The organism is Streptococcus acidominimus (genome assembly GCF_001921825.1).
GTDB classification, from domain to species: Bacteria; Bacillota; Bacilli; order Lactobacillales; family Streptococcaceae; genus Streptococcus; species Streptococcus acidominimus.
The window spans coordinates 1-83,498 of record NZ_MSJL01000003.1 but is presented as its reverse complement, the minus strand read 5'-3'; the positions used below and the strand labels follow the sequence as shown (position 1 = coordinate 83,498).

The following is an 83,498-nucleotide window of genomic DNA, read 5'->3' as shown; positions in this document are numbered from 1 at the left end:
ACGAAAACTTCCTTTTCTTTATTTCCAACCTCAAACAGTCTCTCCCCAGACTGTTTTGACGAAAACTTCCTTTTCTTTATTTCCAACCTCAAACAGTCTCTCCCCAGACTGTTTTGACGAAAACTTCGTTTTCTTTATTTCCAACCTCAAACAGTCTCTCCCCAGACTGTTTGAGCTAGTACTAAAAATAAACTAAACGGCTATAATCGATATCCCATTGAAAACCAGTCACTTCCAGACAAGCTCAAGAAATAATAAGGAAGCACATCAGACGCAATAAAAATTAAGAATCGAGCGTTTCCTCTAGAGCTGCCACAATCACTCGATACAGCTCTCTGCGTTTCTCAATCCACAAAGGGCGGTCGTCCTCATCATAGGTGCGATTGGTGAGAAAAATGGCGGCTAGCTGCTTTTGAGGATTGATCAAAAGAAAGGGACCCGTATAGCCTGTATGGTCTAGCCAACCACCGTCTTCAAGGTTCCAGACAACAGAGCGAGGTTTTGAAGGACTGATGTTTTGTGCCAAACTTCTCGCAAAATCCTCTTTCAGATAATGCTCGAGAAAGAGTTTCAAATCCCCCATAGTTGAAAATAAGCCTGCCGACCCACAGTGTACTCCCAAGACCTTGGCCTTGGGATCATGGACCACTCCTGCCAGCTCTCCTTTTACAGTTGGAACCGCCGTCTCAACTGGCCCAAACTGGGTCTCTGCCATGCCCCATGGTTCAAAGATACGCTCCTGCAAAAGGACATCTAATGGCTGTCCCAGCAGCTCTTCCAGCATAAAACCAAGTAAAATCAGATTGATATCCGTATAGCGAAAGATCTTATCAGCGGTCACCCGAATCCTCTCAATAGCCTCCTTGAACCCTTCAAAATCCAAGCTGTCACGGTTGGGAATATAGGGGTCAATACCCGTTGTATGAGTGACTAATTGGCGAATGGTGACAGTCTCATCATGAAATCGGGGATAGTAGGTCTTTAAGGACTGATCCAGTCCAATCCTCCCCTCCCGCAGTAAAAAAAGGAGGATTGTACCTACTCCGACAACTTTTGAAACAGATGCCAGATCATAGATCAATCCCGTTTGTGTGGCTCGTTTTTCTTCACTATCGCCTAAATAATAGTCTTCCCACTTGCCGTGGTAGTAGAGGGCTAGACTTGCTCCTCGATACAATTTGTCAGCTATTTGCTGGTCAATTTTTTCTAAGATCGTCTTCATTTTTCAAACCACAATTCAATATTACTCCTATCAGCCGTCTGCAAAAAACGTTCTTTCTTATCCTTGAAGAAAGGAGCCGTCAATTTCGCTTCCAACTCTGACCAGTCCATATCTGCAGGGACAGGAATACGCAAGCTATCCAAGTCCCACGTCGTTTCTGCTGCAACCAATAGGTCCTCTCCTGCTGCTTCACGGAAGTCCAGTATTTCTTGACCCGGCAGTAAGGCATCATAAAAGGCACGACTTTCTGCAGGCTGCGGTGTATTGATGATTACTTTTTCAACCGAGAAAGCTGTCAATTTCTCAAAACCATCTAAGGAACGAAAGGCTACTGGTGGCAAGATCTCAACGAGGTCTGCCAGATCCTCTTCTGCGTGGAGTAAGAAGCAATCATTTTCCGGCGAAATACTTTCAAAAGCATAGCCCTTGAGCCCTTTATAGAGCTTGGTAAAGGTTGCACCACCTGCTAACAAGGCCTCAACCTCTGCGGGATTCTTCACCCGAATCACGATTTGGTGGAGCTTTTTCACACCTTTCACAGCGCGTGTCCGCATGCTTGGAGACTCAATCAAGACCAGTTTTATCTCTGAACTTTCCCTATCTCCAAATTCTGCGAAAGCAGAATCTTCTAAATAGGTCTTAAACCCAAGATTATCTTCTAAAAATCGCTGATTGGCTCCACGATTGTTAATCCGAATAGCTGGAATCATCTTCTTCATTTTTATCGTATCCATTTCCCTTACTTCGTACTTCTCTATTGTAATGGAAAACGGTAAAATTTACAACTAATTGGCTATACATCTAGGGCAAAATCTCCTACTCCTCAACTGCCACTTGACCAGCCCCAACTCCCTACTAATGGTCATCAAAGGAAGAGGAAAGTAAAGCCACACTTACCCAGACCCTTGATGAGTGAGGGAGTTTTTAGCCAGTTCCAGATTTCGATTTTTATAGAGCCCAATTAGTCCGAAAAATAAACGAAAAGAGGCTGAGAGCCCAAAGCCCAGCCCGAACCTAAAATTATAGTCATTTAGTTTATCTTTTATTACTTCGTTAACTCGTCTTGCTGTACTTCAGTACTACCTGCGACTCGTTGCCTAGTACTAAAAGTAAACTAAACAACTATAAAAGAATGGGGAAAATCCAACTCTTGCGAGTTTCCGATTTTAGCCCACTCTCTTACTTTTATCCGTAGATTAGTTTGTAAAGTGCCACGGCACTGATACCTGCTGCGATTGGTGCAACAACTGGTACCCATGCGTACCACCATTTTGAGTCTGCTTTCGCTTGACCAAGAACCGCTTGTGGCAACAATTGGTGCAAGATACGCGGACCTAGGTCACGGGCTGGGTTAAGCGCTGGACCAGTTGGACCTCCGACAGCCGCTACAAGCGCCATTACCAAGAAACCAAGTGCCAAGTGAGACACGTTCAAACCTGGACTTAAAAATTGGCTCATTTGGACTTTCAAGGCTGGTTCGGATAAATCTACTCCTTGTTTTGCTGCAAAGCCAAGCACTTCTGCACCAAAGTAGTGTTTAGTAATCGCCATTGCGCCGAAAAACAAGACAAAGGAACCGAAGAACTCATTCAAGAATCCGTTGATCCATGAAGCTTTACGACTAGCCACTGTACCGTCATCAAGGGCTGAAATCGTTGAGAATGAACCCAAGACATGGTTTGGATTTTCTGTTTTCAAGAAGTAGGGACGGTAGATACCGACAACGACCGCTTGACCAGCAATCGCACCGAGTATTTGTGCTGCGATATACCCTGGAACCAAAGCCCAATCAAAGTAACCAGATACGGCTAAACCAAGAGTGAAGGCTGGGTTGATGTGGTTTCCTGAAACGTTTCCGAACATCAAGGCCGGCATCATCACCGCCAAACCATAACCGATTGCAATCAAGATCCAACCTGAGTTGTTTCCTTTTGTGCCTTTCAAATCAACATTTGCCACTGTTCCGTTTCCTAAGATTATGAGCAGAGCTGTTGCAAGAAATTCTGTAAGGTACTTAATATGTACTGCTACATCCATTTTGTCATATCCTCCAATAATTTTTAGACAAACACTATTGTATCAGCTATAATAGGTAATGTAAAGAATTATTTTATCATTTAGGAGAATGTATGCGTTTTAATCAATTTTCTTATATCCCAACACCTCAGGAAACCATGCTGAAAGAGTTGGTGGATCTGGGATTTTCTCTTCATCCTGAAAGAAGTGACAAGGAAAACTTGGCACACTTTGTCCGGAGGGTCTTATTTTTACCAGCAAATACGGACATCGCTCTGTCTAACCTCCTTGCAGACTGGGAGACTGACCTCCTGACCTTCCTTCAATCAGATGAGGAATTGACCGAGCCCATTTTCTATCAAGTAGCCTTTCAGCTACTCGGATTTGTCCCTGGTCTCGATTATACTAATGTGATGGAATTTGTCTCTAACAGCCAATTTCCGATACGCTCGCACAGTCTGATCGAAAATCTCTACCAGTTGCTCGCAACACGAACAAAGTCCGGCAATACCTTGATTGACCAGCTGGTCAGCGACGGATTTATCCCCGAAGACCAAAACTATCATTTCTTCAATGGGAAAGCACTTGCGACCTTTTCAACCAGCAAGCTAGTCCGCGAGGTCGTCTATGTCGAAACGCCTGTTGACACCAGTAAGGCTGGCCAGACCGACCTAGTCAAGGTTTCCATTTTACGTCCTCATTTCGCAGGGAAGATTCCTGCCATCATCACCAATAGCCCCTATCACCAAGGAGTAAACGACCAAGCGAGCGACAAGGCCTTACATAAGATGGACGGCGAACTAGCCATCAAAGAAGCTAGACGGATTGAACTAGAGCAAACCAGCATTACAACCGTAGCGACAGATGAGCGCACACTTCCTGTCAGCAAGGCGACAGAAAAGCTCGGTCATATCGGCTCTTACTCGCTCAATGATTATTTCTTGGCACGCGGTTTTGCCAGCATCCACGTTTCAGGTGTGGGAACCCTCGGCTCAACAGGTATGATGACCTCTGGGGATTATCAGCAGGTATATAGCTTTAAGGCCGTGATTGATTGGCTCAACGGTCGCGCAAGAGCCTATACAGACCACACTCGCTCACATATAGTCCTTGCTGATTGGGCAAGCGGAAAAGTAGCGACAACAGGACTTTCCTATCTGGGGACTATGTCCAATGCCCTTGCAACTACCGGAGTAGAGGGACTAGAGGTCGTTATCGCCGAGGCGGGGATCTCTTCTTGGTACGACTACTATCGGGAAAACGGACTTGTGACAAGTCCGGGAGGCTATCCCGGCGAGGATCTGGATAGCTTAACTGCCTTGACCTACTCAAGAAGTTTACAGGCAGGCGATTTCCTACGAACCAAGTCCCAATACCAAGCCGCATTGGAGACAGAAAGACAAGCACTCGACCGTACATCAGGCGACTACAATGCCTACTGGCATGACCGTAACTACCTCCCTCATGCAGACAAGGTTCGGTGTGAAGTTGTCTTTACCCACGGCTCACAAGACTGGAATGTCAAGCCGATTCACGTCTGGAATATGTTTCATGCCTTGCCAGCAGGAGTATCCAAGCACCTCTTCTTCCACAATGGCGCTCACGTCTACATGAACAACTGGCAGTCCATTGATTTCAGGGAGTCAATGAATGCCTTACTGACCCAAAAATTACTCGGACTGGATAACCATTACCTACTTCCTCAAATCATCTGGCAAGATAATAGTATGGAACAAGGCTGGACGGAACTGTCCCTGTTCGGAGGACAAAACGAGCAGACCTTCTCTCTCGGAAATGAGATTCGCACGATTCAAAACCAGTATCCCGAAGATAGATTTGTCAGCTACGGCAAGGCCTATCCATCCTTCCTCAAAGACCTCTTTGAGGACAAGGCTCAACAGATTACAATTGATCTCCCCCTTTCAGAAGCACTGCACCTAAACGGGCGTGCCTGCCTCAAGCTCCGGGTCAAATCAAGCGTGGCTAAAGGCCTCTTGTCTGCACAGGTCTTAGACCTAGGTTCTGCCAAACGTCTGGCTCCACTTCCTAGTATGAAAGCCCGCTCCAGTCTGGACAACGGTCGTTTCTACGCTATCGAACACCTGATGGAGCTCCCATTTGTAGAAAGCCCCTACCGCGTCATCACGAAAGGGTATCTCAACCTCCAAAACCGCAGCAATCTCTTAACGATTGAAGAAGTTCCTGCCAATGAATGGATTGATCTGGAATGGGAATTGCAGCCGACTATTTACAAGCTAGGTAAGGATAGCACCCTCCGTATCGTCCTTTATACGACAGACTTTGAATGCACCATTCGCGACAATAGCGACTGGCAGCTCGACATTGATTTAAGCCATTCGACAGTCAGCCTACCACATGAATAATACCCAACGAAAATCAAAAATAAAGGTTGGAGATAAGATTAGCGAATCTACTCTCCTATAAGTCTAAGTAGTTGACATAGTTCAAGTGATTGATAAGACCTCAACTGTTCTTTCTTGTTAAGGGAACGGGCTCTATAAAAAGCCTAAAAAGGAGCAGGCCTTGAGCCAGCTCCTTTTTCTATTCAATTCAGTAGCCCTATATTCAAAGAAAATCAGAGAATACGATTGTCAACCTAAAGTCATAGTCCAAGAAGAAAGTAATTAAAATAGGGTAAAGCGAGCCCATTCCTCTGGAAAACAACCTTTTTGAATCCTACAAGGGATGAATGGTAACTCCCTGTACGACACGGTTAACAGTACCAGTTGGAGATGGTGTGTCTGGGAGATTTTTACATTTTATAGCGGTCATAATGGCAAATGTTTGACCAAATAAAATGTACGGGAAGGTCAAGAATACATCTGGTAATTCCGCCCCACCTTCGGCAAGAACAAAGTTCGGAGCCTCCGTTGCAAGTTTATCCGTCGATAAGACCACCATGCGAGCTGCAATCTGATCGCCATAGACCTCATTGACCAAATCCACATCATATTGTCTTGTGTAGGCGTCGTTTGAAGCAAAGAGCAGGACAATCGTCTTCTCATTGATGAGTGATTTTGGTCCATGACGGAAGCCGAGTGGCGATTCATACATGGTCGCAATTTTTCCAGCGGTCAATTCCAAAATCTTCAATTGAGCTTCATGGGCAAGACCATAAAAGCCACCTGCCCCTAGGTAAATCACACGCTCAAAGTCTAGGTTCACCAAGTCCTGTACATCATCTTCGCGATCTAGCACATCCTGACCAAGGCGGGCAATGGTATCTACCCAACCTGCTTTCACTTCTACTGCTTCTGGCGAGAAGACGAGCAGGGCTGTCAATGCCATACAGGTATAGCTACCTGTCATTGCAAATCCTTTATCATTTGACAAGGCAGGCTGAAGCAAGAGAAGACTTGCCGCATCGTCCGCTGCTGCCTGTGCTAGTTTTCCTTCTGGCGCACAGGTAATCGTCACTTGATACAAGGTATCGACTAATTGTTTTGCAATCTCAACAGCGGCTAAACTTTCTGGAGAATTTCCGCTCCGTGCAAAGGAAACAAGGACAGTCGGAATATCTGCCTGTAAATAATCATAGGGGCGACTGACAATCTCAACCGTACCAACTGTTACAAAACGGATATGTTTCGTATCGTTGACCCGATTCAGATGATTGGCAATGCTTTGACCCACAAAATCAGATGTCCCTGCACCTGTAAAGATGACCTGAACAAAGTCATGCTTAGCCTTAATAGCATCCAAAAATGCCGTAATCGCTTCTAACTTATCATGGTAAAGCTGATAAGTTTCTTTCCACAAGCCTGGTTGCTGATAAATCTCCGGTGCTGTAATCACCGCACCTAGTCTTTCCAGGTCTTCTTTTGGTAAATGAAACATAGAACCTCCTTTTTTAGTGGTTATAACCAGTTTCTTTTATTATACTCTATAAAAGCGCTTTCGTCAATATAAAACATGTTAATATATTAAAAGTCCCCCTTCTGTTACTGGCACTACTTCCCTGCATCAAAATATGGTATAATAATACCGTATCAGCTCGATATATAATGTTTATAATAAAGGAGAACTACACACTATGATGAACATGCAACAAATGAAACTCCAGCTTTTCATTAATTTTAAATAGTTTTGAAAAACTTGTAAAATCAATGTTTCTAACGGGTTGGTTTCTACTAATTTTTAATGAATTTGAATACTTTTGAATTTTTTTGCCCCAAAATTGCCCCATGAAGACCTTTCTAAAGGGTCTTTTTTAGCTCCCATTCTAAAATCTCTCTCATAGTAATCCAGATTGCCGTCCAGCCAATGGTGGATTATTTTCAGCGAACCAATGACTATATCTAAATCAGATATCAAATATTCGTATTCATCTAAAATGTCGTTTCTCATTTTACGCCCTCCTCATCTAACCAATTCGCCAAAAATGCCAAAAATTCGATTTTGGAAATAAAAAAAATTTAAATATTTTTTCAAAAATTGGTAAAATCATCAATTTGATAAAAATAAGTCCAGTATAAAAAACACCAGCACAAGGCTGGCGTAGGAGTTATGAAAAATTTTTAGGATTGGATAGGTCTAATCTTGATTAAAATTCATATTAGGAATTTGAACTGCTCCATACGCTCCCTCAGAAAACAAACCGACATATAACCTGAGCTTTTCTATCATTGGTTCGACAAGCGCTTGTTGAAATTCACCATCTTGCGAAATATCCTCGGGCAAATCCGAAATTAAGACAGAATATACAGCATCAATTTCTGCATCAACTTGGTACTGGTTATCTGGATAAGAGATTATCATCTTCATTAAAAGAAGCTGATTCTCTTGCCCTTCCTCTCTATCAGGAAGACCCACATTAACAGATGCCCTCCCCTCATTTTCTTCTCCTCTTGTATTGCCAATATTAAATTCGAATTTACTAAATGCAATTCTTCTTATTTCTATATTTGTTGACTTCATTCTTAATCTCCAATAAAACCTGAAATTACTTTATTATTAAGTAGCCTACTATCAGGCATATTCTGCTCCTTATACGGTTGTATTCTTTTAGATTGATTTTTCAAGGTGAAATAAATATGTTGCTCTGGAACAGAAACTTTTTCCTCAATAGTTTTACTAAATCGCTTAGTCGTATTTTCAATTTGATTAGCTAGCTGTTCAATAACATTATGAGTTTGCTTGAGTAATCCATCGTTAATTAATTGTACTATAGTTTGATTTAAGCTAACACCTTCAACTTCAGAACGTTCTTTAATATTCCTATGTAGCGTTTTGGGCATCCTTAAAGTTACTTTTCCGCTATAGTCTTCTAAGGAATCCTCAATAGGTTCTTTAATCTCTCTACCCCACTCAAGATTCGCCTCAATCCAGTCCGCCTTCGCTAATTCAATTTCTTCATAAACCTCTTCTAAAGACTCACCATAAACAATCAAGCCTGGCAATTCTTTAATAGAAGCAGTGAATAATAATTCACCCTCATCATAAATTTTTTTAATTAAAATCGGATAGCTCAATCCAAGATAATATTCTTTATCTTTCATCATTTAAACCTTCCTCCAATTCTATCACTTTCTCAATCATTTTTATAACTTCCCTTACATAGACCGGCTTTATCGGCTTATGTCGCGGTATTGGATAGCTCTCTTCTAATAAAGCATGAGAGGTTATTGAATGATTGGTTCCTTGCTTCCACATAAAACCGTATTTTTTACACAGAGCTTCTAAGCGTTCAGGGGGTAACAGATTTGGGGTTATTTTTTATTTTTTGCAAATCCTTTTCTTTTCCCATGACATACCTCGTTTATTTTGACACCACATATAGTATCACACTAATTATATACCAAAAAAATAATGATTGCAACTTCTTTTAATTTAAACAGCAAAAAATCCCGCCCAGTTTCCTGAGCGGGGTGTTGCTGTATTATTCCAAAGTTCCCCAAAGACTAATACGATTGCCGTTCTCGTCTGTTTGACCAATCGCCATATAATTCCGCTTCCCTGAATCTCCGATATAGGAAATCCAACGGAATCCGTTAGCTGACCCTTTACTATCGTAGTTGATTGAAGCGCCCGGTTGGTAAACATGAACAATCTCTCCATCTAAACTAGGCGCCCGGCGGACATTGATTGCTGTATCTACAAGAGTGAATGTTCCAGTCTCTGGAATCAATTCAATCTCACTAGAGCCTACACTTGTTGAAGCAGTAGAACCTCCTTGGTTATAAGGTGGATAGAACCAGCCTGTAACCCCCGTAAAATCACGAGTGTTGAAACGAGCTGGACCTCCAACCGTCAAAGCGTCCCAGTTTCCGTCAATGTTCTGCTCAACGGTTCGCATAGTGTAGCCGTCGCTATCTTCGATAACCACACCCGTATGGCCAAACCCATGGTCGGAAACTGCCATGACAAATACTGCCCCTGCCTGTGGATTGGCATCGGTTGGCATGCGGTGAACCTCCCAACCTGTCCCTGTTGCGCTATCTAACAGATCGATCGCATTGCCCCATAAATCCACACCAAACCAATTCTTGGCAATGAAGCAAGGCAGATCAGCGCACTGGGTGCCCCACATACCGTCTTTATCTACACCCATGCCTGAGTTTGCCAAATTAACAGAATACTGTACGATTTCATTTACTGTTGTCATTTACTTTTCCTCCATAACCATTCAAAAGCCTGTATCCAAAAATACAGGCTAATAAACATAGTCAATAGTATTGTTTTTGCGAACTTCATCGTTTTGGATGTGGATAGCTCAATGCTCGCTCGCTATCTGATAATCCTGCAGTTGTTGGATCGTTGATAATTCCCAGTAGCACTAAGATAATCAAGAAGGTGTTCACCCCTGCTTGGAAATTTTCTGGAACTGGGAATCCGAACTGTTGCAACATCAAGAAGATTGCTGCAAGAAGCGACGTCAAAGTCGCTTTATTCTGTAATCGTAATTTTAAGTTAATCATCTAATTATCCTTTCTGGTTAAACTTTTGACATCGTGACGGACTTCTTCCAACGTGGTAGACAAATGCTTGACTTGTTCCACTATTGCATACATAGCGCGATACTGTTCGTCGTGACCATCAAGTCGTATGGCGTTATGCACAGCCTTTGATTCAGCCTGCTCCACCTTCATTTCAAGAACTGTCATACGATGTTCTGCCTCTTTAATTTTTCCCTTATTGGTAACATACATGCCTAAAACGGGAATAGCTGTGCTAATTAGCCACAGCAAAAACTCTGCTTTGATATTCTCTGGCATACATTCTCTTACCCCCTCTCCGACCACTTGAAGCGGTTAAACTCAAGTGGAATCTCTTTCTCGCTTGATTGAGTCACACCAACGTGGCTTTGCCCTGCGTCTTCCCACGAGAGATTAGAGACGGTTACCTTGCGGATTTGAACTGATTCCAACTCTACGCTACCATCAGTACGGAAATGGTAGTACATAGCACTCCTGTCTTCTGGTACTGTAGCTACGAAGCTATATTCGGTCATTTCGCTAGAAATGTCAGAGAACTCCTGCATCTGATCAAAATTCTCAAAGCCAAATCGAATATCGGTTACTTTGTCACTAGTCTTGCGAGCTTTGATTAAAATCTCATAACTTCCTGCTTGAACATCATTAAGTGTTGAATAGGTGACTGCGCCATGTAATGAAGATGAGGTTATAAGTTGTTTTCCGTCCGCAAGCTCTTTCGACATACCGTCACCTAAAGTGTTCTCGAAGAAATTAGATTCCGCTAAATTATCCCCTTTTGCGATATTAGCGTAAGCTATATGTTTATGTAGTTTTGTGCCCTTACGAACAATTCGCTTGACAGGTTCTTTCAAAAGCTCTTCAGAAATCAACACATCACCTTTTAGAATTTGGCGAGCTAAGCCCTCCTCTCCCTCTTGTTCGACGACCTCTTCGCCGATATAGAGACTGCTATCTTCTATGACTTCTTCATCAAACGAAAATGCCACTTCTTCGATTCGCTCCACTTCTGATTCGTCAACTTCTGGATCTGGTTCCACTTTTGGCTCCGACTTACCAAAAGCTGATTTAGTCACTTCGATAGTGACAGAGTTTTCGCTTGGGAAGATATAGCCTCCGCAGGCAATCTCAACGTAGTAGAGCGCAGGCTCTAAAGTTTCTGTGATCGTAAACTCAACTTTTCCGTCCACAACTGTCGCAACTGTTTCGTAGACTGCTTTGATTTCCCCAGCCTCTAGCTCTTTAACCAAAACAATCTTTGCTTCTTTTCCGTCAAGTGCAGGGATTTTTTCTTTATGTTCATCTCGCAATTCGTAGGCAAAGTTAGACGAATAATCGTTCTGCTTAATTATCTTCCCGCCTTCAATCTGAACAAGACTTGTGCTATTTTTGCTTATTTTTGACATCTGTTTCCTCCTCTAATCTAAAAGAGTAGCCTTGCGACTACTCCTTGTCTAACCCTGTTTCTGACAATTTCACCAGCTCTTGTACTCGCTTACGGAATCGCTTCGGCACCTGCTCAATCGTAATCCAGTCTTCTAAAATTTGCATAGCATAAAAATTAATCATCATGATTTTTCCTCTTTCTGTAATATTTTTAATTGTTTTGAATAGCTTCTTCATGTTCATTTTCTGAAGTCTCCGTCTCAATATCTGTTTCCTCACTCTTAAAAAGCATAGCGAGAGCTTCGTTTAAGGTGAGAGAAACGGTCTTGACCATTCCCTTGACCTGTTCTACCGCTGCCTTGGCTTCCTCTGCTGAATCTTGCGAACTTTTAGCAGCTCGATTTGCCTCATTGACCTTATCGTTTAAGAGCTGGTCTGAGAAGTCTTTGACATACTTCAACGTGAACCAGTCAAGCGCTAGCTTAATCAACTCCGCATCTGAAGCCTGCGTGTGATCCCCGTCCAATGTCGCAATAAACAATACAGTTTCCCTCTCGTCTGCTTCCTTAACACCGACCAATGTCTTACCTGTTGTTGGATTAAAAGAAGCTGACGAATATAATCTTAATGCCATATTACTCCCCCACCTTTTCTACTTTTCCTGCTTCGTACTGATCCAGTAGTTGATCGACCAGCTCAACTTCACCTAGGGTTAATTCACCATCATATTCTGATAAGAACTCCAGAAAGTCCAGATAACGCTTCGAGTATTCGCCACCCTTGATAACGACTTCCTCATCTCGCAATTCGTTCAGAAGCTCATTGACCTCTTGCATTTTGCCTGGATCTATCATGATGAGATTTCCTGTTTCATCACGTTTAAACGTGCCGTTCTCTGTCACTGCAACATATTCTTTCAAGATTTCTGTTTCGTCCTGTAAGTACTCGTTCAGCTTACTAGCTGCATGAGCGGACAACTTAGCCCGGCCACGGTTAGCTTTCATGTTCCGAACTTCTACTTTTTCAAGAATTGTCATGAGAGTAGTTAAATCTTTGTTTTTAAGTGTTAATTGCATGTGTTCTCCTTCTACAACGTTCTATAATGCATTCTTGTATTATTTTTAAAATTATCATTAAAAGTTCGCAAAATTTCGAAAAGATTCCAAGACTGATCTTTGTAATCTGTGTGTTTCCAGTACAGATTCCCTGTGCCTGTAAAACCATGGCAGAACATGACAGTATCACCGTAAATTTCGATTTTATCTATTGTATTATTCGGACGGAAGACACGAATGCCAGCGAAGCGACCAGAACTCTGGGAATTGATTCCTTCAGAATGAGAGGTTACTCCCAGCCCTGCATAAACACCACCATAAATATCGTCGTTAAAATGTAAAAATGACGTGACTCCATTTTTTACGCGTTTCAAGGCGTTATTGCTGCTATTAAAATCTATCGTTGCGCTTCGATTGAAGCTGATCCCTGCGTTGTTCAAATTGATAGCCATTGCTCCGTTTAAAGCTGACAGCACGCCACTCTTAATCCGTGTTGCACTCAAATCAACCGCTTGAACTGCTGTGATAAATGCACGCTTAGAAACTAGATTACTGATAAGCGCATCATTTGCAACCAGCTTGTTAATCAGCGCAGTATCAACTCTCAGCTTGTCTGCTGTGATTGCGTTTGACTGAATCATATTAGATGTGATTGAATTGGCAGTCAAAATACCTGCACGGACACTATTCACATTCAGCTTATCTGCTGTGATAGAGCCATCTACTATCAGCTCTGCACCCATTTTGGGCATAATGGACAGATTGCACACCTCCCACACATCGGAAGACGATACATTCATGTAGAATCTGATACCAGCTACAGTCTTTCCGCTGGTTGTGGTAAATTTAGAAGTCAGACGAAAAGGTGCCTTGGTCGTGTTCGTAAGAATAGATGTATAGCCCGTTCCGACCTTGCTGCCGTCACTGTAGAACACCACGCAATAGAAGTACAGACTGCCGCTTCCAGATACACGCATAGCTTCTCCTGTTATCAGGAACTCCCTCTCATCAATAGACAAGGGAACGTCCATAACATACTCACTTCTAGAAACACGAGTACAGACATTGCGGTATTTCTCATTTACAAGGTTAGTCTGTCTAGAGGTAATGACCAACTTGTCTGTCATAGCCCGAATCGCTTCTGGTTGAACGGTAAGCATACTTGCAATGTTGTTCCCGTTCAGTTCCTTACCTGACCAAAACTGAATACGTCCATCCTCAATCAGAAATTCCGATTTTTTCAGCACATCACTATTCAAACTTTCAACCGTTTGAACAACCTTGTCCGCTTGGGTTTCAATCCTACTTATCCGCGCCGTATCCTGCGCTAATGCTTCTAATTGAGTACGAACTCCACGGACACTCTCCTCTTGTGTCCGCTTGTAGGTCTCAAGAGCCGTTAGATTACCTGCGTCATCAAATTTGCCACGAACTTGAGCAAGCTCATTTCGATACCGTCCTAACTCCTCTGATATTGTAGATTCAAAAGAGTTGCGCCAGCCTTCGCTATCTTCCTGTTGGCGTAACAGTTGTTGCGATAGAGTGTTCTGCTGTCCAGCTAGTGTATTCGCCAAAGTATTCGCTTGAAGAGCATTTTGAGAAGCTTTGCCAACTAACGTCTCATACGCTGTTAATGCTTGACTTAAAGATTGATAGCTTTCTGAAATCCCAGATTGCATATTACGCTCTACGGCACCAATCAAGGCTTCCAACTCCTCCTTTGAGGCTGTTAAACGCTGATCTAAAGCCGTCTTATCTCTCTGCGCTTCTGCACGCTGTTCTGCTAGCTTACTTTCGATTTGTGTTGCTAGCGTAGCTCGAGATTGTTCAGCTTCTGCCTTAGCTTGTTCGATACCTTCTTTCACGCCTTTTTGAAGAGCACTAAACTTTTCATCGAACTCCCTATCCTTGTATTCAATTTGTTGCTGAACCTCTGCTTCCAGATCTGTGGATAGTTGCTGGATTTGTTTGATCAGAAATCCCTTATAGCTATACTGTGTATCATTGCTAGCTTTACTATCCGCACTGATTTTCGATTTTAGACCACCCTTGAATACGAAAGACTGGCTCAATACAGGTACTTTGTAGGTCTCGTTCTTGTTTGTTTTTAACGTTACCCACTGCCCCACTTCTAGCTTGAGATGCCCCTGCCAATCAAGACTGTAGGGATAGTATTTAAGATTTTTCAGTTCGTCGTACAAATCGTCTAAGATGTTCTGGATCATGAAACTATTTTCTAACTCCAAAGAACGACCTGTTCGTAATCCAACCGTCAAAGTTTCCTTGTCCTTCTTACAAGTAATACCCGCGATCTGATACTCAATCTCGCTTTTTCTTAAACCGTGCAAAAAATAATTATCTGCAGTGATCGTGATATTCGACTCGATCAATCCCCGGATCTCCAACTTCCCTTGGCGATTAAAAAAAGCAGAAGAGCCAAGTAATTGGATTGCTTGGCTTAATACTTCCCTGAAAGTAATATCTTTTTTAGCAGGCTTAGATTCAATATGGTGTTGAATCGCTCTAAAACCTAAATTGTCCGTCTCTAAAACAACGCCCGTCTTAGCGCAAATCTCTCGAACGACATCTCGAATCTGAGCGGGATAAGCTAAATCTGACACATAAGGTTGATTAAGTTTGAACATCCCGTCCATAAGATCCAGCTCAGTTGTGTTCCTATTTCTGTCAATATTAATATCGTTGATAAAATATTCGCCCATTTGAACCCATTCATAGTTGTTGTCAACCAGTAGCCCAATTTCTGGATAAATCTTATCCAGTTTTCTGAATGTAGTAATGATAGAAGTAAAAGTTATTTTTGCAGAACCTGCAACTGTTCCGCCAGGCTTAAACGTATCACCACTGATATAGCCATAGCTGAAACTAGCCTCTTTGATGTCATTCGAGGTATACTTCCCGGCTCGAATAGCAAGTTTCCTATCTCTCGCCAACATAGCTTGATTAAATGTTACCGTAGAAATCACCTTACCTTTCTATCAAATTAAATTTTAGACCACTCCAAGGTTTCAATCTCTCTGTGAATGAGTAAGCCGGAGCGGTCCTATCGCCAACATAGAAAGTCTTGATTGTCTGTCCTAGCATAGGATCTGGATAGGACACTGGAAAAAATACAGGTTGAACAGCTGTCTGAATTTTAACCATTTCAGCCTGTGTTAACATTCCCCATTCGCACTCTAGCTTACGCTTCGTTGTAATTCTATCCCTAACCATATCGCCATTAGCATTGCGACCAGTCTCTCCGTCCACATCATTGACTGAAACTTGAAAACTTTTAGGAGGTACTACTGTAACTCCGTTAATAACTAAATTACTCATATGTTCCTCCTAAATGTTAAGCAGGAGTTGTCCTGCTTGTTCTTGAGCTTTATTGATTTCATCAATGGTAAAGCGCCCAAACTCTCTGCTACCAATCTGGATAATAATATCTCCACTCGGCCAGTTTGGTGATTGCGACAATCCACCACCAAGGGCATTGACAACTGCTCCACCAACAACGCGTCCCATTGTTTGTAAGAAACCAGTATTTTCAAGTGGCATAACAACCTCTTTACCTGCTTCACCAATCATGGCCACTGTTGGACTGTCTACTATACCACCGCGAGCCAATCTCGGGAGACTGACACCACCGATATAGCCCAGCGAAACTCCAGGAAGAGCGTTGATAATACCAATAACACCATTGATCATATCGATAAAGCCGTTCACAACATTTTCAATCGTTCCTAAAACAGCATTTACTGCTCCTCTGAAAGCACCGCCAACCGCATCGCCTACAGCTTGACCAGCATTGACAAAGATACCTTTCACAGTATCCCATACGCCAGAGAAGAACGACCCTATGTCTTTGAAAGCTCTCTTGACCGCTTCAAAAGCTTCAGAGAATTTTTCACCGATCCAGGTATCAGCAGCGCTTAAAGCGTTTTTGATATCATTCCAACGTTCGCCAAACCATTTGCCTAGATCTTTAAAGATACGGACAATATCGTCCCACCAACGTTGAAACTCACCAATCAGTTCATCGACATCAATCCCTAGAGCACGCAGAATCGCTTTAATAATACCAGCGAATAGATTCTTGATACCTTCCCAAGCTTGCTCCCAATCGCCAGTAAAAACTCCTGTTAGAAAATCTAGTAAACCAGATAACGCTAAAGCGACATCGCCAATAATTTCGGCAATAGTTCCAATCGTTTCAATAAGGTTCGTAAAAAACACTTCACCGATAATGGCTAATAGAGGCATTAGAATGTTAGCTAAGGATTCGAAATGGGGTTTTAGAGACTGTTCCCAAAATACTGTTAGAATATCAATCAGACTACCTATAGCTTTTCCGATATTATCAAGGGCTGGAGCTATCTTTTCGTCATAGACTTCCGAGAACAGCTTCCCGAAATTCTCTAGTACAGGATTTATATAGGTATCGTACCCGTCAACCAACGTTCTTACGATATCCGAGATACCACTCGAAAAAGAATCTATAAACGGCGAAACGTGCTCATCATATATCTTCGTGAGTGTAACACCTAACCTATCCACAAACTGCTCTAGCGTTTCAAAGACTGGGGCAATATTCTCTAACGAGGCGCGAATCGCGTCCCCTAAAGCAGGCATATTCTCAGTGACAATACGCTCGAAGCCTTTAAACACATCCCTTGCAAGACTGCTTCCAACTTCCATCATACTGCTACCAGCGCTTAAGAGCGCCGACACAAAGGCACTACCTATCCGGACAGCTCCTGACGAGGTAATAACATCGTAGAATGTCCCCGAAATGCTCTCTGCTATGTTTCCGATAGCTTGAGCAATGTCACCACTGTTATCGAAAAGGGTAGCTAACGCACGAACGATGCGCTCTTTTTGCCTCTCAAGACCGTTTGCGATACTTTCTGCGATAAATACACCTATACCGATCACCACAGTCCCAATAGAACCTGTTACCTGTCCTAAAGCATACGCTATCTTCTCAGTCATTTTGCCAAACGAAGTCACCACACGTTCATCTGTCACAATTTCACTCAATGTCTTCTTGATTCTATCAAGAGCTTTTTTTATACGCTCTAATCCATCAGAACGAAAAGCACTGTTGAAACCTTTTGAAAACAAGTCAAAGAGCGGCTTTAGTTTCGCTCCCCAACCATCAAAGATACTCTTGAACTGATTGTCCATATCTTCAAGTGCGATTTCAGGTAAGATATCCGCAGGAGAGCCCCCGCCCTTACCTTTTCCTTTTCCGCCATTACCACCAGTCCCATCTGAATCATCATCCTTGTTTAAATTCAACGTAGTGATTTCATCAAAACCTGCTAAACCTAGTAACTCCTTAGCAGCCTTTTTAGCAGCTTTCGCGGTATCATCGAGATTTCCAGCTGTGCCGTCAGATGCGTCATCAACATCACTCATTGCATCACCAAGTCCACCCACTGCATCTTGGGCATTCTTGGCACTGTCTGCGACAGCTCCCATAGCTCCGCCATTTTTCACAGTCGCTTTCTTGTTAAACATTAGGGCGATAAACTCCGCAAGTTTAGCAGTAACGTTCTTAAGTGCCATAGCTAATGAATTAAGCACAGGCATTATCGCATTTAGAATTGGCAATAGCGCATTACCGATATTCAATGCTGCATCACTCAACAGAGATTTAAACAGACTAATTCGACCGTTTACAGACTGCTGCAAGGTATTACCGTACTTAGCTGTTGCCTGCTCCAGAATAGCCATTAAGCGTATCTGTTGCTGGGTGTTGTAGTCTAAATCTTTCCAAGACTGACCATTCGCAAAGCGCTTGAACGCCTCGGTTGATTCAATCATCGCAATATTGACGTTGATTCCTAGGTCTTCTATCGCTTCTGTATTCCCTAGCAACCCTGAACGGATACGCTCCATGACATCCGTCATAGTTCGACCAGTCCCTTGAGCAATGACCGCAGACGTCTGCAACATCTTACCTGTGTAGGCGCTCAACTTATTAGAATCTTTTATGAAATTTGAAAACAGATTGGAATAGACCGCTCCGTAATTCGTCGCCTCTGCGACACTCATGTTCATAGCATTTGCATTATTATCAATCCATTTTAAAAAGGCTTGTGAGCTTTCACCCATTTGGCGCCTGATTTGGTTAATAGAAGCTGTGACCTCAAGAGCCATCTGCGTTGAATACTTGCCTAGGTCAAGCATCTTCTTGCCAACATATGCAAGAGCCGCAAATTTAGCTAATTTTCCAAATGCTGCACCAATGCCGCTTGTATGCTTACTAACAGTATCTTTCATCTTGCTCGTACTTGCTTGAACCTTTGATTGAGTTTGTTTCAGCTTCCCTTCCATTTCTTTTATTTTTTTCTGAAATGGGGCAATCTCACCTTCAATAATAACTCGAAGCTCCTCTAATGTAGTCGCCATATAGCCTCCTTTCATTCATGTTCATTTATTCGGAAGATTTGAATCTTCCTCTCGTGCGTTCTGCAAATGCACGCATACGCGCTTTGTGTTCCTCTAGCTCGCGTTCAGCCCTAAGTTGTTCAGTCCGCTCTCGAACGTCGCTGAAAATATCCGGGTAAAAATCCCATACTTCCGGCTCTTTCCCATCGCTTTGGAGCATTAAAGATACATAGCTCGCAATCATCTGCGCCTGTTTATATCCATGCATCGCTCTTAGCTTCTGACTTGAAATAAAGTTGCGATTATAACTTTCTACTAAGTCCTTCAACTCTTGTAGCGTATAATCCCAAAAAGAAAACGGGGCAATTCCAGCATCTAAAGCAGTAGGATAGAACCCGTCAATCAATTCTGTCACTGAACAAGGTTCAGAACCTAGTCGACTACTGTCAATGTCGGTTCTTTCGTTTCCTTGTCCTTCGGAATAAAACCCGATACTTCAAACAGAGGCATAATGACATCTGTCATCAACTCTGTTTGACCATATCCATCGTCAATGTAATCATCGAACAAATCGTAGACATCATCTAGTTTTGTTCCATGGTGGAACTTTTGCAATGCTCCGTGGATAATCACAAGCATGACCTTTAGAGGAGGTAAATTGAACTGTTCGCCCGGTTTCGGCATGAAGATTTTAAGCAAGTTTACACCTAATTTCTCCTCTACCTCGCAAACTTGTCGTGTGCTAAGACGCAGCTTATATTCTTCATTCTTAACTGTCCATGTGGTATAAGGTTTACGTACTGACATTTAGTTCCCTCCTTACAGCGCTACTGGATCGGTAAATTCCAAATCCGATTGCAAAGCCAATTTCAAAGTAAACTCAATAGCCGAGTTCACACCACCGCCACCTAATTTCACAGCGATTTGAGCAGAAAAATGCACTTTCGTGCCGTCCGGATATTCCTGCTCAAAGTGGCGAGTAGCCTTGGAATCTGCGAGTTTACGCAGCGTTCGGTAACTAGCTTCCGCTTTCGAGTTCTCATACTTGAACTTGTATTCCAATTCCCCAGCATCACCGATACCAAATTCATATTGTTTAATGGTATCTGCTAGAGTAGTATTCTCTACTTTTTCTGGATCGATACCAAGCTCCGGTACTTCTTTCAAACCTTCAAGAATTGCATAATTTGAGCCTTTGGTTTCGCTCATTTTTAGTTTAATTCCATTTGCTAACATGTATTAACCTTCCATTCTGTATTGATATACTATGTGCGATTTAAGGTCCAAGATACCCTCAAATCGCATAATTTTATGTCGTAGATGCGTTGGGTCTGGTGTATCTACACTAGAGGTACGCTTCAGACCAAGCGAGAAGAAAATTTCATCAATCGCTACCGCTAAATCTGATGTGCTATCATTGTGAAAAATATCCACCTTATACCGTAAATACGACATCTGTTCTTTATCATCTGTAATTTCATGAGGTTTATTCTCCTCTTCCAGATAAATAATAACTGGGAAATTTTCCCAATCCTGTGGATATGTGTCCGTCACATTATCCGTGATTTCTTTTAGCTTATTATAAATAATGGGCTTGATATTTATCATTTGCTGACCTCTTCGATTAGTTTTCGCTTGATATAGCGGCCTATGACCTTCGACACTTGATCGGTATTATCCTTTAAAGCTGGATAGAGATAGGGCTGAGCAACTTGACCATACATTTTATAAAATTCACCATGCTTAGGGAATTTATAAGGACCTACATCAATTTGCGATTCGTGAACATACCAGGGTGTACTGCGATAAGAAACATTGACATCCGGAGAAATACCTGCATGGTTTGCAGCCCCTTTCGGGCCTGTACCAAACTCAACATAAGCACCGTGTTCTGATGTACTAACCACTTCTGCCGTCGGTAAGTTGTCAGAATTTACCCTACGAACCTTTATACCTCGACGTAGGTCACCATAGTTAACAGGCGCTCGCAACTTAGCCTCTGCCTGTACCACGTTCTTAGCTGCATTATGGACGGCTCTACCTGTAATCTCAACCTGCCTCTGGCTAGACAGGCGCTGCAGTTTTGCGATTAGTCTATCCGCCCCAACTAATTCCGACATTGTTCCAACTCCAATAACTGATGATTAGTGTAGCGCTTAATCGAAACAACCTTGTGAGTTACTTTCTCACTATCAATACAAAAACCGTCGCCCTCTTTGACGACTGTCTCACTATCTATCAAGCAATTAAGGATATACGCTAATCGCTGACCATATAGCTCTGATTGTACCTTGCCACTTGCTGGCCATATCTCAGCGTATATTTCCGTTGCAGTATCGCTATACGCGGCTTTCTTTATGCCTTCGTCACTAGTAGTTACGACCACCTTGCGAATCATATATGGCTTCAACCTATTCCGCTTCAAACGCACGACCAGACACCCTTGCGAGCCTATGACTTCTGATACCGCTTAAGACAGTTTCAGATAGCCCGTCTTTATAAGACACAGACACGCCCCCTTCACTTCGTGATAGCTCCCCTTCGCTTCCTTGACGATTGTACAATTCAATAGCAACTTCTAATTGTAAACCTTCCAGCGCTGGGGTTAATGTAGTACGATTCGTTTCGATCAAAATAATATTTTTAGCCCTTAAAAGCAAGGACGAGAGGATTTTATAATCACTCTCGCCTATTAAAACCTTTAAATCATTAAGCATAAAAGCCTCCTATTTTGTTGAAGCGCTCTTTTCTTTGATTTCTTCGATGTAATCAGATAGCTTCACATCTTGCAGCTCAGCATTCTTTCGCATTTCGTTATAACGCTCTGGGGTAATATCAATATCTGCTCCTACTGGATATTGATAGCCTAGCTCATTATCCGTGAATTCTTTTTTTACTTTATAGTGCATTTAGAGCCTCCTGCAGTTCTTCTTTTGTCATAGTGGAATAGCCTTCGATTTTCTTTTCTTTCGCTAAGGCTTTCAATTCCTTAAGAGACAAGTCAAGAGGTTTTCTAACCTCTTGAGCCTGTTTCTTATGGTGGCGACGCAATAACATACTCATTACGCACCTCCGAACTTAACCACCTTAGTTGGGTCATAGAGGTAAACGCCGTAATGCTCATCCCCTGTAATAACTATTGTCTTTTTGATGATGTCACGGTCAGACTCAATCATCACATCGCGTTTTAACATGATAACGAAAGCGCCGTATTTTGCTACATCGTCTGTATCAGTTGAAGCAGCAGAGACCTTAACAAGAAATCCTTTGCCTTCTTCAACTTTCTTAGAACGCACGATTTGCGCGCCGCCAGCTTCTCCAAAGGTTCCAGATACAACCATATTTGTGCCAAGTTCTGAACCCTTAATCCATTCCTTGGCTACAGCAGCTTTCAATTTAATGGCATCTTTCGGATTAATAATCGCTACATAGCGAGCATCTTCTTCATCTTCAAAAATTTCCAAAGCTTTATCAATCGCCTCAAGTGTTGTAGGTGCTTCTGCGATATTCTGAGTCGCTGTTTTAGCGGCAGCAACTAAATCATTATCAATTTTATTTGCGATTGCAAGACCAAGCTGATGCACAGCTTGCCCAATCGGGTCGCCGAGTCCAGACAAGACTGCTTCGTCAGTAATTTCATAACCTTTCGCAGCCTTTTTGATAGTCATTGTGCTTTTTCCAGTTTCGAGTTGGTCTAGCGGAATCGCTTCACCTTCTCCAATTTCGGTCGCATCGCCTGCATATTTCCAATGCGGAACTGTCAAAGTGTCCCCGGGTTGACCTTGCAATGTTCGCTCCAGATAAGCAAGCGGTGTAAATTTGATTAACGTACTTAACTTAGCTGATACCATATCTGCCATTACTTCTGGATTAATCATCTGTGCTAATTTAGTAGTTCCTGTTGCCATTTTCTATTTTCCTTTCAATTGTGCATAAAGTTCAGGGTTCTTTTGAATCAACTCATTGCGATCCTTGTAACCCATTTTGTCAAATTGCTCCTTAGTGATTTCGTTAGAATCAGCGGGGGCTTTCTTCATCGGTGCGCTACCTTTCATCTTGTCTGCTACACCTTTTTGTACAGCTGCCTCCCAAGATTTTTGCAGAGCATCGATTGAATTGCGTACACTGTCCGCATCTGTAAGATCGACCACATCTACCAAATCAATCGGTAAGTCACGTTCACTTAGAATTGTTTTAGCTTCTGCAGTTAGCTCTCTGCGTGCAATCTCTGCTTCACGGTCGGCAAGTTCCTGCTCACGCTTGTCAAGCTGATATTTCTGCTTGTCTTCTGCATTCATCTTGGCCAGCTTCTTTGCTTCAGATTCAGCTTTTTCCTGCTCAGCCTTAAATTTTGCAAACTTCTTATTGATGATGTCATCAACATCCGCATCAGTGTACTTTTTTTTGCCTTTTTGGTCTGTAATAACTTGTTCAGGTTCAGCTGCTACCTTATTGTCATCTTCGACCACTTCGACTGTTTGTGTTTCTTCGTTCATTGCGAACCTCCTATGTTTTAAGTCGTCCCCGACTATTGAATTCCATAGCTTTTTGTGCCTTCAATGCTTGGGCAAAATAAAAACCGCCTCAACTTTGAAACGGTTAGATTATTTACGATTGAAAAATGATTTTTTCTTGTGCTTCTTGAGCGTACTCACCTCATCATGCAAAATCTTTAGCTCGCTATTTGTAGCTAGTGCATTCCGCTCAATAAGATTCCAAAGTTGACTATTTTGATCAACCAAGAAATCAATTGTGCTTTCTGCGATTCGCATACGGCTTTCAAGTTCATGCTTTCTTTTCTTTCGTTTGTTCATGGTTGTTAACTCCTAAAAACTTATTTTTAATCTCTACAAGTAAATCATATTCACTTTTTGGGATAGTAATCATTGCTGGACTAGTTGTTATTCCAGTGAAATTACCTTCTATGCGTTTTTCCATTACTTCCTCCTGTTTTTGGATATAAGAAAAGCGCCTAGATTATTCTAAGTGCTTTAAAATATTGATTACAGCGGTGTACCAATTCTTCGAATGGTATCTAACTCCAGAAAATGTTTATCCGGATAGTCAGAAAAACTTGCTGCCGAATACTGCCGCTCAACATGCCATTGCCAAGCTTTTTTGCTCAAATTGGAACTAGGTAAAGGCGTGAGAGATAAGTAGTACTGCTTTCTTTCTTCAAGTTCTTCAGGAGTATACTCTCTGCTAACCAAGAGCCCCAAATCATAAGCTTGATACTGAACTCCAGGCGGCAATTCTAGCCACTCATCGCGAGAAGACGGTATAGAATCAAAACGTCGTAAAAAAGCTTCTTGTTTCTCAGAGATGAACTTCAAAGCTTCTTTATCATTTTTAAAACTCATATTACGCCAAAACCAGTAACTTAATACCCTTTTTTTCAATGATTGTTCATTCATTAATTACCAACTCCAATTCTAAAACTCCCCTATCCATGTCCACATTTAAAATTCTATACTTTGTATTTCGCGCTACCATGAATTCTTTTTCTGAAGGGTGAGTAGAATACTCGCCGACATACAGGCCTTTGGTCTCTTTTGGAGAATTGATAACAAGCTTATAGCCTTCGCCAAAATTATCTGTTGCATACTCTGAGATACTAGTACTCACATATGCTTTAAACTCACTCTCTTGTTGAAGAGCGATAAACTCACTGTAGTCTATGTGACGAAATAATTGTAAGTCATGCCCTAACCGATTAGTATTCAATGCGTTATCAAGCATCTTTACAGTAGCTGGGATATCATAATATGCGTCCATTTCAATGTCATCTAGAAACCGTTGATTACGTAAATATCTATTTATTTGACCTGAAAATGGACCAGTGTATTCTTGCAAGGCGTTTTGTTCTTCACCTAGCAGCTTACGCCACGAGCTATCTGATTGTTTCTGCAATGCTCGCTCAATTTCAACATCTGCAACCTTGTAGTCTCTATCTTGATTATACACCTTGTCGCTTACTTTTTCAACATACTTCTCATACCAATCATCGTAGGTCATATCTGCTGGCACTTGAATCGTCTTGCCTGTCTCTGGATCTCGTGCGCTTCTAGTTACCTTGGTTAACCACTCATCGTCATCTAACGCTATCGTATCTGACCGGCACCATGGATGAAGTGGAGGATAGTTTTTTCCTTTTACACGCTCACTAACTCTGTAAACTTTACCGTCGTGTTCTCGACAAATGCTAGACGTCCTCAGATCCAACGTAGCTAGAAAACGATAGTATTCCACATCGGCTTCTTCATAAGCCTTAGCTTCCATTTCTGCATGGAAGTGGTTTGCCTCGGTTCTAACAAGTCTACGAGCGTTATTCTTGCCTTTGGCAAATTTAGCGTCAATAGCGTCTGCTGTTTCATGGCTAGATCGCCCTGTTAACAAACCAACCGCTAGCTCCTTCTGTAATTCATCAGCTAATTGCTGAGTGTTCCCCCAAATACGCTGAGAATAGTTAGCTCCTAACCATGGCATGTGTTGAATTGCTTTGATTTCTTCTGGGTCTATCTTGTTAAAAGCAAAGGCGACTCCTGCTTGTTGGTGCAAATCGAATATTGAATGATAATAGGCATCTGAAATGAACTCGCCGTAAAACTCATTAGAAGCCCGTTTCTCGGCTTTATACAGTCGGGTGGATAATTTACCCACCTCTTGCTGTAGACGCTCGTAGCGCTCAATTCTTGAAGCGTACGGGGCTGAATCAAGTAAAATTAGCAACTGGCGTATCTCTTCGCTGTCTGTTGTGTTCCGCAGGGCTTGTTTCAACTCTCGGATATTCGTCAAATTCTTCACATTATCCAGAACTCGTTGCGCTTCAACTTTGGTCAATCCGTGGTCACGTCGGTAGCTCTCAAATATCCGCTCAATTTTGGAAGTAAGTTGCTTATTGGCCAACGAATAAACTTCATCAAACTTCTTTGCGACCTGCTCGGCTCTGTCCATTTCTTGAACCATTCGTTGAGCCTTGCGTTTCTTCCAATAGTCCAGACTCTTCATCTTCTAGCTCCTCTTCATACGGCAAGTTCTGGCTAAATGCCGGCTCTTGCTCCTCTTTCTCTTTTTCAAGAGCTTCAAGTTCCGCATCGGGGTCTTCTACAAACGGGAGCAAGGATATAAGTTGACGCAAGCTGACTTTGCCGTTAAGATTGCTGATAATTTGGGACAGTTCCAGAATATTTTTAGGTAAACCACGACTGAACTGCGGAACGATAGATTTTGCATTTTTGGCAATCCGTTCCATGTTTGAATATTCCGCAAACAATTCTATACGCTTTCGCAACCCGCGTCTGTAGTATTGCTCCTTCGTTTTCGTCACCATTTCCAGACCTAGCAACTTGAACTCCATAGCAACACCCGAACTATTTCCGGCGAAATTTTCATCAGTCAAATTAGGAATATGACTGAAGGTATAGATGTCTTCTTTAATCGCATTACGCAAGACCTCAACTGCGTTTTCGTCTAATGTGTTAGTCAAAAATTCCGCTTTTGCTTCCGGAGGCAATTCAAGCAAACCGTCCTCGCGTAATATCCGCATAGCCTCGTGTGCTTCTTCCTCGGTATCTGCCAGTTGAGCGCCATAGAGTAGCAAAATAGACTCAATCGCTTGCTCTTTGTCATTCACTCGATTTCCTGTCAATGAATTATAAGCATCAATCAAGCTGATCTGTTGTTCATAGTCTCCAATCGCGAACTTATTATTGCGGTATTCAATGACTGGAATGTTTGCAAACTTATGCTCAGTCGTTTCTTCGGCCACAGCTATTCCCTTAGAATCATCATTCAAATTCAAGTGGTAGTGTAGACGTTCCGTCAGCACCTCTGCGCGATACGAAACAGAGCTATCTGTCGCATCTTTGACTTGATAATAATAAACAGCAAATAGAGGTTTCTGTTCAATAGAATCATCGTATACCATAAATGTATTTTCAGGTTCTAGGCTAACAGCATCTACAGTGTTCTCACCTTCTCGAATATAAAGATATTCGTAAGCCCGCCCATAAATAGACATATTCAAGGCATTATCGCTGTCTACTTGGTCAATATCAGCTTCATCAAAAGCTAGCAATAACTTTTCTAAATCGGCAGCAGCTGTATTCTGATACTTAATGCTACTCCCCAAAAAGTAACCAGTAGCAGTATCAGCAATATCCTTGGCGTGATTGCACACTGTCTTGAAGTTTGGCTTACCTTCCCTTCGTGTGTGGTTCAAAATATCATGTTTACCTAGGTAGTAATCCTTTAGCGTTTTTAAACGAGAGCCTTCTGTCGCATGTTCCTGAATCAGCTTGTGAATAAGCTTCTTATCAAGTTTCTGCTCATCGTATTCCTCTCGTGGGTAAGTTAAAATCTGTTGCATGCGTCTCCTTTCTACAAACCATACAAGGATTTACGTTTTACCGTAGCCTTGGCGTTTCGCATATCGTCCTCAAAAGCGTACCTCGTCGCATCTATGGTATGGTTGTCCTTATCCTCTAGTCGATTGCGAGGATTGCCGTCTTTATCTGTAGCATAATCAATATTTTCAAATTCTCTGGCGATATTGGGTGTTCGCTTAGGATCTATGATAATTTCGTCCAAGTCATCAAGCCATTTCTCACCAAATTCAACAGAATCAGGTCCTTTTTTGACCTGAGTAACGTGAGATATGCCATACTCGTAACGTAGCTCATCGTTTGATTTAGGCTCTACTTCTGCATGTATTCTGTCACGCTGATAGCCTTTTCGCTTCAAACTTTCGGCAAGCATACGGTTGCTTATCTTCACGCCGTAGATTTCATCAACTGCATATATCCGCCTTCGCTTCTTGTCGTAGTGCCAACGTACGAAGGCCAACGGATCATTTGCATACCCATAATCCAGTCCATTCCGTAGATTATCAAACGAATTGAACTCCATGTCTGTAATTTCTCTAAAAGTCAAATTATCGAACGGTACAACTCCTGAACCTACAGCCTTACCCAAATACTCCCATTCGTATCGAATTTGCGAACGCTCTCGGGTAGATTCTGCTTCCTCGACAAACTCTTTTGCGATGTAGGGATTGTCAAAATAAGTTGAATGGTGCACATAGGTATTGTTAAGCTGAATCACACTTTCGTATTTCTTATTCACCCAAGACTGTTTCCGTTTGGGAGGATTGTATGAAAAAAAGAACTTGTAAAAAAGTCCTTCGGGTAATTCTCCACGGAGTAGTGAGTTAGTAATAATCTTGACTTCGTCCTCCGTCTTAAACTCAGCCAGCTCCTCAATCCAAGCGAACGCGAACGGGAAACGGCTATCTTTCAATGATTTAATTCGTTCCGGTTCTTGTGCACCGCGAAAAATAATATAATTCCCTCTCGGTAGATATGTAATGCGAAGCGGAGATTTATTGAAACGAAAAAAGGCCTCTACGCCTTGTTCGTAGATTGCCCATTTAATTTGCTCGTAAACAGATTGCTCAAGTGTATTGTCAACCTTACGGATACAGACCGCATTACTCGCATATCTCATCACTAACTGGACAAGTATGTGTGCGATATCTGACGACTTGCCGGAACCACGACCGCCTTTACAGATCACGTTAAGATAGCGAGGAGTGATTGCTGCACTCCAAACGGTACGAAACTTTGGAGGCAAGAGTTCTGATAACTTTCTAGTCATCTGCAAAACCTCCAATATCATCTACGAAAGTAACGTTTGCAGTAACATCAGCCTCGACCTTATCCGTCCAAAGTCTGTGCCGCTTACCGAGCAACTCTGCTGCTTTAATTCGGTCTTTTGCGCCGACCTCGATGTCATCTATGGATTGGACGCCTTCGCCTTGACCACGGAGAATCTGTTCTGTCTGCTCTCCTCGCATGACCGAAGTCAGGTAGGATAAAACTTCTTCTTGCGTTGCGACCTTCTCGGATTCTAGCTTTTTCAGTCGGTCGTCTATATAGGATTTTATTCCGACATTTTCCAACAATTCGGACGAACGAGCCTTCGCATATTTTTTGCTATATCCTGCTTCAATCGCTGATTTATAAGCATTTCCGCTGATGATGTACTCATCTGCAAAGCGTTTCTGTTTTAAAGTCAGTTTCGTCAATTTTCCACCACCTCCAATCAAATCAAAAAAGTCACACGCTTGTGTGACTAGTGCATATTTTATTTTTTTAATTTCGGTTTTACATTTTTTATCTCTTCTGCCTTTGATGTTTCTCTAAAATAAATTGTGAAGATAAAATAAGTTACCATGCTGCTCATTAATACAAAGTTGATCGCAGAAACAACAAATATATGAGCTAGAAGTAAATTTTCTAATTCATTCACGAGATACAATCTATAAAACATACATACCAATACATTCACGATTCCTAAAGCAAAAGGAATCACTAAGGAAAAAACAAACTGCATTTTAGCAATGTGACTATCAAGAATATTTATCATGACCTTTGATGTCTTTGATATGGAAACCAATATGCCTAATAGAGCACCTAAAAAACCCGTTAAAATTGATGAGAAATTGAGTACATCTCCAACAAAGTCCGAGTGATTTTTGAAAGAAATCAAATATGGTACAGCAAAATAGCTAAAGATAATAGAAAATACTAAAAACGCAGACAGAGCCATCCAAAACCTATTTTTGCTTAAAAAATTTATCATTTTTTCTCCTTACTTTGAAAAGTTACGTAGCGCCTTACTCCTTCCCTGCTCATTATAAATAATTTCCATCTCAGCAAATACTGAAGTTGGATTCAAAACTTTCGATTCATGAAACGGAAAATCATATTCATCACTAATTTTTCCAGAAACTAAATCTACTGTTTCAATTCTTGAAGTCAAGTCGCGTCCACGAACAGACAACTTACTGACACTACCGTCTATATCATAAGACAAAACATTTTCAACAACAGAATCTGGCAAATATTCTCTACTAGCTTTGCTATCTTTCTTAGCAGTGATTGTTATTTCTATATCAAAATACGGGCTGTCTATCGAGGTACTTTTTGCAGAAATAGCATCAAACAAATCTCCTACGAAACCTCCTTGTTTAAAAGTTTCGTTCGCCTTCATAGATATTGATCTATAACCTAAAAGACTGTCAACTTGTTTCCTTGGTGACAAGTCAATTATAATAGGCAATCTAATATCATACGTGCAACCAAATTCCGATAATAGAGAAGACATAAACCACTCTATCCTACTAACAGTTATTGAATTCCGATTTACCTGAACCATAAAAATATTATTTACAGGGTCGTACAAAAGCGACATTTTTTCTCCTAAAAACTCATCATCTTGAAGATCCAAATCTTTCGATTCTCCCCTCAATGAAGATCTACTAGGGTAATTGTAATCTCTCAACTTCTCAATAACTATATGATAATACGAGTTTATTGTTACAGGCGGCAACACTCTTTCTAATTTATATTTCGTCCCCTGCAATTCATAAACAAACCTATCCGCCCCCACTCTATACCTAGAGGCTACCTCATCAAATAATTCACTGAAATCAACTGCTACATCTCTACCATCCTCATGACCTATCACTTCGCAATAATAAAATTTCACTTTTTTTACTTTCACCATATGATTTTTCTCCATACATTTTATCAATTTAATAATACTACTAAAAAAGCCTTTACACAATAGTGCATCAGGCTTTTTTGATAAAAATATGGAATTTTTGCATAAAATGCAACGGAGAGTGCAGGATTCGAACCTGCGAGAGCGATTTGCACCCTATCCGTTTAGCAAACGGACGCAATCAGCCACTCTGCCAACTCTCCAAATGGCGAGCCACCTCATACTCGCCAATCTTTCGACAATACCATTTTATCACGAAAAAACGTATAGAAACTCCACTGTTATTCCGCTATTTTTCCGCTCAGAGCAACTAAACTTCCGCTTCTATAGAGTTCCGCAAAAGCTAGCAAAGCATTGTTTACAATCTCATGATAGCGCGTTTTCTCGTACCCCAGCTCTTCCTCTAGTTCCAAGTTAGATTTTGGGTGTCTAACTAAGTACAGTTCATAAAGTATCTTCCGTTGGTATAGATTAAATAAATGCCCCACTGCATACTCAATCGCTTCAAGCTCCGCCTCGGCATCTACCCGATTGATAGCTAACCTCTCAACGGGACGGCTTGGCGTTCCATGCGACTGTCTTGGTTCAAAGGAGTAGGTAGCGGTGACCTTTTGACCGTCAACATCGCCTGCAATCCGTCGCCAGCGTGGATATTCTCTTAGTTTTCTCTTAGCATTCTTGATTGTCTGTTTCTCATCAATTTCTGGAAAAAAAGTCACGTCGCTGTCTCCTTATGATATAATATTAGTGAGTTTATTATTCACAGGAGTCAGCGCATGCTGGCTTTAACGAGCTTCATTCTGCTTCTAGCATTTTTTAATTTCGTAAAAAATTCTTTTTTAGTCATCTAATCACCAACTTTCACAAATACCATCCAGTGCGTTGTACCTCTCTGCTGGCCAAACAATGGCTTGAACGGTATAGCCTTTAAAATTTCCCTAACATTTATCTGACAATCAGACCATTTAAAAATCAAAGTTCCGTTCGGTTTCAACACTCGCATACACTCTTCAAAGCCTTTTGCTAAATCCTCTCTCCATGTAACTTTAGCGAGTTGGCCGTACTGAGCTTTCATAATCGAATTAGGGCCTGCCCATTTCAGATGTGGCGGGTCAAATACAACTAGCTATCGAACCAAAACATGCGACTGCCGCAACAAGCATCTAATATTTTCATCTTTCACCCTCCCGGATAGCCTACATAGCGATTCAGTTCTTGCAGCTGCTGCGTGATGACTTCGTTGCGCTGTCGCAGACCGTCAATCTGCCACTGTAGCCGTTGGATTGCGGATACCATCAGAAACAGCGTAGTCAACAATAAGATTGCAACGAACATGACGGCTGATTTCATGTGTGTGGTCATGTTAACAACTCCTTTCCATTCTTAAATTCTTGCGACAATTTCTGCAACTCTTCTTCTGAAATATATGTCACACCTTTTTTCTTAATGTCAGACCAAATGCGATTGTATGTAGGTATATATTTAGGGACTTTCAGCCAGCCGTGATCATTTTTAAAACGGGAGTAGAGAACACCCTTTCGAACTTCGAAGATTACAATGTTTTTCCATGATGGGATTCGAAACGGTCTGTACTCGTCTAGTGGTTGCATGCGCCAACCTCCAATAGATCTGGGTTTTCGTAGATGTTGCCGACCACTTCAAACCAGTCTAAATCGTCTATAAAGTCAAACAATGTTTCTCCATCGTTCAAACCTAAACGAAAAGCTCCATTTTTCCAAGTTATCGCATATACTCCACATTGCTGTAAAGGTACTTCAGAGTAATGCCATTCAAGAATATCTCCCTCAAAGATTTCCACATCCGTCTTATCGAACAAGCCTGTAGATCGCATATGGGCGATGTCATCCGGGAGGTGTGCTGATAAAACTCCGTTTAGCCTAGTAGTAATCCTGCTTAGCTCATCCTTGTGCCAAGTCATTGAGGCAACAGATTCCATTCTTTGCTTTGATTTTATCCACGCCCTAAATTTCTGTGCTACCATTCTTCACCTCCTCATTTTTCTAAAAGTGTCATTACAAAAGATATAAATATAGCCCATATAATGCATATCCCGATAAAAACAACTGAACAAAGAAATATACCAAATAATAGACCTAACATTCTACCTCCTTAATCATATAAAACACATTATGTGCACCGTAATCGATATAGGTGACGCCGTCTTTTTTCCAAAATCTCCATGTCTCCGTATATGTGATACTTGATTTTTCTTCAATCAGTTTACTGATATGTTTATAGGCTTTTTCAAGCTCGCTAAATATGCCCTGTAATTCTGGCTCGTTATTGTTGATTTGGAAGTATAAGCTGTATTTCATCGCCCGCCTCATAAAATAAATCTTCGACCTTTTGTCGCACTTTCTCTGAAAGAAGCTCTTTCATATCTTCGACAGCCTGACGATATCCTTCTTCATATTTCGGATCATCATCAAGCAAACTACACTGCGTCAAAAAATCAGCAACCAGTCTTTACTTCTGCGCTACTTATTCCAAATTGCATCATTCAATCTCCTCCACTTCAAACATACTATTACCAAACACACCACTAAGACCTGCTTTTTCCAGTTGAGATTTCGTATGCTTGTATCGAATACCGCTATGGTTGTGTTCTCTATTATAGAAAGAGTAGACACCGTGCATTATATTGTACCCCAAGTCTGGGTGGCAAACATTTTTCATTTTTACAGTATACTTCTCCTGTCCTGGGGTACAATCTAACTGCTTCACCAGCTCCACAACGCTATCTTTTGATATGACCACTTTCTTGTCAATCAAATGTGACGGCAACTGATCAATCTTGTTTACAAGTTCTTGGTTATTCATCTTGATAAACCTTTCTAAATATTGTTTTTAGATTTCCGACAATTTCATTTCCCACTCCCTCATCGATTGAAAAATTATCTATATTCTCATCGATTTCTGAAATAGCAAACCGTATAGCATCACGATAGCCATTTTTATAATCATTACTTCTTTTTGACATCTGTTTCCTCCAAAAAATCATAGATTGTCATCTGCTCTATCTGTTTAAAACAAACTGGGCTGATAACTAGATAACATCTGTTCTTTTGCTTTCTTGTAAAAATCTTTCTTGATTTCAAAACCGTATGCGTGTCGATTCATTTCGATAGCCGCTCTCAATGTCGAACCAGAACCTGCTACGGGATCGATTACAACGTCTCCTTCGTCTGTGAAAATTTCAATCAGCCGTTTGAGGACCGGTATAGGCTTCTGGGTCGGGTGAATAACCGGGTAAGAGTTATCTTTCTCCCACGGTGCATGATTGAGTATCATAGCTCCGTTATTGTTAAATTTGGGTAACTTTTCACGATATAGCACTGTTGCCTCCTCGACAGCACCAACAATTTTCATATTAGCCTTTAACACTTGGGGACTGGATTTTTTTGTAAAATAGAGTGGGTACGCATTATTAAAACCATGCTTCTTTCCACACTTGATCACCTCGTCTCGCTGTTGCCAAGAATGGAAAACAATCATTGCAGGAGCTTGTCCTATTTCTTTCGGCTCTTTCTTTAGCAAGCGGCTACAAAAATCAAAGAAATTGTTAATCTTAAAATCATTATCTGTATCAAAGAATGATTTACCTGCCAGACTACTCTCTCCATTTTTGTTATCTCCATCTTTGTACCAACGAGGATCTGAAGCATAGGCATTTTTGTCAATGTTGTAAGGAATATCCGCAATAATTAGTTGCGCTCTCGGTATGTTATATCGTTTGGCATTCTCGAAGTGATCATTGATAAGTTCAAATTTCATTTATTTCCTCTTTATACTTTTCATCATGCCATAGACATTGATAGGGATTTTAATACTTTTAGTCATCATATTTCCTCAATTTCTATAATCTCTAATGCTTCGTCGACACTTCTAGCCACTCCTGCTAAAGCGCCAAATGAGCGCACTCGCTCAATAAATTTTGCTTGTTCAGGTCTAACTCGACCTGTCTTATTTTTAACTTCGATGAAAAATATCTGCCCATCTGATTTAAAACCAAATAAGTCCGAAAATCCTTTTGGTAGACCAGTATCGAAATACCGACCATCTGCTGTACGAACCTTTCCAACGTTTGCGCGGAAACAAATAATATTCCGCTTAGCCAGTTCTATACGAATCAAGTTCTGCACATCATGTTCCGATAGTAACGTAGCTGACTGTATTCCTTGCTGATTCAATAGTCCTTTCAAACTCCTCTCTAGTAAATACATCACGACCTTTTACAGTGCCAATAATGGTGACTAAATTCTCAATAGGATGTCCATTCTCAAAGGCCCAGCAGGCTGCTTTAAATAAATCATCGTTTCGATTCATACATGTCCCAGTTGTTACTCGTTCGTAAGCTTCGCGACCTTCGTGAGTACCTTTATTAAGTGATACTGGTAGCGATTCACTGAAATACTGCGTAATGATTTGTTGTTTTGGTTTAAATACGTGTTTTTCAAATTCTCCTTCGTAATGAGGTAAGCCATCAACTACCTGTAATACCTCCCTACCTTCTGACGGAAATATCTTCACATAATTATTATCATGCGCTTTAATGTCAATACCTTGCATAATTTTTGGTTTTTGAGAATACGGAATATCATCGCGTTTCTTAAAAAGTATGTGCATTCCACCGCTTGCGGTGACCTCAATAAAGGTTTTGCTGAAATTATCAAGCAACTCTTCTTTATATTCACTATTAAGCAATGAACTATACCCATCTAAGCCGTTATTGTATTGATCCGTCGTTGTGATGCGTAAAATATCCGCTCCACATGTCTGAATCAACCATTTGAGACCTTTTGCTGTCGTCTCGTCTAGCTCATGCGTATCAATATCAATCGCCCACACTCCCCGCATAAGAAGCGCATAATCACAATTTGACCAATTCACAGATTTGATAATCTCTTCTGTAATAGGTCTGTCTCTAAACTTTATGATTGGACTACCAGTTTTTCGACTCAACGGAACGACTTGATAGCCTTTTTTTAAGAAATTTAATGCTGTTTGATGATTGGACACGGATAAACCTCCTTTGCGTAACCTATTGCGTAACCGGCCTCAATCCCAATTGTACCAAGGCTTTAGATAACCAAATGTTAATCGGGTTACGCAATTACGCAATAGCCCCTACTCTACCCTTTACATACTATATATAAATAACTTAAACAATTATTGTCTTATTGATATTGGTAGTATTGCGTAACCTATCTTTTTTTAACTCTCCAAACCCTTGTAGCTCTAAGGCGCAAGGTGGTTACGCAATAGACCTATTATTGCGTAACCATTGCGTGTCCTATGCGTAACCTTAAAGCCTAAAGAATAAATTTAGTAAAACGTTCTTGATTTTCGATGCTATATCCTCTCACCGTTTGTCCGTTTATCTTCTTGGAGATTGCCTCTACACCAATTTCTGAAATAGCTCTACCTAACAATTTATTACTACCTCTATAAACTGCGTATGCTAGTTCGACTACTTCCTTGTTCCCAGTCCGTTGCACAAAATCAACCTCTTGCAAAGCGTTGATTAAAGCAATTTGGAAATCATCTAGGTCAATCTTGTTGAACACTTCCACATTCTTCCATAGATACATTTCACCCTGTTGCTTGAAATACTCCATAGAATTGAGTAGAAAACCTACACTTCCTATAATTTTCGGAGATTTATCTCGGTTCGTAAACGCCTGCCAGTATTTCGCAAATACCTCCTCGCGTTCAAAGTCCGTCTCATCCTCCGGTCTGTCTTGATACTGGATCAGAACCTTACGACCATTCATTTCATCAGATAGGGCAACTGTCCTATTCGTATCAATACATAATACACTTGACAAATGAACGAGCGATTGATTCTGTCCGATAGAACGTGCCACATGTGTACGTTCTGTCGCAATGATCTTCAATACCCGTTCCATTGCGATCCCTTGAATATCTCCTTGTTCTGTCGCAAGAGCCATTTCACCGCCTGAGAACATCGCCCAGGCTTGCAAGGCTTCAAAGCCGTTTGATTTTAACGTATCCAATTCGACATCAATTTTCTTGAACAAACCTGACAGCGCTATGTGTCGCAACCCTTTCCCCGTTCGCACCCCGGACTTTGAGATAAAGAAATTTGTTTTCGGTCTGATTCCACATGCCACTTGAGCCATATAATAGGCTTGGAGTTGAGCATTATGTAGCGATTGATTATCAGCGATAACATATTCCAAAAATTCCTGTGCGATTTTCTGTGAATTCTGTGCATCAGATAACTTCACAGGGTAATGCTTGAAATACGATACGTTCTGTTTAGGTGGTTCATTTAGTAATTTATTGCTTTCTAGGTCAATAATAAAATCTTGTCCAGCTATTTGATAGTGCTGAATATAATTGATTGGTTCCACATTCAGATGGTGATGAATCCCAGATAGGATTTCTAGAATATGGTTTGCATCTTTAAAGCCATATTTAGTTTGTAGCGCATATTCATCCAGTGATCGGAATTGTCGATTGCTGACATCGTATAAACATCCGTCGGCAATCGCGTACTTACCGATGAGATAGTCGATGACAAGTTTTGCAAACGGTGGGAAGTTGTTTTCAGCATAATAGGTAACTCTAGACGGACGATTGTCCGTTTCCTGAGTCATTTTAACTTCTCCATAAATAAAACGATAAGTTCTTCGACCGTCACTAGCGAAATATCCAATATCCTTCGGTTCAACATTCGTCGATTCAAAATAGTAATAAACCTGATCTTTATCGTCAACATAATGAACTTTGTATAACTGTTTCTTTAATTCCGCTTTTAACACCGATTCGCCAAATAGACTAGAACCCCAGTCTATTTGATAGAGCAATCGGCTAAGCGAATCGGATAGTTCTTTCATAGTGCTCCTTTAGCGATTAAAACGGCAGTTCATCTTCATTGATTGTTGTGGATGCTGTATCTGTTTTTTCTTTCCAAACATGGTGACAAGAAGGAATATCTGTCGGGTTTGTATAGCGAACTTTCGGATATTTCTCGCCGTTATATTCCTCTAGCTTCACACGAACTTTAGCTGTACGACCTTTAAAATCATTAAGAAACGCTTCAAAACTATCATAGTGTTTCCCTTCAGGAATCCCTAGAACCTTTGCTTTCCCCATTAAGATACCTGTATGATACTTGCCTGTTTGAGACGATTTGTACTGCTCATCCCATAAGTGCGAATTCTGTTTTTCTTGCTGCACATCGTTTCGAACCACGTAGTCAATCACGACACGCATTTTTCCGTTCTTGTTCTCAGCCTCATACGCATCGAAAACAATCATTTCGTAATCTTGTTCCTTAAAATCTGAAAACTCTTTTACTTCTGAAAAATCTGTTGTAAATCCCATTGTTTAATACCTCGTTATTATTTTATTTTTTTGTTTTTTTACCCATCGTCTAGCGTTTTGGTATTCTCTGATAGAAACACCAGTCATGCGAATAATATCATCATCTGATACACGCAGTTTAGTATTGCCGACATAGTAAAATAGCAGTTTGTATAATGGCTTACCGCCATTTAATTTGGCTCTTGCTTTCGCAATCTGCCAGTTTTGTGACAAATCAGAACCATACTTCCGTCCAGCTGTCCGCATTAGTTGAAATTCTTGCCGTTTAATTTCAACTAGTTCGGCTTCAATGCGTTCTTTCTCAGCTTGTTCCCGCTCACCAAAATCATACCCACATAAATCGCAGACAGATTGATTCAATGGCCACATCGCTGAACATTCCGGACACTCTTTGGCTTGGATGGTATTTTCTGATTTTTTTCTTTTCTTCCATCCACCCTTAAAATAAGTTTCCCAGTCATGCGGAGTGTAGGGGAGTCCGTGTATTTTCCAATTGACGACACAATCAATAATCGTTGCGATTTTCCCAGGCTGATAACGCATAGATCGCATAGATTGCTGGAGATACAAGACAAGCGACTTAGTCGGCCTGCATAGAATCGTCACCGAACAATCCGGTACATCAAAACCTTCACTGATTAAGTCGACATTACAGAGAACTTTAATCTCGCCATCTCTAAAAGCTTGCATGAGCTTCTCTCGTTCGATTTTTGGGGTTTTAGAGTCCACATGGACTGATTCTATACCTGCTTCGTTGAACTCCTTAGAGAAGCTCCTAGACGCTTCTATTGAGTGTGCATATAAGATAGCCTGTTGCCCATCTGATCGCTTACGATATTCACGTACAACATTGCCGTAAATCGCTTTACCAAATGCCTCGTCAATCGAGCGGTTTGTATACTCCCCGTTTCTGGTTTTAAGTTTCGATGTATCAATAGCTAACAGACTGAAATACCGACAATCCGCTAAACGGTGATGATCAATCAACCATTGAACGGTTTTTCCTTCAACCATAACATCATACGTATCCGTGAAGCCCGCTCCTGACATTCTCCAAGGTGTGGCTGTGAAGCCAACTCTTGGAACATCGCTATAGTAGTCATAGATAGCCTGGTAGGTACTAGCTTTTCCGTGATGCCCTTCGTCAGTGATTATGAGGGTTGGCTTCTGCAATACCGATAAGCGGTTCCTTGCTTTTCCAATGGTTAATAGGTCTACACACTTAAGGTTCACTCCGTGAACGACCAAACTATTGGTTATCTGCTCAATCAATTCCTTCCGATGAACTAGAAATAACACTCTGCCACCTTTATCTGTAGCACGTTTAATAATTTCTGAAATCACTACGGACTTACCACTCCCGGGAGGACTGACAATCATCACATTCTTGTCAATTATATGAGTACGTGCCCGTTCAATCAAATCCAACTGATAGTCAAATAATTCGTAAGCCGTTAGTCATCACTCCTTTCAAAGCTGAACAACTCCTCTATAGAACAAGCCGTACGGCCATCTAAACGGTTCTTCGCATATGTTCCTTCTGAACCTTCTAAGACAACCCCGCGATTGCTCGTCTTACTGTTGATGATGATACGACCGACAACATCTGTTAAACCAAGTAATTGGTTTAGTACGTTTGACCGAATCTGTGGTACATATTGCGTAATTAACTGTCCCGAGTCCAGCGACAACTCCCTCGTATCCTCCCAAGCTGTCACAAATATATTAACCGACTTAGAATAAATAGCCGTCAATACCCGCAAGAAATAATTTGTCCATTGGTTGTAATGTTGTAGCTCGTTCGAGATACCATTTTTTGATGTCCTTCCAGCTTCCACAAACCAGTCGGATTGGAAGCTAGTGAGGTTATCAATGACAAGGTTGTCGTACTCCTCAAGCACTCCGTCTACTTCTGTCAAAAATGTATTCATAAATTCAGTAGGATGGTTTCTGTCAAATACGATAATATCGATATTTTCTGTACCGCCAAGCACCTTACTGGAATGGTCCATATCAAGAAGTAATATCCTACCTTTCAAAGTCTTGATCACACTTGTTTTACCAAGCCCTGGTTTTCCGTACAGCAACACACGCCAATTCTTAGTCCGTTCAATGTCGGTTGCTTTTGTAATTTTCATGTCCACTCCTCCCCGCTCAAGGTAGCGCAGTCCCAAGTACGAATAATATCAGCGACTGCTTCTTCTGTATCATAAGACTGTTGAATTTGTTTGCGCTTCTCATCAAATACCTGTTTTAAAGGAAGCTCTGCAAATGTAGGTTGATATTCTTTCAAAACAGAGGCGATTGCTTCACGAACTTTAACCGTTAACTCTTCAAGAAAATTTTTCTCTGAAATCAGAATCTTTGCATTAGGAGCAGGTACAAATCCAGTAGCTTGTGTATCAAATCTATCGTAAGAGTGCATTTCTACGATGAGTCGTTTATTTTCTGTTACATAAAACTTCATAAATCCTCCATAAAATGGTCTTCTAAGAATTTGACGTATTCTGTGATATAAGATAGTCGATAACCCATTTCAAAACTCATGATACATTGCAAATAATGGTCACGTAACTGAATCCACTCTTTGATGCCAATTGCCACATCGCTGTTCATCATCTCAATCAATTCATCTTGTGTCATAACTTTGCAATCTCCTGTAATAGTGAGCGGATTTCTTTACAGTTCAAACGGATTTGATTACTATCAGTTTCCCGCCGATTCGCACTACGCAGTTGCTCAACAAGTTCTAGTAAAACTTCCTTCGTGTAAGCGAGGAACTCTTTCTTTTCTTCGCTTATCTTGTAGTAATAATCATAATCAAGCGAACCGTCCTCTCGACGAGCACATATTTTGTACTGGTTTACATCCCTACTAACATTTGAACGCACAAACCCAATGTCAAAGTTTAAAGCCTCCGCCACTTCTTCATACGTCGCATTAGGATGTTCACGATAATAAACACGTATTTGTTCTGCTTTACTCATACTTCTCCTCCAATCGTTTAATAATTTTTCTCCGTTGTTCTTCTGTCAGCCAGCTTGCCAGAAACGCTATGTCGCCTTCTACCCAATAAAAACCTCTTGAGTTTGTTAGGGTATCTACTACTGTTATTTTCATGCGACTAGCTCCCTCTCCCTATTCCGAATCAGCAAGACCTCATATTGTGACATGCTTTCCAGCTCCTCTCGCTGCGCTTTTGAGACGAACAGCCCCTGTAGCTTCACATAGCGTTCAATCTCATCAATAATGTTCATTTTTCCGATCATTATCTGAACTCCCTCCCCCAAATCTTAACTTTAATTCTTCTTTGTAAATTTCTTCCCTAAACTCATCAGAGTTCATTTGTTTGGTTAGCTTAAATCCATATAGGATAGCAGTATAAGCCACAACAGCCATTGCATAAAATCCGATCATTTCTTTAATCTCCTTAATTTCTTTCTATTTGTGTCCAATTCATTTTTCCACTCCAAACTCCCTCTATAATCTAAATAGTGCTTGAAGACCTTAGTGTCCACTAGCCTTCCGTGATCAGACAGGAGCGCATTCCAGCGCGGAATATCTTTCATTTCACGTCTACACGTCCCTGCGTGCTCCTTTGTAATACTGAAGGTTTTAGCAGCGGTTTCGTCGCTTAATAGAAGTGGCGTAATAATAACTTCTTTTACTAGCGTTACTTCCATAGCTTTTTATCCTTTCTTGTGATATAATCTAAATAGTTATTTTTGGTAAGTCCTTGATTTTGTCAAGGGCTTTTTTACGTTTATCAGCCCTCATATTTGTTCCAGCTTTCGATTGATTTCTAGTTCAAGCTGAGCGAGATTGTCAGATAATACTAGTTCATTCATGTTACTCCTTTTTATATAGATGTTGCGTTTCGGGAACGTTCTTTGTAAAAAAAATAGATACATCTGTTACATTTAATACAGAAGCAATAGCTGCTAGGTCATCTACCCCAACATTAGTTATGCCACTTTCTTTTTTTGCATACCATGTTCGTTTTTTACCTAATCTTTCAGCTACTTCTTCTTGCGTCATATTAGCAGCTATTCGTTCCGCTTTTAACCTATTAACATTAAACGTCATCTTCTGCACCCTCTCACCTCCCTTCTGTGGTATAATGAAAATAAAATGATTGGAGAGGTATCATGCCCAATATAACCAACGATAATGTCCAAATTTGGACGTTGTATGTAACCGTTGCTATTTCACTCATAGGTTTTCTATTCAATGTCATTTCTTTATGGCAAACTAAGAAAGCTACTGAGGATATGGCCAAGCCCTATGTTAATCTCTATGTGGAAGGGATAGCCGTTAAAAGCCTCAATAAAGTTTATGTCATAAAAAACTTTGGACAAACGCCAGCCTATATCACCTCTATCAAAGTAATCTCAGGAAGACTTGACGAGTTTAATGATAGACGACTTTTTCAATCTCTTATCGGAAATATGATTGCACCAGGTCAAAAATTAACATCTAGCATACATCCTTATCACAAAGAATCAGCGACTGTAGAAATTAAATATAAAGATACGCACGGCAAAAAATACAGTGATATATTCACATTAAACCCTTCTATGCTAAAGGATTTTGCTTATACTGTTAATGAAAGCAATAAACAGAATGAGATACCTGCAACTATTCGACAATCAACCATGGCATTATTACGCGACTTACTCTAATAAAACACATAAGCTTCATTGATTGATATGTCTATTTCAAGTTCTTCTACGTTTGTCGTATTGATAATAATCTTATTTTTTATATCAATAGCCTCATCCGCATTTTTAGAGAAGATAGTATACTTGATTTTCGCTCCCATCACTTCTTCCTCCGTTTCACAATCTGCCGTGCTACAAATGACGCTAGCAACAATACAGCTAAAATTTTCATATTGATTTCCCGGGCAAATGGTGGTACACTAAAGATAAGAGGTTGGGGCTGTTGCCCCTTGCTCTTACTTTTTCTTGGATTTATGTTCCAAGATTTGTTTGTGCCAGAGTCTAGCTTCTCTGACTAAGCCTAGTATGATAATCGGAAGTACCAGTTCCTTATCTGCTAGGCTTTTTATGATGTGTTCCACCATTTGCCTTGCTCCTTTCGTTTGACTAGGTCGTTTCCTTGACCTTGGCTATATTATAGCATCATTGTTCCCGAATGTCAACATTTAAATCAAAAATTTTATAAAAAAGTTTCACTTTGGGAACAAAATAGTATATAATGTAATTAGAAAAACAAAAGAAAGGAGTTCCCACATGAGAGAAAATTCCGAAATAGTAGATATTGTTATCTCTTTGTACAAACAAAAAGGTTGGAGTTTAAGTGAATTCGCACGGAAACTGGGAATGCCCAAGTCTTCTCTTTCTCGATATTTAAATAAGAATAGGCAATTTCCAGTAAATAAAACGGAAATTTTTGCAGATAAATTGAATACAACTGTAGAATATATTCTAGGACTAGAATTAGAAAATCAATCTATCCCCTCCTCAGACGCAAAAAATGACACCATACAAGCGATAAACGATACGGCGATACAATTACACCCCAAGCGCCAAGAAAACGTCCTAGAGTACGCCACAGAGCAACTGGAGGAGCAGAAAAAAACAACTAGGGAAATCCAAGAAGAACCAGCTGAATACAATTCGGATAAAATCATTGCGTTTCCTCCAAAATACGACTACGATTTTTACGATAGTGCCATATCTGCTGGGACAGGACAATATCTTGGTGATGTTCAAAAAGAGACTATATCACTTCCGATAGATGTGGATGTCGATTTTGTCATTCCTGTTTACGGTCGTTCTATGGAGCCAGAATACTACACAGGCGATTATGTCTTTGTAAAACTATCTGTTGACTTAAAAGACGGCGATATTGGCGTATTTGACTACTACGGAGACGCTTATATAAAACAACTGGTTATAGACGAGGACGGGGCGTACTTGCACAGTTTCAACCCCGAATACCCAGACATGCCAATTGACGCAGATACTGACTTCCGAATTATCGGCGAGGTTGTATCTGTTTATAGAGAAAATTAAAAACCATAGCTGATGAGGCTATGGTTAAAGAGGAATTTTATAATTTAGTTAAATAATTTTGAAATAAAAATACTAAAGGGGGCCACAATGACAAAAAACGGGAAAGTGATTAGCATAATCAATATGAAGGGCGGAGTGGGTAAAACTACTTTAACAATTGGACTTGCTACATTTTTTGCAGAAGTGCAAAAGAAAAAAGTTTTAGTAATTGACGGAGATCCACAATCTAATGCTACTCAATCTTTAATGAATTATTATGGTAGCAATAAGAAACAGCTCCAAAAATTTCACTCTGAGATAAAAAAGCGATGGAAAGAAGATATGAGTGATGGTGAAGAAACGCCTTTTGATAGATATTTTTACGAGGAGTATATATTAAAAGGAGCTAAAAATATTCTCAATCTTTTCCCGACACCTACGGCTAGAGCTAGTAGTCCAGAGCCTATAAACAGCGATACGATAACACAGTTAAGCGAGAATCTTTCCATAATAGCAGGAAATCTAGATTTAGTATATGTCCAAGGCAATAATAATAAAAAAATTCGAACATTCTTACGAGAACAAAATTCCCGAGAAAGTTTTGATTACATATTTATTGATTGTCCTCCAACTTTAACTACTTATACTGATGCTTGCTTAATCGCATCTGACTATTACTTGGTTCCCAATCATCTTGAGTATTATTCTATCTTAGGAATCAACTCCTTAATGGAAGTGATTGACAAATTAATCCGAGACGAAGAATTGAACTTGAAATGTTTAGGTGTGGTATATAGCAGAATACCTAAAACATTACCTATAAAGACCCAAAAAATAAAAGATGCCTTCGAAGAAAAAAATCGAGAAAAACGCAATATATCCATATTTGAATCACAGATGTTTAGGAATAGTAACCTAGAGAATGGTGCCAAAGGAAATATAGCTATCGAATATCTCGAGTCTAAAGATTCTATTGGAGCTATAGCCATTGAGTTAGAGGGAAAAATTAACAAGGAGCTTACTAATGACTAGCATTTTACACTATATAAATATTTTGAATAGGAGCGACTTAAAAAAATATAGCTTAATTGGTCTAAATTCTGAACTACTATTATCGAAAGATTTGTTCAAACACAACAGTGAAATATCTATGTATTTGTCTCAAGTATTTAGTATAGAATTTCTTCCATATGTAATGCGTTCACGCACAATGATTGTCGCACGCCTTACCAGAGAGATCTACAAATATGACGAAAAACAAATCAATCTCGTCAGGAAGAAAATGTTAAAATATCTAAAATCTATCAATGTAGAAAAAAAACAAAATAAACTAGAAGGCGGTAGCAATCTTCTGTCGTGGTATTAATTTATGAAACCTTTGGAATCACTAAAAATAGACATCAACAAAGCCCTGAAAGCATTTGAAAATCTTTGTAAAGATGAACTTATAGAAGAAAAAAGCAGTTTGATTAGAATTACAAAAAAATTTATTTTTCTGAAAACAATATATAATTCCCCTCATATAGATAGTAATAAGTATTATTATTGCTTACTTGAAGATACTCTATTTTCTCTGCAAGAGATAGAAAAAAATAATCCTAGATATTTCTACTTAAACCTCCGTTCGATACTAGAAAACGCACTAAGAATGCTCAACTCCCCAAACCCAAATACAAGGTCATTCAATGCCAATAAAGAAAAGTTAGAAAATATATACAAAGCCACTCATACTCCTACAAAATATAAATCAATTTTAAATGGAATATACAATAAACAGTATTCAAAAGCATGCTCTTACGTCCATGGAAATCTAGAAAGAATCTCCTTTAGAAATGAAATTGATTTTATATACTCTAAATTTGAAACAAGCTACGATCCCGTTTCTTACTTGGAAATGCTATCAGATTTAGAAGATGTACTTCACGGAATAATTTGGATAATGTTGCCAATTTATTATGAGATTATCGATTCTGCGTTCAAAGATAAGAATTACATTGTTTTCTTAATAAATAAGAAATATAAACAAGACCTAGTACAATTCAATAAATAAAAAAATCGTTCGATGCCTTGTAAGCGCGAACGATTCAGAGCTAACGATTGACTGGCAGTCATCGTATGGATTAGCTATACTAATTATATGATATTTTTATAGATAATGCAAGCAAAAAACTCCCCACACTCTCCGCCGGCAAGCTTGAGTGTGAGGAGAAAAAGGAGGTGATAGCATGTATGTTGAAGAACTACCGAGCGGAAAATTGAGGCTAGTTGAACGCTACAAAGATCCATACACAAATAAAAGCAAGCGTGCAACGGTCCCTCTCACCTCTCGCACTCCTCAAGCTATCAATAAAGCCTCTCGATTACTCAACGAGAAAATAGCGGACTTGCTTATCGAAAAAGGCATAGGAGACATCACGTTTGGCAAACTCGTAGAAGAGTGGAAGGAATCTCACTCAAAGACCGTTAAAACCAGAACAATGAAAGTCTATGAGCACCCTATTGATAAAATCCGGAACTTTATTTCAGAAGAGGTCCTTGTAAAAAATATCGACGTCAAGCTGCTTCAACGGTTTATGGATGATCTACGATCAAAATACGCAGACAACACAGTCAATCTAATCAAGCAACCTTTGAATCTTATGTTGCGGTATGCAGTCACAATGGGCTACATAACTGAAAATCCGTTAACAAAAGTCATCAGCCCTAAACGCACTAAGAGGACCAATCAAATCGAATATAGTTTTTTAGGCAGTGAGCAGATTAAGAAAATTATAGAAGAGATACGGTCACATCCGGACAGCTCGCACGTTGCAAACTTTGCCGAGGTTCTTTTCTTGACCGGGATGCGCCCAGGAGAGCTTCTAGCGCTACCGTGGTCAAAAGTGGACTTTGAGAAAAAGCTAATCTATATCGAATACACGCTGGATTACTCGACGAATGGACACGCAAACGCAGAACCAACTAGCACAAAAAATGACGGTTCAGAACGAGTCATTAGCGCCCCAGAACGCGTCTTAGAAATCTTTACGGAAGAGCGTAGCTACCAAAAAATACATAAGCTGGAGCGAGACTTCGTTTTTGTCAGCCGACGTGGGAACTATCTCTCTATAAATACGATTGATAGGCGAATGAAAAACGCTTCAGATAAATTGTTCGGCGTCAAGCTGACAGCTCACAAATACAGACACGCGCATATCACACTACTTGCTGAACTAAACGTACCACTAAAAGCAGTTATGCAACGGGTGGGGCACGTAGATAGTGAGACCACTATTAAGATTTATACCCACGTTACCGAGAAAATGGGCAATGATTTATTAAATAAACTGAATCAAGTTTAATAATTTTTGCCCCAAACTTGCCCCAAAACAATAAATTATAAGATACAAAAACCCATAGAAACGTTGATAAATAAAGGAGAACTACACACTATGATGAACATGCAACAAATGATGAAGCAAGCCCAGAAATTGCAAAAGCAAATGGAGAAAGGTCAGGCGGAATTGGCGGCAACCGAGTTTGTGGGAAGCTCTGTCCAAGACTTGGTTTCTGTCCGCTTTACAGGCGATAAGAAACTTATAGCAATCGATTTTAAACCGGAAGTGGTTGATGCAGATGATGTGGAAACCTTGCAAGAGATGACCATTCAAGCGGTCAATCAGGCACTGACAAAAATTGATCAAGCCACCCAAAAAACATTGGGAGCCTTTGCAGGAAAACTACCGTTTTAATACTAATTGGCTAAAGCTGAAACAGTTATGTCCCAAAGAGGGGCGCACTTGACACGAGTTCCACTCGTTCTATCTTGTTTTAAGGGAACAGGCTAAAAACCTCCACTGGAGCTTTTTACCCAGCAAGGCGAGTTAACAACGTCAGATTTTGATGTTTGACGAGTATAATACGCAAAGAAAGCAATCTATACCAAAAGAGGTCGGGATCATCCCAACCTCTTTTCTTTTTATGCAAGTTCAGCGACAATGGCCTTGAGCTGCTCTTTGCTATGGACACCAGCAACTTGTTTGACAACTTCTCCATCTTTCTTAAATAGGAGGGTTGGGATGGACATGATTCCAAATTCGCGAGCTGTATTTGGATTTTCATCAACATCCATTTTCAAAATCTTCAATTCATCTTCATGAATTTCTTCTGCTAGTTGCTCCAAGATAGGTGCCTGCATGCGGCATGGACCACACCAAGTTGCCCAAAAATCAATCAAGACAAGACCTTCTTTGGTTTCTTCGACAAAGTTTGCATCAGTAACTGCTTGAACCATATTCGTTCTCCTTTTTTCTTTGTACTGTTATTCTACACCAAAAGAAAGCTTTTTCAAAATATTTGCTACGCCGGCAAAATATCCACTATATATGTCAATTCTTGATAGTCTAATGTCAAACAGGTCTAAATCTGCCTGAGCAGCAACGATATAAATCCCCTCTCGGAGATAGTAGGGTAGGGCTTGCCCAGCCCTATCTGTCAAAGATAAGCGCCCCTCGTCCAACTCCACACCAAACCGAACCTTAGGTGTATCCTTGGGTTGACCGATAACGAGGTAATCGACACAGACGAGCTTACCACCCCATTTTTGATAAAGATGATTGGCGACATCACCCTCACGCGTAAAAATAGCTAATTTTTCTACCTGATGTTCCTGCAATTCACCCAAGGCTTTCGCATAGAGAGCCTGAGCAATGCCTTGCCCTTGATAATCTGGATGAACTGCCAGATTGGTGAAATAGGCTACCTTATTGGCTGGGGCGTATCTATAAGACTGACTACACTCTTGATTGTAAATATCAATGTCCAACAAGCCCACAACCTGTCCAGCTATTTCTGCCACCCACTCTATGCGGTGAGCATAAATGTCTGTATTTAAGGGAGGCTTTACCGTCTCCCTGTCATCAAAAAAGGGAGAAAAGAGATAGCTAAGTGCCTTGGTATAGACCCAGCCTTTTTCATCACCAGTCTGGTACTTTCTAATGAGCATTGCCTACTCCTTTCCTTTATGCCGAAAAACCAATCGTGTTATTAAGTATCACTCATTTTCAAACAAAGCTATTTAAAGGTCACAATGGTTGCCCCACTTCCTCCCGCATTCTGCGGTGCATAGCCAAATTCTTTGACATGCTTGTTTCGACGGAGATACTTGGTGACCCCTTCGCGGATAACACCTGTTCCAATACCATGAATGATGTCCACTTGAGACATATTATTGAGCAAGGCTTGGTCGATAAATTCATCCAATTCCTGCATGGCTGCCTCATAGCGTTTTCCACGCAAATCAAGGCGAGCTTTGGGGCCTTTTCCAGAAGCACGTTTGACAAGGTGAACTTGTTTTGGTTTTGGCTTCTCTTCTTTTTCAGTCTTAATTAAGGTAAATTCATCTGCCTTGAGTGTCATCTTAATCAAGCCGACCTGTGCCTCCCAGCGACCGTCTTTTAGCTGCTTAACTAGAGTACCACGCTGGCCATAACTGATCACCAAAATATCATCACCCACGCGCGCCGCTTTTTCTTTCTTAGCCTTTTTCAAAACCTTATTTTTAGAAAGATCGACAACTTCTGGCGCTAACTTTTTCAACTGACTCTTCGCCTCGATAATCTGATGCGGTTTTAGACTGGCCTGACTATGAAGATTTTTTAAAATATCATCACTTTCTGCCAGTGCTAGGGTGACAATCTCTTGGGCTTCTAAGCGTGCCTTGTTTAGCTCTGCTTCTTTCTCCCGTGAAAATTCATGATAGAGTTTCTTCAAGACCCGGTTCATCTTGAGATTTTCCTGCTCTACCTCACGGATCGTATCAAGACGCTTCCTACTTTCCACCGTCTGTGCTTCTAGCTTTTCAATGATGTGATTGACATCGCTGTCCGTCTTCGTCATCCTTTCGGCATCACTAATGATAGCTGTCGATAAGCCGAGACGCTTGGCAATATCAAAGGCATTGGAGCGACCCGGAACCCCCTGCATGAATTTGTAGGTTGGTCGCAGGCTCTGACTATCAAACTCCATGCTGGCATTTTCTACACCGACCGTCTCAATGCCGTAGGCTTTTAATTCAGGATAATGGGTCGTCGCCATCGTCTTTATCCCCCGCAAGCGCAAGTCTTCTAAGATAGCCATGGCAAGAGAGGCACCTTCCTGCGGGTCAGTCCCAGCCCCCAATTCGTCAAATAAGATGAGAGAATCTTGGTCAGCAGTCGCCAAAATACCCACCGTGTGGGTCATGTGACTGGAAAAGGTCGATAGACTTTGCTCAATCGACTGTTCGTCCCCAATATCTGCAAACATCTCACGAAAGAGAGCAACTCGGCTCCCCTTATCCGCTAGAATGGGCAAACCTGATTGAGCCATGATGTGAGTTAGCCCAAGTGTCTTTAACATAATGGTCTTACCACCCGTATTGGGACCAGTAATCACGATAGCGGTTAGGTCTTCCCTGAAATACAAATCATTGGGCACAGGATGTGCCAAGAGCGGATGGCGGACATTTAAGAGGGCAATATCCTTGGTCGAGGACAAACTAGGAATGGTAGCCTGATAAGTGCGGGCAAATAGGTGCTTGGCACGGATAAGATCAAGGTGACCGATCACCCAAGCGTTATTGCGCACAACCCGGCTATGCGGTCGCAACATGGTCGATAATTCCTGCAAGATACGGCTAATTTCATGCCGTTCCTCCGCCTTAGCATGGGTCATTTCTTCATTGAGAGAGACGACCGCACGTGGCTCAATATAGACTGTTGACCCAGACGCTGAAATATCATGAACCACACCCGAGATCCGGTTACGGTAGGTATTTTTGACAGGAAGGACATTGCGACCATTCCGACTAGCCAGAACCGTATCCGTCAAGATATCACTCTTGGTCTTGAGTAGCTCCTGCAAGACCTGTCTGATTTGCTCCTCCGATTCGCGAATCTTTCTACGAATTTGCGCCAACTTTTCACTAGCAAAATCTTCTACAAAGCCCGCATTATTGATAGCCTGCAAGCTCCCTTGAATATGGGGGAAAAGTTCAATTTTTTCAAACAAAGACGGCAGGCGAACCAAGTCTACATTTTCCAACTGCTGGTAAAAATCTACCAAATCCTTTGACACTTCTAAGACCTTTTTGACCGCCAAAAGTTCAGGAATATTGAGATTTGCTTCCAAGTCCAGACGTTTGGTAGCAGGCGCAATATCAACCGTAGCCCCTAAGCTAAAGTGGGGACGCTCCACAAAGAGCTGGCCCATATCTACCACTTCATCAAAGGCTTGCTGAATCCGCGCCTCATCTGTCATGGGCATAAGCTCCTGCAATTCAAGAGCCCCCTGTTCTGTCAAAATAAAGGGTTCCAATAAGGCCTTGACCTTCTGAAACTCCAACGTTTCCATTATTTTTTGATTCATCTTTCTTTCTCCAACAAGATACAAAGCCCGTTAAAAACTCACAGCGCACTTCTTCAGGTAATAACAGTCACTTCCCTGACTGTTATTACTGTACCTGTAAAGCAGGCATAGCCTGCAACAGTTACGGTAAACTAGGAAATCTGACGCAGAGCTTTTAGACGAGAGTTTGCTCTGCAAACTTCTATTTCCCGCCTCCAAAGGTATCCCATACCTTTGGAGCTAGGAAGATTTATACCTAAAGGTAGCCACAGCTATAACTAGCTAAACCTAGACAGCTGCGTCTCTTTTTCGCACAGAGTTTAGGACGTGTAGATACAGAGGACGCGAAGAGTAAAGTAAAAATAGGAGATTGACGTGGTGTTCCATGAACACGAGGAAATCTATCTTTTTTACACAGCTCTTAATCCGAGTTCAATTATACAAGATACGAGAGCGTGTGACACGAGTTGCACTCGTTTTATTTCCAACCTCCCACAGTCTATTCCTAGACTGTTTGACACGAGTTGCACTCGTTTTATTTCCAACCTTCAACAGTCTATTCCTAGACTGTTGAAGCGAGCAAAGCATACCCCATTTATGTATTAACAGTCACTTTCCTAACTGTTAATACCGTATCTGTACAACGAGCAAGCTCGTAACAGCTACGGCAAAATAGGAGTTTTGACGAGTAAAAAGCTCCTGCGGGATTTTCAACTTATTTCCTAAAAATAGCCAATTAGACTAGCTCCCTAAAGTAACACATACTGGTTTCTAGCTAGTGCAGCTCCTCTCCACCAAGTCTCGTATCCTCTTTCGTCCCTATCTTCCTATGACCTGTATCAGTCTTACCTGTAAAAACAGAGGGACTGGGCAACATGTGCTCAACCCCTTTTCAACGAAATAAGTCTCCTATTATCCAATCACAGCAATCCACAAGTTTTTAAACAGGCTGCTCGTAATGGGCGTATATTGGATAATCGCATTCGCCAGCCAACTCTTATGGAGCGTCTCTTGCACTGATGCAAGCGGAATGGTTGCTGCAATGGTCAGAACAATCTGCAAGGAGAGAAGCGCTACGATAACCGCTAAGCTCCCGCTGACAACATTGGTTACTGTCGTATCTGGATCAGCAAAACGTACCAAGTGCATCAAGAGCCCTAGCAGTCTCATCACCGCATAGACAAGTATATAAACGACCAAAAAGGCTAGGCCCGCATAGAAAATCTTATCTAAGCTGAACAAGTATTGGCTATCAAAATAGTAGGTACTAGCTCCCTGACTTGCTGTGGCAAACGGTACCCACAAGTAGAGTAGCTGGACGAGTTTTTTAAACTGACCTGCCGCAATGATAAGAGCAAAGATACTGGCAAAGGTGTAATAGCTTTGTAGCACAATCCCCCTACTATAACCAATATAAAAACTCCATAATAAGATTATCAGTAAAAGCAATGTTATCATGACGGATCCTCAAGTTCATCTAAATCTAAAAGGGTTAGATTTTTCTTGAGAACTTTTTCTTTCATACTCGCCAGTTCAGCCTCTACTTTCTCATGCTCCATCTCCCGTTTCAATTGGACAGATAAGGCATTGATCGCAAGCAACAAGGCCAGCGTCTCAGGATCTGCTGTCGGCATCTTTTCTTTGATTGCCTGGTATTTTTCCTGCGCAATCCGCTCAATTTCTTCCATAAAAAGATTGTCATGCTCTGTTGTGAGCGTCAACTGCTTGTCTCCGAATGTAAATTTGTATCGATTTAAATTTGCCATAAAATTACCTCACCTACTATTATATCCTAAAATCAGCCGTTTGGCTAATCGGCATGCTATGCTCTTGACGGAAATCACAGCATTTTCTTTCGTCGCGCAAAATCAACAAAGCGAAACTTATCAATCTTATGTTTGCTTTCTGTGTATTGGAACTGTTGGGTATTGCCTAAAAAGACACGTGAGCGAATTTGAACCAAGTAATCATCCTTAGTCTGCATCAAGTCTCTTTCCTGCCGATTGGTCGGCTCAACCGTGATTTCCTTTTGGGCATAAGCAATATCCAGACCCAGATCCCCTTCTAAATAGGCATAGATGGAAACTTGAGCAATCTCCTTGGGCAAATGTGGAACCAGATCATGCGACAGATAATCCGTATCAAGGACCGAAATCTTACCGTCAATCGACCTTATACGGACAAGTTTCCAAACCTGACTGTAAGGTTCAAAACCCGTCAACTGGGATAAAGTGCTCGTAACGGTCAGAAGCTCCAAGCTCACCACCTCCGTATGACTGTCCACATGAAGCGATTGGGTCAATTCTTGATAGGAGGTAAGTCCCGACACCGGAAAATCAAGCAACTCCTGCCTTAAAACCAATGATCCCTTTCCCTGTACCTTTTGGATCAATCCGCGCTCTGTCAGCATGGCCAATGCTTTACGGATCGTATCACGACTGACCTGATACTGACGCTGCAGCTCTTTTTCCGTCGGCAAGACATGCTCTGCTGGATAGATATTTCCTTCAATTTTTTCTTTTATATTATTGAAAATTTCCTGATATTTTTTCATCATTCTTTCCATTGGTCTGCTTTTTATCATACAACTGCTCCTATTATAACAAAATCTAAATTTTTTTGAAAAAAAAGCTTGCAATCCATCTTGAAATCGGATACAATATTTTTGTCTTTTAAATTTGTCCGTACAAATTTTACGAAAAAGAAAGGAGACATAGTTCAGCTATCGTCTAAGGAAAACAGATCAATGGGAAAATTTGAACAAGAGGCTAAGACCCTCCTTGAAGCAATCGGTGGTAAGGAAAACGTTACAGCCGTTACACACTGCGCAACGCGGATGCGTTTCGTCTTGGGAGATCCCCAAAAAGCAGATGTCAAAACAATCGAAACCATTCCTGCTGTCAAAGGAACCTTCACCAACGCAGGTCAGTTCCAAGTCATTATCGGAAATGATGTCCCTATCTTCTACAATGACTTCACCGCGATTTCAGGTATTGAAGGAGTCTCAAAAGAAGCCGCAAAATCTGCAGCAAAGAGCAACCAAAACATGATCCAGCGCGTGATGACCATGCTTGCTGAAATCTTCACACCGATTATTCCAGCCTTGGTCGTTGGGGGCTTGATCCTCGGTTTCCGTAACGTCCTTGGAGAGATGCAGATGGAATGGCTCGGTCGAAAAATCATTGACGGCGTTAAGCAGGTCAATGAGCAAGGAGAACCCGTCTACAATACTATCGCCGATATTTCTCAATTCTGGAATGGAATATACAACTTCCTATGGCTACCAGGTGAAGCGATTTTCCACTTCTTGCCTGTCGGAATCACTTGGTCTGTCACCCGTAAAATGGGCACTACTCAAATCCTTGGTATCGTTCTTGGTATCTGTCTGGTGTCACCACAATTGCTCAATGCCTACGCTGTGCCAACCACATCAGCAGCAGAAATTGCAGAAAAATGGACTTGGAACTTCGGCTTTGCATCCATTACCCGTATAGGCTACCAAGCGCAAGTCATCCCAGCCCTCCTTGCGGGACTGTCACTCGCCCATCTTGAAAGATTCTGGCGCAAGGTCACTCCAGAAGTGATTTCCATGATCGCCGTTCCTTTTCTCTCGCTTGTCCCAGCCCTCATCCTTGCCCACACAGTGCTTGGTCCTATCGGTTGGACGATTGGTAAAGGACTATCGACAGTCGTACTTGCTGGTCTAACCGGTTCATTCAAATGGCTCTTCGGTCTTGTATTCGGTGCCCTCTATGCACCATTTGTGATCACGGGTCTCCACCACATGACCAACGCGATTGACACTCAACTCGTGGCTGATACTGCCACTCACACAACCGGTCTATGGCCAATGATTGCACTGTCAAATATCGCTCAAGGTTCTGCTGTATTTGCCTACTTCTTCATGAAACGTCACAACGAACGCGAAGCACAAGTGGCTCTTCCCGCTACTATCTCTGCCTATCTTGGTGTCACAGAGCCAGCCCTCTTTGGGGTCAACGTCAAATATATCTATCCATTTGTCGCAGGAATGATTGGTTCTTCTCTTGCAGGTCTGGTCTGTGTCATGTTAAACATCCAAGCCAACGCCGTTGGGGTCGGAGGACTTCCAGCCCTTCTTTCTATCAATTCTAAATACTTGGGTGCCTTTGTATTGACCATGGTGATTGCCATTGTCGTACCCTTTATCTTGACCTTGGTCTTTGCCAAAACAGGTCTATTCGTGAAAAAAGAAGAAGCTACTGAAGAAGTTATAGCCTCAACTGAAGAAAGCGAAACAAAGGCTCCTGCTGATATTATCAGCCCCTTGACTGGTCAGGCAAAAGAACTCGCAACTGCCACTGATCCCGTCTTTGCTTCTGGTCTAATGGGTCAGGGTGTCCTGATCGAACCAAGTGAGGGTGAATTGACCGCACCGATTGACGGCGTCGTTTCTGTCCTCTTTCCAACCAAGCACGCGGTTGGTATCACCGCTACAAACGGAGTTGAAATGCTGATACATATCGGCATGGATACTGTTTCCCTTGAAGGAAAGGGCTTTGAAGCACATATCCAACAAGGTGATCGGATCAAGGCTGGGGACAAGTTAATCAGCTTTGATATTGAGACAATCAAAGAAGCTGGACTGGTGGTAGAGACACCTGTCATCATCACCAACTACTCTGAGTTTCCAACGGAAATTATCGGAGACCTCCCACGCCAAGTGGAACGCGGACAAACAATTTTTAAAGCATAATACCCTAAATGAACAATTGAAGCTGAGCTCTCTCCTCCCCCATTCTTAACTTGGCTGGAAGAACTCGGCTTCTGCTATTATCGTCTTTCGGTTTTACTTTTAGATAGCCCAATTTAGTTTTCGTCAAAAGTTGCAGGTAGTTGTCTAGCTGATAACTATTTCAAGTTCAATGATACAAGACGAGTTATCAAAGTAGATAAAAGATAAACTAAATGACTATATTGCAATTGAAGCTGGCTAAGCCTGTAACTTTAGCCCGTGTTCAGTTACATAAGATACAAAGGGCGTTAAAAAAGCGACCGAAAAATAGGAGACTGACATAGTGTTCTACGAACACAAGGAAGGCTATCTTTTTTCCGAGCTTTTAGCCCGTGTTCAGTTAAGATGTGAAGCCGTTAAAAAACCGACTGAAAATTAGAAAACATGACGAAGAAGCGTAGTTTCTAGGAATGTTTATCTATTTTCCGAGGTTTTAGGCTAAACTCAATTCCCTAAGATACAAAGGGCGTTAAAAAAGCGACCGAAAAATAGGAGACTGATGCAGAACTTTTAGATGAGAGTTTGCTCTGCAAACCTCTATTTCCCACCTCCAAAGGTACCCATACCTTTGGAGCAAGGAAGGCTATACCTAAAGGTAGCCACAGCCGTAGCTAGCTAAAACTAGAATATCTGCGTCCCCCTAAAGAGAGCCGAACCTGTAAGCAACTAAAGCTGCAACAGTTGCGTCTCTTTTTTCCGAGCTTTAGCCCGTGTTCAATTAAAAAATAAACGAAACGAGCTATACCTTTCAATAGAATAGGAGAACAATATGACTATTGATAAACGCAAGGTCGTCTATCAGATCTACCCAAAATCATACAAGGATACGACTGGAAATGGTGTCGGAGACTTGCAAGGGATTATTCAGAAGCTACCTTATTTGAAAGAATTAGGGATCGATATGATCTGGCTTAATCCTTTCTATCCTAGTCCACAGCGCGACAACGGCTACGACATTTCAGACTACACAGCGGTCAATCCTGCTTTTGGAACAATGGCGGACTTTGAAAAGATGATTGCGGCTGGAAAAGAATTGGGCATTGAGTTTATGCTTGACATGGTGCTCAACCACTGCTCAACCGATCATGAATGGTTCCAAAAAGCCCTTGCCGGTGACAGCTACTATCAAGATTTCTTTATCCTACGCGATGAACCGACCGACTGGATCTCAAAATTCGGTGGTAGCGCCTGGGCACCTTTTGGCGAGACTGGTAAGTACTACCTCCACCTCTTTGATAAGTCCCAGGCAGACCTCAACTGGCGCAACCCGCATGTTCGAGAGGAACTGTTCAAGGTCGTCAATTTCTGGAAAGACAAGGGAGTCAAAGGTTTTCGCTTTGATGTGATCAACCTTATCGGAAAAGATGAAGTCCTAGAAAATTGTCCAATCAATGACGGAAAACCTGCCTATACCGATCGCCCCATCACGCATGAATACCTCAAGATGATGAACCAGGCGACCTTCGGAACTGAAGACGGCTTTATGACGGTTGGGGAAATGTCGGCTACGACCATTGAAAACTGTATCCTGTATACCGCACCTGACCGTGAGGAATTGAGCATGGCCTTTAACTTCCATCACCTCAAAGTCGACTATCAGGATGGGCAAAAATGGACCATTACAGACTTTGATTTCCCAGAATTAAAACGCCTTTTCCATACATGGGGAGAGGGCATGAGCAAGGGTGATGGTTGGAACGCACTCTTTTACAACAACCATGACCAACCCCGTGCCCTTAACCGATTTGTTGATGTCAAACATTTCAGGAGCGAAGGCGCAACCATGCTGGCAGCCTCTATCCACCTCTCGCGCGGAACACCTTACATTTACATGGGCGAAGAAATCGGTATGCTTGACCCCGACTACGATTCAATGGCAGATTATGTTGATGTGGAAAGTCTCAATGCTTATCAAATCATGCTGGAGCAAGGCAAAACACCGGAGCAAGCCTTTGCCATTATCCAAGCCAAATCGCGTGATAACTCCCGCACGCCAATGCAGTGGGATGCAAGCGAACACGCTGGCTTTACGACTGGTACTCCTTGGCTCAAGGCAGGAAAATCCTACCCAGAAATCAACGTTGAAACTGAAAAGACAGGACCAATCTTCACCTTCTATCAAGAACTCATTCGCCTACGCAAGACCCTGCCAATCATTGCTGAAGGCGACTACACCGCTGCCTATCAGGATAGCGACAGCGTCTACGCCTTTGAACGCAGCCTCGGAGACCAAAAACTTCTCGTCCTCAACAACTTCTTTGGCAAAGAAGTTGAACTTGAAATCCCCGCCCACTACGCAGACGGTAAAATCCTCATCAGCAACTACGCAGACACCACCATCAGCAAAACAATCACCCTCAAACCCTATCAAACACTCGCCGTTTTAACACAAGATACGAGGACGTTAAGCAACTCCTAGACAAAATAGAAAATCGAAGCAGATTGTCTTGCAACCAATGAGATTTATCTTTTTGTCAGTGAGTTGTAGTCCGAGTTCAATTACATAAGATACGAGGACATTTGACACGAGTTGCACTCGTTCTATCTCCAACCTTCAACAGTCTATTCCTAGACTGTTGAAGCAACTCCTAGACAAAATAGGCGGCCGAACAGAAGCGGATAGCTTCATTGTGAGACCCCCACAAAGGCAACTAGATTGGCGTATAAGCGCCAATCAGATGCCTACTGTGATGTCATCTGGATTTACTCAACTTTTTGACTACGCTTTGTCAGTGAGTTGTAGTCCAAGTTCAATTACATCAAGATGTGAAGCCGTTAAAAACCGAATGAAAATTAGGAAACATGACGAAGAAGCGTAGCTTCTAGGAATGTTTATCCCTAAAGGGAGCCGCACCTATAAGCAACTAAAGTTGCAACAGTTGCGTCTCTTTTTTCCGAACTTTTTTCAATTTTTAGGAGTATGCTAAAAGAAAATGCTTGTGGATGAGGTAATGTTTCACAAAGAAAAGCCTAACTATAATCGTCATCAATTTGGCTTCTATACGCTTGACCAACTTGTACCAGTAATCCATTGTCTCCACTCTCCTATCCCCCACAGTTTAGAGCGACTGCGATATAGTCATTTAGTTTATATTTTTATTACTTCGTTAACTCGTCTTGCTGTACCCCAGTACTACCTGTGACTCGTTGCCTAGTACTAAAAATAAACTAAACGGCTATAAAGGGTATCAATGAACAAATAAGGCGGTGGGGGGTATTCCCTAATATTCATTTAAGAAAAAATTAAGGTTGAAAAGATATACTATATCTATCCTAAAAACTTTTCTTTTTCACATCTTTCGTCAGGCGACATGGATTTTCATCGTCTGATGAAGAAAAGATCTCCTTAAAAGCCCTGTCATTCGACAGGGCTTGTTCTGTTATAGTCATTTTGTTTATATTTTTATAGTCGCTCAGTTTACTTCATTAACTCATCTTGTATATTTGAACTTGAAATAGTTAGCAACTGGACAAGTACCTGCGGCTTTTGACGAAAACTTCGTTTTCTTCATTTCCCACCTCCAACAGTCTATCCCCAGACTGTTGGAGGTAATACTAAATATAAACCAAACGGCTGTATATTCTTTGAGTATTATTTAAAAATATTTCCCAATTCGACATCAACCTTATTTTCTTTGACATCAATATTGGTGACAGCAAGAAGCGATTTGTAATTGGCTACATTACGGGCACCTTTTTGGTTTTCAGCAAAGACCACCACGCCTGCTAAGCTGCTATCAAATTCCGACAAGAGGCTGATCATCCCGTTGATGGTGCCACCATTTTTCAAGAAGTCATCAACAATCAACACGCGACTGCCTGCCTTGAGACTGCGTTTTGACAAGAACATCTTTTCAATGCGGTCGCTAGAGCCAGATACATAGTTAACAGAGACCGTTGAGCCTTCCGTAATTTTCAGATCACGGCGCACGATGACAAAAGGGACATTTAAGACATTAGCAACTGCATTCGCTAGGGGTACTCCCTTGGTTGCGACCGTCATAACAGCATCAATCTGCTCATCCTTGAAACTATTCGCGATAATCCGACCAACATTTTTCAAAATATGAGGCATTGACAGTAGGTCAGAAGAATAGATATAGCCCCCTGGCAGGATACGGCTACTTTCTGCCATTTGACTGCGCAAGTCTTCAGCGATAGCAAGAGATTCCTTATCTGAAATTGAAGGAGTAAAGATTACACCACCGCTCGCTCCTGTAATGGTCTCAATATGACCGATAGCACTTTCTTCAAAGGCTTTTTTAATAATCGCAATATCCTCTGAAATCGACGATTTAGCAGAGCTGTACTTCTCCGCAAACATATTTAAGCTAGTTAATTCATAAGGGTGATTGATAAGATAATGAGAGATAACCACCATTCGTTCACTTCTTCTTAATTTCATAGTCAATCCTTCCTTGCTTTTTAACATTATATCACAAAAAAGGAAAAAACGAACTTTTTTTATTCATTAGCTCGCTTTTTTCGTATTTTATTTCGATTTAGCAACTGGCAGCCTTTTCTTTGTTGATATTTTCTCAAACAATTCGGACACAAACACATCCTCCTGCCGACTTCAACAGGCTACGATTGCAGCTAATAGCCCTTTAGCTCCACCATTTAATGATGATGAAACATCTTTGCTAAGACGGAACGACTTGGCTAGAAAGCCTCCTAAATCCTATTTTTGATTAAAATTTTAATTAGTCGATATTCGGCTTATAGAAGGCACGGTTATCCATGGCAAAAATGCGACTGGTCATTTCGCCGGGTCCAATCTTATCCAATGCGGTTAGCATCATCATCATTTCCGCATCAATATTGTCAATCATGTGGAGAATTTCTGCTTCCATAATCTGCGGACGAACGGGACTGCCGTATTCGAGCAAACCATGATGACTAAGAATAACATGACGAAGAACGGTCACTTCTTCCTTGCTATCATCAATGCCCAACTCGATCAACACCTTGGTAATCTCCTCATCAATCAAGGAGATATGACCAATGAGATTGCCCCTTACGGTATAATTGGTGTTTTCAGGCCCTGATAATTCAATCACCTTGGCCAAATCATGTAGCATAATCCCCGCAAAGAGCAGGCTCTTATTGAGCTGTGGATAAATATCGCCAATCTTATCAGCCAGACGCACCATGGTCGCCGTATGGAAAGACAGGCCTGAATAGAAGGCATGGTGATTGGTCTTGGCAGCTGGATAAGAATAAAATTCCTGTTCGTACTTGCTGTACAAGGCTCGCACAATCCGCTGCCAGACAGCATTTTCAATTTTGAAAATCATCTGGCTAAGATACTTGCGCGTATCCTCCACATCGACAGGTGGTTTTTCCTTAAAATCAGCGGGATTAGTTGGTTCACCCGGCTTAGGAAGTCGGAGGATAATCTGATTGACCTGCGGTGTATTGTTATAGACTTCTCTGCGCCCCTGCATGTGAACCACAACGCCCGCCTTAAAATCTTTAATCTTGCCGGGCTGGGCATCCCAGATTTTCCCTTCAATTTCTCCTGTATCATCCTGGAAGGTCAAAGCAAGATAGTCTTTCCCGGCTCTGGTCTGCCGAATGTCGGCGGTCTTAATCAGATAGAAACCCTCAAAAGGCTCATCTTTTTTCATTTGGTTAATTTTCATCTTCTTCCCCTTCCTCCTGGAAATGTAATAGGTCAAACGGTGGCTCTCCGTCCGGTAATTCAATGTGGCGCAAGGTTCGTTCAATGGCATTGGTCCGCCGCGTCAAAAGATCATCTAGGTTGCCTGAAGCGTGCTGTAAATGGCGCTGGGCTTTCATCAAGACGGTCCCAAACTTGCTAAACTCTGACTTGACATTGCCTAAGACCTTACTAATATCATCAGCCGAACGTTGAATATTCAAGGTCTTAAAGCCAACAGATAAGGAATTTAGGAGGGCAGACAAGGTTGAGGGACCTGCCACCACGATATGCTCTGCCCGCCGCAATTCATCAAAGAAAATTGGATTGCGAACCACCTCTGAATACAAGCCCTCTGTCGGTAAAAAGAGAATCCCAAAGTTAGTGGTTGCTGGTGGAGAGAGATACTTTTGCTGAATATCCTTGGCAAAGCGTTTGACAGAAGCCAAGAGATGCTTGCGGTGTAGCTCAATCTGCTCCTTATCTCCTGCTTCATAGGCTTCTTCTAGACGGTAATAATCTGCAAGGGGAAACTTGGAGTCAATCGGAAGATAGACCGAATCATCCTTGGTCTGACCGGGTAGTTTCACTGCGTATTCTACCCGCTCATTAGAACCAGCTACCGTAGCAAATTCACGCTCATACTGGGACGGGGTTAGAATATCTTCAATTATCTGCCCCAGTTGCAACTCTCCCATGATTCCCCGCGTCTTAGTGTTGGAGAGAATTTTATTGAGGGCGCCGACATCACGCGCCACCGTCTGCATTTCTCCCAACCCACGGTTGACCGATTCTAACTGCTTCGACACCGTTTCAAAAGAGGCCTGCAAACGCGTCTGCAAGGTCTGCTCTAGTTTTTCTTCTACCGTCTGGCGCATCTCCTCTAAACGCTTTTCATTGGACTCTTGAATCGCCTGCAAGCGTTGATCTGCCACATCACGGTTTTGCGATAGAAGCTGGTGCATTTCCTGCCGAAGCGCCGTCGACTGCTGGTAAAGCTCCTTGCGCAATTCCGTCATGTCTTGGTGCAACACTTGTTGCTGGGCAAAGGTCTGCTGATTTTTTTGATCAAAAAGATAGGTCAGCTGATCTGACAGATGATCCGCCATATCTTCTGCTTGCATTGACATGCGTTTCATGTGCTGATCCAAGCAAAGCAGGGTAAGAACCGAGACAGCTATTGCTATAAAGCCTAGGATATACGCCATTCTACCTCCTATCACGGCTATAAATAAGAACCACATAGCCCTTATCTATTGTAAATTCGATTTCTTTTCCGATAAACTCGTTACTGCTGTAACATTTTTTTAAAAAGTAATTACTCTCATTCAAGAGATACTTAGCATGGGAGATACTTAGACGGCTCTCATCAGCTGGCATGAAAGACACATAGCTCATCCCTTCAATTGGGGAAATACGGTGCTGACCCGCTGGATAAAAGCGTATAATATTCAAGTCATCAACCAGCTCTATCTGTCGCATATAGGGCATCAAATCGGGTTCACTGGCTAGAAAGAGATTGCTCATCATGTGGTCTAAGCGCCCACCAAAGGCTCCAAAAATGGTGACCTTTGCCCTCGGACAGCGCCCGAAGATTTCTTTTAAGGTAAGCTCCAAATCCGTATCGTCTTTTTCAGCTGGCGCCTGCACAAAAACACCTGCCTCTCGGCGAATTCGCTTTCGTTCCTCAGCCGTCACCGAATCAAAATCACCAACAGCCAGATCAAGTGGAAAACCGTGCTCCAATAGATAGAGAGACCCCTTATCTACCCCCACAAAGAGATCGTAGCCGGGAGAGACCCCGCTAATATCACCACTTGCAACTACGGCAATCTTAATCATAGAGAGCCGCTTTCAAGGTATCGACCTTAGTCTGCAAGTCACCCTTAAACAAGTAAGACCCCGCCACAAAAACATTGGCTCCAGCTTCCTTGGCAGATAAAATCGTCTTGTCGTCAATCCCACCATCTACTTCGATGTCAAAGGATAAACCTTTTTCCTCACGAAGCTGAGCCAAGGCAGCAATCTTTTCTGCCACTTCTGGAATATAGGCTTGGCCACCAAATCCTGGATTGACCGTCATCAAGAGAACCTGATCGACCAGATTTAAGACAGGCTCAATCACGACAAGCGGTGTCCCCGGGTTAATCACAACGCCTACCTTCGTACCTGCTGCACGAATTTTTTGCAGGGCGCCATGAAGATGCTGGGTCGCTTCGGCATGGATCGTAACAATATCTGCACCTGCCCGCGCAAAATTCTCAATGTGCTGTTCTGGGTTGGACACCATTAGGTGGCAATCAAAAACCAGCTTGCTATGTGGGCGCATGGCAGCCACCACATCTGCTCCAAAAGAGATATTGGGCACGAAATGTCCGTCCATGATGTCAATGTGAACATACTCAACACCTGTCGCCTCTAGGCGTCTTAATTCTGCTTCAAAATTCACATAATCCGCAGCAAGGATAGAGGGGGCAATTTTATAATGTGACATAGCATTCCAACTTTCTATTTTATTTTTTTGCTTACTTTTTTATAGACTTCACGTACATTCTGAATTTCTGTTAAAAATTGTAGGTAATTGTCGTAGCGACTTTGGGAAATCTCTTGTGCTTCCACTGCGGGCTTGACAGCACAGTCTGGCTCATGCGTATGGGTACAAGTTCTAAATTTGCAACCTTGACTTGCTGCTGCTATTTCTGGGAAGCAGTCCGTGAGAGCCTCTACTTCTTTTACTTCGTAATCTAGTGAAGAAAAGCCCGGTGTATCTGCGATTTTTCCACCGTAGACATTGTAGAAGCTGACAGCCCGTGTCGTATGGCGTCCCCGTCCCAGACTATCTGAAATAGCCCCTGTTTCCAGCTGCAATTCCGGGGCGATTTTATTGAGCAAGGTGGACTTTCCAACACCCGTCTGCCCCATAAATACCGTCACCTTGTCTTTCAAGAGGGGAATCAGCTCCTCTAAGCTATTGACGAACGGGTAACCAATCTTCTCATAGATGACCCGATAAGAGTCCAGTTCATCTCGATGTTCCAGTAGATCCATTTTCGAAATATAGATAACCGGTCTTATACTTTTCTGCTCGAGCAGAACCAAAAATCGATCCAAGAGATTCGCATTGAAATCAGGCTCTTTAGCAGACATGATGATTACCGCTTGATCAATATTGACGATCGGGGGTCGTACTAGGCTGTTCCTGCGTTCGTGAATCTTGAGGATATAGCCCTCGGACTGCTCCTCTGCTGAAAAATCGACAATATCCCCTACATAGGGCGTCTGCCCTTTTTTCCGAAAATTTCCGCGCGCCCGCGTCTGATACACCTGCCCTTCCGACTCTACATAATAGAATCCCGCAAGAGCTTTCATAATAATACCTTGCAAATCTGCTCCTTTTTCATCATCTACTTTCAGAAACCAACTCCTAGAGCCTGTCTCCTCAACAAAAATCAAACAGGAGGACTTGTTCTTTCATCAAGCATATCTGCCCTTATTATATCAAAAATCGGGCAAAATAGTTGGTTTTGAGAGTAAAAATGGAAATTTAAGTCCTCTATTTACAGGTGATCTGTTGCGAAGCAGGAGAGCCTTGGTCGCCTATCCAAGCTCTTGTTGAGGACGCATCATCAGCGAAAAATTCCCCCTAAATAGCTTCAACAGTCTGGCGATAGACTGTTGAAGCGCAATCCTAAAATACAACAACGAACAAGGAGTTGTGAAAGCTACCGATTTGTGCCTAGTCAACCACCGTGTCAAACGATTTTGACTGAAGTATTTTTAAAAGGCTGGATTTGAACCCAGCCACCGTCTTTTATATAGTATGTTTATTCGTGACCCAACTGCCACTCCGAGAAAGCCTATACTCTATAAAAATCTGACTAGGCAACGCAATCGCAGATAGAACTTGAGTGCTACTTGCCAGCTTCCCTCTCCTCCCTCACTCCAAGGCGAATTGTCTTAATCTCATACGGTTGCAAGGTTAAAGCAAGCAGCCCTTGTTGCTTAGCACCGATTGGTCGTTCCAGCAGATCGACCTCCTGCCACCACTGACTATTTTCAAGTGAAAGCTCTAGGAAATCTGTCCCTCCAGCATACTCATGGAAGCGAAGGATGTAGCCATCTCCATCTTCTGCTTTTTTAAAAGCATCCATGGCAACATACTTCCCACCTGTCATGGCTATCTTCGGCATTGTAAGAGCTGCGTTCACAGTTAGCAAGGGATCATTGATTTCCCATGCTTCTTTTACGGTTTCTCCCTCAATCGCGTCACCCCTATGAGGATAAAGACTATAAGTAAACTGGTGCATGCCAATATCCGCTGTCGGATCTGGAAAAATGGCTCCTTTTAACAAGCTCAAGCGTAGGGTCTGCCCCTTGACATCACAACCATATTTAGAATCATTGAGCAGGCTCACCCCATAATCTCTCTGCGATAGATCAACCCATTGGTGAACAACCGACTCAAATTTAGCTAGTTCCCAGCTAGTATTCCAGTTCGTTGCACGGCGGACATTCCCATATTGAATATCATAGGTTGCATAGGTGTTTCGAATATTCACGTCAAATTTGACTTTCAGCAACTGCTGGCGCTCCTGCCAATCAACTTCTGTCACAAAGTCTATCCGCTTTGTATGATGATAGAGCCTCATCTCCTGCAGGAGACTTGATTTCCCAAAGAGATAGCGGAAGCAAATACTGTCGTAGAGCGGATTGGTCGGTAGGACTTCTATACTATCCACCACCAATGTCCTGTATTTTTCTTGGTAGAAAATATCAATATCCCAAGCGTCAAAGTTCATCGGCTTGTCTTCAAAGAGCTGAAAGACATTTCCTTGCCCCGCAAGCACTTCTTTCTGACACTCTTTATCGTAAATCCGTGTCAAATGCCCCTCCTCATTCCATTGAATCTGATACCATTCATTCTCAATAGAAAAGGAGGTCATCTCCGCACTTGCTATCTCGGTTTTCGGAAGCATCTGAATCGGAGCTATTTGCAGAATGTCCGTAGCATAAGCTGGAAGACCTTCTATCAAAACGTAGGTCTTATCTCCCGTCTGATGGCTAAGCAAAGCCTTGCCTGCCGAATCTGTGTAGGCATAACCAGCAGGTGCCAGTGGCAGGGCTAGGATAGACGTCCGTTCCCAAGTGCTGGTGTTGCAGACCGTAATACCTGTGGAAGACCTTGTTAGTTCGCTTAGTAATCGCTCGCACCTGTCCAGCACATTGCCCATCTCTAGGCGATAATCCTGATAGACCTCTTTGATTGATGAGCCGGGTATAATATCATGAAATTGATTGCGTAGAACCGTTTCCCACAGGGTATATAATTCCTCTTGCGGATAGTTGGCATTCCCTTTGATTTCTAACAAGGAGAAGAGGTATTCCAATCTGCGTAGGAGTAATTCACACTGCCGATTGGTCTTTTTCACAAAGGCTTGAGAAGTATAGGTTCCTCTATGGTACTCTAGGTAGAGTTCCCCATCCCATGTATGAACATAGTTTGAGGTGGTCTGAAAGGTTTCTTGCAATGCCGCAAAATAGTCGTCGGCTCGCCCCGTCTTTACATGTGGCAGACCGGGTACTTGATCCATAACCCTGCGTTTTTCCAGCATCTCTCGCGTGACACCGCCTCCACCATCCCCGAATCCATAAGAGATGAGCGGGTTTTGATGGATTATTTTGTCCCGATAGGCTTCATAGACCCCTAGAACTGTCTCTGGCTCTAATTCGCCATTGTAGGTATAATACCAGTTGGACTCCCATTCATTTTCTTCCCCCGGTTCAGGCGTTGTAATAAAATGTGTCAAGACTTCAGAGCCATCCAAGCCTTTCCAGATAAAGGTATCATGAGGCATTCGATTGAACTGATTCCAACTAATCTTCGTTGTCATAAAGGTAGCGATACCCGTCTTTTTCAAGATTTGTGGCAGTGCCCACGAATAGCCAAATACATCCGGCAACCAGAGGTAGTGGATCTCTTTTTGAAATTCCTTGCGAATGAACTGGGAACCATGTAAGATTTGTCTGGTCAACGATTCTCCTGACGGAATGTTACAATCCGCTTCGAGCCACATAGCACCATCAACTTCCCAGCGCCCCTCCGCCACGCGCTCCTTGATTTTTTCAAAAAGTTCTGGATAGTCTTCTTTGATAAACTGATAGAGTTGTGGCTGGGTCTGCAAGAAGATATAGTCAGGGTACTCTTCCATCAAGCGGAGCACCGTCGCAAAACTCCTTGCCACCTTTTCCCGAGTATGTTTGAGCCTCCACAACCAAGCCACATCAATATGGGTATGCCCAATTGTTGTCACTGTAATCGGGCTATCTTTGGGCATGGAGTATAGCTCTGTTTTGAGATAGTGGTAGGCACTTTCTACCGATTGAAAAAAAGCCTCACTGCCGGGTTCTGACCAATCCAGCAATTGGAAGGTCTGGTGTAGGAGAGTAGAATAACGATGGTAGAGCGGATTGTTTTCTCCCAACTCTACCATTGTCTTATATAGTATATCCGCATGATAGATCAAGCCATCTACTGAAGGGTTCAGACGGCACAGATCGGCTCTCCGAAATTCATGTGTCTGGATTTTTTCTTCGCCACCACCTTCTAAGCCCGACCACAACTTGAGCGAAAGTATGATGGTCTGATTGCGATAGCCCTCCGCCAACCTGACTTCCTTATGGTTAGCATCAACCCCTTGGTAAATGTCCCGATTAATAAATAAAAGAGATTCAAAGCCCGAATTATAGCCACCGCCAGTATGACCAAAATCCAAGTATAGATACAGGTCATCTTCATCCGGTACTGTGATTTCTTGCTGGATCCACAAGTAGTAATCTCTCCCTTTCCAGCTGTCTCCTAGGACAAAGGAAGCAGTAGTTACAAAGGGAGAGGGAGGGTATTTTTCTTGCTTGGACCGATCCTCTAATAATTTCCATTCTGAAATCACTTGAATCGTATGAAAGCGGTAGTTTTCTAACTCACTGATCCGAGCGCGTAGCTTCTCTGTTCGATAAAATAAACTCATTTTCTAGCTCCTTGAACTTTTTCTCGCTTTATCTGCATGTCCATCATTTTATACTCCATGAAAAACAAAGGGACCATTCACAGAGCACTATGGCTCTCTTCTTCCTAACATCAGCTGCTCACTCGTCTTATTGAGCAGTTGAAGAAAGGCACCTACCACTACCACCAGACATGGTGGATAAGCCATCACTGCCAAAATAACTGCTAGCAGCAAAATAAAGAGACCAATCCAATATGGAACTCCTAGAATAAAGCCTTGAACACCCTGATAAAGAAGAAGCCTAGACGGATCATGACCTCTTGCCAATTGCCATATTGCTATTGTCAGGAGTGAAAAGCTGACCACACCTAGCACCGTCAGTAAAAAACTAATCACGACAACCAGAGCTTTCGGCAGTACAGGAAGAAGTTGAAGGTTTAAGAAAAGAATGAGCAGGAGGGCATACACAAGCAATTGCGCTCCTACACAAACAAGAATAACCTTTTTATTCCTCATCACTCTCCACTTGCCATCTGACAGAGGAGCTAGGTAGACAAAGGCACTCAATAGACCATACACACCGCCAAGTAGCGTCACTAAGCCGAACACCACCATCACGCTCACGATAATGGTATCCAGCAAGCCTGCTTGCCACCTCATTACTTTTTCTTTCATCATCTTCTACTCTTCTATCAATCACCCAATCACCGCCTGACAAACCCAAGATATGGAGAGCGGTAAAAAGCAACTGAACCCAGCACCACCTGCGACTTTTGACAAGTGAAAAGCTCCTGTGGAGGTTTTCAGCCTATTTCCTAAAGAGCCATCATCAGCTAAAACTGAAACAGTTCTCGCTCTTTTTTCACAGCTCGTAGCTCGTGTTCAATTATATAGCGTTTAGTTTATTTTTAGTACTAGGCAACGAGTCGCAGGTAGTTGAAATAGTTGATAACTATTTCAAGTGATAGATAAGAAAAGTGTAACTTTTCTCAATAGTACAGCAAGACGAGTTAACGAAGTAATAAAAATATAAACTAAGTGACTATAAAAGGTAAACTAAATGACTATAAAAGGTAAACTAAATGACTATACTATCGTATCTACTGCTTCACAGCCCCTTCTGTAATACCCGTAATCAACTGCCTACTAAAGACCGCAAAAACAAGCAAGAGCGGAATCGTTGCCAGTAGCGTTCCTGTAATGACCAAGGGATAATTAACCGTGTAGAGACCTTTTAATTGAGTGAGCGCCAACATCAAGGTGTACTTTGATTCATCGTTCAAAATAATCAGGGGCCACATATAGTCATTCCATGAGCCCATAAACGAATACAAAGCCAAGAAAGCTAGCGCTGGTTTCATGATAGGAAGTGCAATTGCAACATATACTTTAAAAGCTGAACAACCATCTAGCTTGGCTGATTCAATGAGGCTGTCGGGAATCGCATCCGTACAGTACTGCTTGAGCCAAAAAATACCAAAGGCGTTGGCCATTCCTGGAATAATCAGTGCCTTATAGGAACCGACCCAACCTAGCTTGTCCATCAAATAGAAAGATGGGATGATGTTTAGCTGTCCCGGAATCATCATGGTTCCTAATAGAAATGTAAATAAGAACCCCTTGCCTTTAAACCTTAACTTGGCGAAAGCGAATCCTGCCAAAGAATCAAAGAACAAGATAAGCACAGTTGATATAATCGCAATAAAAAGGGTATTGAACAGCGAATGGAAGAAGGCTGTCTCTCTAAAAACAGTCTCAATGTTATGAAACAATTCAGAACCCAGTAGTAGATCTGGGGGAATCTGATAGATTTCCTTATTCTGCTTACTCGCCATCACCAACATCCAGTAAAATGGGAAAATCGATACCAGCGCACCAATTCCTAAAAAAATTCTCACAAATAATCGAAAGGTCTTATTTCCCATACCTATTCTCCCTTGATACGATAGGTCGTCAAATACCAGTTTAATAACGAGAAAATCATGATAATGATCACCAAGGCCCAAGCAAGCGCTGACCCATATCCATAATCATTATTTGAAAAAGCAGCATGATACAGGTAATAGACAATGGTCATTGCGCCACCCTCTGGTGTCGCTCCTTGCGGTACTAGAACCTGTGCTTCTGAAAATACCTGCAAGCCACCAATTGTCGACATCATCACTGTAAATAAGATAATCGGCTTTAGTTGGGGAATCGTAATGTATCGGAAAATTTGAAAATTGGTCGCCCCATCCATAATGGCTGCCTCATAATAATCCTTAGGAATCTTCATGATTCCAGTCAGGTAAATAATCGTATTATACCCTAGGTACATCCAGATATTGATAAGTGCAATGACAATTCGAACCCAGAATGTCGAGGTCACCCATTTTATAGGAGACAGACCTAGGAATTGTAGCAAGCTGTTGGCAAGACCATCCAGATTGGAAAAAATCAGACCAAATAAGATGGTGACTGCCACAACAGAGGTAACATTTGGGAGAAAGAAAATCGCCTTTAACCATTCTTTATGCTTCACAAACTTTAGATTCAGCATAAACGCCAGCACTAAAGCAAGAAAGAGCATGGGGAAGGTGCCGACCACCCAAATAATCAATGTGTTTTTCACAGATAGGTAAAAATCCGTATCATGTAGCAATCGGATAAAATTTCCCCATCCGACAAATCTCATTTCTCCCAGACCATCCCATTTGTGAAAGGCCAAAATCCCTGCGAAAATAATGGGGAAGAGACCAAAGATCAAAAATAGGATATAAAATGGAGAAATGAAAAGATAGGGAGCATACTTATCAATGTCCTTTTTCTTACTCATGGTCCTGCCTTTCACCTCTTCTTAGAAAGAGATAGTCTTTTCATATTATTTTATACTCGTCAAAAATCAAATTCTGACGTCGTTCATTCACCTCGCTAAGTAAAAAGCTCCAGTGGAGGTTTTTAGCCCGTTCCCTTAAAACAAGAAAGAACAAAGTTCTATTTGCTTCCCCAGTCTAGGAATAGACTGGGGAAGGTGGGAAATAAAGAAAACGAAGTTTTCGTCAAAACAATCTGGGGAGAGATTGTTGGAGGTAGGAGATAGAACGAGTGGAACTCGTGTCGAACAGTCTAGGGATAGACTGTTGAAGGTTGGAGATAGGACGAGTGAAACTCGTGTCAGTTGTAGCTCCCTTTAGGGATAGTTTTTCCTAGCTCTAAAGGTATAGTATACCTTTAGAGACGAGAAATAGAAGTTTGCGAAGCAAACTCTCTCTAAACTCTGCGTCAAAACTCCTATTTTTGCTTTGCTCGCTTCCACAGTCTAGGAATAGACTGTGGAAGGTTGGAGATAAAACGAGTGAAACTCGTATCAAACGCTCTCGTATCTTAAAATTGAACTCGGACTAAAAGCTCGGAAAAAAGAGACGCAGGTGTTCTAGTTTTAGCTAGTTACAGCTGTGGCTCCCTTTAGGGATAAACATTCCTAGCTCCAAAGGTATGGGATACCTTTGGAGGCGGGAAATAGAAGTTTGCGAAGCAAACTCTCTCTAGCTTCTTCGTCATGTTTCCTAATTTTCGGTCGCTTTTTTGACGTCCTCGTATCTTTGGTAACTGAACTCGAGCTACGAGCTGTGCAAAAAAGATAGTTTTTCCTAGAACTTGTGGTTCTGCGTCAAAACTCCTATTTTTGCTTTGCTCGCTTCCACAGTCTAGGAATAGACTGTGGAAGGTTGGAGATAAAACGAGTGAAACTCGTGTCAAACGCTCTCGTATCTTAGGGAATTGAGTTCAGCCTAAAACCTCGGAAAAAAGAGACGCAGGTGTTCTAGCTTTAGCTAGTTACAGCTGTGGCTCCCTTTAGGGATAAACATTCCTAGCCCCAAAGGTATGGGATACCTTTGGAGGCGGGAAATAGAAGTTTGCGAAGCAAACTCTCTCTAATCTCTTCGTCATGTTTCCTAATTTTCGGTCGCTTTTTGACGTCCTCGTATCTTTGGTAACTGAACTCGAGCTACAACTCTCTGACAAAAAGATAAATCTCATTGGTTGCAAGACAACCTGCTTCGATTTCCTATTTTGTCCAGGAGTTGCTTTACGCTCTCGTATCTTGATTTACTTAGAAATTTCTTCTACTTTCTTCTTCGCGTCATTCCATGCTTGTTCGGGGTCTTTTCCTTGTTCTGCGACGAGGGTCATCTGATCTTCAAATGCTTCAAAGGCAGCAGACTCACGTGGATCAAAGGGGATATATTCTAAGGCATTTGCCGCTTCGATAAAGTAGTGATTGTACTGCTCATCACCGAATAGTTCATGCTTTACATTTGCAAAGTCATCATCAAAAACCTTTTTATTGGCTGGAAAGAGGGCCAACTCCTTATAGTTTACGCGCTGGCTTTCTTCATTGGTGAGATACTTCACAACATCAGCCGCTTCTTTTGGATGAGCTGTCGTCTTAATAACTGCTAGATAAGAACCGCCATAGTTTGATGGCAAGAAAGGAGATTTAGCCACTAACCATTGCTTAGGAGAAGCACCATCTTCTGCCAAATCATTGATTCCCCAAGATGCTTCAATCATACCGCCAAATAGACCTCGTTGAACAGAATTTGCACCTTCAGCACTGTTCCCCTTTGCGCCAAGGGTATAGCCATTCTTCTCTGCCATAACAGCATAATCCCATGCCTTTTTCAATTGACCGTCGGCATAAGTCAAGTTGTCATCTTTATCATAGATATGCTGGGTCATCGCGCGATAGCGTTGTCGAAGAAGAGATACTGACGATTGGAACATCGGCATATCTGCCTTCTCCTTCATCTGTTTAGCTGCTTCCATATAAGCCTCATCACTAATCAACAACTCGCTGACTGCCTGATCATCTGTTGGTAATCCAGCTTTTTGAAAGGCATCTGTATTGTAGAAGAGGGCAGTTGGGCCAATATCAAGCGGTAGAGCGATCTGTGCTGATTTATCATTAGTAAAACAAGAATCCCATTTCCACTCAACATAGTCTTGAGCCAAATCAGCGGTGCCGTAGTCCAGCAAGTTTACAAAGCGGTCACTATAAGGAATATAGTCTGCAATGTTGCTATTGATAGCTGTGATATCTGGAGCGGACGTTGAATTGAGACTGGCTTTCAATTTTGTATCAAAATCTCCATTTGCTGGAAGTTGCTTGAAATTCAATTCATAATCTGGAAATGCCTTCTTGGCATTTTCAATCGCTGTATCACTGATGGCACCATGGTAATAGTTAATGGATAAGGATACCTTGTTACTTGATGGTGCCGAGCTACTGGCACAAGCACTAAGCAAGGCTCCTCCTAGCAATACGCCACCCAGCAATGTCCACCTTGATCTGTTTTTCATCTCTATTTCCTCACTTTTTAAATTGACCGTAAATATTCAAAACTTTTTGCTAAGCTATGTAGCATTCCAATCTTCGAGTAATCTTGTTCGATACAGTAATACTCTACGCCATTTGCTTCTCCCCAGCCAACGATTTCTTCAAAGTCTACATCGCCACTACCCAACTCTGTCAGATTATGAGCCATATCTTTTGGGTCATAGCCTTTTATATAGTCCTTAAGGTGCACGATAGGAGCACGATGAGAGAATTTTTTAAACTCTTCCACAGGGTCCCTGCCTGCAGCAGATACCCAATACGTATCTGGCTCAGCATAGATGCCTAGACCATACTCTGGAGCGGTAATATAGTCTAACACTGTCACTCCCTCTATCTGATTGTTAAAGTCATACTCTGGGCAATGGAGACCAATACGAAAACCACTCCCTCTCAACCGTTCTTGAACCCTTAAAAGCTGCCGCTTGGTCTTGATATAGCCCTCCACATGCTGCTCTTCATCATCAATGTACTTATCGTAGATCGTCTTGCAATTGAAGAGAAGAGCTTCTGCAATAATTCCATCAATATCATGAAAGAAGCGGTCATGCTCAATATGCATTCCTGCAATCTCAAAACCATAGCGATCTACTAATGACTTGATTTCCTGAGGAGAGTGACCACACATTCCATCCAACTGCACAGCCTCAAATCCAATTTCTTTCAATGCTTTAAAAGTCTCATCTGGATTCCTAGCCAATTCCTTGCGAACGGAATAGAGTTGTGCTGCTATTTTCTTTTTCTCCACTGCCTCTACTCTCCTTTCCTCAACGATTCCATTTCTTCATCTGAAAGGGGAATGTCCAATGCTTCAAGTGAATCTCGAAGATGCCACTCTTCTTCTGGACCAATCGTCGCAAATACCGGAAACGGTTGACTCAACACATAGGCTAGGGATATTTGAATTGGTTTTACCCCCTTTTCACGCGCCAAACGCTCACATACAGCCAAGCGTTTCCAATTCAAGTCGTTAAAATACACTTCTACAAATTCTTTTAATTCTGGATTATCCTTGTCTTTTTGTTTAAAGCGATGACCAAAAAATCCTTCCGCCTGTGCAGACCAGGCGATTAAGGGAAATTGAGTGTCCCTGTGCCAGTCAAGCATTTCCTGATCAGCTGTCACCGCATTATTCCAACGCGGGCAATTAACAGCAGCCAAGCTGAAATTGGGACTATTAAAGGATAGGGGGTGTAGCTCATGCTCCTGACAATAAGCAAGAGCTTCCTTAATCCGAGGCAAGGTCCAATTAGATACCCCAAAAGCCTTGACTTTATCCTCATCAACCAGCTGACTAAGCGTCTCCATTAGAGGACCGACAGGATAGTTGACATCATCACGGTGGAGCAACAAAATGTCCACATAGTCCGTACCCAGCATTTCCAGACTCTTTGTCAGATCTTGAACAATGTCTTCTGGTGTCACTCGCGGTGTTTGAGGCGCTTCTTGAACAGGGTGACAACACTTGCTAATAATGGTATAGGCAGACCGCGGTTTCCCCTTGAGCCACTCACCAATGACCGCCTCACTCTCCCCATAATGGCGGGCAGTATCAATGGTTATCCCACCTGAATCTACATAAGCCCCAAACATCATGTGAACCTTGGTCATCTCGCTTAATTTCAGATAGTCACTCGAACCCAAAATAAGCTTCGAAAGCCCTATCTCGCCACCATTTACCCTTATGATTTCATTTTTCACCGGAAAGCTCCTTTCTATCTCTAGGAAACACTTGCTTATATATTCCAGTCTATCATATACAACTATGGCTTACAACAAAAGCAATAACAAGTTTTTGCAAATTTTATGAAAAAAATGTCATTCACAAACTTGAGCCTTAAACCAATCTTGGGTGTAGGAAAAGTATCAAAAGCTACGAAAGAAGCGTTATATAGTTGTTTTCTTTAAAACAGTCTGGGAGAGACTGGTTGAGGTGGGAAATGAAAAAAACAAGTTTTCGTTAAAAGTCGCAGATAGTTGATACTCTTTAATACTCCCCAATTTGTAAAAATCTAAAAGACTGTCTTACACTTTACTCTTTTCCTATTCATAGAAAATGAGGTAGGGGACAGACATTATGCATGTCTGTCCCCTACCTCATTTTTACATCTCTTTAATTCTCTTCCATTATTTTTTAATCCAAGGTTTCTGCCTTTAAAGCGTCTGTCAAACGTGCAAAATCTTCCAAGGTCAAGGCTTCACCGCGGACAGATGGCTGGAGGTTCGCTGCTTCAAGTGCGGCTGCTAATTTTTCCTTCACATCATCAGCCTTGCCAAAATAGCTGGTCAGATTGTTCCACAGGGTCTTGCGGCGGTGGGTGAAACTAGCTTTTGCCACCTTAAAGAAAAATTTCTCATCTGTCACTTCTACCGCAGGAGCAGGTCGTCTGGTCATTTTCAAGATAGCACTATCCACATTTGGCGCTGGCACAAAGACCGTCCGTGGCACGATAAATGCCACTTTTGCGGTCATGTAATACTGTACCGCAATTGACAAACTACCATAAGCCTTGGTATTGGCCTCTGCCGAAATACGGTCTGCCACCTCACGTTGCATCATCACGACAAATTCGCTAAAAGGAATACCACTTTCAATCAAGTGCATCAGAATCGGGGTCGTGATGTAGTAAGGAAGATTGGCTACCACCTTGATTGGCAGGTCTGGATTCTTAAACTGCTGGATATGTTCTTTCAAATTGGTCTTCAAAATATCCTGATTGACCACGGTCACATTGTCAAAATCGCGGATCGTATCTGCCAAAATCGGCACCAAGCGCTCATCGATTTCAAATGCCATGACCTCCGCTGCCCGCTCAGCCAAAAACTCTGTTAAAGCACCGATCCCAGGTCCAATCTCAATCACATTCACCGACGCATCAATCTCTGCTGTATCCACAATCTTCTGTAAAATATTGGTATCCGTCAAAAAGTTCTGACCAAACGACTTCTTAAATGTAAAACCGTGACGCTCTAAAATCGCACGCGTCACACTATAATCTGCAATTCTCATATCTTTTCTTTGTACTCCGTTATGCTTCCTGTTTTGTAATCTATTCGATAACCTGGGCTCCTATTAAATAAATAAACATCAAACCGACATTCTTCAGTTTCTTTCCACTCATCATTAAAACTTCTAGCAGTCATTCTCACACCCCTTGCAATTACTTCACCATCTTTAAAAATAGGTGTGACTTTATAAAATATCTTACTTTCCTGTTTCTTGAGAATGTTCACAATCTTGTTTTCATAAGTTAGCATACTCACTTTAGCATCTATGTTTAAATAGGCAGTACCAACAATATACTCTCCTTTGAGATATGTTGCTCTATTTGGAAAAATCTGCTCCCCCAATAAATGGCACCTATGATAAAAGTCTGAATTGTTTCCCTTTCCTCGTCCATAGGACATTCCCGCAGCTGAGCCTCTTGTTGTTTTCAATTTCTTTCCTTCTTTCCGCCTTGTCAACAAAATCTCCATTCCTTGTGCTTGGTAAAACCATACATAGGAGTCACCCTCTTTTATAGATCGATAATTTTTGTGGCTAAAAAATTCAGGCGTATCTATTTTCAAATCTTGCAGATAGCTAATAATATCTTTCTCACACGCTAGAAGAATGTTGTGTTGTCTACAACTATCCTCATCGTTTAAAAAGACAAGATCTGAACCCTTATATTCCAGTTGACTAAGAAGCTGCTGATAGGCTCTCTCATCCATTACTATATCCCTCCATGACCTTCTCCACTTCTTCCAACATCACCCCAAACATCTCAAGGCGTTTCAAGAGTTGCTTGCCGTTGGTGTAACCAATCCGAAGTTGATTGCCCAGATATTCCCTGCGCTTACGGCTATCAGCACCTGCAAGAAAGCCTAAGCGAATCAAATCGCTCCTCTTGATGTCAAAGTTAGACGGTTCTTCACTTGCACCACCCAATACCTGGGAAAGCGCCTTGTCTAAATCCTCAAAAGAGGCATGCTCAATACCGAGTGACTTTCCCTTGGTTTTGGAACTGGGTGCCGCCTCATCTCGGTTCAAAAAAGCATGCTTAGCACTTGAAACAGCTGTCATAATCAACTTCCGAATCCGCTCCCCATTAAAGTCTGGATCAGTAAAGACAATCACCCCATGTAGGTCATTCAAGCGTTCAATCCGCTCCAGATCTGCCTGTGAGATAGCCGAACCTCTGGTTTCATAGGTTTCTACCTTATAAAAGCGTTTGAGATTTGCCGTATCATCTCGCCCCTCAACCACAATGATTTCTGATATTTTTATCCTACTCTTCTTTTCTGACATATTTCTTCCCACTGTTCTTGATTTTCAATATTGGAGAATTTTAATTGTCCTGAACTACCAGCATGCCTTTGTTCTAACAAATCATATATGTATCTTAATTTCTGAAGAAAGTTTAATGAAGTCCCAACAGCATAATCTTTACTAGATTTATCACTTATAATAATGTACCTATCAAATGTAGAATTCTTTTGTTCCTCCCAAGATGAATCAGATGTTGATAATATACATGGTATACTAAACATAGACGCATCTACTCTGCTAAGAATTTTCTCGAATATTTTTTCCATCATTCGTGCCTGATTATCTGCAGCATAGAACTCCCCATATAAACTGAAATTATAGTCTTTCGCTAATAATTTAGACTCACTTATCTCATCCTTAGTTGCAGAATTTGTCAATTTTAGAAGTTCCCAGATACTCATTTTTCTTGCTATTAACCCCGTTTCCTCATGACATTCTGTAAATAAATCAATCTTTAATTTAGAAGGTTCCTTATTAATGACCCAATCTGGCTTCGTTTCGTTAGATACAATTACAAGATATTTATATTGTTTAAAAGACTTACTGTTAATATAATCTAGTATATCCAACCAGAATACTGCATCTGAATATCCTCTCTCTAATGTTTGGGTTCCCAGTTGAATGACTTGACCTTTTTTTGATTCAAGATCCATAAAGCCTGGGGACACCTTTTTTTCATAACGTTTTGCAATCTGTTCTCTATATCTAGTTAATGTATCACTATCATATGCAGTACCTAGCTGAACCGAATCTAACCATTTAAACAATTGTTCTCTGATGTCCTCTATAACAGTATACCTAGGCCAGTCAAATTGTTCTTGAATCTTATTTTTCTTCAACAGTAATTCTTTCTCAATATCCTGTAGAAAATCATCTACTTTATCAAGCACCCCTTCTATTTGTTCAAAGTACTGCTTCTTAAATTTTACAATCTTCTTGTATAAAGATCGCATATTATCTTCATTCTTCACTTTCTCAATACTATTAAATAATTTATTTTGTATATGATTTCTAATCTCTAAATTTAAAAGTTTATCTTTATCCTTTATCTCATGAATAGCTTTATCCGAACGAGCAATGTTCCCTTTTCTATCAGCAAGTACAGTTATCTCATTTTCTAAGAATTCTACCTGGGTAATAAATGGAATATAGGTCCGTCCTTTGATACTCTCTAAGGCTGTAAGTATTTTATCCCCTATAATATAATCTTTTAATGGAAATAATAAACAATTAGCATCTAACACAAATAAAGATTCTTTTATCATTTCCTTCGTAAATACTGCATGATATTCCTTAATAATATTTTTATTATTTCTTAACATACTCTACCTCTATTATTTTTATAACATACCAAATATCTTTTGCGCATTGGTGTAGGTTGCACTTGCGACTTCTTCGACCGATAGACCGCGGAGCTCGGCAATTTTATCCACGACATAGCGGGTATAGGCAGTGCGATTCTCACGTCCACGTCTGGGAACAGGTGCGAGATAGGGCGCATCTGTCTCCACCAAGATTTTATCCAGTGGCAGGTAGGTCGCTGCCTCTTGGATATCGGTCGCTTTCTTAAAGGTGACAACTCCTGAAAATGAAATGCTCATTCCAAGCTCGATAAACCGCTCTGCCATTTCTAAAGACCCTGAATAGGAGTGCATAATGCCACCACGCGGACCCACACCCTCTTTCTTGATGATAGCATAGGTGTCCTCTAAGGCATCTCGAGTATGGACCACAAAGGGAAGTTCTAATTCCTTAGAGAGGGCAATCTGCCTGCGAAATACCTGCTCCTGCACCTCTTTGGAAGCTGTCATCCAGTGATAGTCCAGCCCAATCTCGCCCAGAGCAACCACCTTTTCGTGCTGGAGCTGTCTGCGCAGACGCTGCTCCACCTCATCATTATAAGCGCCCGCCTCTGTCGGATGCCAGCCAATGGTTGCATAGATTTGCTCATGCCGCTCTGCTAAATCCAAAGCACATTTAATCGTCTGCTCATCAAAGCCTACCACATTCATTCTGGTCACACCCATTTCTGCGGCTAAAGCTAATTCTTCCTCAATTCGTCCCTCAAACTCTTTGACATTGAGGTGAGTGTGGGTATCAAAAATCTGAACCATCTTTTTCTCCTACCTTTTTAAAATGAGAGAACGGATAAACCAGCTCTCAATCTCATATTCCATGATTAACGTAACTCACACATATCTAGTATCCTACACCCTTGTATCTTGCTTGACCGAACTTATACTCGTCAGATTCCCTATTTTTCCATAGCAGTTGCAGACTTGGTCCACTTACGGATAAGGTATTAATAGTCAGGGAAGTGACTGTGAATACATGGGAAAGTGCGCTGTGTGTTCTTAACGGGCTTTGTATCTTGTTTTTCCATTATACCGCTTTTACCATAAAAAAACCAACAGACTCGAGTTTCTGCTGGCTTTTTTATCATTTTATTATGCCACTGCAAGCACTTTGCGTCCTTTACGACGACGAGCTGCTAACACGCGACGGCCGTTTTTAGTTGACATACGGTTACGGAATCCGTGTTTACGTGCGCGACGGATTTTACTTGGTTGAAAAGTACGTTTCACGATGAATACCTCCTCATAGATTTTGTATTCGTTTAGCCGGCTAGTTTTGATCAGTTACTAAACATACTTTACTATTCTATCTGATTCTTCCTGCTTTGTCAAGCTATTCTCGCTGGACGAATGTGTCTAATTTTTTGGGAACGTTTGGACACCCTTTAAAACTTAAGAAAACTGATGTTTTTTGTTTTAAAAAAAGACTGCGACAAATCTTTTTCCTTTGCCTCAGTCTTGCGATATTGTCTTTTGTGTGGTACAATACTGTTTGACTGATTAAGCAAAGGTCTAGTTTGACTTAATCGGTGGTGTAGAAGTTCCCGCTTCTACACCCTTTTTTTATTTTTCGATATCTTAGTTATACTATAAACTCCCCTAAAACGCAAGTCTTTGCATGACAAAAAAACCTTTAAAAAAACAATTTTTTAAAAGGTCCTATATGTACACACCTAATTATTAGTGACCTCGTCTTCGCCTCTTGCCAGACCTATATGCTTTATAGGTCCGTACTGAAGATGTTTCTTTAAATACTCGATCAGCTCGTCCTGCGCTTGAAGAATTGTTACGATAATACTCGTATTCCTTTCTCCATTCCCCAAAGAATAACTCTCGTAATTCCTCCGCATCCAGAATAAGCATCTGACTCATTGCTTCTGCTCCACGCCTTGTCCAATACATGCCTCGATTCTTCATGCGATAGGTAATTTTTCGATGTTGGCTCTCCATGATTCCTACCCCCTCCAGCGAAAGGTCTCGTAGCTCTGCTGACTTTGTATACTGAAAGTTTTTCATAAACTTTGACTTGTATTGTTCAAATCGCTCAAGCTCTTTTTTCGAGTCAATCTCAATCAAAGATTCTAGGGTATCAAAGCAAGTTTTTAATTCCGCCTTCGAGTGAACTTGGATTGCACGGAAAAAACTAGCTCTTAGTTCGGTAGGATAATTCCTTGTAAGAAGACGAATATCTTGAAAAACGTGATATTTATCCCAGAAATGCTCATGACGTTGAATCTTGAGAGCTTTTGCTAGCTCTTTGAAAACGTAAGGAGTATAGCCTTTCCCTCCATCGGAGTTCGTGACCAGTATCGTATCTTCTGTGATCTCAAAGTGATTATAAATATAGTCAAGAACACGTTCTCTTGCCTTGCGATTACTACACGAACTAATCTCTATCTTATTCTGTAGCTCATAACGATTTTTACCAACCTCTTTGCTTCCTGTGTGTATCACAAAATGGGAGAACTCTATACTTTTCTTATCCTTTTCTTGAGATTTGAGAAAACTACCATCTCCTTCTACGTAGATGATTGGAGAAGAAATTTTTTCAGGTGTTGCTTCCTCTTCATAAAAACGATAATCTTCTCGCTCTTCCAGTAAGGTTGCGGTCATCTGAACAGCCTTATTGACTGTATCTTTCGAAATACAAATGCCATACATCATTTCAATAATTTCTGGCACTTTTCGATAAGGAACCTTCTGAGAAAGCCGTGCGACCTGATACATCAATTCTTGAGAGTAGCGGACATGCTTGGTAAGCCCTAGCTTTTCGTCAACGGGAATACGACACTGCTTTCCCTTATACCACCGACTACGTGAGAAGGTTAATTCTCCAAAGGTAAATAATACAGTTCTCTCTATTCGATCCTTACAGCGATAGCCTCTCGCACGCATAATTGGCGCAATATAATTCTCGTACTGCTCGAGGAATTGAAAAAATTTTTGCTGATTTTCTTTTCTAAATGTTGATACAAAATCTCTTTCATCGATAGGTCGAGTATCCATCCAAAATTCTCCTTAGAAAGCATTTTTAAATATTGTATCTATTCAAAAGGAGCTTTTCAAATTTCTTTTGGTTCTGAGGAACATTTCTACTATAATTGTTGATATATTTCTGGGCACCTCTAAAAACTTCAAGTAGTTGTTAAGTAAGCCCTATTTGTAAGCATTAATTCCAGTAAGCTTCGCTTTCGAAGCTTACTTTTTGCTTATTTTCCTATTTTTGGGCGCACTAAGCCCATGATGGCAATCCCAGTCGTTTGATTTGCTCAAAACGACAGATATTGTAGAGTAAGTTGGTTAAGGTCACATTGGTTTTAGCTCGTGCCTTCCCAATTGCTCGACAGATGCTACCTTTCATGCTCGTTTCAATGAAGCCAAAAACATGCTCAACGCGACAACGGACTTTGGCAATATGTCGATTAATGACCTTATCAGTCTCAGTCAACGGTTTATTTCTAAAAGCACGACGAATCGTGTGGTGGCGACAACCTTCTGGTACTGATTTTCCAACATAAGCACTGTCATCAAAAAACGCTTCATTGCCATCACAAAGAGGAGCTAGGACATTGGAGTCGTGTACACTAGCTGTTGTGACTTCATAATGTTTGATAAGTTTTGATTTTCTATCGACACAAATATGGTTTTTATAGCCAAAATAG

At 41.5% G+C, this 83,498-nt stretch carries 93 protein-coding genes, 1 tRNA gene and 5 pseudogenes; 9 read left to right on the top strand and 90 right to left on the bottom strand.

The window, feature by feature from the left end; translation table 11 throughout:
- Window positions 1-283: 283 nt before the first annotated feature.
- The 3 genes from BU200_RS01260 to gla all read right to left on the bottom strand — a co-directional run bounded on the left by BU200_RS01260 (window position 284) and on the right by gla (window position 3,259).
- Window positions 284-1,222, bottom strand: coding sequence for a serine hydrolase domain-containing protein (locus BU200_RS01260; RefSeq protein WP_075098421.1), 939 nt, complete (start codon window positions 1,220-1,222; stop codon window positions 284-286).
- Window positions 1,219-1,956, bottom strand: coding sequence for a CppA N-terminal domain-containing protein (locus BU200_RS01255; protein ID WP_075098420.1), 738 nt, complete (start codon window positions 1,954-1,956; stop codon window positions 1,219-1,221). Before BU200_RS01255 ends, BU200_RS01260 begins: the two co-directional genes overlap by 4 nt.
- 451 nt (window positions 1,957-2,407) lie before the next feature.
- Window positions 2,408-3,259: an aquaglyceroporin Gla gene (gla, locus tag BU200_RS01250; RefSeq protein ID WP_075098419.1), complete on the bottom strand. Its 852-nt coding sequence runs from the start codon at window positions 3,257-3,259 to the stop codon at window positions 2,408-2,410.
- Window positions 3,260-3,351: 92 nt separating this feature from the next.
- Between gla and BU200_RS01245 the strand changes: the two genes are divergently transcribed.
- Window positions 3,352-5,622, top strand: a complete 2,271-nt coding sequence (locus BU200_RS01245; protein ID WP_075098418.1) for a Xaa-Pro dipeptidyl-peptidase — start codon at window positions 3,352-3,354, stop codon at window positions 5,620-5,622.
- Between the two features lie 313 nt (window positions 5,623-5,935).
- Here the strand turns inward: BU200_RS01245 and BU200_RS01240 are convergent, their stop codons facing one another.
- The 58 genes and pseudogenes from BU200_RS01240 to BU200_RS00970 form a co-directional block, all read right to left on the bottom strand.
- A complete protein-coding gene (locus BU200_RS01240; protein ID WP_075098417.1) occupies window positions 5,936-7,096 on the bottom strand; it encodes an SIS domain-containing protein in 1,161 nt (386 codons plus the stop codon).
- 300 nt (window positions 7,097-7,396) lie between these two features.
- Entirely contained in the window at window positions 7,397-7,606 is a 210-nt protein-coding gene (locus tag BU200_RS01235) for a hypothetical protein (protein ID WP_075098416.1), read from the bottom strand.
- A gap of 186 nt (window positions 7,607-7,792) precedes the next feature.
- The gene (locus BU200_RS01230) at window positions 7,793-8,176 is read right to left on the bottom strand and encodes a hypothetical protein (protein WP_075098415.1); all 384 of its coding nucleotides are present in this window, start codon (window positions 8,174-8,176) and stop codon (window positions 7,793-7,795) included.
- A gap of 2 nt (window positions 8,177-8,178) precedes the next feature.
- Window positions 8,179-8,760 carry a toxin-antitoxin system HicB family antitoxin gene (locus tag BU200_RS01225; protein ID WP_075098414.1) on the bottom strand — a complete coding sequence of 194 codons (582 nt, stop codon included), beginning with the start codon at window positions 8,758-8,760 and terminating at the stop codon, window positions 8,179-8,181.
- 377 nt (window positions 8,761-9,137) lie between these two features.
- Window positions 9,138-9,848 (bottom strand): annotated as a pseudogene (locus tag BU200_RS01215) (CHAP domain-containing protein); the annotation flags it as partial.
- Between the two features lie 100 nt (window positions 9,849-9,948).
- Window positions 9,949-10,176 (bottom strand): phage holin, encoded by a 228-nt coding sequence (locus BU200_RS01210; RefSeq protein ID WP_075098412.1) that lies wholly within the window; start codon window positions 10,174-10,176, stop codon window positions 9,949-9,951.
- The gene (locus BU200_RS01205; protein ID WP_075098411.1) at window positions 10,177-10,473 is read right to left on the bottom strand and encodes a DUF7365 family protein; all 297 of its coding nucleotides are present in this window, start codon (window positions 10,471-10,473) and stop codon (window positions 10,177-10,179) included.
- Window positions 10,474-10,481: 8 nt separating this feature from the next.
- Window positions 10,482-11,597, bottom strand: a complete 1,116-nt coding sequence (locus BU200_RS01200) for a G5 domain-containing protein (protein WP_075098410.1) — start codon at window positions 11,595-11,597, stop codon at window positions 10,482-10,484.
- A 37-nt stretch (window positions 11,598-11,634) separates the two neighbouring features.
- Window positions 11,635-11,763, bottom strand: coding sequence for a hypothetical protein (locus BU200_RS11635; RefSeq protein ID WP_280523029.1), 129 nt, complete (start codon window positions 11,761-11,763; stop codon window positions 11,635-11,637).
- 25 nt (window positions 11,764-11,788) lie between these two features.
- On the bottom strand, window positions 11,789-12,211 hold the full coding sequence (locus BU200_RS01190) for a DUF1366 domain-containing protein (RefSeq protein WP_075098408.1): 423 nt from the start codon (window positions 12,209-12,211) through the stop codon (window positions 11,789-11,791).
- A gap of 1 nt (window position 12,212) precedes the next feature.
- Window positions 12,213-12,653: a DUF1617 family protein gene (locus BU200_RS01185; RefSeq protein WP_075098407.1), complete on the bottom strand. Its 441-nt coding sequence runs from the start codon at window positions 12,651-12,653 to the stop codon at window positions 12,213-12,215.
- 11 nt (window positions 12,654-12,664) lie between these two features.
- The gene (locus BU200_RS01180) at window positions 12,665-15,586 is read right to left on the bottom strand and encodes a gp58-like family protein (RefSeq protein ID WP_075098406.1); all 2,922 of its coding nucleotides are present in this window, start codon (window positions 15,584-15,586) and stop codon (window positions 12,665-12,667) included.
- A 31-nt stretch (window positions 15,587-15,617) separates the two neighbouring features.
- Window positions 15,618-15,968: a DUF6711 family protein gene (locus tag BU200_RS01175; RefSeq protein WP_075098405.1), complete on the bottom strand. Its 351-nt coding sequence runs from the start codon at window positions 15,966-15,968 to the stop codon at window positions 15,618-15,620.
- 9 nt (window positions 15,969-15,977) lie between these two features.
- Window positions 15,978-19,049, bottom strand: a complete 3,072-nt coding sequence (locus tag BU200_RS01170) for a hypothetical protein (protein WP_075098404.1) — start codon at window positions 19,047-19,049, stop codon at window positions 15,978-15,980.
- 25 nt (window positions 19,050-19,074) lie between these two features.
- On the bottom strand, window positions 19,075-19,443 hold the full coding sequence (locus tag BU200_RS01165) for a hypothetical protein (RefSeq protein WP_244912622.1): 369 nt from the start codon (window positions 19,441-19,443) through the stop codon (window positions 19,075-19,077).
- Between the two features lie 17 nt (window positions 19,444-19,460).
- Window positions 19,461-19,835 carry a DUF6096 family protein gene (locus BU200_RS01160; protein WP_075098403.1) on the bottom strand — a complete coding sequence of 125 codons (375 nt, stop codon included), beginning with the start codon at window positions 19,833-19,835 and terminating at the stop codon, window positions 19,461-19,463.
- A 12-nt stretch (window positions 19,836-19,847) separates the two neighbouring features.
- Complete coding sequence (locus BU200_RS01155; protein ID WP_075098402.1) at window positions 19,848-20,264, bottom strand: phage tail tube protein; 417 nt, start codon at window positions 20,262-20,264, stop codon at window positions 19,848-19,850.
- 3 nt (window positions 20,265-20,267) lie between these two features.
- Window positions 20,268-20,636, bottom strand: coding sequence for a hypothetical protein (locus BU200_RS01150; RefSeq protein WP_075098401.1), 369 nt, complete (start codon window positions 20,634-20,636; stop codon window positions 20,268-20,270).
- Window positions 20,633-21,148, bottom strand: a complete 516-nt coding sequence (locus BU200_RS01145) for an HK97-gp10 family putative phage morphogenesis protein (protein WP_075098400.1) — start codon at window positions 21,146-21,148, stop codon at window positions 20,633-20,635. Before BU200_RS01145 ends, BU200_RS01150 begins: the two co-directional genes overlap by 4 nt.
- Window positions 21,136-21,426 carry a hypothetical protein gene (locus BU200_RS01140; protein WP_244912623.1) on the bottom strand — a complete coding sequence of 97 codons (291 nt, stop codon included), beginning with the start codon at window positions 21,424-21,426 and terminating at the stop codon, window positions 21,136-21,138. The genes BU200_RS01145 and BU200_RS01140 overlap by 13 nt, the downstream gene beginning before the upstream one ends.
- Window positions 21,427-21,439: 13 nt before the next feature.
- Window positions 21,440-21,745 carry a phage head-tail connector protein gene (locus BU200_RS01135; RefSeq protein WP_075098399.1) on the bottom strand — a complete coding sequence of 102 codons (306 nt, stop codon included), beginning with the start codon at window positions 21,743-21,745 and terminating at the stop codon, window positions 21,440-21,442.
- Between the two features lie 9 nt (window positions 21,746-21,754).
- Entirely contained in the window at window positions 21,755-21,937 is a 183-nt protein-coding gene (locus tag BU200_RS01130) for a hypothetical protein (RefSeq protein ID WP_075098398.1), read from the bottom strand.
- Window positions 21,927-22,091, bottom strand: a complete 165-nt coding sequence (locus BU200_RS10575; protein WP_083609320.1) for a Rho termination factor N-terminal domain-containing protein — start codon at window positions 22,089-22,091, stop codon at window positions 21,927-21,929. Before BU200_RS10575 ends, BU200_RS01130 begins: the two co-directional genes overlap by 11 nt.
- Window positions 22,091-22,936: a N4-gp56 family major capsid protein gene (locus BU200_RS01120; RefSeq protein ID WP_075098397.1), complete on the bottom strand. Its 846-nt coding sequence runs from the start codon at window positions 22,934-22,936 to the stop codon at window positions 22,091-22,093. The genes BU200_RS10575 and BU200_RS01120 overlap by 1 nt, the downstream gene beginning before the upstream one ends.
- A gap of 3 nt (window positions 22,937-22,939) precedes the next feature.
- Complete coding sequence (locus tag BU200_RS01115) at window positions 22,940-23,524, bottom strand: DUF4355 domain-containing protein (RefSeq protein WP_075098396.1); 585 nt, start codon at window positions 23,522-23,524, stop codon at window positions 22,940-22,942.
- Window positions 23,525-23,632: 108 nt separating this feature from the next.
- Window positions 23,633-23,842 carry a hypothetical protein gene (locus BU200_RS01110; protein ID WP_075098395.1) on the bottom strand — a complete coding sequence of 70 codons (210 nt, stop codon included), beginning with the start codon at window positions 23,840-23,842 and terminating at the stop codon, window positions 23,633-23,635.
- Window positions 23,814-23,966, bottom strand: a complete 153-nt coding sequence (locus BU200_RS11215) for a hypothetical protein (RefSeq protein WP_169822872.1) — start codon at window positions 23,964-23,966, stop codon at window positions 23,814-23,816. The genes BU200_RS01110 and BU200_RS11215 overlap by 29 nt, the downstream gene beginning before the upstream one ends.
- A gap of 65 nt (window positions 23,967-24,031) precedes the next feature.
- Window positions 24,032-24,442, bottom strand: coding sequence for a hypothetical protein (locus BU200_RS01105; protein ID WP_075098394.1), 411 nt, complete (start codon window positions 24,440-24,442; stop codon window positions 24,032-24,034).
- Window positions 24,435-26,036 (bottom strand): minor capsid protein, encoded by a 1,602-nt coding sequence (locus BU200_RS01100; protein ID WP_083609319.1) that lies wholly within the window; start codon window positions 26,034-26,036, stop codon window positions 24,435-24,437. Before BU200_RS01100 ends, BU200_RS01105 begins: the two co-directional genes overlap by 8 nt.
- Entirely contained in the window at window positions 25,948-27,396 is a 1,449-nt protein-coding gene (locus tag BU200_RS01095; RefSeq protein ID WP_075098393.1) for a phage portal protein, read from the bottom strand. The genes BU200_RS01100 and BU200_RS01095 overlap by 89 nt, the downstream gene beginning before the upstream one ends.
- Window positions 27,397-27,407: 11 nt before the next feature.
- Entirely contained in the window at window positions 27,408-28,682 is a 1,275-nt protein-coding gene (locus BU200_RS01090) for a PBSX family phage terminase large subunit (protein ID WP_075098392.1), read from the bottom strand.
- Entirely contained in the window at window positions 28,675-29,112 is a 438-nt protein-coding gene (locus BU200_RS01085) for a terminase small subunit (RefSeq protein ID WP_280523030.1), read from the bottom strand. The genes BU200_RS01090 and BU200_RS01085 overlap by 8 nt, the downstream gene beginning before the upstream one ends.
- 59 nt (window positions 29,113-29,171) lie before the next feature.
- Window positions 29,172-29,669: a hypothetical protein gene (locus BU200_RS01080; RefSeq protein WP_075098390.1), complete on the bottom strand. Its 498-nt coding sequence runs from the start codon at window positions 29,667-29,669 to the stop codon at window positions 29,172-29,174.
- 9 nt (window positions 29,670-29,678) lie between these two features.
- On the bottom strand, window positions 29,679-30,596 hold the full coding sequence (locus BU200_RS01075; protein WP_075098389.1) for a DUF6731 family protein: 918 nt from the start codon (window positions 30,594-30,596) through the stop codon (window positions 29,679-29,681).
- A gap of 112 nt (window positions 30,597-30,708) precedes the next feature.
- Window positions 30,709-30,796 (bottom strand) — tRNA-Ser (locus BU200_RS01070).
- Window positions 30,797-30,874: 78 nt separating this feature from the next.
- Window positions 30,875-31,312, bottom strand: a complete 438-nt coding sequence (locus BU200_RS01065; protein WP_075098388.1) for an ArpU family phage packaging/lysis transcriptional regulator — start codon at window positions 31,310-31,312, stop codon at window positions 30,875-30,877.
- Between the two features lie 128 nt (window positions 31,313-31,440).
- Window positions 31,441-31,769, bottom strand: a pseudogene (locus BU200_RS01060) (class I SAM-dependent methyltransferase).
- Between the two features lie 3 nt (window positions 31,770-31,772).
- On the bottom strand, window positions 31,773-31,907 hold the full coding sequence (locus tag BU200_RS11630) for a hypothetical protein (protein ID WP_282956226.1): 135 nt from the start codon (window positions 31,905-31,907) through the stop codon (window positions 31,773-31,775).
- 44 nt (window positions 31,908-31,951) lie between these two features.
- Window positions 31,952-32,203, bottom strand: a complete 252-nt coding sequence (locus tag BU200_RS01050; RefSeq protein WP_075098386.1) for a hypothetical protein — start codon at window positions 32,201-32,203, stop codon at window positions 31,952-31,954.
- A complete protein-coding gene (locus tag BU200_RS01045) occupies window positions 32,191-32,595 on the bottom strand; it encodes a YopX family protein (RefSeq protein ID WP_075098385.1) in 405 nt (134 codons plus the stop codon). The genes BU200_RS01050 and BU200_RS01045 overlap by 13 nt, the downstream gene beginning before the upstream one ends.
- A gap of 112 nt (window positions 32,596-32,707) precedes the next feature.
- On the bottom strand, window positions 32,708-32,929 hold the full coding sequence (locus BU200_RS01040) for a hypothetical protein (protein ID WP_075098384.1): 222 nt from the start codon (window positions 32,927-32,929) through the stop codon (window positions 32,708-32,710).
- A 181-nt stretch (window positions 32,930-33,110) separates the two neighbouring features.
- Entirely contained in the window at window positions 33,111-33,434 is a 324-nt protein-coding gene (locus BU200_RS01035) for a hypothetical protein (protein WP_075098383.1), read from the bottom strand.
- Window positions 33,427-33,594, bottom strand: coding sequence for a hypothetical protein (locus BU200_RS11210; protein WP_167740074.1), 168 nt, complete (start codon window positions 33,592-33,594; stop codon window positions 33,427-33,429). The genes BU200_RS01035 and BU200_RS11210 overlap by 8 nt, the downstream gene beginning before the upstream one ends.
- A 44-nt stretch (window positions 33,595-33,638) precedes the next feature.
- Window positions 33,639-34,388, bottom strand: coding sequence for a DNA-methyltransferase (locus tag BU200_RS01025; RefSeq protein ID WP_075098381.1), 750 nt, complete (start codon window positions 34,386-34,388; stop codon window positions 33,639-33,641).
- Between the two features lie 65 nt (window positions 34,389-34,453).
- A complete protein-coding gene (locus tag BU200_RS01020; RefSeq protein ID WP_083609318.1) occupies window positions 34,454-34,837 on the bottom strand; it encodes a VRR-NUC domain-containing protein in 384 nt (127 codons plus the stop codon).
- Window positions 34,758-35,633: a bifunctional DNA primase/polymerase gene (locus BU200_RS01015; protein ID WP_075098379.1), complete on the bottom strand. Its 876-nt coding sequence runs from the start codon at window positions 35,631-35,633 to the stop codon at window positions 34,758-34,760. Before BU200_RS01015 ends, BU200_RS01020 begins: the two co-directional genes overlap by 80 nt.
- 293 nt (window positions 35,634-35,926) lie before the next feature.
- Window positions 35,927-37,477 (bottom strand): phage resistance protein, encoded by a 1,551-nt coding sequence (locus BU200_RS01010; RefSeq protein WP_075098378.1) that lies wholly within the window; start codon window positions 37,475-37,477, stop codon window positions 35,927-35,929.
- Window positions 37,478-37,493: 16 nt separating this feature from the next.
- Window positions 37,494-37,967: a DUF669 domain-containing protein gene (locus BU200_RS01005; protein ID WP_075098377.1), complete on the bottom strand. Its 474-nt coding sequence runs from the start codon at window positions 37,965-37,967 to the stop codon at window positions 37,494-37,496.
- Window positions 37,968-37,970: 3 nt separating this feature from the next.
- Window positions 37,971-39,407 (bottom strand): annotated as a pseudogene (locus tag BU200_RS01000) (DEAD/DEAH box helicase); the annotation flags it as partial.
- 14 nt (window positions 39,408-39,421) lie between these two features.
- Window positions 39,422-40,105, bottom strand: a complete 684-nt coding sequence (locus BU200_RS00995; protein WP_075098375.1) for an AAA family ATPase — start codon at window positions 40,103-40,105, stop codon at window positions 39,422-39,424.
- On the bottom strand, window positions 40,102-40,434 hold the full coding sequence (locus BU200_RS00990; protein WP_075098374.1) for a hypothetical protein: 333 nt from the start codon (window positions 40,432-40,434) through the stop codon (window positions 40,102-40,104). Before BU200_RS00990 ends, BU200_RS00995 begins: the two co-directional genes overlap by 4 nt.
- Entirely contained in the window at window positions 40,431-40,610 is a 180-nt protein-coding gene (locus BU200_RS00985; RefSeq protein WP_075098373.1) for a hypothetical protein, read from the bottom strand. The genes BU200_RS00990 and BU200_RS00985 overlap by 4 nt, the downstream gene beginning before the upstream one ends.
- On the bottom strand, window positions 40,607-40,954 hold the full coding sequence (locus tag BU200_RS00980) for a hypothetical protein (RefSeq protein WP_075098372.1): 348 nt from the start codon (window positions 40,952-40,954) through the stop codon (window positions 40,607-40,609). Before BU200_RS00980 ends, BU200_RS00985 begins: the two co-directional genes overlap by 4 nt.
- Window positions 40,947-41,087 (bottom strand): hypothetical protein, encoded by a 141-nt coding sequence (locus BU200_RS11085; protein WP_158015081.1) that lies wholly within the window; start codon window positions 41,085-41,087, stop codon window positions 40,947-40,949. The genes BU200_RS00980 and BU200_RS11085 overlap by 8 nt, the downstream gene beginning before the upstream one ends.
- A complete protein-coding gene (locus BU200_RS11080; protein WP_158015079.1) occupies window positions 41,084-41,236 on the bottom strand; it encodes a hypothetical protein in 153 nt (50 codons plus the stop codon). Before BU200_RS11080 ends, BU200_RS11085 begins: the two co-directional genes overlap by 4 nt.
- Window positions 41,211-41,384: a hypothetical protein gene (locus BU200_RS11075; RefSeq protein ID WP_158015077.1), complete on the bottom strand. Its 174-nt coding sequence runs from the start codon at window positions 41,382-41,384 to the stop codon at window positions 41,211-41,213. Before BU200_RS11075 ends, BU200_RS11080 begins: the two co-directional genes overlap by 26 nt.
- Window positions 41,381-41,650: a hypothetical protein gene (locus BU200_RS00975; RefSeq protein WP_075098371.1), complete on the bottom strand. Its 270-nt coding sequence runs from the start codon at window positions 41,648-41,650 to the stop codon at window positions 41,381-41,383. Before BU200_RS00975 ends, BU200_RS11075 begins: the two co-directional genes overlap by 4 nt.
- A gap of 166 nt (window positions 41,651-41,816) precedes the next feature.
- A complete protein-coding gene (locus tag BU200_RS00970) occupies window positions 41,817-42,053 on the bottom strand; it encodes a helix-turn-helix domain-containing protein (protein ID WP_075098423.1) in 237 nt (78 codons plus the stop codon).
- Between the two features lie 62 nt (window positions 42,054-42,115).
- Between BU200_RS00970 and BU200_RS00965 the strand changes: the two genes are divergently transcribed.
- Complete coding sequence (locus BU200_RS00965; RefSeq protein WP_075098370.1) at window positions 42,116-42,649, top strand: hypothetical protein; 534 nt, start codon at window positions 42,116-42,118, stop codon at window positions 42,647-42,649.
- Here BU200_RS00965 and BU200_RS11205 read toward each other — a convergent pair.
- Together BU200_RS11205 and BU200_RS11620 are read right to left on the bottom strand one after the other, a co-directional pair.
- The gene (locus tag BU200_RS11205; protein WP_169822871.1) at window positions 42,646-42,789 is read right to left on the bottom strand and encodes a hypothetical protein; all 144 of its coding nucleotides are present in this window, start codon (window positions 42,787-42,789) and stop codon (window positions 42,646-42,648) included. The genes BU200_RS00965 and BU200_RS11205 overlap by 4 nt on opposite strands.
- Window positions 42,790-42,924: 135 nt before the next feature.
- Window positions 42,925-43,053, bottom strand: coding sequence for a hypothetical protein (locus BU200_RS11620; protein ID WP_089503537.1), 129 nt, complete (start codon window positions 43,051-43,053; stop codon window positions 42,925-42,927).
- A gap of 169 nt (window positions 43,054-43,222) precedes the next feature.
- Between BU200_RS11620 and BU200_RS00960 the strand changes: the two genes are divergently transcribed.
- The 5 genes from BU200_RS00960 (at window position 43,223) to BU200_RS00935 (ending at window position 47,718) form a co-directional block, all read left to right on the top strand.
- On the top strand, window positions 43,223-44,008 hold the full coding sequence (locus tag BU200_RS00960) for a LexA family transcriptional regulator (RefSeq protein WP_075098369.1): 786 nt from the start codon (window positions 43,223-43,225) through the stop codon (window positions 44,006-44,008).
- 87 nt (window positions 44,009-44,095) lie between these two features.
- The gene (locus BU200_RS00955) at window positions 44,096-45,019 is read left to right on the top strand and encodes a ParA family protein (RefSeq protein WP_075098368.1); all 924 of its coding nucleotides are present in this window, start codon (window positions 44,096-44,098) and stop codon (window positions 45,017-45,019) included.
- A 337-nt stretch (window positions 45,020-45,356) separates the two neighbouring features.
- Window positions 45,357-46,037, top strand: a complete 681-nt coding sequence (locus BU200_RS00945) for a hypothetical protein (protein ID WP_075098366.1) — start codon at window positions 45,357-45,359, stop codon at window positions 46,035-46,037.
- A gap of 175 nt (window positions 46,038-46,212) precedes the next feature.
- Window positions 46,213-47,328, top strand: coding sequence for a tyrosine-type recombinase/integrase (locus BU200_RS00940; RefSeq protein WP_075098365.1), 1,116 nt, complete (start codon window positions 46,213-46,215; stop codon window positions 47,326-47,328).
- A gap of 90 nt (window positions 47,329-47,418) precedes the next feature.
- Window positions 47,419-47,718 (top strand): YbaB/EbfC family nucleoid-associated protein, encoded by a 300-nt coding sequence (locus BU200_RS00935; protein ID WP_075098364.1) that lies wholly within the window; start codon window positions 47,419-47,421, stop codon window positions 47,716-47,718.
- A gap of 227 nt (window positions 47,719-47,945) precedes the next feature.
- Here the strand turns inward: BU200_RS00935 and trxA are convergent, their stop codons facing one another.
- The 6 genes and pseudogenes from trxA to treR all read right to left on the bottom strand — a co-directional run bounded on the left by trxA (window position 47,946) and on the right by treR (window position 53,906).
- Window positions 47,946-48,260, bottom strand: a complete 315-nt coding sequence (gene trxA, locus BU200_RS00930) for a thioredoxin (protein WP_075098363.1) — start codon at window positions 48,258-48,260, stop codon at window positions 47,946-47,948.
- A gap of 65 nt (window positions 48,261-48,325) precedes the next feature.
- A pseudogene (locus BU200_RS00925) lies at window positions 48,326-48,971 on the bottom strand (GNAT family N-acetyltransferase).
- 68 nt (window positions 48,972-49,039) lie between these two features.
- Window positions 49,040-51,373: an endonuclease MutS2 gene (locus BU200_RS00920; protein ID WP_075098362.1), complete on the bottom strand. Its 2,334-nt coding sequence runs from the start codon at window positions 51,371-51,373 to the stop codon at window positions 49,040-49,042.
- An 891-nt stretch (window positions 51,374-52,264) separates the two neighbouring features.
- Window positions 52,265-52,810, bottom strand: coding sequence for a CvpA family protein (locus BU200_RS00915; protein WP_075098361.1), 546 nt, complete (start codon window positions 52,808-52,810; stop codon window positions 52,265-52,267).
- Complete coding sequence (gene zapA / locus BU200_RS00910) at window positions 52,807-53,118, bottom strand: cell division protein ZapA (RefSeq protein ID WP_075098360.1); 312 nt, start codon at window positions 53,116-53,118, stop codon at window positions 52,807-52,809. Before zapA ends, BU200_RS00915 begins: the two co-directional genes overlap by 4 nt.
- A 74-nt stretch (window positions 53,119-53,192) precedes the next feature.
- Entirely contained in the window at window positions 53,193-53,906 is a 714-nt protein-coding gene (treR, locus tag BU200_RS00905; RefSeq protein WP_083609323.1) for a trehalose operon repressor, read from the bottom strand.
- Window positions 53,907-54,098: 192 nt separating this feature from the next.
- Here treR and treP point away from each other — a divergent pair, with 192 nt between their 5' ends.
- Entirely contained in the window at window positions 54,099-56,087 is a 1,989-nt protein-coding gene (gene treP, locus BU200_RS00900; protein ID WP_075098358.1) for a PTS system trehalose-specific EIIBC component, read from the top strand.
- Window positions 56,088-56,895: 808 nt separating this feature from the next.
- Entirely contained in the window at window positions 56,896-58,545 is a 1,650-nt protein-coding gene (gene treC, locus BU200_RS00895) for an alpha,alpha-phosphotrehalase (protein WP_075098357.1), read from the top strand.
- Between the two features lie 1,173 nt (window positions 58,546-59,718).
- Here the strand turns inward: treC and purR are convergent.
- The 21 genes and pseudogenes from purR to BU200_RS00785 all read right to left on the bottom strand — a co-directional run.
- On the bottom strand, window positions 59,719-60,531 hold the full coding sequence (gene purR, locus BU200_RS00885; protein WP_075098356.1) for a pur operon repressor: 813 nt from the start codon (window positions 60,529-60,531) through the stop codon (window positions 59,719-59,721).
- A 298-nt stretch (window positions 60,532-60,829) separates the two neighbouring features.
- Window positions 60,830-61,771 (bottom strand): 3'-5' exoribonuclease YhaM family protein, encoded by a 942-nt coding sequence (locus BU200_RS00880; protein WP_075098355.1) that lies wholly within the window; start codon window positions 61,769-61,771, stop codon window positions 60,830-60,832.
- Window positions 61,761-62,909, bottom strand: a pseudogene (locus BU200_RS00875) (DNA recombination protein RmuC); the annotation flags it as partial. The gene BU200_RS00880 and the pseudogene BU200_RS00875, both read right to left, overlap by 11 nt.
- Window positions 62,910-62,997: 88 nt before the next feature.
- Window positions 62,998-63,630 carry a thiamine diphosphokinase gene (locus tag BU200_RS00870; RefSeq protein WP_075098353.1) on the bottom strand — a complete coding sequence of 211 codons (633 nt, stop codon included), beginning with the start codon at window positions 63,628-63,630 and terminating at the stop codon, window positions 62,998-63,000.
- Window positions 63,623-64,282, bottom strand: a complete 660-nt coding sequence (gene rpe, locus BU200_RS00865) for a ribulose-phosphate 3-epimerase (RefSeq protein ID WP_075098352.1) — start codon at window positions 64,280-64,282, stop codon at window positions 63,623-63,625. Before rpe ends, BU200_RS00870 begins: the two co-directional genes overlap by 8 nt.
- A 14-nt stretch (window positions 64,283-64,296) precedes the next feature.
- A complete protein-coding gene (gene rsgA, locus BU200_RS00860; RefSeq protein ID WP_075098422.1) occupies window positions 64,297-65,172 on the bottom strand; it encodes a ribosome small subunit-dependent GTPase A in 876 nt (291 codons plus the stop codon).
- 527 nt (window positions 65,173-65,699) lie between these two features.
- Complete coding sequence (locus BU200_RS00855; RefSeq protein ID WP_075098351.1) at window positions 65,700-68,813, bottom strand: alpha-mannosidase; 3,114 nt, start codon at window positions 68,811-68,813, stop codon at window positions 65,700-65,702.
- 87 nt (window positions 68,814-68,900) lie between these two features.
- Window positions 68,901-69,470: a hypothetical protein gene (locus BU200_RS00850; protein ID WP_075098350.1), complete on the bottom strand. Its 570-nt coding sequence runs from the start codon at window positions 69,468-69,470 to the stop codon at window positions 68,901-68,903.
- A 422-nt stretch (window positions 69,471-69,892) separates the two neighbouring features.
- The gene (locus BU200_RS00845) at window positions 69,893-70,717 is read right to left on the bottom strand and encodes a carbohydrate ABC transporter permease (RefSeq protein ID WP_075098349.1); all 825 of its coding nucleotides are present in this window, start codon (window positions 70,715-70,717) and stop codon (window positions 69,893-69,895) included.
- A 2-nt stretch (window positions 70,718-70,719) separates the two neighbouring features.
- Window positions 70,720-71,607, bottom strand: coding sequence for a carbohydrate ABC transporter permease (locus tag BU200_RS00840; protein ID WP_075098348.1), 888 nt, complete (start codon window positions 71,605-71,607; stop codon window positions 70,720-70,722).
- Between the two features lie 1,274 nt (window positions 71,608-72,881).
- On the bottom strand, window positions 72,882-74,135 hold the full coding sequence (locus BU200_RS00835; protein ID WP_075098347.1) for an ABC transporter substrate-binding protein: 1,254 nt from the start codon (window positions 74,133-74,135) through the stop codon (window positions 72,882-72,884).
- A gap of 17 nt (window positions 74,136-74,152) precedes the next feature.
- Window positions 74,153-74,917, bottom strand: coding sequence for a sugar phosphate isomerase/epimerase family protein (locus tag BU200_RS00830; RefSeq protein WP_075098346.1), 765 nt, complete (start codon window positions 74,915-74,917; stop codon window positions 74,153-74,155).
- Window positions 74,918-74,922: 5 nt separating this feature from the next.
- On the bottom strand, window positions 74,923-75,870 hold the full coding sequence (locus tag BU200_RS00825) for an aldo/keto reductase (protein WP_075098345.1): 948 nt from the start codon (window positions 75,868-75,870) through the stop codon (window positions 74,923-74,925).
- 433 nt (window positions 75,871-76,303) lie between these two features.
- The gene (rsmA, locus tag BU200_RS00820; RefSeq protein ID WP_075098344.1) at window positions 76,304-77,179 is read right to left on the bottom strand and encodes a 16S rRNA (adenine(1518)-N(6)/adenine(1519)-N(6))-dimethyltransferase RsmA; all 876 of its coding nucleotides are present in this window, start codon (window positions 77,177-77,179) and stop codon (window positions 76,304-76,306) included.
- Window positions 77,176-77,883 carry a DNA/RNA non-specific endonuclease gene (locus BU200_RS00815; protein ID WP_075098343.1) on the bottom strand — a complete coding sequence of 236 codons (708 nt, stop codon included), beginning with the start codon at window positions 77,881-77,883 and terminating at the stop codon, window positions 77,176-77,178. Before BU200_RS00815 ends, rsmA begins: the two co-directional genes overlap by 4 nt.
- Window positions 77,876-78,460, bottom strand: coding sequence for a ribonuclease M5 (rnmV, locus tag BU200_RS00810; RefSeq protein ID WP_075098342.1), 585 nt, complete (start codon window positions 78,458-78,460; stop codon window positions 77,876-77,878). The genes BU200_RS00815 and rnmV overlap by 8 nt, the downstream gene beginning before the upstream one ends.
- Window positions 78,436-79,803, bottom strand: coding sequence for a PIN-like domain-containing protein (locus tag BU200_RS00805; RefSeq protein WP_075098341.1), 1,368 nt, complete (start codon window positions 79,801-79,803; stop codon window positions 78,436-78,438). Before BU200_RS00805 ends, rnmV begins: the two co-directional genes overlap by 25 nt.
- Window positions 79,804-79,821: 18 nt before the next feature.
- Window positions 79,822-80,595: a TatD family hydrolase gene (locus BU200_RS00800; RefSeq protein ID WP_075098340.1), complete on the bottom strand. Its 774-nt coding sequence runs from the start codon at window positions 80,593-80,595 to the stop codon at window positions 79,822-79,824.
- Between the two features lie 333 nt (window positions 80,596-80,928).
- The gene (gene rpmH / locus BU200_RS00795; RefSeq protein WP_018368178.1) at window positions 80,929-81,066 is read right to left on the bottom strand and encodes a 50S ribosomal protein L34; all 138 of its coding nucleotides are present in this window, start codon (window positions 81,064-81,066) and stop codon (window positions 80,929-80,931) included.
- 450 nt (window positions 81,067-81,516) lie between these two features.
- Entirely contained in the window at window positions 81,517-82,842 is a 1,326-nt protein-coding gene (locus BU200_RS00790; RefSeq protein ID WP_075098339.1) for an ISLre2 family transposase, read from the bottom strand.
- Between the two features lie 226 nt (window positions 82,843-83,068).
- Window positions 83,069-83,498: transposase (locus tag BU200_RS00785; protein ID WP_142237008.1), on the bottom strand; the 430-nt coding region annotated here is incomplete at its 5' end.

Coding starts and splice junctions, on each gene's coding strand:
- BU200_RS01180 (WP_075098406.1), bottom strand. CDS start 15,586: ATGTTGGCGAGAGATAGGAAACTTGCTATTCGAGCCGGGAAGTATACC.
- BU200_RS00870 (WP_075098353.1), bottom strand. CDS start 63,630: ATGATTAAGATTGCCGTAGTTGCAAGTGGTGATATTAGCGGGGTCTCT.
- BU200_RS00790 (WP_075098339.1), bottom strand. CDS start 82,842: ATGGATACTCGACCTATCGATGAAAGAGATTTTGTATCAACATTTAGA.
- purR (WP_075098356.1), bottom strand. CDS start 60,531: ATGAAATTAAGAAGAAGTGAACGAATGGTGGTTATCTCTCATTATCTT.
- BU200_RS00970 (WP_075098423.1), bottom strand. CDS start 42,053: ATGACGTTTAATGTTAATAGGTTAAAAGCGGAACGAATAGCTGCTAAT.
- BU200_RS01105 (WP_075098394.1), bottom strand. CDS start 24,442: ATGAATGAACAATCATTGAAAAAAAGGGTATTAAGTTACTGGTTTTGG.
- BU200_RS00985 (WP_075098373.1), bottom strand. CDS start 40,610: ATGACACAAGATGAATTGATTGAGATGATGAACAGCGATGTGGCAATT.
- BU200_RS01005 (WP_075098377.1), bottom strand. CDS start 37,967: ATGGGATTTACAACAGATTTTTCAGAAGTAAAAGAGTTTTCAGATTTT.
- BU200_RS01225 (WP_075098414.1), bottom strand. CDS start 8,760: ATGATGAAAGATAAAGAATATTATCTTGGATTGAGCTATCCGATTTTA.
- BU200_RS01080 (WP_075098390.1), bottom strand. CDS start 29,669: ATGATAAATTTTTTAAGCAAAAATAGGTTTTGGATGGCTCTGTCTGCG.
- BU200_RS01145 (WP_075098400.1), bottom strand. CDS start 21,148: ATGTCGGAATTAGTTGGGGCGGATAGACTAATCGCAAAACTGCAGCGC.
- BU200_RS01160 (WP_075098403.1), bottom strand. CDS start 19,835: ATGTCAGTACGTAAACCTTATACCACATGGACAGTTAAGAATGAAGAA.
- BU200_RS01240 (WP_075098417.1), bottom strand. CDS start 7,096: ATGTTTCATTTACCAAAAGAAGACCTGGAAAGACTAGGTGCGGTGATT.
- BU200_RS10575 (WP_083609320.1), bottom strand. CDS start 22,091: ATGAGTATGTTATTGCGTCGCCACCATAAGAAACAGGCTCAAGAGGTT.
- BU200_RS00955 (WP_075098368.1), top strand. CDS start 44,096: ATGACAAAAAACGGGAAAGTGATTAGCATAATCAATATGAAGGGCGGA.
- BU200_RS00850 (WP_075098350.1), bottom strand. CDS start 69,470: ATGATGAAAGAAAAAGTAATGAGGTGGCAAGCAGGCTTGCTGGATACC.
- BU200_RS01185 (WP_075098407.1), bottom strand. CDS start 12,653: ATGCAATTAACACTTAAAAACAAAGATTTAACTACTCTCATGACAATT.
- BU200_RS01045 (WP_075098385.1), bottom strand. CDS start 32,595: ATGGTAGCACAGAAATTTAGGGCGTGGATAAAATCAAAGCAAAGAATG.
- BU200_RS00835 (WP_075098347.1), bottom strand. CDS start 74,135: ATGAAAAACAGATCAAGGTGGACATTGCTGGGTGGCGTATTGCTAGGA.
- BU200_RS01075 (WP_075098389.1), bottom strand. CDS start 30,596: ATGGTGAAAGTAAAAAAAGTGAAATTTTATTATTGCGAAGTGATAGGT.
- BU200_RS01010 (WP_075098378.1), bottom strand. CDS start 37,477: ATGAAAGAACTATCCGATTCGCTTAGCCGATTGCTCTATCAAATAGAC.
- treR (WP_083609323.1), bottom strand. CDS start 53,906: ATGAAAAAATATCAGGAAATTTTCAATAATATAAAAGAAAAAATTGAA.
- BU200_RS11085 (WP_158015081.1), bottom strand. CDS start 41,087: ATGAAAATAACAGTAGTAGATACCCTAACAAACTCAAGAGGTTTTTAT.
- BU200_RS01205 (WP_075098411.1), bottom strand. CDS start 10,473: ATGCCAGAGAATATCAAAGCAGAGTTTTTGCTGTGGCTAATTAGCACA.
- BU200_RS00840 (WP_075098348.1), bottom strand. CDS start 71,607: ATGAGTAAGAAAAAGGACATTGATAAGTATGCTCCCTATCTTTTCATT.
- BU200_RS11210 (WP_167740074.1), bottom strand. CDS start 33,594: ATGTCAAAAAGAAGTAATGATTATAAAAATGGCTATCGTGATGCTATA.
- BU200_RS00855 (WP_075098351.1), bottom strand. CDS start 68,813: ATGAGTTTATTTTATCGAACAGAGAAGCTACGCGCTCGGATCAGTGAG.
- BU200_RS00880 (WP_075098355.1), bottom strand. CDS start 61,771: ATGAAAATTAACCAAATGAAAAAAGATGAGCCTTTTGAGGGTTTCTAT.
- BU200_RS11075 (WP_158015077.1), bottom strand. CDS start 41,384: ATGATCGGATTTTATGCAATGGCTGTTGTGGCTTATACTGCTATCCTA.
- BU200_RS01210 (WP_075098412.1), bottom strand. CDS start 10,176: ATGATTAACTTAAAATTACGATTACAGAATAAAGCGACTTTGACGTCG.
- trxA (WP_075098363.1), bottom strand. CDS start 48,260: ATGGTTCAAGCAGTTACTGATGCAAACTTTGTCGAAGAAACCAAAGAA.
- BU200_RS00915 (WP_075098361.1), bottom strand. CDS start 52,810: ATGATAACATTGCTTTTACTGATAATCTTATTATGGAGTTTTTATATT.
- gla (WP_075098419.1), bottom strand. CDS start 3,259: ATGGATGTAGCAGTACATATTAAGTACCTTACAGAATTTCTTGCAACA.
- BU200_RS01135 (WP_075098399.1), bottom strand. CDS start 21,745: ATGCTTAATGATTTAAAGGTTTTAATAGGCGAGAGTGATTATAAAATC.
- BU200_RS11215 (WP_169822872.1), bottom strand. CDS start 23,966: ATGGAAAAACGCATAGAAGGTAATTTCACTGGAATAACAACTAGTCCA.
- BU200_RS00960 (WP_075098369.1), top strand. CDS start 43,223: ATGAGAGAAAATTCCGAAATAGTAGATATTGTTATCTCTTTGTACAAA.
- BU200_RS00800 (WP_075098340.1), bottom strand. CDS start 80,595: ATGGTTCAGATTTTTGATACCCACACTCACCTCAATGTCAAAGAGTTT.
- treP (WP_075098358.1), top strand. CDS start 54,099: ATGGGAAAATTTGAACAAGAGGCTAAGACCCTCCTTGAAGCAATCGGT.
- BU200_RS00980 (WP_075098372.1), bottom strand. CDS start 40,954: ATGAGTAAAGCAGAACAAATACGTGTTTATTATCGTGAACATCCTAAT.
- BU200_RS01200 (WP_075098410.1), bottom strand. CDS start 11,597: ATGTCAAAAATAAGCAAAAATAGCACAAGTCTTGTTCAGATTGAAGGC.
- BU200_RS00805 (WP_075098341.1), bottom strand. CDS start 79,803: ATGTTAAGAAATAATAAAAATATTATTAAGGAATATCATGCAGTATTT.
- BU200_RS11620 (WP_089503537.1), bottom strand. CDS start 43,053: ATGGTGGAACACATCATAAAAAGCCTAGCAGATAAGGAACTGGTACTT.
- treC (WP_075098357.1), top strand. CDS start 56,896: ATGACTATTGATAAACGCAAGGTCGTCTATCAGATCTACCCAAAATCA.
- rpe (WP_075098352.1), bottom strand. CDS start 64,282: ATGTCACATTATAAAATTGCCCCCTCTATCCTTGCTGCGGATTATGTG.
- BU200_RS11635 (WP_280523029.1), bottom strand. CDS start 11,763: ATGATGATTAATTTTTATGCTATGCAAATTTTAGAAGACTGGATTACG.
- BU200_RS00845 (WP_075098349.1), bottom strand. CDS start 70,717: ATGGGAAATAAGACCTTTCGATTATTTGTGAGAATTTTTTTAGGAATT.
- BU200_RS00945 (WP_075098366.1), top strand. CDS start 45,357: ATGAAACCTTTGGAATCACTAAAAATAGACATCAACAAAGCCCTGAAA.
- BU200_RS00990 (WP_075098374.1), bottom strand. CDS start 40,434: ATGAAGTTTTATGTAACAGAAAATAAACGACTCATCGTAGAAATGCAC.
- BU200_RS01035 (WP_075098383.1), bottom strand. CDS start 33,434: ATGAATAACCAAGAACTTGTAAACAAGATTGATCAGTTGCCGTCACAT.
- BU200_RS01115 (WP_075098396.1), bottom strand. CDS start 23,524: ATGAACGAAGAAACACAAACAGTCGAAGTGGTCGAAGATGACAATAAG.
- BU200_RS00920 (WP_075098362.1), bottom strand. CDS start 51,373: ATGAATCAAAAAATAATGGAAACGTTGGAGTTTCAGAAGGTCAAGGCC.
- BU200_RS00940 (WP_075098365.1), top strand. CDS start 46,213: ATGTATGTTGAAGAACTACCGAGCGGAAAATTGAGGCTAGTTGAACGC.
- BU200_RS01095 (WP_075098393.1), bottom strand. CDS start 27,396: ATGCAACAGATTTTAACTTACCCACGAGAGGAATACGATGAGCAGAAA.
- BU200_RS01040 (WP_075098384.1), bottom strand. CDS start 32,929: ATGAAATACAGCTTATACTTCCAAATCAACAATAACGAGCCAGAATTA.
- BU200_RS00815 (WP_075098343.1), bottom strand. CDS start 77,883: ATGGATGAGAGAGCCTATCAGCAGCTTCTTAGTCAACTGGAATATAAG.
- BU200_RS01100 (WP_083609319.1), bottom strand. CDS start 26,036: ATGAAGAGTCTGGACTATTGGAAGAAACGCAAGGCTCAACGAATGGTT.
- BU200_RS01150 (WP_075098401.1), bottom strand. CDS start 20,636: ATGATAAATATCAAGCCCATTATTTATAATAAGCTAAAAGAAATCACG.
- rsmA (WP_075098344.1), bottom strand. CDS start 77,179: ATGAGAATTGCAGATTATAGTGTGACGCGTGCGATTTTAGAGCGTCAC.
- BU200_RS01230 (WP_075098415.1), bottom strand. CDS start 8,176: ATGAAGTCAACAAATATAGAAATAAGAAGAATTGCATTTAGTAAATTC.
- BU200_RS01190 (WP_075098408.1), bottom strand. CDS start 12,211: ATGGCATTAAGATTATATTCGTCAGCTTCTTTTAATCCAACAACAGGT.
- BU200_RS01155 (WP_075098402.1), bottom strand. CDS start 20,264: ATGTTAGCAAATGGAATTAAACTAAAAATGAGCGAAACCAAAGGCTCA.
- BU200_RS01260 (WP_075098421.1), bottom strand. CDS start 1,222: ATGAAGACGATCTTAGAAAAAATTGACCAGCAAATAGCTGACAAATTG.
- BU200_RS01245 (WP_075098418.1), top strand. CDS start 3,352: ATGCGTTTTAATCAATTTTCTTATATCCCAACACCTCAGGAAACCATG.
- BU200_RS00935 (WP_075098364.1), top strand. CDS start 47,419: ATGATGAACATGCAACAAATGATGAAGCAAGCCCAGAAATTGCAAAAG.
- BU200_RS01120 (WP_075098397.1), bottom strand. CDS start 22,936: ATGGCAACAGGAACTACTAAATTAGCACAGATGATTAATCCAGAAGTA.
- BU200_RS01050 (WP_075098386.1), bottom strand. CDS start 32,203: ATGCAACCACTAGACGAGTACAGACCGTTTCGAATCCCATCATGGAAA.
- zapA (WP_075098360.1), bottom strand. CDS start 53,118: ATGGCAAATTTAAATCGATACAAATTTACATTCGGAGACAAGCAGTTG.
- BU200_RS01175 (WP_075098405.1), bottom strand. CDS start 15,968: ATGAGTAATTTAGTTATTAACGGAGTTACAGTAGTACCTCCTAAAAGT.
- BU200_RS01130 (WP_075098398.1), bottom strand. CDS start 21,937: ATGCACTATAAAGTAAAAAAAGAATTCACGGATAATGAGCTAGGCTAT.
- BU200_RS01255 (WP_075098420.1), bottom strand. CDS start 1,956: ATGGATACGATAAAAATGAAGAAGATGATTCCAGCTATTCGGATTAAC.
- BU200_RS11205 (WP_169822871.1), bottom strand. CDS start 42,789: ATGGGAGCGAAAATCAAGTATACTATCTTCTCTAAAAATGCGGATGAG.
- BU200_RS00975 (WP_075098371.1), bottom strand. CDS start 41,650: ATGGAAGTAACGCTAGTAAAAGAAGTTATTATTACGCCACTTCTATTA.
- rnmV (WP_075098342.1), bottom strand. CDS start 78,460: ATGTCAGAAAAGAAGAGTAGGATAAAAATATCAGAAATCATTGTGGTT.
- BU200_RS01025 (WP_075098381.1), bottom strand. CDS start 34,388: ATGAAATTTGAACTTATCAATGATCACTTCGAGAATGCCAAACGATAT.
- BU200_RS01020 (WP_083609318.1), bottom strand. CDS start 34,837: ATGTATTTACTAGAGAGGAGTTTGAAAGGACTATTGAATCAGCAAGGA.
- BU200_RS11080 (WP_158015079.1), bottom strand. CDS start 41,236: ATGATCGGAAAAATGAACATTATTGATGAGATTGAACGCTATGTGAAG.
- BU200_RS01170 (WP_075098404.1), bottom strand. CDS start 19,049: ATGGCGACTACATTAGAGGAGCTTCGAGTTATTATTGAAGGTGAGATT.
- BU200_RS01235 (WP_075098416.1), bottom strand. CDS start 7,606: ATGAGAAACGACATTTTAGATGAATACGAATATTTGATATCTGATTTA.
- BU200_RS00965 (WP_075098370.1), top strand. CDS start 42,116: ATGCCCAATATAACCAACGATAATGTCCAAATTTGGACGTTGTATGTA.
- BU200_RS00995 (WP_075098375.1), bottom strand. CDS start 40,105: ATGAAAATTACAAAAGCAACCGACATTGAACGGACTAAGAATTGGCGT.
- BU200_RS01140 (WP_244912623.1), bottom strand. CDS start 21,426: ATGATTCGCAAGGTGGTCGTAACTACTAGTGACGAAGGCATAAAGAAA.
- BU200_RS01110 (WP_075098395.1), bottom strand. CDS start 23,842: ATGAACAAACGAAAGAAAAGAAAGCATGAACTTGAAAGCCGTATGCGA.
- BU200_RS01090 (WP_075098392.1), bottom strand. CDS start 28,682: ATGACTAGAAAGTTATCAGAACTCTTGCCTCCAAAGTTTCGTACCGTT.